Below are 115,343 nucleotides of genomic sequence, written 5' to 3'. Positions count from 1 at the left end.
GTAACAATTGCGTTAATACGCAACGTCACTTTATCAGCCGTCATGATGTCCTGACCGCTGACGTCAACCATCGTCTCCCGCAGGTCAATCTCGACCACTTTGGATTCCGACTGACCTTTCCAGAAGGCATACAGACCAGGAGCGAGTGTGTCGACATAACGACCGTCTATAAACAGTACACCCACACGATCACGTTCAACCTTGCAGACATCGAGCACACTCTGCACCATAGGTGAGCGAGCGATGACTTTGAGGTCTGCGTGTTCGAACCATACCGTATGAGCATCAACGACTTCGACACGGACCTCTTTCTGACCCGTCCAGTAGGCGTACAAGCCCGCTGGCAGGATGTGGCTGAATCGGTTCTCAATCCACACCAGAGCCCGCTCGTTGTCCTTCAGGTCCAGTACGACGGCGCGTTCCTTCAGCGTTCCTGATTTGACGATCAGGTCCAGCTTCTCATGCACCAACCAGGGATCACGCTCTGAGATCACATCGACGTGAACTTTGAACAACAGGTCGATAAACCAGTGCGTACCACTTTCGAGCAACCCCTTGAACTCACCATTCTGGAATAGTAGTCCCATTTCATAGCTGCGAATTTTGTAACGTTTGATTCCGAACACCACACACCTCCCCGGGGATCATCCCCGGACTTTTAACTTCCACTCTGTTTCAAGGAGGGAAGACGATGAAAAAACACGGCTTCAATACCGTGACAATTTTGATGAAGACACCTTTCGAAGGCAGAATGTTCGCCGATCGCATAGATGAATCGCGGAGTGCATTTCAGCAAACGTCTTCAGCAGCGTCCGAATCGTTTCACGCCGAAGTTTCCTTCACGGCTCCCCGTAGGATTCCGTTCTGGTGAACTTCATTGTTTCCTGATTCTTCAACGACTCAAGCACGAATGCGGTATCCACGCACTACAAAGCGTCATCCTGTGCTGCCTCAGGCAACGTTACCCACGCAGATCGCAGGCGATCTACTTGAATTCCATTACCTAAGGCCGACCCAACGGACTTCTGCCTCCGTCCGGTTTCATGGGTGTTGGTTCTTCACCAACGGCCTTGGGAGTCGGTACGGGACTCGAACCCGCTACATCCAGAGTGAAATCTGGTGCTCTAACCTGTTGAGCTAACCTGCATTGCTATCGACCCGTCAGATTCCATAAACAGAACATGCAGTGTCAAACCCTACCGGGTAACCTGAAAGCTGCTGGATGGACGATATGCAACGGACGATACATTGACATGAGTTGTTGAAGCAGGGTTCGTTAGAGATTATGATTTTTACTTACTGTTCGCTACCTGTTTTTTCTGCTTGAGAGTGGCTCGGAGTGCCAGTGGGTAATCTGTTAGAATGGCATCGATACCTACATTAGAAGCATGCTGCCAGTTCTTTGGTACCTTACCGCTGACCGTGGCTCCTGCGATAAACGCTCGTTTGTTTGCACGATGCACGCGTTCGATTTCTTCTTTTGATGGTAGGTATCTCACGTAAATCCAATCCGCATCGGGTACAGCCAGTGCAGAGGAAAATTCAGAGGCATTATTGGCGACGGCCGCGGTTTGTGCTTTGTTGGAGATGACTTTAATATTGGCACGAACTTTTGGTTCCTGGATCGTTCTGCCAATGAATAGCAGTCGGTTCAACACGTTCAATCTCTCAGCCATGCGTACGACATCCTGTTCTACATCTGTTTCTTTAAAATCGACGGCAATCAAAATTTTATGCTGCCGATACGCGGCAACCAGTTGCAAAACTTCCTCCACAGTCGGCACTGGCTCCCCGGCAAATCGAGGATCGAACCAACTTCCTGCATCGAGCTGTTTCACTTCTGCTAAAGTCAGCTCCGAAACTTTGCCTGTCTGATTGGTAGTGCGATCGACCGTGCTATCGTGAATACAAATCAGATGTCCGTCTTTGGTCCGCTGTACATCAAACTCAAAACCGAGTCGTAGTTCGAGGCATGCTCGAAAATTAGCGAGGGTGTTTTCGGGCGCCACTTGTAATAATCCTCTATGGGCGACGATCAAAGGTTGTTCGGCTTCCGTAAAATAGGGGTTCAATGTAATCAAGAGGATTCCTGGCAGGAGAGTCAAAAATCGGGAATCGGATATCATGGATTGTTCACTTTCATAGTGCGGAAAACGGAGTTGAATTGATCCTGGCTTGTCTTCTCTGCGTTGATGATTCAAACACATTGGTTAAGCGTACAATGCGAATCTTGGTTGTTCAATCTTCAGATATAGCCTGTATTTATCACGAATAGTGGTTCGTTGCTTGTCTCCCCGTTAAACTCGCCTAGAATGTAAGTGCATTTGAATTCGAGAGGGCTAGTCTCAACAAGTTTTGTAGGGGGGAGTGTGCAAATTTGTCGATAGACGAAAAGGGTTTCGCATGTTTAGGCTTCATGATGTGTTCGTATGTTCCACTAACGCGAGACGCTTCGTGTATGAAGGAATTTAGATTTTCGTCCTTGCACATTTAGAAACCAATTGAGCTTGTTGTAATTACTTCGGCAGACCAAAGCTGTCAAATTTTTCCTCAGATAGTCTTCTCCATACGAATTTCTCATGTCAACTACTCCTCCCAATAATGTGGATCCCACTACCGAATCTGATTCGAAGTCGGTGCAGGGTGATATTAAAGCTGCCGCCTGGCTGTTTGAACAACTGGCAGTGGATACCGGTCATTCGGCAGACCGGTCACGGATTCGTCGTGCACTAATTGAAGCGAGTTCTGCGCGGACAGCAGAAACAGGCGATGACTGGTGGAATTGGCTAGTAGAAGCGAGCCGCAGTTTAGGTCTCAAAGACAAGGTGATGGATTGCACGTTCCGTGAGCTGATGGACATCACCAAAGAGGGGGGGAAGATTATTACTCGTGTGGGGGAGCCTCACCGTTGGACCGCGATTCTTTCCTCGAAACGACGCCGGTTTCAAGTTTTACAACCTCACCGAGAAAAAAACCAGATTTGGCTTAGTGCCCGCAGGATGCGAAGGGCATTGCAAATTACTAATCGTGATGAGGTGATCCGTTGTCTTGTCATCAAGCCTGACTTAACGGCTTCTGATTTTTCGACAATGGACAAGCATGAGCGAGAACCATTGAACCGGGTAATGGCTCTGTTTAAGCCAGAGTCGTCTGATATTTGGATCGTCGTGATCTATGCGCTGGTGACTGGTTTACTGGCATTGGCTACACCTTTGGCAGTGGAGACCCTGGTCAATACTGTTGCCTTTGGTCGATTATTACAGCCCGTTATTATCCTGGCGATCATGTTGCTGGCATTTCTTTCCTTTTCGGCCGTCTTGCTGGGTCTGCAGACTTATGTTGTGGAAATCATACAACGCAGACTCTTTGCGCGCGTCTCAGCAGACCTTGCCTACCGGTTGCCGCGAGTGGTTCCTGCTGCGATTGAAGGTCAGTCGGGACGAGAATTAGTGAACCGGTTTTTTGACGTCGTCACTGCGCAAAAAGCATCATCAGCACTCATGTTGGATGGAATTTCTCTCGTGCTGACAACGTTAATTGGTATGACCGTGCTGGCATTTTATCATCCCTGGTTGCTCGGTTTCGACATGGTGTTGTTAGCATTAATTGCCTTCGTGATTTTCGTGTTAGGGCGTGGTGCCGTCAAATCCAGTATTAAAGAATCTAAAGCCAAGTACAACGTTGCGGCCTGGTTGGAAGATGTCGTTGGTTGTCCAACCGCCTTTCGTTATCGGGGGGCTGGTGAGTTTGCCCTCGATCAGGCTGACCATTTAACTTATGAATATCTGAGTGCCCGTAAGAAACACTTCCGCATCGTCATGCGACAAATTATCTTTGCTTTGGGGATGCAGGCAGTTGCAAGTACTGCTTTACTGGGATTAGGTGGATGGCTCGTCATCACCAATCAGTTGACACTGGGGCAGTTAGTCGCAGCCGAATTGATTGTTACGGTGATTGTGGGTTCTTTTGCCAAGTCGGGTAAGCATTTACAGAGCTACTATGATTTATTGGCTTCAGTCGACAAACTGGGAATTTTGTTTGATCTGCCTATGGAACGCCAGGATGGGTTGCTCACGTTATCACACGATAAACCGATTGAAGTGATTGTCAGCAATGTCAGCTATGAACTCCCACATCATCTTTCGCATGACGAGAGTATTAATCTTACCGTTGCGCGTGGCGCGCGAATGATGCTGATGGGACCTTGTGGAAGTGGCAAGAGTCAGCTACTTGATTTGTTATTTGGCTTACGGGTTCCAGCGGAAGGGCATGTTGCCATTAATGGAGTCGATCCTCGGGACCTTCGACCGGATGTGCTCAGAAAGCACGTCGCATTGGTTCGAGATATTGAACTCTTTTCCGGTTCGTTAGAGGAGAATGTTCATCTGGAACGTCCCGATGTTTCGACGAGTGATGTTCGGGAAGCACTGGAACGTGTAGGTCTGATTGACGATGTTCTGAGACTACCCGATGGCATAAATACTCATATTGTGGAAACCGGATTTCCGCTGACGACAAACCAGTTACGTAAGTTAATGATTGCACGAGCGATTGTAGGGCGTCCCCGACTGTTGCTCATTGACGGAATGATTGATGCCTTTTCCGATGAGGAAGCCGAACAATTAACAAACATGCTCGTTGATCCCAAACGTCTTTGGACACTCATTATGGTGACGGGGCGACAAAGTCTGGCCAATTCTGGTACAGTAATACAGACGTTCGGCGAAGATGGAATCATTTCTACTAGGGAGGAGACTGATGACAACGAAACCACAGCTTGATATACCCGTATCTGAAAATGAACAACAGCGTTGGTCGATGTTAGCACCAGTCGCCTACAGTGAGTCAAGTATGCCATCATTGCGACTTGCCAGATCATCGCGGGTGGCTCGCAAGATCGCCAAATATCTGTTCATTGTACTCGTGTTTACAATTTTACTGATGGCGTTCGCTCCCTGGCAGCAATCTGTCACAGGTACCGGTAACGTGTTGGCTTATTCCCCTGATCAACGTCAGCAAGTGATTCAGGCACCTATAAAGGGGCGAATTGCGCGTTGGGGGGACAACATCTTCGAGAACGCGCGGGTCAAAAAAGGGCAATTCATTGCAGAGATTCGAGACCTGGACGATCAGTACACCTCAAATTTGAATATACAATTGCTGAATAGCCAGCAGGCTGTCGCTTCTGCAAAACAACAGCTCAAGGCTGATCAAGCGGCGCTAGAAAAATCACTGTTAGTTGTTAACACAATTGACGATCAGGTTACGACTTATGGTAACGTGAAAGACGATGTCACAAGAGCACAAGATGCGTATGTTGAAATGGCGAGAAAGAAAGTGGATGCAAAGCTACAGGAACTGAATGTGTATCGAGCCGCGTTACCACAACTGCAGGCCGAATATGATCGAATACGGAAATTGGAAGCTGCTGATAATATCTCGCTGCAGAAGTTGCAAGAGGTCTTCCGGAAGCTTAACGAAGCGAAAGGGAAAGCGAAGGCTGGCGAGTCTTACTATGCCTCTGCAATGGAGGAGCTGAATGGTAAAATCAGTGATCGTAGTGCTTACATCCAGAAGGCACAGGTCGAGATTGAGAAAGCACAATCATCTCTGGAAAAAGCAAAAGTCGATGTTTCGAAGGACAAAAGTAAGATCGAAGAAACGAAGCAGAAGTTAAACAAAGCAAATAAAGAACTGGTTGATATGCAAGTTAAAGTCTCTCGTCAGTCAAATCAGGTCCTTGATGCTCCCTTTGATGGTTACATCGTTCAGATTACACCAAATCTGAAAACTGCCATTTTAAAACAGGGAGATCCGATTTGCACGATTGTACCTTATACAAAAGACCGCTCGGTGCAAATCTGGCTCGATGGAAACGATGCCCCATTGGTCGAACCGGGACGGCATGTGCGGCTGCAGTTCGAGGGTTGGCCTGCGGTTCAATTCGCGGGATGGCCTTCTGTTGCCGTGGGGACGTTTGGGGGAGACGTGGTTTCGGTAGATGCGATTGACGACGGGAAAGGCATGTTTCGAATTCTGATCAAGCCGGATCCGACTGAACCTGCATGGCCTACAGATCGCTTTCTACGGCAGGGAGTTCGCGCCAACGCCTGGGTGTTGTTGAATCGTGTCCCTCTCTGGTATGAAGTCTGGCGAAACCTCAACGGCTTCCCACCAGTCGTCTCAATGGATGAACCGGGACAGAAAAGTGACAAAAGCAAGCCACCTAAGCTTCCGAAGTAACTTTAGGTAGTATAGAAAGAGTTTTTCGCCTTTACTGCTTTTCGGGATAATAGAAGGACTTTGTGTTAATACGATGAGTGTGCCCCCACTCAAAGTTAAATACCTGGTGCACTTCTGCCGAATTCTACAATAGACCGGTTTGTGCAGATTATACTAATTGTAATAACAATTTAAGCTGCCAGTGCGCTGTCGAGTAGAGTGATTGAGCAATGATCAGAGTTTGGATACCGTTGATAGCAGCCATCGCAGTGGGATGTTCTGGGGCACGTCAGAAAGTGACCCAGTCGAAGCCTGTCTCTGATGATCACATTGCCTATGCTGCCATTGAATCAAAACCAGCAAAAACAACGGTAGATAAACCACAAGTTGAGTTAGCATCACAGCCGAATCAGTTGGACAAAGAACTTCAGAATCAGATCGACAAAGAGTTTGATACTGAGTTGGAACTTCAAGAGGGGGAGTCTTCGCCTCAAGACATTGAACTTGTCTCGGCCAACAGTCAGGCACAAGAAAGACAAGAGCCTGTCGATGAGATGACGATTCCTCAACTCCCTCCCGCGGTTGACAGTTACGATTCTGTTAATGATGGACTCTATCTGAGTGAAGTCATTGACTCTGTCTATCAAAGTTACCCTCTTCTCGAAGCGGCCTTCTATTCACGTGAAGTTGCTTCAGGTGAGAGATTAGCAACCTTAGGAGCCTTCGATCGTAAAATCAAAGCGGGCAGTGAAAATGGCCCGATGGGGTTTTATAAGACTTATCGCCAGAACATCGGCTTCATTAAACCACTCTATCAGGGGGGAGAAGCATTTGCTGGATATCGTATCGGCCGTGGTAGTTTTCAGCCCTGGTATCTCGAACGAGAGACGAATGCGGGTGGTGAGTTCAAAGCCGGTTTCTCAGTACCGCTGTCTCGCAATCGAGATATCGACGCGCGGCGTGCTGACTTGTGGCGTGCGACGTTTGGGCGTGAAGCGGTTGAGCCAGATATTCAAGCGCAACTCATCGGTTTTGTGCAAGAGTCAAGCTACGCCTATTGGGATTGGGTTGCTGCCGGCGCTAAGTTGAGAATTGCAGAACGCGTGCTGAGTCTCGCGCAAAATCGAACCGAGCGCATTCGGAGTCAGGTTGAAAATGGGTTCCTCGACCCACCTGAATTAACCGACAACTTACGACTTGTGGCGGAACGATTGGGGAAACGGGCGGATGCGGAGCGTAAACTTCAGCAGACAGCTGTCAAGTTGTCATTGTACTATCGCGATGCAAATGGCCGGCCCTTGATTCCAAGCGCAGAGAGTCTTCCCAAATTTCCCGAACTGGAACCCATTGATCGAGAAATGGTATCGCTGGACGCGAAGATCGCTGTGGAACAACGTCCGGAAATTTATACGCTTGATCTCATACAACGTCAATTAGATGTGGATTACTCTCAAGCACGCAACGATTATCTTCCCAATGTTGATTTGGTGATGCAGGCCTCCCAGGACGTAGGCTTTCCGACAAGTCCCAAGAACGACAAAGGTCCGTTTGAATTAGATGCTTTACTGCTGGTAGAAGTTCCCGTTGAACGTCGTAAGGCCCGCGGTAAGTTGATGGCCATTGAAGGCAAGCTTTCGCAACTCAATGCCAAACGACAACTGACGGAAGAAAAAATAATCGCTGATGTCGAGTCAGCTTATGCCGGTTTAAGCGGAGCATTTGAGCAGGCGAGGCAGGCAGAGCAGGCAGTTGAGTATGCCGAAGACCTGGCGCGACGAGAGCGACTCAACTTCGAGGAAGGATTATCCGACTTGTTGAAAGTAACGCTACGCGAAGAATATGCAGTGGAATCCGCTGAAAAAGCCGTCGATGCAAAACTACTTTATTTCCTGGAACAGGCTGATTATCGGGCGGCACTCGCTGAGGATCAGGTTCCCTTCATGGAAGAGCAATAAAAGTAAATCACCACCTCAATCATGTATTCCAAGAAATCATTGGTTTTCGCTTTTCATCTTAAGCGAAAGTAAAGAGTAGGTATGATGAATACAAATGGTATTCGAATCTGGAATTGCCTGCTTGTCGTTGTTCTTGCCAGCTGGACGAGTCAAGCCTCTGCCGAAGAGGAAGCAGTTCAATGTGTCCAGAGTGAATTTGGGACATCATTGGCAGAGTACCAGAATAGAGCATACCAGTGTAAGACAATAAAAGGGCTCTTTTTTTCTCCTGGTTGTGGCACCCTGTTTCAGTGGAGTGCAGGTAGTGGCTGCTCCGGTGGACCCCAGTTAGATCAACCATTGCGAACAGATCGCCCTAATTTTACTTCGACCTCTGTGACGGTGGGAAAAGGCGTCACTCAGATCGAATCCGGATATTCTTACTTGGATGATAAAAGTGGAGGTCGACAGGTCAGTACTCAGTCACTTGGAGAGTTTCTTTTTCGTAGGGGCATTCTGGCAGACTGGCTCGAATTTCGTCTCGGTTTTTCTCCTCTACAGCAAAGCACTGCCATTGGCACATTTCAGAATACCACGGTCGGTAGCGATGACCTTTATACAGCGCTTCAAGTTGCTTTAACTCCACAGAGAGGTTTTTTGCCAGAAATGGCAGTGATTGTACAGATGAGTCTTCCGACAGGCAGCCCTACTTTTACGGCGAATCAAGTCGAACCGGGGCTCGATTGGGTCTATGCCTGGGAACTGAATGACTGTATTTCGATTGCGGCTTCGACTCAGGGAAATCGAAGTGTCGATGACAACGGCCGATCCTTTCTGGAAATCGCTCAGTCATTTAACGTCAGTTATACACTGACAGAACAGTGGGGAGCCTTCACCGAGTGGTTTGCACTCATACCCAGTGGTGCGAATACGGCTGAGACAGAACACTATTTTGACGCCGGCTTCACATATCTGATCAACAATAATCTGCAATTGGACATCAATGCTGGTGTCGGCCTGAACGAGGCCGCCATTAACTACTTTGTAGGGGCAGGGGTATCCATCCGGTTTCTGTAATCAACAATTCAGAGACAAGTTTAACGTTTCACACCTTCGATGATACTGAGTTCCGTTTTGGTGGGAACGATTCTCGTCAGTTCGAACCCTGCCTGATTGTAAAGTGTTTGATACTCTGATTCCGTTCGTTCTTTGCCTCCGGGAATGAGCATCATCACCAGATCGAGGAATTTGCCTGCAAACGGTTCGTTACCCGGGGGAATGACGCTTTCGATGATGAGCAATTTACTGTTTTCTGACATTACCGCATGGCAGTTACGAAGAATGGTCAGCGACTTTTCATCGTCCCAGTCATGAATGATGTGTCGCATCAGATAGGCATCTGCCGTCAGTGGGATAGAATCAAAGAAACTGCCACCGATCGACTCACAGCGATTGCCCAGACCCGCATTTTCTAGATTTGTTTGCGATCGCTCGATCACATGCGGCAAATCAAAGAGGATCCCCTTCATCTCAGGGTAATGTTGCAATAGACCGATGAGGTTCGATCCGTTTCCACCTCCGATGTCAGCCAGCACTTTAAATTCAGAAAAATCATAGGCTTCGAGTATCGTGCTGGTTTCCCTGCCATGAATTCCAGTCATCGCCTGGTCGAAAATATGTCCCTTATCGGGATGTTCGGACAGGTATTCAAAAATCGGTTTGCCCCAGACCTTGTCAAACGAGGTTTTACCGGTCTCGAGTGTATAAAGAATTTCAGTCCAGGCATGAAACTGTTCATCGCCGGTCATCATGGCCAAGGCGCGTTTAGAATCGGGAATATCACTACGTAAGAACTCAGCCAGAGGCGTTAATGAGAACAGCCTCTGTCCCTCTTCAGCAAAAATACCGATACTCGCCAAGGCCCGCAGTAATCGATAGAGGGCATCACAATTGGTGTGTGAGGCTTCTGCCAGTTGTTCAATCTTTTGTGGACCGTCTTTCAGAAGATCGGCAATTCCCAATTTAGCAGCTGCAAAAATCGATTGTGACGTCCAGTAACCGGTAATCATTCGGTCCAGTTGCTGTGGAAGAGATGCTTCTGACATGAGATTCCTTTACAAACAAGCAGCTTGTGATACAGGTTATTGAGACGCAAACCAAGCTCCGATATTTGATCTTATGCTAGCAGAATTCACATTGAACGCAAAGGATTCAGAAGGCTGAGAGGGCAGTACCCCGTCAAAGTAGATTGAGTGAGACAGGATTTATTCCGATGTCACAAAACTCATATGCAGTTCAGCATGTCGGAGATGGAAGGCGTTCCACTCGTCAACGGTGAGGCGACCTAATCCCGGGTTGAGAGCCTGCGGAGTTTCCTGCTTTAACCGTTCGATTGCTTCGTGTAACTCAGAGAGTGTTTTCACAGCATCATGTTCTTTAGGGCGCACCGCTTCCATTTTAGAGGAAATCTGAAAACCCGCTGGCATTGGCTGCGTGAGAAATTTCTGTTTCATGGTTAATTTGATCATGACCCGCAGAGGCCACGGAGCCAGAGCGGGAAAGTCATCAATCGATTTATGCATGGTGATTGCCAGATGTTCCAGAATTTGCCCCAGCGACCAGTTGCCCAACGTACGGGAAGGCCCCACCACCATCAGTTCTGCATCTTTAAGCAGTTGATCCATGGAATTGTAATGGACGTCCCGACGATCTTGAACGGTTTTGGTGTTGATGGGCATGAGAATGTCTCCTGGTGCTGGTACAAAATTAATATGAAGAATCTGAGAATACAGCGAATGATCAACCCAGAGGCTGCCACAAGCCGAGAGTGGCACCGGTGGGATCAGAAATCACGCTTAATGAACCAAAATTAGGAACTTCAGTCGGCTCTTGAATAATGGTTGCACCCAGTGATTTTGCTTTTTCGGTCGAGGCGGCCAGATTCTCCACTTGCACATAAGAGAGCCAGTGTGAGGGGGCATCAGGAATGGGATTCGTCAGCATCCCTCCGCCGGTCCCCTCACCGACATCGATGATAGTGTAGGTATGATCGTCGCAGATTTGCATGTCATTCAGCTTCCAGTTAAAAAGTGAAGAGTAGAAAGATTTCGCCGTTTCTACGTTGTTGGCGTGCAGCTCGATGTGGCAAAATGGGTTCGACATTGTCGTTTCTCCTGTTGGCTATAAAGTGAAATCTGCCTGTCCTGACTATTTGCAGGCAGTTGTTTTCGATGACGGATGAAACCGTCTGCTGGGGACACGATTGTCAGAGTTTTTTGAAAAATTTGATTTTTGCCGAAATGAACGGCCTCATTCTGTCCCCGAATCGGTGCTTGATACGTCACCAGGGAAGTTGTAAGTCCCAACCATCATTCACTTTTGAGAAGGAAACAAAACGATGCCTCAATTTATGTTTATTTATCGTGGTGGAGCTCCTCAGACACCAGGAATATCTCCAGAAGAGATGCAGGCTCACCTCGATCGCTGGTGGGGCTGGATGAATGAATTTATTGATAAGGGCGTATTAGAGCCAGGGAATGCTCTGGAATTGAGAGGGAGCGTTGTTTCCGGGGATAAAGTGATCGCCGATGGTCCCTTTGTGGAATCGAAAGAAATGATCGGCGGATTTTCGATCCTGACCGCAGCAAGTCTGGAAGAGGCGACAGAAGTTGCGAAAGGGTGCCCCATTTACGAATATAAGGGGAAAGTCGAAGTCCGCCCCGTTGTTGATAATTGTGGAGAAGCAGCACCAGAAGATACGTAATACCCGTGAAATCCGATACCATTCACAGCCTCGACGATCACTTTTATCGGCATGAATCGGGGCGCCTGACTTCACTTTTGACAAGCCGCTTTGGTTTACAAAATATTGAACTTATTGAAGATGCGGTTCAAGAGGCCCTGTTGCGCTCGTTGGATAGTTGGAAGCTGGGAGGTCTACCCGACAACCCTCCAGCCTGGCTCTACCGTGTGGCAACGAACTGTGTTCTGGATGCGCTGAGACGACAACAAACGGTAAAAAAATCATCAGCTGAATTACAACAGCATCAGGCACGCTTACATGCAGAATCTCAAAGCGAACCTGGAGCGTGTTCAGACAGTAACGAGGAAGAAAGCATCTTAAGGATGATGTGTGTCTGCTGTCATGAAAAATTATCGGCTGAAGCACGCATTTCATTATCGTTAAAAACACTCTGTGGTTTCAGTATCGCAGAAATTTCCCAAGGGTTATTAACCAATACCGAAACTACAAAAAAACGTATTACGCGCGCGAAAAAGTTTTTTATTGACGAACGCATCCCGTTCGAAATTCCTGTGGACGACGCGTTTCACAAGCGAATCGAATCGATGCACCTTGTCCTCTATTTACTTTTTACTGAAGGCTATAACTCTTCACGGCCCGATACACTCATTCGCCGTGAAATTTGTGCTGAAGCGATTCGGCTTTGTCAGCGACTGATTGACCGGGAAGAATTTTCGACACCTGCGACGCATGCCTTATTAGCACTGATGTTGTTTCACGCGGCCCGATTCGAAGCAAGGCTTGATAACGAGGGTTGTATTTTATTAATGGACCAACAAGACCGCGGTCTTTGGGATAAAAGTTTAATTGCTGCAGCTGCCGAGCAGTTGCAATTTGCCGCAACTGGCCGCGAACTGACACGCTATCATCTCGAAGCAGGCATAGCCGCCACCCATTGTCTCGCGCCCAGTTTTAAAGAGACCAATTGGAATGCGATCTTGAAGTCGTATGATTTGCTGATGAAGTTTTATCCATCACCAGTGGTGGCTTTAAATCGCGCCGTTGTCATTGCGCAACTGGAGGGGCCTCAAAAAGGAATCAAAGCGATCCAGGATATTCGAGGAATGGAACTGCTCAAAAATTATCATCTGCTCGAAGCAACACTCGGAGAAATGTATCTGCGGTGTAATGAACTTTCCAAAGCACGCAGTTATTTTTTACAGGCCCGAGATAAAACGACTTCGCATACCGAGCAATTACTATTGGATCAAAAACTGAAAAAGTGCGAATAAGTCTGGGAAAGCTCGATTCATTTTCCGACCGGCGGCGGTTGAGGACGCGCAAAGACCAGTTTGTCAGCAGTCGATTCTTTGGCGACGTATTTATATTTGTCGACATTAAACCCTGTGAGTTCCTCTGGCTTGTCTATCCGATTCAGAATCATCCAGCCCGCCATTTTCCCGCGCGCCTGTTTGGCGAACAGGGCAATCGTGCGTGATTTTCCATCTTTGATTTCCTTAAAGACAGGGGTAATCACGCGCCCCTTCAACAAACCGGGTTTGACTGCTTTGAAGTATTCATTCGAAGCCAGATTCACCAACACCTTCTGTTTGTGTGTTGAGAGAACTTCATTGAGCCTGTCCGTGATCTTTTCTCCCCAGAAATCATACAGTGTTTTACCGCTCTTGGTCGACAGACCTGTCCCCATTTCAAGCCGATAAGCCTGCATTAGATCCAGCGGACGCAGCAGACCGTACAAGCCAGAGAGAATTCGTAAATGATCTTGTGCGAAAGCAAGGTCGCGTGCTTTGAAACGACTTGCTTTGAGTCCCTGATAGACGTCGCCATTAAACGTGAGAACCGCCTGTTTTGAATTTTTGGTAGAGAAAGGGAGTGACCATTCTGCAAAACGACTGTGGTTCAACTCCGCCAAATCCGCACTAATGCCCATGAGTTCGCTCAGTGATTTTCGAGACATGCGTCGTAGTTTCTTGACGAGTTTTTCTGATTCGTCGAGAAATTCAGGCGTCGAGAATTTCGAAGTCTGTTTTTGCGGTTCCAGATTCAAAGATTTTGCGGGAGAGATGACAGTTAACATAGTCGCGATTAGTCCTTAAGCGGGGTGGTTATTATCCGTATTGTTTATAGATCGCGCATCTCAGAATGTCAACGAAAAGAAAAAACTGACGTTTATGGTTTCAGGGATTGATAAGACTTAATCATGGCATCTACTTTTTCGGTTTGGGGATGCAATGAACCCCAGCGAAAGACCATGACTCCCGTGGCCGGTAAGCGTGTTCCGTGATCCAATACAGAATTGACCTGTTCGACAGGCACCGACTCTCCCCAGTCCGAGAGTTGCACGATTGGCCAGATTTTGTGCTGTTCTCCTGGATTGCCTTTAATGCCGAGATGCTTTCCCAGCCAGGACGTCTGGCGCGAAATCCAGGCCGGATCATGCGGATGATTGAAGCGGGCGTGGTAGGGCATGATACTGAAAATATACACATATTTTGCCTGTGCTTTGAGGTCGATAGCCAGTTTATTTTTGAGCGCGCCGTTGAAATCGGTGTCTGTCCAGGGACAGTGAAATGTGCCTAAGAGAGCTTGAGGTCGCATCTCATCAATAATCGAACGAAACTCGCGGACCCAGTCTGTAAAGACATCACACCGCCACTGGACCCAGGTCTCTTTCTGTTTTCCCAAAAGTTGTTTTGAGAGTTCCGATGCGGGTGCATCGGGTAAATTTGTTTTCGTCTCGCGCTGGAACTGTTTCAGGCAACGTTCGCAGAAACAGGTGTCGGGCATGTCCGGGACCGCTCGTTCCCAACTGGCGTGGCTGTGATGGTAGTCGAGCCAGATGCCGTCAATCTCGAATTCCTTGAGCACTCTACGAAATTCATCCATACGATAATTGCGATAGCCAGGATGGGTGGGGCAGATCCCTTGCCAACCCTGGGGAGCGGGACAAACCTTTCCATCGACGCCAATGGGGGCGGCGTCGGGATGTTCTTTAAGATAGTTGGCGACATGAAGTGTATTGAACTCAGCGAAGACTTTCGCCCCTTGTTTTTTGAGAAGCGCAACGCGTTCCTGTGTCAGGCCACCCGATCCCATAAAGATCGCATTGATTCCCAACTCCGGCAATGTCTTATTCTGTTCCAGTAATTGTGTGGGAACGCCACCATAAACACCACGGATTTTAATATGGGGGCGCTTTTCAATCTGAGCGTTCACAGATTGTAAGGATAGCTGAGCCGTTGTTGTTATGACTATCAGTGATAAAATAATTCGCATTGTTTGTTTTGCCATTGAATTCTCTCCTTATCAGTGAAGTACACACTTCAATCTATCGTACAGGGGAGTATAGATCAACGATGGTTACTGCTTCAGGACGTCGGAGAGCCATTGGCGGGCCTCGGTTCGTTCGGGCAGATTTTTCAATACCCATTCGTCGGAATGATTGGGGTAGGGGATCGCGAGGAAGGTGAATTCGCCTTTTGAGTTCGACTTTTTGAGATACTCTTCTGTTGCGCGAGTACTCTTTTCGTGAGTAATGAGCTGACGTCGCTTCCCAAGCCGGGCCAGCCGTTTGTGCGCAGAAGCGATGTCGCTATCAGGATAGCTCCACTTTCGCACACCATCGTAATGACTGTGCGGCAGCATTGCTTTCCAAAGCGACGCGATTTCATCATCCCGAAGGCCGATATAGTTGCAGGCAATCGCACCGCGTGAAAAGCCGGTGAGAATCACGTTTTGGGGATCACCACCAAATTCTTTACAAATCCGGGCGACCGTTTGTTTGCAGTAATCCGCGGTGGCGGCGGGATCGCCCCACCATTTGATCGCATGTTTGCCGGTTTTGGGATCCACAAAAGGCAGACTGACCCAGATCATACCCGTTCCACCTGACAAGCCATAGCCCAGCTTGCAATCCTGTACGCGTCCATCACTACGGTCTTGAAGTGCATTCGTATAACTTCCGTTTCCCGGATACTCCACGATCACGGGGTATTTTCGGCCGGGCATCCAATTCGTGGGGAGATAAAGGGCGTGTGCGATTTCTGTTGTCTCGTATCCGGGATTTTGCTGCCAGACCCGCTTTCCCGCCTGTGGTTTGCCTTTGATCATAGCAGGAACCTGTAAGTCATTCGGCAGGCTATTCAGATTCACAGGCTCTGCTGCAGGTAATATGGTTGTGCTATAAACGAAAAACAAGGAGAGACTGAAACGATTCACAAACCCGATTCCTGTCGTTCATTAGAAAAAGATACTAAATTATTTGATTTCATCTTCCTTAAGGTTAAACGACAGCGAATAAGAATCAAGGATGGGTGTGTAAGATTGATCTGTTGTTAAGAAAATGAATTCCAGTTGCACAGGCTCATCAATTTTCAACTGGGAACCACTTGAAACATGGGAACGGATTGTTTTCCCGGTTTGATCCAAGATATTCACCTCGATTGATGTCTGGTTTGGTGTGCGTACAGCATAATTCAGTTTGTTAAACCGACCATTGGGAGGGAGCGTGAGCAGTTCTGTTGTAAACATACCAGTCGAACGATATTTGCCAACTTGTTTGTTTAGCACCAGATTATCTGTCAGATTGACAACTCCCTTTTTGGCGCCTCGATAGATGAAATAGGAATCTTCATACGCCCAGGGAACTACATTCAGTCGCTGATAGTTGCGACGGCGTTGAAAATGTTCGGTATTGGCACCAAAACCGCGTGTTTCGATCACATCTAATCCGCCGCTCCCTGTGATCACCAACTCCAAAAAAGGATCCTCGTCAAGATTACAAACATAGGCGTCCCCCCAATAGCGTGGTCCACCAACGTCGAAGCGATCAAGGATCTCTCCTTCCGCCGAGAGGGCATAGACGATTCCATTCGCTCGTGTCTTCTTATTGGAAAATTTTTGTGTGTTATCAAAATACTTCCCATTGGTCAGTGCCAGAATCTCCATTTTTTGATCACCGTTAATATCACAGAGAATTGGTGTCAAATAAGCATGCGAGTTCTGATGCTTGAGTTCGGGACGCAGATTCCTGCGCCACTTGATATGCCCTTTTGCGTCCAGACAATAGACCTCGTTTTGAAATGTCATACCGACGATTTCCATTTCTCCATCGCCATCCAGATCTGCTACGTTCGGTGAATCTTCACCACTCAAGTCTGGTACTTTCCAAAGCAGTGTGCCATTCGTTTCAAAAGCGTAAATGGCATCGTGTGCATCATCTCTTGCATAATTGTCAACCGACTTGATGATTTCGACTTGTCCATCATTGTCGATATCAACCAATACCGGATCCGCACTTGAAGCGTTATCGTTTGTCTTGTACGACCAGAGGCTCTTTAGCGTGATCGGGTCAATACGATGTAACACTCCCTTCTTGCCGCGCGAATCGTCGCCGGAACCTGCGAAGAAGTCCCATCGACCATCTCGATCCACATCCATTGCTGTCGTGTGACAGCCACATTGAGCCCAACCTGCACGCCGCTCACTGAGTTTCAAATCCGCCATGTTGAGACGCAGAAGATACTTTGACCGAGAACCAAATAACCCGTCAAGCTGTCCATCTCCGTCGGCGTCAACAATCACTGCCGAATTTCCGAGTTTGAAGTCACTGGAATCCCATTGTCGGAGCATGTTCCCGGTATGGTCGAGCACGTACAGACGCCCGGGACTGGAAACGGTATAAAGAATTTCGATTTTGCCATCACCGTTCAAATCGTAGGCCGAAATACTCTGCTGACTTCCCGCCAATTTCTTGCTCCAGATCACAGTGCCATCGCTGGCCCGCAGCATCTGTAATTTTTTGGTTTTTCGTGAGGCAAACAGTAACTCTCGTTGACCATCATTGTCAGAGTCGACACAAATCTGTGCATTACAAAAACTAAGATCAGGCTTGGTGTATTCGAGTTGGAAGAATTTACTGGCGGTTGATTGCAACCTCGTATTATTTCCAGATTTAATGTCAGACTCTGAATCCGCGAGACTGATGGATGTTTCGATGACTGACAGTAGAGCCACAACAGTCATTAGTACCAAACGCGAACACATTATGGTTTCCTTTTGATTCAACAGAAGATAATAGTTGTGATCATTTTTTTGCTAACTTCAATTACAATTTCATGAAAATAATTCAATCGAAAAAGATCATTTGTTAAGATTGAAATCCTGTTTGTTTATTCCAGATAAAATAGTTACCTCTAGCGTAGTTTTGATATTATATTGAGCAGGAATATATTGCTCCGTTTCTTCTACCTTAGCACCTCCGGTTTGCGGTCCTGCGTCTACCATCTTGCCGGTATTGCGAGTTGCTCGAATCTGCACTTTATGAGGGCCGAGCGTCGGGCCTTTTTCAGCAATGTCGTACTTGCCATTTTCGATAGCACCTCCGGAGGTAGGGCCTTTGGTGTTGCCAGTGGGAATGAACTCAATCATTCCATTCTCAATGGGCTTTCCGTTAAAGGTGACAGTTCCATTGATCGTGGCGCGCTCCGGCCCAGTTTCTTTCTCTCCACAACCGACAGTCATCGCTACAATCAGAGCAATGGCTAGCGCGCCAGATGTCTTTCTCCCTGATTTTCTTAGCATGACATTACCTCGTTAAAATATACTGAAGAATGGTATTATGTATGCGTAGGGAACAATACCGCCTTTGCACATCGTTGAGTGTCTTCTTAAAATTCACCCAGTGGTATACCATCCTGTGGTCTTCCCAGGTTCTGCCAAGTATTGATGTCGATATTTTCACTCACAAAACGGACAGCTCCGTCGCCTAACAGCACATGAACTCCACCTTCATGCATGCTGCGTGCAGCTAAGTGCCAGGCATGAAAATCATTACTACTCGAAGAATGCCGACAAGGTGCTGGTCCTGTCGTGGTCTCATCACAGTATTTAAAAGTTCCTCCCCGCACTTCGTCCTGGATTCTGGTGTTGGGCGTTCGATCGTGACGGTAATAACAGACATCGGTTGTCTGCCACGAACCACGGGCGTCGTTGGTTAAGCCTCCGAGTACTTCTGCGAGTAGGACAACATTACTGGTACCATCGGTAAAGTCTCGAAAACGGGTTCTGCTGACAGGTGAAAAAACCGCGTTTGGTTTGGGAGTTCTCGTATCTCGTGGAGTCCAACCTCCGACACCAATGTTGAGGCAATAGTTACCTCGAGTCGAAATTAACGGAATGACCGGATAATCGAAGTTGTTGACTGATCCTGGATCAGAAGGGCAACGAAATAGTCCAATGACGGCAAGTTGCAGGAATTCGCTTTCAGGGTGTCTCCACGGTTCAATGTTAAAATCGACTCTGTTATAGAGATTTGCCTGATCAATGAATGGCAGGAGCATTGTGAAACCTGTGTGTCCGGTTCCCCCTGTAGATCTTAAATACCACAGTGCTGGGAGTGCGCGATGTACGTCGTGATAATTATGAAGCCCCAACCCAAGCTGCTTGAGATTATTTCGGCATTGAGAGCGGCGTGCGGCTTCGCGCGCCTGTTGAACAGCCGGTAGTAACAACGCAATCAGTATTGCGATGATCGCGATTACGACTAACAACTCGATCAGAGTAAATCCGCGGCATTTGCCAGATTGCTTTTGCATGACGAATCCCCTTTTTGATGAAAAGAATGAAATGATGATTTAATCTATACTTTGCTCTGCAGGAGCAGGAGCAAATGAGCTATTGATTGCAGTAAGTCAATTGTGTGAAGCCGTGAGATTTTTCATAAACATTTCTCATTGTTAACGGATTTCTGTTGTGCTCTCTTTTGATTTTGTTTTTCATACTGCTGCCTGGCACGTCGGGCGAAGGTGCCCAGATCAACGATCGCGGCGCGGTCACCTGCCGTTTTGACAAGGTTGCAGATCAGTTTGATGGTTTTAAACTCCGGGTCCTCGACATACATGACCGAGGGGTGAACTCCGAAGTCATAAGTTGCCCGGTTTTCAATGGCCCAGAGAACACTCTTCTCAATGAGTTGCAGGAAATCATCAAGTTTCCAACTCCTGGCACGAAAAGCGCCAACGTCCATTGGGGGTGAGAAAGGAACTTCAATCAGACCCGTCGGATAAACATAGGGCTGGTGTTGTTTGTGAGTGGCGATAAACGCATCGAAATCCGCTTTGGTCGGATTCTTATGATTTACATTGCTCGGTCCTCTGTATTGGGAACTGATCCACGTGTATCCCAGCGAGAGTAACATTTCCTGCAGGTCGACTCGGTCCGCAATCCCATTGGCAAAAGCGTAAGGTGTTCGGAAACCGGCCGGTTTGATACCCAATCGCTGTTGCATTGCCAACTCACATAGTCTGATGTTTTCTGAGATGACTTCTGCGGGTGTTTTTCCTTTAATCAACCAGGGAGCGCGTTGGAATCGATATTGAATATCGTTTGGATTTTTGGCCGTAATTCTGACATGATCGTAAGTATGATTGCCAATCGGATGTCCTGCTTGAATGATTTGTTTGAGCCAGTCAACGTTTTTATGTTCCAAGACCTGACCCACAAGAAACGAATGCAGCACACCGCCCGCCTCTTTGACTATGCGGCATGATTCCACTGTGTATTGCTTTGTTTCGTCGTTGAGGTTCCCTTTTTGATGATCCCAGGGATAGGCGTTTCGTGGTTTGCCTTTGATTGGATAACCGGCAGACATCTCCAGATCATAGGAAATGGCAATCAACGCTTTACTCGCATTTGTTGCGAGATCGGTTTTTTCTTCATCGGCAACAAGTCGAGAGACCATCGAAAGTCCAGCCACTGTTGCTACACTACTACTCAAAAATTGACGACGTGAAATCGTAGTTTGAGATTGTTTTGATTTCGAAGATTGGCCCAGGTACTGGTTCATTTTATTTCTCTACTTCAGTGTTTGTTGGTACCTTCACTCTGTAAATAGCTAAACAGATCGCGCAGTTCCTGATCTTTTAATGGCTTCAAGACATCCTCCGGCATCAGTGAAACGGATGCGTTGTGGATTTCTTCAATGTCTTCACGTCGGACAGTGGATTCTTTGTTTTTGTTATCCGCCAGTACGATCTGAGTAGGAGTTTCTTTGACGATAATTCCGGTCAGGACTCGTCCATCCTGTGTGAGCACGACGGAAGATACAAACTCTTTTCGAATAAATGCATTGGGATTGATAATGCTTTCGAGCAAATAGTTCAGGTCCTTGCGGTTTGCGGTTGTCAGATCAGGACCCAATTTTTTGCCTTCTCCGAACAGTTGATGGCAGGTGGCACAGTGCTTTGTGAAAAGTCCGTGACCACGTTTTGGGTCGCCGGTCGTTTTAAGATTAAATCGGACACGGCGAATTTCCGTGATTTTCTGTTCTGCAGTACTGCTATTGATCTGCCCCCAATGTTTGGTAATGAGTGCTTTGATCGATTCATCTTTAGAGTTAGAAAGTGAGGTCAGTTCGCCGAGAGAAACTTCTCGAGGATCATACATTCCGCCATCGATTCCTGTGAGAAAGCGTTTGGTCCACTCTGGGCGGGCAAACAGTACACGGCGGGCATATGCACGTGAGTTACTATCGTAGTCAGTGTATGCTTTTAAAAGAGTTTCCCCCACACGCTCATCGTCATACCGTGCGAGAACATCCATGGTTGCTTGTTTTAGCCAGGCTGGTTGATGAGGTGCCAGCAGAGGTAACAATGGTGCAATACTTGAGGCATCACCAAACTGACGCAACACATTGAACATGGTCCTTCGTTGTTGCTGTTCTGTTTGATCGTTGGTGACTACCTTCAGTGCATAGTCCGCGACAGCCCGGTTGCCAAGCCGACCATTTAGTTTGATGAGTGTGAAATCTGACGGTTGTCTGTTCCATTTCTCTGCCAACCACTGTTTGAGGTCTGCAGGAACACGATCTTCAAGACGCTTTTTTCTGATGCGTCTTCTGCTTACCATTGCCAGGCCCGCATCAAGCGATGTCAACAGGTTCTGTTCATCGATTGAAGAAGGTGCACTCTCAATTAACTTCTTACAGACAGCCAAAGTACGTGGTGTTGCTTCTACCGCTAAGCGTTGCATGAGTCGGTTCAGGATCTCTTCACGAATCAATGAGTTCTGCCACGCAGATTGATTAACAAACCGTTGTTCAATGTCGTCAATGGCAGACATTGCGTGTTGCTCAACGGCCCACCAGAGCAACAACGGAATGTAGGGATCTTTCCCGTCTGCATTACGCAGTAAGATTGTATGCGCAATTGACAAACCTTGTTTGGCTGGAATCCGTGCTGCCGTGCTGGCCAGTTGGCTGCGGACAATGGCACTGGGATCACTCTTTGCCAAACGATTGAATTGTTCTGCAACCGGTGGCGAGATGTTCTGCTCATCACCCAGCAATCGAACGGTCCAGGCACGAATATGTTCGTTTTGATGTGTGAGTGCTTTCAGAGCCGTTTGCTGGTCCAGACCTCCCATTGATGCCAGAGTCCAAAGTATATTGAGGGTGAGTCGGTCGTTTTTACTTTCGGAGAGTACGTTGCGAAGTTGTGGCCAGATACCTTTGTCTCCTCGAGTAACTAGTTCTCGTCTTGCCGCGCGCACATACCATTCGTTAGATTGATCCAGTATTCTGATCAATTGATCGCTTGGAATTTGCAGGAGATTTTTGTGTTTTTCTGAGCGAGCACCTTTTGCCTGGAGCAGGAAAATGCGGCCATTTGAGCGGTCCCAGTCAGCATCAGGATTCGGATGGGCGGTTCGCTTATCGTGCCAGTCAGAAAAATAAACTGCTCCATCTGGTCCGACTGTCAAATCATTTGGAGCAAACCAGGTGTCATTGGCTTTGACCAGTTCTCCTCCATGCTCGCTACGGAATGATGTTCCATCTGGCTGTATCTCATGAAAATGAATTTCGTGTGATAACAAGTTCGTGCTGATATATTTGTTGCGCATTTCTTCAGGAAATGTATCTCCTTGATAAAGGGTGCCGCCCACAGTCACATGTCCGCCACGAAAGTTTTTGTGTGGCATATGTTCTAAATAGCCAAATGTGTAAGGGTTTCGCAGTGGGCCATGTTTACTGAATTGCTTCCAGTAGTAGCCCCCCTGTACCATGTGCAGCATGGTAAATCCGCCGACATTCGTGCTGGCCAACAGGTTTCCATGGCGATCAAAGTCCAGACCCCACATGTTGCCGCCACCTTCAGCGAATAGTTCAAATTTCTTCGAAACAGGATGATATCGCCAGATCGCCTGCACAAACTTGATGCCACGAATCACAGCAGTCACGGTGCTACCCTGGCACCCATACAGCCAACCATCCGGACCAAAAGTAAGAGAATTGGCGACAGAACTCGCATCATCCATGCCAAACCCAGTCAGCAATACTTCCGGGTCGCTATCGGGAAGATCATCACGGTTCCGATCGGGATAAAAGAGTAGATACGGTGCCTGTAAGACAAAGACTCCACCATGTCCAAACGCAAAACCAGAGGCAAGATTCAGGCCATTCACGAAATCCTTTGCGCGATCCATGCGACCATCGCCGTCTGTGTCTTCGAGAATCGTCAATCGATCTGCCCCTTTTGGCCCATGTGGGGGTGGTTTTGGGACACGGTCGTATTTTGAGCGCGTGTGCTGGTCGACTTTGACGCGTTTCAGCCCTGCCGGGTTAGGATATTGTAAGTATTGCATGACCCATATCCTGCCGCGATCATCAAAGTCAATGGCCACCGGTTGACGCACTAGAGGCTCTGAGGCCACAAGTTTCACCTCAAATCCCTCGGCGACGGTCATGCGCTGAGCGGCTTCTCCCGGCGGAATGCCTTGAGCAAAGATGGTCGCTTCTGCCATGCACAAGACCAGAGCCATCACAACAATCCAGCGTCCTACAAGGGAATCCATTTCTTTCATCCTCTGATAATTTAATGTTCAAATAAATGATATTCTGTTTCTGAAGATTGAAGGCATTCACTAACACAACCACTCGGGGACAAAATTTCCTTCCGCAATCTGCTGTTCAACCAGATTGCGTGCTGATCGAATATGGTCGCGCATCAGTTGTTCTGCTTCGTCAGGGGCGTTTTTCTCAATGGCCTCAATAATGGATCGATGGGCTTTATAAACAATCTCGACATCGAAACTCATTTTCAACACCAATTGCAATGTCCAATGGCTTGTGGTGACTGCTTGAAGTGTCCCACTATTCGCCGTTTCAACGATACGATGGTGGAATTCCCGATCCAGCAGCGCTGCTTCGTCGTTCTTTCCTTCCTGACCCAGTAGATAAATGCGCGTGACTAATTGATCCAGCTTTTTAATATCTTCTCGGCTGGCGTGTTGGCAACACAAACGCGCAGCAAGACCTTCGAGGACTTCGCGAACTTCGAGTGCCTCAACTACTTTGGCACCGTCTAATTCACTGACAAAGACTCCCAGGTTGTCGACGGCATCTACCAGACCACAGCAACTCAGTTCCAGTAACGATTCCCGCACGACTCCTTGTGCAACGGAAAACTCCTTGGCGAGTCTTTCTTGAACGAGTCGCTGTCCCGGCTTCAGTTTTCGGCTCAGAATCATCTCTGTGATTTGATTTCTTACACGATGTCGAGATGACTTTCCATCAGAACTTGTCGTTTGGGTGATTACCACTTCTGGGCCTTTCCTTGTTTGGGAACGCGAAATCATCGATGATTATCGATTGTAATCAATAAAAGTTGATGGTCAATATATTGATGGTGATTTTTAAAATTTGTTTAGAATATATGAGAGATCATCAAAGTAAACATTTAAGAGACGTCAATTACGACATAAGTGTATGATATGAAATGAGATATATTTTTATATATAGGGCGATTCAATTAAGTTGATGAGGTGCCAGGCCAGTAATATACGTTTTTTTGTGATACATAAATTTTTTTGATATGATTGTATTTTCATTTTTGAAATCTATGTTGTTGGTTCTCTAATTGTGTTCTGTTGCTGTAAAATTTGACCATATTTGGGATGACGAGTGTGTCCTGTTTCTTAACAAGAGGTTTTCTTAGACGCTTTAAATGTGTAAAAGTTTGGGACTACCAGTTAGCGAATTATGATCCTCAATACGAATTGGTGACCATCAGTACTTAAAGTTCGAGATCTGGTGATTCAATTTTGTTTGGGTTTTACCAGGCAAATAATTATGTGCTTTCCAGATATGTGTTCGAGAACTTTATTTATTCATTTCCGAAGTTTTATTTTCCTGGTCTTAACTATAATTAGTAGTAGTTCATTGGCATTCATCGAAAAAATCTCAAACCCAAATAGTGTGATCACTCATTATGAATATCAGTAATTCCGAAATTGTAGATACGATCAAAGCAATCGAATCTATTGCCCCCGATGGTTATGGCAGAATGTCCATTCCCTGCGAGACAGACGAAGAACTCTATCAAAAAATTGAATTTGCATTGCAAAGTGAGTCGAGAGCTGACTTCCTGCTCAATCAGAATGGCGTTGATAGTCTTCTTAAATTTACCGAGCGGATGGCATCACAGTGTTTGCGTGAGCCTGATTTTGAAGATTGTAGTCACGCGGCAGAAGCGGTTGAGTTAATATTGTCACAGCCTTGCTATGATGAGAAAATGATGTCCGTCGCGTTGGCATTGATCCATGATGCGTACAATCGATTATCAAAACCACGTCCTGCGTTTGATTGGAAACACTTGCCCAAATTCCATGAAGCCTGGAATGATTTTTGTACCCGTTTTGAACTTGACCAATCTATCGCTGAAAGCCATTTCCGTATTGGAACGGAACACGATGGCCTGCGTTATATTTGTTATTGGTAGAATCTGGTTTTCTTACCTTGAACTATTTTTTGAGTGGTATCTCCAGTTGTGACGGAACCGGTTTGATGCTTTGCTGATGTTTTTCAGCGGCTGCTTTGATCGATTTGATCACTTCCGGGTTTGCTTTGGCAACATCATATTTTTCAGACGGATCATGTTCGAGATGATATAAAACGGGGGGATGATGTTCTTTGAATGGCTCTCTACCATAGGCTGGTTTTGTAATGAAATGTGCTTTCCAGGGACCTTTCCGAAAAGCCATCAATTTCGTCCCACGGTAAAAGGCCATTTCCTTTCTTGGACTCTCGCCGGTTCCCAATAAGACCGATGATAGATCCACACCATCAACAACCCGGTCGGAAGGGACCTTACCACCGGCTAGCTGGATCGAAGTCGTAAAGATATCCATCGTACTACCTAATTCGTGCGTTACGGAACCAGAGGAGATATGCCCGGGCCACCAGGCGAGTGTTGGCTCTCGCATGCCACCTTCCCACGTACTTCCTTTCCCTTCCCGCAATAATCCGGCAGAGCCTCCCTGTTCATTGAAGATCAGCCAGGGGCCATTATCACTGGAAAACCAGACGATTGTATTCTGGTCAAGTCCCTGATCTTTAAGGGTTTGTAGAATCTGACCGACGCTCCAGTCAATTTCTTCAATCACATCACCATACAATCCACGTCGACTTGTATCTTCGAGTGCTTTCGAGCGGAATAACGGGACATGTGGCATGCTATGAGCCAGATAGAGATAGAAAGGTTGTTTTTGATTTCCTTTAATAAATTTGATCGCTTCTTTGGTATAGCGTTTGGTAATCGTGGTCTGGTCTGCCGGTCGCTCAATGACTTCCTGATTACGCATTAAGGGTACGTTCCAGTATTCCACTTTTGGTTTGAGAAAAATTTTACGTCTCAGTTTTCGCTCTGCCACTCGGTCCATATCGTTGGAATAAGGAATACCGAAATAAGAATCGAAACCATGACTGGTTGGTAAAAACTGTGGTAGATGACCCAGGTGCCATTTTCCAACACAGGCAGTCTTGTACCCCGTTTCTTTCAAAGCTTCTGCTAAGGTCACTTCGCTCGCTTGAAGTCCGCCGCCGGAATCGGGAAACAGAACCCGTCGTTTATCGCTGCACATTCCAGAGCGAATCGGATAGCGGCCCGTCAATAAAGCGGCTCGGCTGGGGGTACATACCGGGGCTGCCGAATAGAACTGAGTAAATTTCATACCTTCGGCGGCCATCTGATCCAAGTGAGGAGTTTTAATCGTAGGATGTCCAAAACAGGCCAAGTCACCATATCCCAAATCGTCAGCATAGATCACGATGACGTTGGGTTTTGCGGCGGCACGAGCTTCAGTCGATAATGTGCAGATAACAAATAGGGGGAATAGTAAGAATGGGTGAAATTTTGTTTTGTACAAAATGAGCGCGAACTGCTTCATGGAATGTTCTCTCACGACTGGGTTTAGGGAGCAGTGAATCAATCTAACTTCATGTGATTGTTCACTCTTTGTAGCTTGATTGCAACCTAAAATAAAAATTTACTTATGTAAAACTTTGCGGGTTATGCCGATAAGTCCTTCAGATACTAATACTTCATGTCCGAAATATTAATAGAGACAATCATCGGGCCGGAGATTACGCGAAGTCAAGATCAGAACGAAATTTTTCTTATCAAGTCAGTTTGAGGTTGGTGTATATGGAACAGGATCACAATTCCGATTTAGAAACGGCCCAGGATCCCATTGATTGGCGATCGTTACAAAATCATGAATGTGTCGAACAGATTGATCTTCTGATTCGAACAGTTCATTTGGTTAGAGCGGCTTTAAACAATAGCTTTGCTCAATTGGAGATTAATGAAGTTCGCTACGCGTCACTCAAGGTGATTGATGCGGTGCGTGAAGTAGGATGCTCTCAGTCAGAACTGGCACGAAAACTGGGGCAGTCAGAGTCGAATATCTGTACATTGATCGAACGTATGGAAAGCGACAAATTGGTGATACGGCAGCAATCTAAGAAGGATCGCCGTAAACGCGTGTTGCATTTAACTGAGGAAGGTGAAAGTATCCTGGCACAAGTGAAGGCATATCATGGTACCGTTTCACAGCGTTTGTTGTCAGCATTGAATTCAGATCAAAGACGTCAACTCACCGGCATTTTGCAGGCCTTGCTCAAGTCGGCTCATATCCAACGGTCTCATCGTGAGACTGCGAAAACGATTCTGGATGTCTCCGGTCCTTATCCATTTCAGGGGGCTCCTGCAGCCTAGTTCTTTTGTTTTGATATTGGTTTCGTCATTCCTGAATTCATTTCTATTTTATGCAACGGATGCTCTTCCATGAGGCGCATAAAACGTTTTCTGTTTTATAACAATCGCAAACCACTGTTAACGACCGCTTTGATCCTAGCAATGGCCGTGATTCATTCTGGCTGCTCTCCTACATTCTGGTTCGACCAAGCCAATCAGGATACATATGAAATCTTAGCTGAGAATGCAAATGATCCTGCCTGGCAGGTTCCCCGCTATGATATTGAACCCGATCCACGCAGTCGCTTTTATGATCCTTATGATCCTAATCACGAACCACTGCCTCCCGACGACCCTGCGGCAAATGTCTATATGCATTGGTTGCAATGCAAGAAAGGGTACAAAAGCTGGCATAAGTTTGGCCGCGCGCTTAGTATTGAGAATCCGGACTGGCTTGTGCAGTATGGCATTAGTCCCGAGTTAAGTGCGGAAATTGCCGCTTCTGGCGATGCATTGGAAGGCGTAGAATTACCTGCGCTTAATGATCTTACACTTGCGGAAACCATTGACATTGCCAACATCAATAGCCGCGAATATCAATTTCAAATTGAAAATTTGTTTCTGGCCGCTTTGGATTTGACGTTTGGCCGATTCCAGTTTGATGTCCGGTATCTCGGTGTGGGGGGGCAGAATCCCCAGGCAGAACTCAATCGACGTCGATTGGCAAATGGAACTCAGGAACTCGATCTGGCTAGCCGGATCGGAGTGAATCAGGTTCTCCCCAGTGGAGCCCAATGGGCCGTTGAACTGGCAAACAATACACTCTGGATATTCTCTGGATCGAATCGAACCAACTCTGTCAGTCTCCTTTCCTACTCTCTGGTACAGCCTCTCTTGTTAGGGGCAGGTCGAAAAGTGGTGTTGAATAATCTGACACAGGATGAACGAAACGTATTGTATCAGACACGGACACTCGCTCGATTCCGAAAAGAGTTTTTTACAGCCAATGTTGCTGGAGGGACTGGCTTTCTCCAGTTGCTGCAACAAATCCAGGTCATCGAAAATGAACGCAACAATATTAAGTTGTTGGAACGTCAGGTAGAAATCCTACGGGCACTCTCTTCACAAAAGCCAAAAGTCCAGTCCGAAAAGTTAGAAAAACTTCCTGAGAACTGGATCCTTCCTCCAGAACTGGTTGATAAGCTGCTCTTTGATGAAGAAGCACAACTTCTGTCATGGAGTGGAGAAATGACGGAAGCACATGAGAAACAATTGTTGGCGTTAAGTGAAGACAATGCTTATCAGGCGGCTGTGAATGAATTGATCCAGCGAATTCAAACAGAAGTTGTGACTTTGGATGTTGCTCAGTTGGAAACCAGGTTAGCGCAATCCATCAATCGCCTGAGAACATTCGAACGTCAGTATCAGGATTCACTTGGCAATTTCAAAATCTTTTTGGGACTCCCTCCTAACATGCCTATGAGTATTGACCAGTCGTTACTGAAACCATTCGAACTCATTGACCCACTGTTACCAGCCATCGAACAGGAAATTTATGACTATGTGGAAGTGTGGGCGAAGGTTTACGTGGAGGACTGGGAAGATCCTGACTTAGTTCCTCCCACAACGGCAGAATTGAAAGAAGTTCTCATTGGTCTCAAACAGCTTCTGGCCAAACTTCGTGCTGATGGATTGGAAACACTGGAACAGGACATAAAAAATATAGAAGACCTGCTGGGTGATAATGATGAAAATGTTTCAGAAGAACTGTTGGCCTTACGACAACGGCGTTTCCTTTCAGAGGAAGATCGTGAACGAGTCCGTCAAAGCTCTACAAATGATATACGTTTGTATTCAGGGGTTCGAAAGACAATGGAGGGCATGGAACGCCGTCTGGATGGCCTACAGAGTTTTCTGAGTGAAGATAAACTGACAAATGAGCAAAAAAAGCGAATTATTTTTGAGATGGCAGATCTTCGTGAAGACATGCTCAGAATCTCTCAGGGAATGCAGGTCATTGAAATCGGTCTGCGAGTGGAACTGATTACCCTGGAACCATTTACGATGGATATCGGTGAAGTGGTTCGCATCGGACTTGCAAACAGACTCGATTTGATGAATCAGCGTGGTTTGGTGATGGATGCTCGCAGGTTGATGGAAGTCCGGTCTAATTCTCTCGAAGCGGTGTTAAATGTCGTAGTAGAAGGAGACGTTAGTACGCCTCTCGGGAGAAACAAGCCGTTAGATTTCCGAGGAAGTCAGGCAGGTTTTCGAGCAGGAGTCGAGTTTACAGCTCCATTATCTTTGGTTCAGGAAAGAAACGCCTATCGCGAGTCACAAATCGATTATCAACGAGAACGCCGTGCTTTTATGGCTGCGGAAGACGATACGAAGTTCGAAATTCGCCAAAGTTGGCGTCAATTAGCAGTGTTACGTCAGAATTTCGAGACTTCGCGGGTTCAAATCCGTTTAGCCGCTTTACAGTATGACAGTGCAGTAGAGGCAACATCAGATCCTGCCCAAGCAGGGCGTAATCAAGGCCTAAATCTGTTAAACGCGTTAAATGCGGTATTAGACGCACAAAACAGTTTAATCAGCAACTGGATAAATTATGAGCAAAACCGACTTAACATCTATCTGGATATGGGTATTATGGAGATAGATGAAAATGGAATTTGGAAAGACGATTTCTACCAACACCGCGCGGGAAGAATCAGGCCCACCAATGAGCACCGCCAACCCCCCCCAGGGACAACTGAAACCGGAGTTACAGCAGCAGAAGACATCAGACAAGTTGTCTTCCGACCTGCCGGAGAGCTTAACGCCCTCTCCACTGAAAGCGAAGAAACGTCGCAAGCTCCCTAAAACCAGAACGTTACTCTTGTTTGCGATCGTAGGATCTGGTGTCGCGATATTGACGGTTCCTGCCATTCGACAATCGTTGTTTTCTTCATTCTCTTCGGGGAGCAAGAAAAATACGATTTATATTACCGATACGGTCACACGCGGACCGTTCCGCGTGACGGTAACCGAAAAAGGCCAGTTGGACAGTCTGAATAATGTCACGCTGACCAGTAAGGTCAAAGGCTATACGACGATCATCAGTATCGTTCCCGAAGGAACCATGGTCAAAGCAGGCGATCTTCTCTGTGAACTTGATTCTGCCTTACTGGTTGATAAAGAAAAGCAACAGCAAATTCAGGTCACACAGGCAGAGGCCGAATTGAAACAGGCCGAAGAAAATGTGGCCATTCAGAAAACGCAAAATGACAGCGACAACTCAGCAGCTCTTCTTGCATATGAATTAGCAAATCTTGACTTGGAAAAGTTTCTAAAAGGCGAATCGCAACGTGACATTAATGTCAAACAAGGGGCGATTACCAAAGCCCGCGAAGATTTACAGCGTGCGGAAGAAACGTTTGAGTTCTCCAAGAGAATTGCAAAAAAGGGTTATAAAAACCAGAACGATGTGGAAGCAGACCGTATCAATGTTGTAAAAGCACAGATTGATCTGGAGATTGCCAAAGAAGATTTAGCGGTTGAAAAAGACTATGTACAAAAACGGAAAGAACGAGAGTTAAAAGCCGCCGTTGAGGAGAAAGAACGAGATCAGGAACGCGTTCGACGTAAAGGGATTGCCACCTTAGCTCAGTATGAAGCCAAACTGAAGGCAGGCCAGTTGACCTATGAAGTTGAGAGCAGTGAACTGGAACGGTTTCGAGAGCAAATCAAGGCCTGTAAATTAATCGCGCCTCAAAATGGCCAGGTTGTTTATGCCAATCAGGACAATGGGCGTCGCGGTAATGGTGAAGATGTGATTGAAGAAGGGACAGAAGTCCGCGAACGTCAGGCAATCATACAATTACCAGACTTCAGTCTGATGAAAGTGGATGCTCGAATTCACGAATCGAAGATTAGCCTGATTCGAGAAGGATTGCCTGTTGATATTCGTGTTGATGCTTTTCCCGAGCAAACCTATCTGGGTGAGGTGGATCAAGTCTCTTCTGTGCCAATTTCCTCCAACTGGATGCGGCCCGACCTCAAAGAATACAAGGCCTCCATCAAGATTGTACCTAATGGAGCAGATATCACGAAATTGAAACCGGGTTTAACTGCTGAAATTGAAATCCGTATCGAAGAGCGAGATGGTGTGTTGCAGGTTCCCGTGCAATCAGTGATCACAATCGGAACTCAACATTATATTTTCGTGCTTGGCTCGGATGGAGAAGCTGTTAGAAGATTAATTAAAATTGGTCAGACCAGTGATACAACGATTGAAATTTTGGATGGTGTCCAGGAAGACGAAGAAGTCATCTTGAATCCTCGTACACACTTTGCAGATCAACTCATTGATCTGGAAGAACAGATGGCGCTTGAGCGGAAAGAGCAGGCTGAAAATCAGGCATCGGGTCAAGCTAAAAGGAAATCCACCAAAGCACAATCTTCAGGAAAATCGGGAGGCAAGGCCGGGGGGCAGAACTCCAAGAAATCTTCTGCCGGTGGTGCGAGCGGCTTTATGAAGCGTCTTGACAAAAACTCAGATGGCAAAATTTCCAAAGAGGAACTGCCCGAGCCGATGCGCGAACGGTTCTCCAGTATGGATACCAACAAGGATGGTTTTATTACTGCGGAAGAGCTGAGCAAACTTCGAGGGAAGAGGCCACCTTCAGGAGGGCAAAGACCCTCTGGAGGAAAACGACCATGAGGCTGGCTGCCCAAGTTGTCGACCTCAGCAAATTCTATGATTTAGGTTCTGTTGTGGTAAAAGCGCTGCGGGGCGTTTCGACAGACTTTCCCGAAGGTGATTTTGTCGCCATTATGGGTTCATCGGGAAGTGGTAAAAGTACGCTTCTCAACCTTTTGGGAGCTTTGGACCGTCCTACCAGTGGTCAGTATTTTCTGGGTGGTCACGATGTTTCGACTCTGGATGATGATGAACTTTCATTGATGCGCAATGACATGATTGGTTTCATCTTTCAGTCCTTCAACCTGATTGCACAATATACCGTACTGGAAAATATCGAAGTTCCACTTTTGTACCGTGCCGGCTATCCCGCCATCGGACGGGTTGAAAGAGAACGGTGTATCGAACTAGCCAATATGGTTGGTTTGGGAGACCGCCTAGACCATCGCCCCTTCCAGCTTTCTGGTGGACAACAACAACGTGTCTCCATCGCCAGAGCATTAGTGAATGATCCGGAAATTATTCTGGCGGATGAACCGACGGGGAATCTGGACTCAGCGACTGAAGCGGAGATTATGACTATCCTGCATAATTTAAACGCGGAAGGGCGCACGATTATTATGGTGACACACGAGCCTGGTATCGCCCAACAAACCAAACGGCAGATCACGATGAAAGATGGAATCATCGAGAGTGAAACCATTTTGCAAACTCCCTCGTTCAATCATTAAATCCATAAACGATACTTCTTTGTTACGACTTTTTTTCAGATTATTCTCAGGTCACCAGCATGACTCGAATCATTCGCATTATTCGGCTCGCACTGAAAAGCTTATTGCTGCATAAGCTAAGGTCCGGCTTGACGATGCTCGGGATTGTGTTTGGAGTCTTTTCTGTGATTGCCATGTTGGCCATCGGTGAAGGTGCCAGCGCGCAGGCTCAAAAACAGGTGTTGGAGCTAGGTGCCACAAACGTGATTGTGCGTAGCGTGAAGCCTCCACTTGATGTGGCTCAGTCTTCGACACGTACTCGAGTGCTGCAATATGGGTTGTTGAGGTCAGACTACAAAGTTTTAACCAATACACTACCCACGATTACCAAAGCGGTTCCGATTCGAGAGATCAGCAGAGAAATTCGCTACCTGAAAGATGCCATGAATGCCCGCGTCGTCGGTTGTACCGGTGATTATCTGGAAATGAACCATTTGGAACTCTCTCAAGGTCGCTTCCTGACTCACAGTGATCAGACAAAGCTGCTGAATGTGGCTGTAATCGCCAATGATGTGGCAAACACCTTATTCAAGCATGAAGATCCGGTAGGGAAATCAATCCGGATTGGTCCCATGTTTTACACAGTTATTGGTGTGACTAAAGATCGTACCGCCTCTGCAGCCATTGGTGGTAGCCTCTCGGGGCAGGATTATAACAAAGATGTTTATGTCCCCATTAAGACGCTTCAGGTCCGCGAAGGAGATCTTGATATCAAAAATCAGGCCGGTAGCATGACGGCTGAGCAGATCGAACTGCATCAGATTACGCTACGGGTTAATGATAAAGATGCTGTCTTACCAACGGCTCAGGCGATTAGAGAAACCCTAGAGCAATCGCATGCACGCGCCAAAGATTATGCTGTTGTTGTCCCTTTGGAGTTATTAAAACAGGCCGAGCAGATTCGACTCATCTTCAATGTTGTGTTGGGGTCGATCGCCGCCATCAGTTTAGTGGTGGGGGGGATTGGAATCATGAATATCATGCTGGCCACCGTTACCGAAAGAACGAGAGAAATTGGCGTTCGGCGTGCTCTGGGCGCACGACAGCGGGACATTGTCGAACAGTTTCTGACAGAAACTATCGTGTTAGCAGGCTCGGGAGGATTAATCGGCGTTGTGCTTGGGCTCCTCACTCCTGTTTCCTTTCTGGGAATTCAATGGTTTGTGCAGAATTTCATAATGGAAGGTACCACCGTAGGTTCAGAAGTCGGGCGTATGTTTTTTGACCTGCAGCCACAGATTGCGTTCTGGAGCCTGCCCGTAGCGTTTGGTATCTCAGTGACGATTGGGGTGATCTCCGGAATTTATCCTGCTGTCGCTGCAGCAAAACTCGATCCCATTGAAGCATTACGACACGAATAATGCTTCAAACGTTGATTCACTACGAATTTTCAACACAATTTTAATTCATCAATGAATCTTGATTGGTTTACGGAATTTCCGTCTCGAAACGGTTCCTCAAAATGGTGAAGTGCCTACAATAGAAGCGTGTGTTTCCACAAATAAAAAATTTAGTTTGATCCCGCCTTTACTCACCAGGCCCTCAGTACATGGAGAAGTTGGTATGCCAGGAAAGCAAGCTTTTCTGAATCGAATCTATCTCATTCCGTTCGTCATCGCTTCATTTTTCTTGAGCCTTAATCTTTCTATATCGCCTGTGTTGGCAGATGAGAAGTCTCCAGCAAAAGACACAAAGCAATCTAAGAAAAACGCTAAGCAGGATAATGTTCTGACTGTAAAAAATCCATTTCCGAATCGTCCCAAAGCACCCAGTTTGGATGGTGGCAAGGAATGGCTTAATACTTCCGGTGAGATCACGCTTAAAGATCTGCGTGGTAAAGTGGTACTCATCGACTTCTGGACCTATTGCTGTATCAATTGCATGCATGTACTGCCAGATCTGGCTTACCTGGAAAAAAAGTATCCGAATGAACTGGTCGTCATCGGCTGTCACTCCGCGAAATTTGACAATGAAAAAGAAACAGATAATATCCGCCGTGCGATTCAACGCTATGAAATCAAACACCCGGTCATCAATGATGCCAACATGACCGTCTGGCGAAAGTATGGAGTGCGGGCCTGGCCTTCAATGGTACTTATTGATCCAGAAGGCAATTACTGCGGACATTTGTCTGGTGAAGGAAATCGCGAACTGTTGGACAAAGTTCTGGAACGGGTGATTGCCTACCATCGCGCGAAAGGTACTCTGGATGAGACTCCTGTGCACTTTGAATTAGAGTCAAACAAGTTAAAAAAGACACCGTTAAAGTTTCCTGGCAAACTCCTCGCCGATGCACCGAACCAGCGTCTGTTCATCTCCGACAGCAATCATAATCGGATTGTCATTGCCTCGCTGGATGGAAAATTAATCGATGTGATTGGTTCAGGGCAAATTGGTAAAAAAGATGGTGACTATAAGACCGCTTCGTTTGATCATCCTCAAGGTATGGCACTTGTAGGTAACACCCTGTATGTTGCTGATACTGAAAATCATCTGATTCGTGCGATCGACCTCAACAAAAAACAGGTCACAACTCTGGCAGGTACTGGTGAGCAAGCCCGCTATCGTTCGGCAGGAGGCAAGCTGAAAGAATCCGCTCTCAACAGTCCTTGGGCTTTGGCCGAGATCAACGGTGTGCTCTATATCTGTATGGCGGGACCTCATCAGATCTGGTCACATAAACTGGGAACAGATGAAATTGGCGTTTATGCTGGTTCGGGACGTGAAGACATTACCAATGGTCCTTTGGAGACATCTGCATTTGCACAGACATCAGACATTACCGTTGATGGTGATGTATTCTATGTTGTCGACAGTGAAGGTTCGGCTGTGCGTAAAGTTGATACGAAAAATAAGAAAGTAACGACAATCGCAGGGGCTTCCGATCTCGAGCGAGGTCGTGCCCTGTTTGAATTTGGGGATTTAGACGGTATCGGTGAGAAATCACGGTTACAGCATCCGCTTGGAGTCCTGTTTGATAAAGGACGCCTGTTTGTTGCCGATACCTATAATCATAAGCTCAAAACGATCGATCTGAAAACCAACGAAGTCAAAACATTACTTGGCACAGGCAAAGATGGCGATGCGCTCAACCCGGCTCAGTTCTCCGAACCATCGGGGCTGGCACTCGTCGGAAACCGATTATTTGTGGCAGATACGAACAATCATCGTATCTGTGAGGTCAATCTGAATGATAACAAAGTGACTGAGTTCAAAGTACAGGGTTTAACGACCCCCAGCCTGCCGAAAAAGTCAGATGACAGTTTTAGCCCCGCTAAAAACACAATAGCAGTTTCCGCACAAACGGTTGATGCTAAGAGCCCATTCAAAATCAGCGTGACTCCGAAACTTCCTGCCGAATTTAAGTTATCCCCACTGGCACCTGTGAAGTTTTCTTTCACATCTGATGCAGATCCCAAGAAAACCATTGCCAAAGGGAAGGGAGTTGTAAAAGGAAATCAAGTTGTTTTAGAACTTCCTGCATTAACTGCCCAGTCAGACACTTATCTATTAAATCTACGTTTTGGATACTGTCGTGATGGTGTGGGCGGACTATGTAAACAGCATTCAGCCCATTGGAAAATTCCGATTGAGACTGCTGCTGGAAATAAAACATCTGAGATTTCGTTACCATTGGATCTCTTACAAGATTGAACTTGCTCTCTTTCTTTATGTTTATCAGAACGGTTGTTTGTCTTTTCAGATTGGAGACAGACAACCGTTTTTTCTTGATCCGGTTTCTGTGCAAGGCAAATATTTCTATGGCAAAAAATTATGGTTTCAGAAACTAACCTGTTCAATTCGTAATGACTTAGGTATAAGTTTTTGAGAGGAAAGGAGAGCTTGGATTATGATGGCAAAAAACGAAAATTATGAGCAGGCGAAAAGTCGTGTCGAAAAACGTATCGGTTTTATGATTCATGCTGGCGTTTATGTTCTCGTTAACGCTGGTCTGATTACTTTAAATCTGATGCGTTCCCCAGACAATCTCTGGTTTATCTGGCCATTAGGAGGCTGGGGGCTCGGAGTTTTATTCCACGCGATCAAAGTGTTTGGCCCCGGAAGTGGGGGGGCTTCGAGTTGGAAAGAAAAAATGATTGAGAAAGAGCAATCGAAACTCGATGAGTAATATTTGATATTCAATAGAAAACAGGGCCCTTAATGACTGCAATTGATCCGATTTGCCATATGGAAGTTGACGAGTCCTCTGCGTTACACGAAACCGTCGACAATCAAACCTGGTATTTTTGTAGTCAGGGTTGTCGTGACAAATTTCTGGCACAACAGGCTCCTAATAAAACAGACTCTGATCAAGAATCAGAGTCTTGTCATCACGGCGGAGGGCATGAAAGTCATGGCCATGGGAGTATGACGAAGGAGCAGGTCTCCTTACCGCCTGAGACCATTTATTCCTGTCCCATGCATCCCGAGATTCAGCAGCAAGGACCGGGGAGCTGCCCCATTTGTGGTATGGATCTTGAACCGATCATGCCCCAAAAAGAGGAATCGCCGGAAGAAGTGGCCGAGTACGAACTCATGGCACGACGCTTTTGGGGCGGGCTGGTATTGGGATTACCGGTCTTTCTCCTCGCGATGCTGCCGATGACAGGGCTCCCCATTCATCAATGGATTCCACTCCGGGTTTCGGACTGGATTCAATTCCTGCTCTGTACGCCAGTCGTATTATGGGCTGGTTGGCCTTTATACGAACGCGCCTACCGCTCCATTATTACAATGAACCTGAATATGTTTACTCTGATTGGCATCGGCACAGGAACCGCGTATGTCTACAGCATTTTCGCGCTGTTATTTCCCGGGATTTTCCCTGAGTCGTTTCGAAGTGATGGCAGCGTCGAACTTTACTTCGAAGCAGCTGTAGTCATTACGGTTCTGGTCTTATTAGGCCAGATGCTGGAGATGAGAGCGCGTAAACGAACCAATAGCGCTATTCAGGAATTATTAGCACTGGCACCACCTACCGCACATCTTGTTGTGAATGGTGAAGAACGCGAGATCGCTCTGGAAGAAGTACAGTCTGGAAATCTACTGCGCGTCCGTCCGGGAGAAAAGATTCCCGTCGATGGAACGGTACACGAAGGAAAGAGCCTGATTGATGAGTCAATGATTACGGGTGAACCTGTGGCGGTCTCAAAAACGCAAGGTGATGAAGTTATCGGTGGTACTGTCAATCAAACCGGTTCGTTTCTGATGGAGGCGCAAAAAGTCGGCAGTGATACACTGTTATCGCAGATTATTCAGATGGTTTCGAGCGCTCAACGCAGTCGCGCTCCCATTCAGCGTGTTGTAGATACCATCGCTGCGCGATTCGTACCCGCTGTTCTGGCAATCGCAGTCATTACGTTTCTCCTCTGGAGTTGGCTGGGGCCGGAACCACGGTTTGCTTACGCGTTGATTAATGCTGTTGCGGTCTTGATTATCGCGTGCCCTTGTGCACTGGGTTTGGCAACTCCTATGTCAATCATGGTGGGAGTGGGACGAGGAGCAAAACAGGGCATCCTGATTAAAAATGCCGAAGTCTTAGAGACATTGGAAAAAGTAGATACACTCGTCGTAGACAAAACAGGCACCCTGACGGAAGGGAAACCACGATTGACAGAATGTATTCCTGCAGGAAATTTTGCTGAAAATGAATTACTGCAGCTGGCAGCTTCTGTAGAAAAACATAGCGAGCATCCACTCTCAGAGGCGGTTGTCCTCGCCGCGAAAGAGAGAGAGTCGACGCTGTCTGATGTAGTTGACTTTGACTCGGTGACAGGTTCTGGAGTGAAGGGAGTGGTTAATGGAAAAACCACTTTCATTGGCAGCGCCGCCTTTCTAAAAGAACAATCCATCCAAATCGGCGATGAATTGATGACGAAAGCAAACACGCTTCGCGAACAAGGTCAAGGCGTGATTTTTGTTGCCGTGGGAGGAGACTTAGCGGGGATCTTGTCTGTAGCAGACCCCATAAAGGATACGACGTCTCAAGCAATCAAGAAACTGCATGACTTGGGTCTTAAGATCGTGATGTTGACAGGTGACAATGAAAAAACAGCCAGAGCGGTGGCACAATCATTAAACATTGATGAAGTGGAAGCTGGTGTGAAACCCCAGGATAAATATGAAAAAATTAAGTCACTGCGAAGTGCCGGCCATAAGGTTGTGATGGCGGGGGATGGAATCAATGATGCCCCTGCACTGGCAGAAGCCGATGTTGGTATCGCTATGGGAACGGGTACCGATGTTGCCATAGAAAGTGCCGAGGTCACACTGGTCAAAGGCGATTTGAGAGGAGTAACAGATTCCATTCACTTGAGCCGTCTGGTTATGCGCAACATCCATCAGAATCTATTATTTGCCTTTGGCTATAACGCAATGGGAATTCCGATTGCAGCCGGGGTACTCGTACCATTCTTCGGCATGCATGCACTCCTGAGCCCGATGATCGCTGCCGCGGCAATGAGTTTCAGTTCCATCTCCGTGATCGGAAATGCGCTACGACTCAGAACTCAATCATAGACTGAATTTGTGATTTAGAAAGAACCGAACCGCATTTGATTGTTGGTGTCGTTTGTAAGGTAACAAACGAATTGAGATTGAGTTTATGAGGGGTGCAAATGGACCAGGAAATTGTCTGGCAATATGACGAGTTCAAACAGATCGGAAAAGATTACAGCAGCCAATCGGAGGTTGAGGTTTACGATTCGAGTCATGCAACTTTCCGGGATCTCGAAGCGGAAAGTTTACGCGTTCTTGATTTACTGGAACTAAAAGAAAGTGATGCGCTGATCGAATTTGGTTCAGGATCAGGCACATTTGCTTTAATGGCATCTCAACGTTGTCGTCACGTTCATGCAGTCGATGTCTCTCTTGCGATGTTAGACTTATCAAGAGAAAAAACGTCCCACGCCGGAGTATCTAATATTGAGTATCACCACGCAGGTTTCCTTACCTACGAGCACCGCGAGTTACCTGTGCAAGCGGTTGCGACGACTCTTGCACTACATCATTTACCAGATTTCTGGAAAGGGGTCGCGTTGAAACGCGTACACAATATGCTGTCACCCAACGGCAAACTTTATATCAATGACGTCATCCTGGAAGAAACGAATGCAACGGAGAATATTAAAGCACTTATCGAACATCAGGCAGCTGTAGGGGGAGATTTTATGCGTGAAGATGCAGAAGCACATTTCAGAGAGGAGTTCTCGACCTATGACTGGGTGATGGAGGGGCTCTTAAAGCGTTCCGGCTTTACGATTGTCTCTAAATCAATTGAGGGCGGTGTTCTGGGAACGTATCTTTGCAGGCGCTCCGCATAAATGTTTGTAACTAAAAAATTCGAGAAATGACTTTCATTCCTCGTTCGAACCAAGTGGAACAAAGTCATACTCACCAATGCCTTGAAGCACAAGAAAGGTTGCAGAAGTTTTTCCAGCATTGGTAACCAGGTGTGGGCGGTGTGGCCGAACCGAGTAAGTATTACCGGGAGCGAGGATCACTTCCTCTTTGGGATCCTGCAAAAATATTTTGAGGGTCCCTTCAATGACATAAAACGCATCCTGGATATGATTATGAAAATGCCAGGGCACGCTTTGTGTGGGTGAAATTTGCAGTTCAATGATTCGAAACCCAGGTCGCTCAGCATGATATTGAGTGCATTCGACTTCATAAAGATGGCTCGCATCTTTCAGTGATTCAGATTCTTCAGCCATCAGTAAAGACTTTCGTTTAAAGCTGTTTTTTTAATCACAAAATATGAAAAACAGATGATGCTTCTGATTGAGGGAGAGAGCCAGTGATGCGCAAAGAGACTGAGCATACGTGTAGAAATAAAGAAAAGAATGGGCGATGAGGGACTCGAACCCCCGACATCCACGGTGTAAACGTGGCGCTCTAGCCAACTGAGCTAATCGCCCGAGAATTAGATTGAATTCGGCAATTTTCAAGAATTGCTCGCGTCATTCTAGGTGACACTCTGGTATTATTGCAGGTTCGTAGCGAAATGCAACTCTAGCGTGTAAACTGTTTTAAGCCTTCATCGACATTCGAGCAATTTTGGGGTTTTTGCGGTTTTTTCGTTATTTTTCCTTTCTGTGAGAGAGATTTGATTTATGTCTCATTGCCTGGTCACCGGTGGTGCAGGATTTATTGGTAGTCACCTTTGTGAACAATTAATTCAGCAAGGTCAACAGGTTACTGCTGTGGATGACCTTTCAACCGGATTTTTACAAAATCTGGACGGGATCATTGATCATCCCCATTTTACCTTTCGGACTGGTTCGATTACCGATCCGGTTTTGATGGCCGAGATGGTGCAGGGGATCGATACGATCTATCACATGGCGGCCGCGGTGGGTGTGAAACTGGTAGCGGATAATCCTGTACGTACCATTGAAACCAATATCTATCCGACCGAAGTTTTATTACGACACGCGGTTCAGGGGGGGCAAAAATTTTTCCTGGCATCCACAAGTGAAGTGTATGGGAAAAACCCTAAAGAACGCTGGACTGAAGAAGACGATCTCCATTTTGGGCCGACCACAAGGCCAAGGTGGGCTTACGGCGCGTCGAAAGCCATCGATGAATTCCTCGCACTTGCGTATCATCAGAAATATGGTCTGGATGTAAGAATCGGTCGCTTCTTTAATGTCGTCGGACCACGTCAGGTAGGACAGTATGGGATGGTTATTCCCCGTTTTATTGATCAGGCTCTGGATGGTGGACCGGTGGTGGTCTTTGATGATGGAAGCCAGGTCCGCTGTTTCGGTCACGTTGATGAAATCGTTGGTTGTGTGATCGATCTGACCAATCTGGATGCCGCGCAAGGACATGTTTATAACATTGGCAGTGATGAGCCGGTGTCGATTCGTGGGTTGGCGGAAGCGATTATCGCAAAAGTCAATCCTGAAGTGAAAATCGATTATCTGCCTTATAATCAAGCGTATAATGAAGATTTCGAGGATGTTCAGCGTCGGGTTCCAGATTTAGGTCGCCTGACTTCCACTCTGGGGCGTAAGCCACATGTCAAGCTGGATGCCATTCTGGATGATATTATTGCGTACAAGAAAAAAGTGCGTGGGTTTGCCTGAGAGACAGATATAACTGGCAGGGGTGGAATAATCCTTACAACCCGACTTGGAATTCTAAATGGATTCAATTCAGGAGAAGTCGACTCTCATTTCTGAGGTTCTTTTGAGCCGATGATGGTGGGTAAGTGTGGTTCTCTCACACCATCAGACAAAAACAGGAATGGAGAGTTCGATGAAGGGATTCCAGCTAAGAACAATTGCGTTTGCCCTCTTACTGGGCATCTTTAGCCCCAATTTTGTAGGTCAATCTGCTCAAGCCGGCGGTGGTCGCCTATTCCTTTCTTTTTGTGAATTGTGTGAAGAAGAGAGTCGCGGACGCCAATATCTAGGCAGCACGTATCCTTGGCCCCGTTATTCTTATCACCAGTATCGCGGCAAACACTGTGATGCTCGGTTATCAACGGGGCGTTATCGACGCTATGAGTATGATCGCTATCAGGTTAAAAGCTATCAGCCGATTCATGGTGAGATGCTACCGTTACCTGAATAGTGAATATCAGACGGCACGCTTAATTTGTGCCGTTTGACTATGGAAATAGTTCTTCTACGTGTAGGCTAAAGGGTGAGATTTATGACAGCCCTTCCTACTATTGCAGGAGAATGTTTTCATGTTTCGTTTTGCGCTCCTTCTTTCTCTCTCTTTCATTTCCACTGCGTCTCTGAACGCAGCAACGTTGAAAGGGAAAATTGTTGATTCCAGAACAGGGAAGATCATTCCCGCGCGGCTTTCGATTCAGTCCTCCGCAGGTACATTCCATTTTGCGGAAAGTGCAGTAAAAGCGGGATCTGCGATCAAGTACGAGAAACAGCGCGGGTCCACTAGTATTGAACGGCATGTCACTTTGTCGGCTCACCCATTTCAAGTGGAACTATCACCGGGTGAATATCAAATTTCTGCCTATCGTGGTAAAGAATATATTCCCGCCGAGCAAACAATTCAGATCAAAGATCAGCCTCAGCAGATCACACTGTCATTAAAACGCTGGATTGATATGGCTAACCAGGGTTGGTATTCAGGCGACACTCATGTGCATCGGTTGGTGAAAGAACTACCCAATGTTATGTTGGCGGAAGACTTAAATGTGGCCTTACCGTTGACCAACTGGGTCTCGATTGCGGATCAACCTCCTTCCCGCGGCAACTTGAATACGGATCAGGATGCTGTGAGCGCTGTACCAGTCCAGGTAGACCCGACTCACGTTTATTATCCGCTGAACACGGAGTATGAAATCACGTTAGTCGGAAAGAAACGCCATGTTTTGGGAGCTGTTTTTGTTTTGAATCAAAAAGCGGTTCTCCCTATGGGGGCGCCTCCTGTGGAACCGATTGCAAAAGCCGCTCACAAGCAGGGCGCATTGCTCGATTTGGATAAACATTCGTGGCCATGGTCATTGATGTTAGTTCCAGTGATGGATGTGGATCTATTTGAGTTGAGTAACAACCATATCTGGAAAACAGACTTTTATTTCAAAAACTTCATAGTCAAGACCCGACCTACGCATTTAGACATTGAAATGGATGGCAAGGGTTTCACGGAAAACGGTTGGATGCACTATGGTTTTCAAATGTATTATACCATGTTGAATTGTGGGTTTCGTATGCGACCGACGGCGGGGACTGCTTCAGGTGTGCATCCTGTCCCTTTGGGATTTGGGCGTGTTTACGTTCATTTGCCAGGTGGTTTCAGTTACGAAGAATGGATGTCCGGTCTCGATGCGGGACATAGTTTTGTTTCGACAGGTCCCATGTTGACCGTTCAGGCCAATCAAGCTGACTTAGGTAAAACGTATCAAAAGCCTGTGGAAACGAATTATGAGTGCCATCTACAGGGAGCGGCTCGGTATTGGAAGCCGATTTCTAAAATCGAAGTGATTGTCAACGGCGAAGTCTCAGAAACGATCAAACCACAAAATCAAAAAACAGAAACAGGCGGACTGAATTCTCCCATTGATCTCAAGTTGAATTTGGAAAGTTCTGCGTGGGTGGCACTACGTTGTTTTTCAGAGTACGAAAAAGGACGAGTTCGCTTTGCCCATACTGCTCCTGTTTATTTTGATGTTCCAGGCCAGCCCGTTCGTCCGAAGCGTCCCGCGGTGCAATATTTGATTCGCCGTATGGAAGAAGAAATCGCACGGAATCAAGGTGTCACAAATGAGACCTGCGTTAATGAATATCGTAAAGCACTGGAAGCATATCGAAGTCTGTTACCAACCGCACGCTGAACCTTGAAGGCTGAATTAATTCGATGTTGGCAGATAAAGATGACATTCTCTCTTTTTACTTTTATTCTCACTTAAACTATCACTGGACTGGATATGTTTGCTCAAATCAGAAAGTTTGATTGTTCTGCTGGTATCGTTTTATTTTTTTGTGGGATCGTCAGTGAACTCCCTGCGGAAACGGCTTCGGTGATTCTTAAAAACGGTAAAGTGATTACGCTTGATGATCAATCCCGGGTCGCTCAGGCGATTGCCATTCGTGGGGGAAAAATTCTAACAGTTGGAAGTGATGCAGATGTGATGCAATTGAAAGGAGAGCAAACCAACGTGATTTCCCTGGATGGGAAAACCGTCATACCGGGCTTAATTGAGTCTCATGTGCATGCCTACCGTGCTGCCCGTGGCGAATTGTTACAACCACACCAGGAACTGAATTCCATCGCAGAAATCCAGAACTGGATTCGAGCGAAAGCGAAAGAAGTTCCGCAAGGACGTTGGATTGTTGTACCGCGCACGGATATTACACGTTTAAAGGAACGACGCCACCCCACTCCCGAAGAATTAGATGAAGCTTGCAAGACACATCCCATTCGGCTGACAGTGGCGCGCAAAGATGTTCTGAATACATTGGGTTTTCAAACATTGGGGATTCACAACGATCAAGACAGACTGGTGAACGTTCGAATTCTTTTTGATCAGGCCGGCAAGCCTCTGATGCTCGAAGGGGCAGGAGCCGCGTTACGAAAATTGATACCTCAGCAAGCAGTCCCCACAGAAAATGTCCGTGAGGTGTTGAAGCGACTGCACGCGATTTATAATTCGGTGGGCATTACCAGTATTTTGGAAAGAGGATCCGGAGTCGCCGAATATCGTGAATACGAATTGATGAATCAGCAGAAAGAATTGACAGTGCGGATGACAATGACGATTCGCCAGCAACTCCGAAGTGCGGCAGCTGTTAAAGAGTTTACTGAAAAACTGGGGCTGGTAACCGGTGATGGAGATGACTGGGTTCGTGTCGGACCATTAAAAATATCCGTTGATGGTGGGATTCATTGGGGAAATACACGTCTTTCAGAGCCCTATGGTGAAAAGCGAAGGCAGTTTTACAAGCTTCAGGATGCCAACTACCGGGGAGATTTGTTTTACTCGCGTGAATTGATGGAAACAGTATTTGAGGCGGCACAAAAGCTTGGCTGGCAGATGTGCTGTCATGCGACTGGGGATGGGAGTGTCAATGAAATTCTGTCAGCACTGGAGAATGTGAAACAAAGATTGCCGATGAAGGGACGACGGTTTTGTATCACACATGCTTATTTTCCCACTACGGAATCAGTGAAGCGCTCCAAGCAACTCGGTGTATGTTATGATACTCAAACTTATTTGTTCTATCGTGATGCCGATGCGATCAATCAGATCTATGGTCCTGATTGGGTCGATCGGTTTATGGGACTAAAAACGTTTGTCGATGGAGGCGTTCCCATTGCCATCAACAGCGATCATATGAATGGGTTTGATCCTGATCATTCGATGAACGCCTTCAATCCGTTTTTGGCACTCTACATTGCCGTTACTCGAAAAGACATTCAGGGGAATGTCTATGGACCATATCAGAAATTGACTCGTGAGCAGGCGCTACGTTGTATGACCAGTGACGCTGCCTACATCAGTTTTGAAGAAAAGGTGAAAGGCACACTTGAACCCGGCAAGTTTGCAGATTTAGTGGTACTAGATCGCGATTATCTGAAGTGCCCAGAAAACGAAATCAAGCACATCAAACCGCTTTTGACGCTGGTAGATGGAAAAATCGTCTATGATGCATCTAAGAAAAGCGAGCCCTGACTGAAACGAAAGGCATATTTACATGAAATCAGATGGAATCTCCATTTTTTAGACTGAAAAACCGTTACCCTTGGACATTAAATTTGTCTTTGGATATGATGCGTGCTCAAATATCTCGGACTGAAGCCGAAACATCGTAATTTACTAATCACATCACGGAGCAATTGATTACTTATGTTGGATTTGCAGTTTATTTGCGAGAATCAGGAAGCAATTCTTGAGAATTGTCGCAATCGTGGAATTGAGGTCGATCTGCAACAACTCACAAAGCTGGATCAGCGACGACGTGAACTGATTGTCCAAGGAGATCAGGTTCGCCAGGAGCAGAAGTCGATTTCGTCTCAAATTCCTAAAGCTGCCGATAACGAAGCGAAACAGTCCTTGATTGCCCAGGGCAAAGAATTGCGCGAGCAGGTGTCTGCGATTGACATCGAACTGCGTGAAGTAGAATCGATGTTGAAGGTGGAACAGGCACGGGTACCCAACCTGGCTCATCCGGATGTGCCTGTTGGCAAGGAAGATAAAGCAAACACAGTCGTTCGCATATGGGGTGAGAAGCCTGTATTCGATTTTGAGCCATTGGATCACGTACAACTGGCAGAAAAGCATGACCTGATTGATTTCGAAGCGGGTACGCGCGTCGCCGGACACGGATTTTATTACCTGAAGAATGAAGCGGTTTTACTGGAGATGGCGCTTTGTCAATACGCCATGCAGAAACTCGTACAAGAAGGATTTATACTCCATAGTACTCCTGATCTGGCACGCAAAGAGATTCTGGAAGGGATTGGCTTTAATCCCCGAGGAGACGAGACACAAATCTATTCGGTAGAGAACACTGATCTCAGTCTTGTGGCAACAGCGGAAATTACTCTGGGGGGATCTCTCAAAGATCAGATTCTGGATCGCGAGAGTCTGCCACGCAAAATTGCGGGTCTCTCTCACTGCTTCCGAACCGAGGCGGGGGCACACGGTAAAGCCACACGCGGTATCTATCGCGTCCATCAATTTTCTAAAGTCGAAATGTTTGCGTTCACAGAACCCACGAATGCCGCTTCAGATGCGATGCATGAAGAGATTGTGCGAATTGAAGAAGAAATCTTTCAGGGATTGGGATTGCACTATCGTGTGGTAGATACTTGCACGGGAGATCTCGGAGCACCTGCTTACCGAAAATACGATTTGGAAGCCTGGATGCCTGGTCGAGGCGAACAAGGTGCATACGGCGAGGTTACTTCGGCTTCTAACTGCACGGATTACCAGTCTCGGCGATTGGCGACTCGTTGTAAATCCAGTGCTAAGAAAGGGACCGAGTTTGTGTATACTCTGAACGGTACTGCGGTTTCGATTGCGCGGGCGATTATTGCCGTTCTGGAGAATAATCAGCAGGCAGATGGTACGATTCTGGTGCCAGAAGTCCTTCAACCCTGGGTTGGAAAAGAAAAGATTGGGTAATTTTTCCTATTTGGAACAAACAGTGTCTCGATGGATCTCGTAAAAGAGACGGGGAGAGTTTGTTTAAATCGATCATTCCCAGAGTATTAGATTGATCTTAAGTAGATCCTGATTATTACTGGTTTTGGCTGGACAACTTGTAGTGAGACCGGCCAAAATTAGACTCCATGTGTTGTTCTCTCATCTTCCATTCCTGTTTCAGATCCAGAGTATATCCGTGAACGATAATCCAGACAAAGATTTGCCTGAAGACAACACTCCCGATCCCTCTGAGTCAACCTCTGAAGAAAATTCCATTCCTGAAGAAGCAAATGAAAAACAGGAAACCGTTACGGGCCAGTCAGATTCTGGAACAGAGCAAACATCTGAGAGCGACGAAGGGCTTCCGGAGTGGGAGCCATTAACGCCTGAATTAGTTGAAGATGAAGCAATCCGTGGCGATTTTATGTTGCGCTGGGCTGCCATTTTATTGGCTTGTTTATTTGCCGCCACGATTATCTCAGAGACACAGACTCTGGTGCACGTCAAAACGGGACAATATTTAGCCAGCCATGGATTCTGGCCTCCTGCAACCGACGTATTTTCATATACCGCTATGGATCGCCCCTGGAATAACAACTCCTGGTTATTCGATTTAACGCTTTCCGGTGTGTATGGCGTTTTAGGCGATACTGGTTTGAGTTTGTTTAAGATTCTTTTACTGGGTATCACTTTTTATGTCATTGTGCATCTTTGTCAGCGGGAGATTTCCACCTGGTGGGGTTCCATTCTCGCCGTGCTGGCATTGATTGCCTGTTTTCCACAGCTCACGGTCACTCCGGAAATCATTACAATTCTAGGTGTGGTGCTCACATTACGTTGCCTGCAGTCTTGGCAGGAACAAAATTCCTCTCGTGCTCTCTGGACTTTGGTCCCACTTTTTTTAGTGTGGGCCAATTTTGATCCTCGCGTCTTTCTCGGGGTGTTGTTACTGCTGCTTTACGTCTTGGGAGAGACCGTCGCGACGATGATGAATCGGTCTGTCTTGAATGATGACACCGATTATCAAGCTTTGTGGATGGTTTTCGGGGGCAGTCTGGTTGCCACATTGCTGAATCCAACAGGCTGGCATTCTCTGACAGCAGGAATATCGTATTACACTGTTGATTATCCCATTCTGCGCTCCATGTTTGCGGGCACCCTACGGCCGGAAGAACTTGGTTATTTCTCAATGACATCTCCGATGTTCTGGCAGTCTCTAAATCACTATACCGTAGCGGCCTTTATTTTGATTTTACTTACCTTTGTCAGTTTTATACTCAATCAGGCGAAGATGAGCTGGGGGCAATTGTTTGTATTTGTCGGGTTTTGTGGAATGTCAATTCTGGCCAGCCATGAGCTCGTGGTGACAAGTGTTCTCTGTGCCATCTTTGCGAATATGAATTTTCAAGTCTGGTATCGAGATAATTTTCGCCAGACTTATAGCGTGGAAACATCCGAGCTTTTGTTTTCGCGAGGCGGACGTGCCTTAACAGTACTGACGTTTTTTGCACTGGCCTATTTTGTGGTCAGCGGTCGATTTCAAGGGCAGGCTTCAGTTCGGCATGCGGTCGGTATGGGATTCAGCCCTGCACTCAACCGATCCATCGAAGGTTACCGCAGTGCTCTCGCTGACTCTTTAGATGATCGACCGTTTCATTTTGTGTTGGGGCAAGGTGATATTTTGATCTGGCTGGGTCAGAAGTCATTTATCGATAATCGTATCTCTTTATTTGCAGGAACGGGCGAAAATGATCTGATCGATTTGCATGATAAAACACGACGGGCATTGCGAGTTCAACGTGAAGGACAACCGGGAAGTGGAAATTCGGAAGTCTGGAAAAAGACCTTCGATCAATTTGAGGTCACTCATGTTATTCCGCGTTTATCAGGTATGAATCCTGATTACCGTACGTTTTATGACTTACTCGCCAATCGAGACGACTGGCAGTTGATTGATTTGAATGCGGTTACAGCCGTCTTTTATCGCACAGATACGGATGACAAAAATGTGGAAGCCTTCCTGGCTGACCATCCATTTGACTTCAAACAACGAGCGTTTCGCGATCAAAAAGACTTCCCGGACTTACGGCCTGACTGGGCGCGGCCAAAGTCGTTCTACAGCCGTTATTTTTTGCCACAAATACATACTGTGGAGAATGATGTTCAAACGGCCCGTCATTACCTGGGACTCATGTCACTGACAGGCAATAACCATGAAATGGCATCAAGCTTTGCCATTCTTGCGATTCAATTGGCGAACCAGGGTTTGATTGAAAACCCCAATAGTGCCGAAGCTTATCGAATACTCGGTAGCGCTTATGGATATCTGGCAAGTCTCGAATCACAGTTAATGGCACCTCCAGTAGCTCGAAATCAGCAGAGACAAGCGGTGAGAATTGACCGCATGCGTTATTTTCAAATCTTGCATGCCTATCATCAGTCATTGATTATTGATCCTGATTTTGCTCCGACGCATCTCTTCCTATTTGACCTCTATTCAAACATGGGGAAAATCGATCTGGCACATCATGAATTAAAAACGTACCTCGATATGATTGATGGACAGGAACAATTCACAGACGATGATTTCGCGCGGCTCCGGGCTTATACCGATCATCTGGAAAAACTCAAAACTCAGATCGACCTGATTACACAGGAACAAGAGAAGCTGCTTGCGGAAGGTACAGACCGTCTGCAATTGGCCAGTCAGGCTTACCAGAATGGATTTGTATTATTGGCGGAGCGTCATCTGGATGATCCCGTTTATGTTGCACAAAACCCACTTGCACAAAACTTGAAAGCAAGCATTCTGATGGAAGTGGGACAACCTGAAGAAGCACATTCTCAAATGGCGCGACTGGAAAGTCTTGCACAAAAAGATCCTCGAATTCCCTGGCGTGCACAGGCCGCATTTACCAATTTGGGAAATGGAAACTATCGGACCTGCTTCGATTTGTGGCTACAGGAAATTAGAACGCAAGAAGAAGCACGGGTCGCTGGTTTACTACAAACTCTGCCTTTGATTCAGCCTGCTTCCAATAGCTTTTGGCCGACTCAGCATGCTGTTTCGATTATGAACTACCTGTATGGGCTTTCTCAGCAGCAAGCACCTCTTAAGCTGAACCTTGCCAAGTGTAAGATCGAAACAGGGCAACCTGAAGATGCTGTTACAATTTTACGCGAAATCATCGAAGAACAGTCAGACAGTCCTTATCGACCAATCGTTCGCTTCTATCTCTATCAAATCACTGGTGAGTTGATCCCGCTTCAGCCAGACGTCGCCGCCGGACAGTCTGAACCTGAGCAAAACGAACAGCCCTTAGTGGCTCCCAAACCTTAACGGCCATTCAAGCTGGCTTCAGGATTTTGATCGTAGTTCCTTTCACCAGATCAGCAACCTGCTCCCGATAAGCCTGCATATGCGGTGCGGCGAGATGCGCTTTGAGTGTTTCCACACTTTCCCACTTTTCCATGACCGTAACAATCTGATCGCCATTCTTGACTTGGATGGGGATATCTGTATCTTCGTCGACGGCTGGTCCATATTCAATACAGCCTTCTTCAGCCAGGACTTGTGGGACTAATTGACGAAAGGCTTCCAAAAAGGCAGCCTGTTTTCCTTCTGCTAATTCAATATTCGCAATGACAAAAATCATTTCATTACCCTCTCAGTAGAAGTCTAGTTGTTTTTTTAAGCGTTTGACTAACTGGTTGGCTTTGATGATGCGTCGTGAATGAACTCCCTTCGCGATCTTTTCCTGACCTGCATACGCTTCAACACTGAAGCGATACACGGGGGCATCTTGATAGATGAGTCTGGCCGTGCAACTTACAGTGGCGCCAATGGGAGTCGGAGCCAAGTGCTCCACATCCACATGAGTTCCAACACTCAGAGACTGATCATCAAGCCATGGTTCCAGAAATTGTAACGCGGCTTGCTCCAGAAACCAAATCAGAGACGGCGTTGATAAGACCGAAATCTCCGATTTGTGAGTGAAAGTAATCGTGTGACTTTGTTGCACTTCAAAGGTAATTGTTTTCAATGAGCCAGTCCGTGGAGGTTGATCTAACATCAAAGATTTCACTTCTACATCAAGGCCTATTGTGAAATTTCAATTGGGATCGAATCGGAAATTCTGGAGTCACTAGTGGAAATACTGATGCTCGATCGAATGAGTTGTTTTGCCAGGGTTGATTTCACATCTGGAGTCACTGTCACAGGAAGCGTGACTTTGATTTTCGACACACCACCAATTTTTGTGGGAATTTCCAGAGTCGCCTGTGAGGGACTGCTGTGAGATGTTTTAGCAGCCGAGGCATCAATCAACTTTTTGGGAGCTTTAATCTTCAGGATGTAAACATCCGGTCTACCAACGGATAGAATGCTGAGTTGAAACGCGCCTTCCATCTTTACAGGAATTCCTGGGAAGTAAGCATCGAGTGTAATCGTCCCTTGGCTCTGCTTCAAACCTTCGTCAAAGGGGACTGTAAAGAAAGTATCGACGGCCGCATACAGTGTTTCATATGGTTTACCAGGTTCTGGCCGAGGAATGTTATTAAACGATTTTCCGCGACCTGCGAACGATCCCTTATAAGCTTGAACCATTTTGCCATCGGGACTTTTTTTATACAGGCGATGATCAATACGCCCGCTAAAACCTTTGTATTTTTTATCATCGGGTGGAAATGTCAGCCGCACACTGGTTGTTTTAGATTCTCCACTTTCTGGTCGCCAGTAAGGTATATCAAGTTTGCGGAAGGTGCGATAATTGGCCAGAATCGGGAATTTCTCCTGCGGTACCACTCGCGTCAGTCCCCCCAGACTGGCACTCATACTTCGCACTTGCCCTGAGGAGTTTAAGAACGTAACCAGCTTCTCAGATTCTCTCCCGGAATCAACAGTCGAAATCGCGAGTTTATCGTTTGATGCACGGAAGCGTTGGGCTTCAATCAGAAGGTCATACTTGGACTCATTGAGCCAGTTACCACTGTAGGTACTGACAACAACTTCATGGATCCCCTCTTCTTTTGTTTTCACAGTCAGACTGGCATTTGACCTGTCACCTCCCAGCTGTGCCGTTTGCTGAATCACGCGATAGCCAATTTCTTTGCCATCCGGATTAAATACACTTACCAACAAACGTCCTGAACTTTGCGCTTCAAATCCGAGCATGACAGACAGACTACTATCACGTCGTGTGATGGCAATCGGATAACGGTGATAAGCACCGGCTGAGATCGTTTGCTGTGGTACCACAAACGCGGCAACGCGGTCAGAATCTCGCAGAGCGATACCGGGAAGATTCACTTCTGTTTGAAGATCAGATAATTCAATAGGCTTATGAACGACGTCCAGGAAACTGAATTCCCGTTCGCCATGCTGTGAAACCGTATAATAAGCCAGATAAGTTTTTCCGGTTTCCATTAACTCACGTTTACGAGTACTGTAAAAATAGGATTTACTGCTGTTTGAGAGCACAAGAGAGATCTGATTTCCCTGTGCTTCTTCTTTACCTGGCAAAGCAATAGAAAAAGGAATTTTTTCTTTATTCCCGTTTACATCTAGAGTTGTCACAGTGCCATCACTGTTTTGAATTTCCACTTTTTCCAGTTTCACGATGGCAGGCGTATTCTTTAGTAACAGGCTTCCACGATCAGAAACTTCACCATCGATATTCAAATCCAGGTCGACTTTTTTGTGAGCGGCAATGTTATTGGATCGGTCATAAAGTCGATTAAATTTCGAATAGCGATTGATACTGAATTCTGCAGTTTGTGTTTTGGGATTCACCGTTAAATTGGCCAATCTCAGGAACTCTGGATAGGCTTTGTCGATGTCTATGAGACCCGCTCCCTGTTGGGCATAGGTAAATCCTTTCATACGCATCGCTGAATTTTCTAAAGCGAGTCGCATGCTCAAGGCCAATGATGTGAGTGAGTATTTACTGTCTGACGATTTCTTTCGAATGGCCTGGATTTTTTGTTTTTGTCGCTCCAGCACTTTTTCATATGCTTTGTCTGCTTTAACCAATGACAACATGGCTGCAGCTGCACCGGCGGCAATGGGGGAGGACATACTGGTTCCATTAAACATGCTCGATCCATCTGAGTTCAAAGGAGTCGATGAAAGCGCAGAACCAGGGGCAACCACATTCGGACGCATTTCTCCTGTGTAGGACGGTCCTAATGAGGAAAAGTAAAGTAAGCCGTGTTCGGGAGCATTGACTCCCTCCGCAAGACGGTAGTGTTCTCTTAATGTGTTGGCAGAAACATGAGCACCCACAAACACGGCGGGGCTGGAACCTGCCAGACCATTGATTGTTCGATATCCAGGACCATCATTCGATGCGGAGACGAAAAATGTTGTTCCGAATTTTGCTGATAAATCCTGGATGAGGATACTCAACGGACGTTTAAGATAACCTTCGTGACTTCCCAGTGAGATATTCACAACATCGGGCACATAACCTTCGGGATTAAAGAAGGCAGCGATGATACCGCGAATAATTGCCTGGTCTGTGCAGTTACGTCCTGAACAGACTTTAATAGACATCAATTCGGCTTTGGGGGCAGCGCCTTCAATTTGTACTCCACTACCGGCAACGATTCCAGCGACATGTGTGCCATGCGACTGTTGATCGAAGGCAATCGTGATTTCTGTGACTTGTTTTTTTGCATCAGGGCGGAATAACAAAGGATAAGCGATGCGTTTGGTGCGAGAAGGAAATTCCAACATCGTTTGGTAAGGAACCTTCAGACCGTCTCTCTGCATTTTTCGTGCGGTATTGAAATCGATGATTGGTGTCTTGGCTTCCTCTTTGCTGAATTTGCCATCCATGTCGACATCAACGAAAGCCAGTGTGTATTCTTTGGGCAGATCTCGTTTTTCCAGATCCGGTTTTTTAGCAACCAACGGCGCGTCTTTGTCGGTCTCTTTTTTCTCTGTACTTGCCTTTTTCTTTTCTTCTTCCTTCTTCTCTGCTTCTTTCTTGAAGACCGGATTGGGGATTGAGCCAACGACGACCATTAATTTATCGTCTTTGGTTCCATTTCGATTGATATCGACACCCTCTTTACCAAGTGTGGTCCAAATATCTCCTTGCTGAAATCCCAGTTTTTTCTCATCAATATAACCAAAGAAAACATAGTCGTTCTCTTTAATTGTCTCCGGAAGGGCGATGAATTTACGGGGCTCAATTTCAATTTTTCCATCTAGTTGACGTAGGCGGGTTAATTTCATACGGCCCTCACGTGTGGCATCGTTCCAGAAAATGACACGATCCTGAAATACAGGATGAGTGGTATCAATGCCTGTATCGATAATCGCGACAATGGTACCTTCACCCAGACCTTTGCCGGCGACACGTTTTCTCAGCGCTGGAATTTTGATGTCATCCAGTGGAACATAGAGTGAGTCAAAATCTGCTTCCGGAGCAGCTTTTAGTTCAGGGACATTTGTGTCTGTTACTTCCGGTTCCGCCTGAGGAACAATTTTTTCTGGAATAATTTCTTCCATCACACCTGAAGGAAGTTTGAGTGAATCGATGAATTTTTTATCGTTCAGTTTACTTGGCGGAAGGTTCACAACCAGAAAGGGAATGTCGTTTCCGATACCCAGATTGGGATCATAGACAACTTTACCACCTGCTTTTGTAACCAGTGTTGCGGTTCGTCTGACATCGTTAACACGTAACAACAAGGTGAGTTCTGGAGAGCAATCACATAATTCCTGTTTCATTGATTGCGCAGAAGCATCTTGATGACTCAAATGGATGCAACAGGTCACGATTGCGATGATCAGAGAGAAACGTATCAAACTACGACCATTTAAAATATTCATCAGATCCTCAAGCTTTCGAGATCCAGGACCCGTGGCCCTGTATGATATCTAAATATGAGTGATTTCAAGAAGTTAGGTAGGCAAACATGCTTTAAATAATTTTAAACATGTTAGATTGCTCTAAACGGTAAGATCTTCCTATCAGTCCATCTTTTAATATATGACATATTCTGTTGATGCTACTCATATTCTCACATGACAGCAAACCAATGTGAATGCTGGTGAGCAAGGAAAATATGATTTAGTGATGACTTAGAAAGAACTTAGAAGATCTGACATCCAAATGAACGAATCAGACCTCACACTTTTAAGTTAGGTCATAAACCCATCATTGACAAAGCAATAAACGGAAAATAGTATCCAAACATGTTTCAATATGCCCGCCAATCTTTGTTACTTGCTTTTTGTACAGTATTTGTGCTGGACATGGCTTTTATGCTGGGTGGGCCGATTCTTGTTGAGTTTCCAGAGTCGAATCCAGATTGGCTCTACTCTGAATTAGAGCTGGAAGAAAGTGAAGACTCTGGTGAAGAAGAGACTCTGATCCAGGATCTCAAATTCTCGACAGAGATTTCGCTAACGAATCCCCGTATTCAAAATGCAGTTTTCAGTTGCAAAGAATCGGATCGTTATGAAAGGCGTGATTCCCGGGGACCTCCTGTTGCCTGCTAAGGAATGCTAGTTTTTCCAGCATTTAACTGCTTTTAGTGCTCACTCATTTTCTGCTGCGCTTTTTTAGACACGGTTTTCGATCATTGCAGATCTGGCTTTGATTACTAATCGTAGTCTTACTCAATCATTGCGCTGACTTCTCGTGAGCATTGTCTTCTTCTTTTCTTATCTGAGATCTATTTACAGACTCATTAATATATGGATGACTTTCATGTCACAAAATAATTCAAGCCAAACAAAGTTTAATCTAAAACGTTATCTCGATGAGTTTAATCCCTGGCATAATATCAAAATCATGCATACAAATGTGCCGAACGATATTCTGTCTGGCATCACGATTGCGGTGATCGCAATGCCGCTAGCATTAGCATTTGGCGTTGCCTCTGGTTTAGGTGCTGAAGCCGGCATGTGGGCTGCGATTTGTGGAGGGATTCTCGTTGGGTTATTTGGAGGCTCTCATACGGGAGTCAGCGGTCCTACCGGACCCAAAGTGGTTCAGCTGGCAGCCATTATCGCAGCCACCAAACTAGTATCTGGAGAACCTGACATCGGATTTGCGATGTCAATGGTGTTTTTGAGCGGTCTGGTATGTATCGTGTTGGCATTAATGAAAATAGGCCGCTTCATCTATTACACACCTTACTCAGTCGTTTCTGGATTTATGTGTGGAATCGGTGTCATCATTATCCTGCTTGAAATTCCGCCTATGCTGGGTTTTGCTACGCCGAACTCGGTGATAGGAGCCATAAAGCAGATTCCCTATGATATCATGCATGAAAAACCACATGCATTGATTGTTTCGTTAGCCACATTTTTTACGATTTTGCTCTGGCCTCGTATTACTAAGAAACAATGGTTGCCGGCACCCCTATTAGGCTTAATTGTAGGCACGAGTATCGCACATCTCTTTCACTTCAATGACATTGAGTATATTGCCTCGATGCCCGTTGGTATGCCGCATTTATACTGGCCTGACTTTACTCGGTTTGGCGATATGATTGGCGGTGCATTTGCTTTGGCCGGACTTTGTATTTTTGATTCCCTGTTGACTTGTCTGGTTGCAGATAACATGACCAATGAGCGGCATAACAGTGACCGTGAAATCTTTGGGCAGGGGATTGCGAATATGGCCTGTGGAGTTGTGGGGGGCGTGACCACTGCGACTGCTACAATGCGAACGGTTGCCAATATCAAGTGTGGCGGAAAAACGGGCTTAGCTTCGATTGTTCATGGTCTTGTGCTCTTGGCGTTGATGCTTGGTTTAGCACCTTATGCCAGCTTTATTCCGATGGCCTGTCTGGCGGGGATCTTGCTCAAAGTGGGCATGGACATCATCGATTACCGTGTGTTGCCAGTGTTGCACCGCATGCCTTTTATGGACTCTATCTGTTTCTGGGCCGTCTTGATTCTTACGATTTCGGTTGATTTACTGGTAGCCATGGGGGTAGGGATCACAATTGCCTTCGTGCGTATCGTGCAGGAATTGGGACAGGCTTATGAGCAGAATGTGGTGAACCTCAATGAAGTCAATCGTCCCTTGCCCGGTGATGTGCCTATGCCGGAAGAACTCAAGAAAAAAGTTCTCAAGTTACGCCTGGAAGGTCCTCTTTTCTTTGGTGTCTCAGATACGATCTACCGCGCCTCTTCTGCATTAGTTGATTACAAATATCTGATAATCCGGATGGCCCGTGTCCCGATGGTGGATATGTCGGGGGCTTATTTACTCGATGATATTGTTGAAAAGGCCCATCAGCAGGGAGCGATCGTGTTCTTCACAGGCTTGAAACCACAGGTGGAACGTACGTTGGAACGATTGCGCATTTTTGAAAATGTGGCTGATGGAAATTGCCTCGAAACGTTTAATGACGCAATTCTCCGAATTCAGGAAATCGAGGGGACATTATCAGCTCAACAGACGGAATGTGAAACAAGGCTGAGCCAGGTTTAAGACGTATGTAGAGCATCTCGTAGGAAAAAATGCTCTTCTCAACGAGCAATTTTTCTGAATTCCCCAAAAAATTTCGATCTTAAATCGACCTGATCTTTGATGTCAAATCACAAGCTGCATTCACAATCGATACAATCAGACTCTTGTTCTCATTGCTGAGGCAAGAGTCTGAAATGACTGATCTCTCAATACTATTGATTTCAAGCTGTTACGAAGTGGGATGAGGTGGTCAATGCCTGTTATAGCAATTTGTATTTTGGGTACAATTTGAGATCTGCGTTGCGTTTCTGACTTAATAACACTTCTGAATTGCTGTTTGATGCAGATTCAAAATTGCGCCAATGCATAAAATTGGCGCCAGTGATGTTGAGCTGTAACGGTTATAACAATCAGTGACAGATTGCTAATTAAGTGATTTGCGCTAACTATGTTTTTGTGAGTAAATTAGGCCTTGTTTTACAGTGTTAAGCAAGACTCATGCACTTTAATCGATCCCTGAAGTTTCAGGGTTTTTTCAAAACTTTTTTATTGTGTTTGGGATACCTCTCTGGCAAAGTGATATCTATCACAAACAATATGTAACTGACTTCATGACAGTGTTTGACGTATTTTCATTTTCCCTGCATGAACTTTTTAAGATTCACAACTTTTGCCATAGCGACTAAAAACATGCTTTCTATTTCAAAAGACATCTTGCCGCAGACGTTTCTGAGCTACATTGCTTTCCGAATTGCATTCATGGATACGCTGGAGCGAATTGCTCTGGCAAAGCAAGTGGGAGATGATCCGTTTGAATCCTTTGGTTATCTTACGGAAGTACCCTTTCTGCGAAGCGTTCCTCCGCATGTTCAATTGGATTTGTTATCCGTAACCTGGGCCAAGCATCTTTCCAATGAACGCGTTGAAGGTGATCTCGTTGATGAGAGTGTGGTCTACGCTGTATGTGAATCAGCAGCTCGGATTATAGATGAGCAACCAGAGGAAGCACGCCGTTACCTTGAAGGCGGACCGTTGGATGTGCATATTGCCATTGATCATTTTCTGTCTTCAGAAGTTCGTAATTTACATTTGAATTTATCGAATGAAGGTGACTTTTTACTAATTAGTCAATTTCAGGATATGCCTCCCGAAGAAGCGACACCCATGAAAGAAGAATTCGGGATTGAGGAAGAGGCAATTGAGCCGATGTTTGACGTACTCATGCAATGGTATATGTCGGTTGATTTCATGCCGAACCTGGAAGGATTATTACAAGAGCGGGAAGTTGCCAAAGCGATCACGATTGTAGGTTTGAAACAGCAACCGTTGTGCTGAGCGGTTGATGTGAGTCAGAGGGGGATCAGGAACGGTTGTTTTCATCCGTTCCTGTTTTTTTTCGTCTTTGCTTGAAAACTTCAAGCCGTTTACGAATTGTGGCTTCAAACCCTCTTTCGACCGGGCGGTAGTACTCTTTTTCGACCCCCAGATAATCCTGATCGACCCAGCCTTGTTCGGAATCATGCGCATACTGATATCCTTCGCCATGCCCTAATTGCTTGGCGCCTGAGTAGTGGCTGTCTTTCAAATAGATGGGAACAGGGATTAATGCTTTGTTTTTTACATCATGAATGGCTTCATCAATGGCAACATATGAGGCATTTGATTTCGGTGCAGTTGCGATGTAAGTAACTGCCTGTGAGAGTAAAATGCGACCTTCGGGCATTCCGATCTTTTCGATTGCTTCAAAGGCAGATGTAGCCAGAATCAGTGCGGTTGGGTCGGCATTACCGACATCCTCGGCTGCCGCAATAACGATACGGCGCGCAAGAAACCGCGGGTCTTCTCCCGCTTCAATCATACGCGCTAACCAGTATAAGGCGGCATCCGGGTCACTGCCTCTCATGCTTTTGATCAACGCACTGGCAGAATCATAGTGTGCATCTCCGTCCTGATCATATTGAACGGCCTTTTTTTGAATCGATTCCTGAGCGACCTCCAAATCGAACACTCTTTCGCTTCCAGTGATCGAAAGCACTCCAATTTCCAGTGCATTCAGAGACCGTCGCGCATCACCATCGCAGACTTCAATTAGAAAATCCAACGCTTCGGGATCAACTGTCACCTTGTATCGGGCCAGTCCCCGTTTTTCATCGTTTAGAGCGCGTTTCATTAACTGTCGCACATCATCAGAAGTCAAAGGTTGAAACTCAAAGATCTGACTGCGGCTGATTAAAGCAGAAACGAGCGAAAAAAATGGATTCGATGTCGTCGCACCGATTAAAGAAACGATACCCGTTTCCACATCAGGCAACAGGACATCCTGTTGGACTTTACTAAAGTGATGCAACTCATCGATGAACAAAATAGTTTGCTTTCCACCTGTTGCCAGTTCGTCGCGTGCGCGATCCAGCGCGGCACGAACTTCCTTAATTCCAGCAGAGGCGGCGTTCAACGCTTCAAAACGGCGGTGAGATTGCTGAGCGATTAACTCGGCCAGAGAGGTTTTGCCAGTTCCCGGAGCACCATAAAAGATAAGCGAACCGATGCGGTCTGCGGCCAGAATTCTTCGCAGGAGCTTGCCTTCACCGAGGAAATGCTGTTGGCCGGCGAATTCTTCCAGCGATTGGGGACGCATGCGGGCAGCCAACGGTTTCGCTTTTTCCAGATTGCCGGCTTCCTGTTGGTCGAACAAGCCCATAAAAAAACCTCCGCCAAGTGATTCAGACGCGGGTATATTAGAACCCGTGATTGCAAAGTGGGAACCTGATAATCCGGGTTGTGTTTCCCGGGTATACCGGGTTTACACGCAGCCGAATTTCGGGGGTTCCCAGTTTAGTGTTTGTAGGGTCAACTCACGATTTTGAATCAACATGACAGAGGTGTATTCCTCTTATTTGTTGTTTTCTTATTTTATCCAGCATCGATATTCAAAACAAGGAGGCGATTCTATAATTATTTTTTCAATTATACAATCGATCCCTTATCCCTCATGTTTCTTAGCGGTTCCTTTCTTTTTTTGTTTTTGCTGAAAAAGAAATTCGACCAGATCCCGTAAGTCGTCCTTACTGAGTTGTTTGACAATCTCATCCGGCATTGCCGATTTCCCTGCGACCCGCTCATCGATGTCATCTTTGTTCACGCGACTGATTGTGCCTTTCGCGTCCATGAGTACAATTTCTTTGTCCGTCTCCTTACGAATAATACCAACGATTACTTTGCCATCTAACATCGCGAGGACCGCAGTTTCAAATCCTTTTGCAATTGCTTTATTCGGGGCTACAATTGCCTCCAGCAGATATCTTCGGTCTTTATCGATTCCAATCGAAGATAAATCAGGGCCGACTTCTCCTCCATTGTCATTAATCTTATGACAGCGTCGGCATGAAGTATCACTGCGGCCATAAAAAATCTCATGTCCGCGTGCTGCGTTTCCACCTGACAGTGTCTCAACATATCCGGAAATCGCATCACCCTTCGGCCGATTTGCTTCGAATTCGGCTCGCAATTGCTTTAGCTCAGTCGACTGCTTCTCCTCAGCCGCTTTCAAGAGATCTAATTGAATTTCAGAGGGAACTTCCTGTTTGACGAGTCGTTGCATCCAACCCACCAAAATCTCAGTGGCAGCAGGTGAATCCATTGTCGCCAGCGTCTGTATCGCTCCTTGCTTTTCCCTGGTTTGTCCTTTCTTGATCGCTTGTTCCAGCACGGTAAGGGCTTCTTCAGGACGATGTTGAGCCAAAACGTTTCTGCCGCTCACGCGCAACTGAGGTTTGGCAGCTTTGATTGCCGTTTTCGCGACGTCGGTAATTTTCGAATAGTCGAGTTTATTAAGTGCGACTAAAGAGGCTACACGCACTTCAACGGGACGCTTCTTATCAAGAACCATCTCTGCTAACAGGGGGGCTGCTGCTTTGATGCCATAGTTTGCTGCCAGTCCGGTACTTGCTGTTTTAATTTTTTCTGAGCTTTGAAATAGATCGGGAACAATCATACCGATAATCCCAGCCAGTTCGATCTGCTTTCGTTGCTCAAGTGGTTGCCAGCGTCCCAGCACACGATCTAAGGGTGAAGGTTCATTCCATTGATTCAATTCTTCAATTGCCTCCAGTCGCAATGGTTCGGTCATATTATTATCAGCAGCAATTTTCGCCACTTGAAGTGCGCTGTCCTTAGTACCCAACCGGAAGTTTGCATTCATCACTCGTCGCAGCAAGGCGTCGGACATATCAGAACGAATTGAAACAGCCGCCAGATCAGAGAGGGCTGAGGGGATCGGTTCATCATTAATCGCGCGGGCTGCTTCGAGTACGACCAGCGGATCAGTGTCTTGTAAAAACAGACTCACTTCTTTCCGTTGCAGACGTCTGAGTGCTACAACGGCTGCCAGCCGGACTGCTGCCGACTCATTTTTTGTAGCGGCAATTAATGAATCTGCATCGTCAATGCGTGATAATGCTAGAATCGCTGTGTGCCTAAGCATCGGGTCGGAGTTGTTATTTGTCTTGAGCATTTCGAACAGGGCTGGAATTGCCGCTTCTGTTTGAAGATTTCCCAATGCAACGGCCGCAAAATATTGGACTCGGGCATTCGAGTCTGATAACGACGTCATGAGCGCAGGAGCAGCAGCCCCCCAGTCTGCTTCACCTGTTACTTTGGCTGTTTGCGCGCGTACTTCACTATCGGAATCATGAAGTAGACTTTGGATGCCTGAGACAGCAGATCCCGTTTTGCGACCGAGTTGTCCGATGCCCCAGATGGCATGGAGCCGCGCTAACTGGTGCGATGAGTTCAATGCGACATTTTGCAAGGCATCAAGTGCACTTCGATCGACGAGAGCAAATTGAGCTTCGGTGCGGATCCTCTGATCTGGGTGTTCCAATAGTTTGACCAGGTCTGTTACAGACCGCTCCGAGAAACCGACTTTCATGATCTCTGCGGTATGTGCTGTCGCAGCATCTTGAGCGTGTTTGGTATCCGTAAAGCGATAGATACGGCCTTTACCCAATCCATTCCAGCCGTTGACCCAGTCGCTGATATACAGACTGCCGTCATAGCCGAAATCGACGTCAGTGGCCAGAATCGACCAGATGAATTCATGCGAATCAGTCAATTCAAATGAAGCCCCCTTGGGCTTAACGCCAAAGGAATGAATACCACTACGGGATGGAGTGCCTCGGAAGTCTGCCAGAAAGAAATGATTTTTATAACGATCGGAAAGTCCCACACCCGGATAATGAACCAGTCCAGAAGGACCATCAGACAGATTAATAATGGGCGGCACCATATAAGCAGGTTGCCCCTCATGCGCGGGATGCCAGATCTTCTCTCGGTTAAACGGTCCACGATCGCTAAGGTACTGATAATACATCCGCCAGCCTGTATCGCCCCCTTCGACAACATAGACCCAGCGTGCTTGATCTCCACTGTCTGAATTATTATCACCTGTGAAGAGATTACCGTAATCGTCAAATGCAAGTTCCTGTGGATTTCGCAAGCCGTAGGCGAATTCTTCCAGTTCGCTGCCATCCAGATTACAACGGAAGACGGCTCCCGTATCTGGTCGAAACAGATGTTTCCCTTCTTTGGTTTTGATGTTATATCCGCGATCACCAATACTGAAATAGAGTCGGCCATCGGGGCCCATCTTCAACCCATGCGAATCGTGACCGCGAAAGGCAACTCGTACGCCATAACCACTACTCAGCTTTTCCCGTAAGCTCGCTTTGCCTTCGTTGGCTGTGTCACTCAGTTTCCAGAGATGGGGGATACAGGTGTAATATACGTTTCCACCTCGAGCGAGTACACCGGCTCCTGTGCCGTCCAAAATTCCGTTGAAACCATCAGCAAAAACACTGGCATAGTCCGCTTTTCCGTCGTGGTTTCGATCTTCCAGCAAGCGGATACGGTCATGTTCCAGGCCATATTGATTGACTTCTTCTTTGAGATGTTTCTGAAACATTTTCAGTCGTTGTTCGACTGTCTCAAGAGCCAGGTCATCGTGCAGCCAGGTCATATGGCCGCGATTGTCCTCGACTCCTTTTCCTTGACGAAATGTCTCGGCAACGTAAAAACGTCCTTGTTCATCAATACAGAACGCTACTGGATTCGCCAATAATGGTTCTGCTGCAAACAGGCTGACGCTCATTCCTTCCGGAACTCGGAAACCTTGAATGGCCTGTTCACCTTCCTGAGATGCTTCAGCGATTGCAGGAGTGTACGGTGTTTCGCTATGAACCGTTCGAGGAGCAATTAACAATAACAAACTAGTACAAACTGAACACAAATAGTGTGAATTTGAGAGAAACAATTTCAGACAACGGGCAGGAAACAAAGTGATACTCCTCGGTGAGAATTTGATGGGACAAAAACCGTTTTTTGAATGGGAATTTATCATATCTTAACGCTCTCATTAAGCAGTTCCCACCCTGGAATTCTCCTAAATTGCCTGATCAATACAGATTTGAATTTAATCGATATTTTTTCCAAGCACTCGGAGTACAAGTCATTATAAACTAGTTTGTGAGTTAGAATCTGAGTAACATGAAGGCAATAAGTAAGACATCAATTAAAGAGCAAACTGTTCATTAAGTTTGCTAAGAAAGCTGCGTGAACTTATAGTATCAGCGGCGCATTAGAATCGAGTCGTTCAATGAAAAATGTAGTCAGCCTCATTCTCGGGGGCGGCAAGGGCACACGTTTGTTTCCACTTACGCAACTTCGCTCAAAACCAGCCGTGCCACTGGCTGGAAAATATCGTTTAATTGATATCCCGATCTCGAATTGTATCAATAGTGAATTAAGCCGCATTTATCTGATAACCCAATTTAATTCTGTCAGCCTGCATCGTCATATTCGGCAAACTTATAAGTTTGATTCGTTTGGTGGCGGATTTGTGGAAATCCTGGCAGCACAGCAGACGATGTCAGGGACTGACTGGTATCAGGGAACCGCCGATGCCGTTCGCAAAAATATCCGCGTCATTGAACAATCGGGTATCGACTACGTTTTGATTCTCTCCGGTGACCAGCTTTATCGGATGGATTATCAGAAAATGCTGCAAACACATATCGATTCAAAAGCCGATGTCACGATTGCAACGGTACCGCTTTCCAGCGAACAGGCTTCCGCTTTCGGGATCATGCGCGTCAATGATGAGGGACGCGTGGAAGGTTTCCTGGAAAAACCACAAACGGAAGAGGAACTTGAACTGGTACGTACCTCTCCGGCCTGGATTGATCAGCAGGGCATCGAAAGTAAAGGCCGCGATTGTCTGGCCAGTATGGGCATCTATCTATTCAATCGCGATTTACTGGTCGATCTATTGAAGAAGTCGACTTATGAAGACTTCGGTAAAGAAATCTTTCCGATGTCGATTCGTACGCATCAGGTCCATGCGCATTTGTTCGATGGCTATTGGGAAGATATTGGGACGATCCGTTCTTTTTACGAAGCAAATCTGGCGTTGGCGAACCCCAATCCACCTTTTGATTTTGTGGTAGAGAAAGCCCCCATCTATTCCCGACCGCGTTTTCTGCCACCGACGCGCTGTGAAGGGGTCACAATTAATCGCAGCCTGATAGCGGATGGATGTGAGATCGATGAAGGAACCGTAATCGAAAATAGTGTCATTGGTCTCCGCTGTCGCATTGGCAAGAATGTGACGATCCGCAATTCAGTAGTGATGGGAGCGGATTTCTATCAGGATCAATTAAAAGACAATATAGAAAACGAAAACTTACCCCCCTTTGGTATTGATGAGGGCGCGTTCATCGACGGTGCTATCGTCGATAAAAACTGTCGTGTCGGCAAAAACGTCCGCATTGAACTCAACGGCCACACCGAACAGGATTTCGACCACACTGATGTCCTGATCCGAGATGGGATCATCGTAGTTCCTAAGGGGACTGTCCTTCCTGATAATTGGGAACTCTGATATTCAAAGTTTCTCAGCTATTTATTTCAAGTATTGCCAATCCAGAGCGCAAGTGCCTCTGCAAATCAATTTACCAGATTCTATACGTATGTTGCGGATTGTTTATAGAGAAGTCATGCCTAGACTGCATCTGAATATATAAATACGCACAATGTCGAATATGTTTGTAAAGTAAAATAGAATCAGCTAAATTGATGATGCGCTCAATCGTCTAAGATGTTTACTAAATACAAGTTTGTTTAAGGCGTCGCCGAAGGGTGGTTGTCAGCTTTCATGTATTGCAGTGAACCGTCAAACGTTGAGTAGCCTGGAGTATGAATGAAATCGTATTCAGAATTCATGTGGCAAGCAGCAGGATTTGTGACCAGTGCATCACTGCTTTTTGTAGTTGGCTGCACACAAGAAGTGTCGTCCAAGCCTTCCGCTCCTGCTACTGTTAAAGTGACCGTAGCGAAACCGCTTGTGATGCCTATTGTTGAATGGGACGAATACACGGGGCGGCTGGATGCCATTGATTCCGTTGAAGTGCGTGCCAGAGTCAGTGGGTATCTTGAGTCAACACATTTTGATGAAGGGCAAATGGTACAGAGTGGTGACCTGCTGGCAATAATTGACCAGCGCCCATTCAAAGCGGAACATAACGCAGCCAAAGCGCGACTGGAAGAAGCGACCGCTAGACTCGCGGAGGCGAACTCGCTTTACAAGCAGGCGATTGCCGAAAAGTCTGACGTGAATGCACAATTGACCCTGGCTGATCGTCGGCTGGATCGTGTAAAGCGCTTATTTGCGAGAAAGGCCGTCACAAAAGAAGAAATCGATGTGACGGAAAGTGAACAGTTACAGGCGACCGCAGCCATCGAAGCAGCTAACGCAAAAATTGAATCTGCCAAAGCTGGGATCGCAACAGCTCAGGCTGCAATTGAGACCGCGAAAGCCAATATCGAGTCGGCTGTGCTCAATCTGAAATACACACAAATCCGCGCTCCAATTACGGGCCGCATCAGTCGACGTTATGTGACTGAAGGAAATCTGATCAGTGGAGGGACAAGCCTTTCAACATTGATCACCACGATCGTTTCACTCAAACCCATTCATTGTTACTTTGATGCGAATGAGCATGATTTTTTGAAATATGTGCGATTAGCGCGTGAAGGGAAACGTGCCAGTTCCCGCGATGTCAAAAACCCGGTTTATGTTGCCCTCATCGACGAGCAGGGTTATCCGCACAATGGGCATATGGATTTTGTTGACAACCGGATTGATGTCAATACGGGAACGATGCGAGGCCGCGCGATCCTCGCCAATGAAGATGAATTGTTAACACCGGGGCTCTTTGTAAAACTCCGGTTACCGGGCAGTGGTCGTTACGACGCAGTCTTGATTCCCGACAGCGCCATCGGCAGCGACCAATCTGAAAAGTTTGTGTATGTGATTGATAAGCAAGGGGTGGTTAATAGACGGGTCATTACCACCGGTCCCATCTCACACGGCTTGCGAATCATTCGTTCTGGTCTCGATGGTTCAGAAGAAATTGTGACACGTGGCTTGCAACGGGTTTACCCTGGAATCACCGTTGAGACCTCGAATGAAACCATCGAACCAGTTGCCAGTGACTTACCAGATAATTATGTGCCAGTACCAAAAGAAAAGTGGCTTTCACGCACGATGGCAAAAATACCAAAAGGAATTGAAGCCAACGCAGAGCGGTATCGCCTGCCTCAATCCAGAACGAACACCAAAGCAGAGAAGGAGTGAGATCCATGAAGTTCTCTCACTTCTTTATTAACCGTCCCATCTTTGCGTCTGTACTATCAATTATTATTGTACTGGTTGGCTTTCTGGCTTACTTTCAGTTACCCGTTGGTCAGTATCCGGAAGTGGCACTGCCGACGGTTGTCGTGCGTGCGAGTTATCCGGGAGCGACACCAGAAGTGATTTCCAAAACGGTGGCAACGCCGTTAGAGCAGGAGATCAATGGTGTTGAGGGAATGCTCTACATGGAGTCCGAAGCGACTTCAGACGGTGCGCTGCAGATCACAATCACCTTTGGGATTGATATGGACGTCGATCAGGCACAGGTCTTGGTGCAAAACCGCGTCGCGATTGCAGAGCCCAGGCTCCCGCCAGAAGTCAGGCAGATTGGCGTGACAACACGCAAAGATTCACCAGATCTGTTACTGGTGATTCATTTATATTCGCCAGATGATTCGCGCGATCAGCTTTATATTGGTAACTATGCTTATTTGCAGTTGCGTGATGTGATCTCGCGTATTGGTGGTGTTGGAAACGTGCAGCTGTTTGGCGCCAGCGAATACTCCATGCGTATCTGGTTGGATATTGAACGGTTGGCAGCATTAGAGCTCACTCCGGGTGAAGTCGTGAATGCACTTCGCGAACAAAATATTCAGGTGGCGGCGGGAGTCATTGGCCAGCAACCGCTGGATACGCTGAAGGGCGCTTTCCAGGTGAACGTCAATACGCAAGGTCGTCTTCGTGAAGCAGAAGAGTTTGGCGAGATCATCGTCAAGACGGGTGACAATGGTCGACTGGTGAGGTTGAGCGATGTTGCGCAGATTGAGTTGGGAGCAACTGATTATTCTGTCCGTAGCTACATGGGTGAGAAAAAAGCCGTAGCGATGGTCATTTCACAACGTCCTGGTTCTAATGCGATTGAGACGACACGCAGTGTACTCGATACCGTAGAAGGTTTATCAGAACGCTTTCCTCCCGGCCTGGAATATCAGGCGATTTATAATCCAACCGCGTTTGTTGAAGAATCAATTGCCGAAGTATTCAATACCCTCTGGATAGCAGGTTTACTGGTGATTCTGACCGTGTTTCTCTTCCTGCAAAACTGGCGTTCGACGATCGTTCCCGTTGTTGCGATACCGATTTCATTGATTGGAACCTTTGCGGTGATGCAGGGGATCGGTTTCAGTCTCAATAATTTATCTCTCTTTGGGTTGGTCCTGGCGATTGGAATTGTGGTCGATGATGCAATTGTCGTTGTCGAGAATGTAGAACGACTGATCAAAGAAGGACTCTCTCCAAAAGAAGCCACTACCAAAGCAATGGATGAAGTCGGCTCCGCGCTGATTGCAACAACCCTGGTGCTCATCGCCGTGTTCGTGCCGACTGCATTTATTCCTGGAATCAGCGGGCAATTCTATCGCCAATTCGCAATCACGATTGCCGTCTCAACTGCCATTTCGACTTTTGTCTCGCTCACACTGAGCCCAGCTTTATGTGCTTTATTACTCAGGCCGCAGGATGCAAAGAAAAACTGGTTTGGTCGGCTCCTTGAACGGCTCCTGGGTTGGTTCTTCCATCTGTTCAACAAGTCGTTTGACAAGACAAGCGAAATCTACTCGCGTGTGATCTCGCGTGTTTTGCATATGAGCTTTGTTGTGTTACTCATGTATGCAGGTTTATTGGGGCTGACCTACTTCGGGTTTACTCAGGTACCCACCGGGTTTATTCCGCAGCAAGATCAAGGCTATGTGATCATTGCAATTGATTTGCCTGACGGCGCCTCGCTAGATCGAACCGATCAAGTGACACGCGATGTCGTTGCGGCCGCGCTTGATACTCCCGGCATTGAAAACGCGGTCTCCTTTGCAGGATTTTCAGGAGCAACGCGTACGAATAGTTCCAACTCGGCGGCAATTTTTCCGGTTCTGAGCGACGCCCGCGAGCGTGCAGAACAAGGGTTGAGCCTGGATGTTGTTCTATCTGAACTCCGGAAGCGTATGGCGGGGATTGAAGATGCGATGGTCTTCGTAATCCCACCTCCTCCGGTTCAGGGAATTGGAACGGGCGGCGGTTTTAAAATGCAGATTCAAGATCGGTCTGGGGCTGGGCTGCTTGCACTCAATGAAGTGACGGGGCAGATCGCCGCTAAGGCGAACCAAGAGCCGGGTCTGGTTCAGGTGTTTTCCAATTTCAGGGTAGCAACGCCTCAAGTTTATGCGGATGTTGATCGTACGAAAGTACGAATGCTGGATGTCCCCATTAATAATGTCTTTGATGCTTTGCAAATTTATCTTGGTTCGTCTTACGTCAATGACTTCAACTATCTGGGACGAACCTATCGGGTGACCGCACAAGCAGAATCAGAGTTTCGTGATGAGCGACATGATATTGAGCGTCTCAGTACGCGCAGCAATAATGGTGCAATCGTTCCTTTGGGGTCGCTGGTTACGATCCGTGAGACGACAGCGCCGTCGCGGGTTGTGCGTTACAATCTCTATCCAGCTGCGGATATCAATGGTTCTACACTCCCGGGCTATAGCTCCGGGCAGGCACTCGCAGCGATGGAACGCATCGCCGATGAAACTCTCCCGCCCGGTTTTGGATTTGAGTGGACTGATCTTGCTTATCAACAAAAAGCAGCAGGCAACACGGCACTTTTTATTTTTCCACTTTGTGTACTATTTGTCTTTTTAGCGCTTTCTGCGCAATATGAAAGCTGGTTATTACCCCTTGCAGTCATTCTGATTGTGCCAATGTGCCTGCTATTCGCGATTTTTGGCGTCTGGCTGCGAGGGATGGACAACAACATCCTCACCCAGATCGGATTTGTCGTACTGGTGGGGCTTGCCTGTAAAAATGCCATTTTGATCGTCGAGTTTGCCAAAGCGGAAGAAGACAAAGGGAAAGACCGCTTCGCAGCCGCGGTGGAGGCCTGTCGTTTGCGTCTGCGACCGATCATGATGACCGCCTTCTCTTTCATTTTAGGAGTCATTCCACTATTGATTGCAACTGGAGCGGGAGCCGAAATGCGCCAAGCGCTCGGCACCGCTGTCTTTAGTGGGATGCTTGGCGTCACGGTCTTCGGGTTGTTTCTCACGCCCGTGTTCTACGTCGTACTACGCAAACTGGCAAAGCAGCGTGTTCCCGCTGGTGAAGCTGGTAGTGCCATACTGGAATCACAGTTAGTAGAAGAGCTGGCATCCGCGACACAGGCAGTCGAACCGGAAGCGAAAACGACACCTCCCGATTCTGATGCTGGCTCTGATTCCAAATAAGATCTTTCAGTGATGATCTTATAAATCGATTTTGAGTCAATACGACTAATAGAATTTGTCGAAAAACAAGCTCAAGAGTGTCTGCATAGTTCACTCTTGAGCACAATGTTTTACGAGATATTTGTTTGAGATCTACTTGTTAGAAGGCCATCCGTTTGCCTATTTGCTCTCGACTTCTATCACAGTGATGTCGTCGAGAATCGCTGTGCCACCCGCATTACCCTGGGCGGGAATACCTGCACGCAATCGGAATTTTGCTGTTCCTGCAGGAACGGTTACCATCGTCTCAACTGACTGCCATTCTTTTATGTCCTGCTGAAGTTTTCGTTCGGGTGTTCGTGCAAAACCAAGATATTTTTTCCCTGTTTGATCAATACACTGCACAGCCACCATGGGCATCGTTTCTAAACCACGCGTTTGTACGCGAGCAGATACTTTGTATGTTTTACCACTTTCAATACCCGGGACGTCTTGAAATGCATTATACGCAACTCGTTGATCGGGGTGGTCACTGGAAACTGTGATCGCAAGCGCCTTGGAATTCTCATCACCTGGTACGGTGGTGACCTTATATTCAACTAGATCAGACTGACCGGGAAGCGAAGTATATCCCCAGCCAACGGGTAGTCTGGTGCGCTCACTAATGTCTTCAAATCCCGAATTGTTGACATTGGTTGTGGAAGCCGCAGCAACCGTGCTGCATAACAAAGCAAGTAACAGTTTCATCTATTGATCCTCCATGACTAGAATTGAAAAATGAGCAAATTCTCTCTGCTCAACGGATCAGCAGAATAGCAAAGTGTATGCCAAAGAGACGATAAGTGAATTTAGGGGAGAAATGCAAACTGGCAAGCTGATTTGCAACGAACCTATGATTAGAATTACATCTACTCTGGCAGAATTTACAAGCACCAGATCTTTGTAAAAGGATCAAGATCGCAATGAAGCCTTGAATCCAAATTCAGCCTGAATCCCTTCGTATATAAGCATTAAGTTCTCGATTCGAGGTTGAGGATTGATTACGATAAAAGTTCACAAACACTTTTATGAGAGGTGAGCAATGTCTGAACTAAGTTGTGGTTTTATTATGAGTTGGGGGCGATTTCTCTGCGTTGGTTTTGTGCTCAGCTCGATTACGGCGTGTGATAACACTCAGTCGACTCAGACTGAGACATCACAAGCTGAGCCAGCACAGACTGAGTACGAAATTCAAGAGATTGTTCCACAATCTTTCGTCTCATTCTCTGGGAAGTCGAACGTCAGCGATTCCAAATACTTTGATGAGACGAAAGCGATCACTTTGTTTGCTTTTGATGACGTCTCAATTCCTTTTATGCAAAACCTCAAGCTCGAAATGCGATCGCCGCAGCGGCACCCAGCGAACCCGGTACTGCGTCGTGGTCCGCCAGGAACTCCCGATTCGTGGGCCGTACAGTTTTACGGCTCAGTCATTCGAGAGATTGACAAGTACCGCATGTGGTATGTGGCAGCCGGCGATGATCGGCTTGATCGAAGTGTACCGCGTTCCTCACCATGGCGTGTGGCATATGCGGAAAGTCAGGACGGTGTGCATTGGACCAAGCCGAATTTGGGACTGGTGGAATATAATGGCAATCGCAATAACAATCTGGTGTTGATGGACCCCCGGCTGGGAACTGTGAATGTCAAAGTGCTGTTCGAGCCAGATGACCCCAATCCAGGTCGACGATACAAGCTGGGGGCACATGTCTGGTTTCCCAAGCACGATGTGCGGTTGGGGACGTTTGCCCCTTATGCAAGTGCAGATGGCCTGCGGTGGAAATTACTGATTGAAACAAAGCCTGTTGGTGCAGAGCTACCACAGAAAGACATGGTCTTACCGGCGTTACATTTCGAACCGGTGGGCGGGCTCTATAAGTGCGATGGCTTGTACTATCTCAACGGTCAGAACGCGATTGTGGCGTCGCGTCCCTATCATGGCCGAGTGGTCAGACAATTCATCTCACCCGACTTCGTGAACTGGTCCCATGCCAGCACGGTGGGCTTTGTGCGTACGGCGCAGCACAAACTGCTGGGGCCAGGAAAGAGTCGTGAGGGTGAGCAAAATCACGAAGGTGTGAGTGTGTGGAATCGTGGGAATGTACTCGTTGGTATCTCAGGCATCTGGCACGGTGCAAAAGAATGGGAAAATGTCACCGTCGACTTAGGATTTGTAGTCAGTAACGATGGTGTTCAATTCCGACAACCAGCCCACGAATGGGTGTTTCTGAAGAGAGGTCAAGATGGAGCGTGGGACCAAGGCGGTCTGCTTCAGGGACAGGGTTTCGAAAACATTGGCGACCAGACTTTCATTTATTACGGCGCCTGGGATCCACGAAACTGGCAAGGTTCACCACCACGAGGTGGAGTCGGCATCGCCACGCTCCCACGTGACCGCTTTGCGGATCTGAAAGTCGATGAAACCACTAAGGGCAACGGTAACTACCAGCTACCAAAGATCAAAAGCGAGTTCATCACCACCGCCGTGAATTTGAAAGGGGAAGGGGCACATCGCTTTTATGTCAACGCCGATGGATTGAGCGAGGCGGCCCAGCTCAAAATCGAACTCTTGAACGACAACACGATTCCCCTGGCAAAGTTCTCAGGTGAGAACGCAGCAACCATAAACAAGAGTGGCTTCCAGATCCCCATCACATGGAACGGTAAGCAGGAGATCAAAGATTTGCCAGATCGTATACGTATGAAAGTGACTTTTGAAGGAGAGAAGAAAACCGATATTTGTTTCAGTGCACTCTATGTGAAATGAGGTACGATTTGAAGAAGGTAGCTTTGAAGGGTTATCTGTTTGAATAATTCGTTGCGATTTCTGGATCTCTGTTCCATTCAGACGGGTTATCTGGATTGTGGTTTGATAACATTTTCAATTAGTTATTTCCAGAATCATTATTTTAGGATTCTGACAGAATGTGGAATCTGCTGATTTTTATTTGATTTACAGGTCATTTACCTGTCTACCTCACTCAGCTTGAAGTTTCAATTATTGAAGTATAGCGTAGGGAAATGGGTAAGCTAATTTGATTCTACATATTTGCTTCCTTGGGCCTTTGAAATCGTTTTTGCTTCTACTTTCTACAATATAACTAAGTCAACGATTTTGTGGTCCATTCCTTCAAAGTATCTTGTCAGTTCAACAAATTAAGAAAAAGAATCGTCATTATGAATGAGAGTTCTTCTACGCTGATTTCCTGGAATGAACCCTGGTTTTTTCTGGTTAGGAGCCGAGGAGGATGGGATTGGTGTAAGCGAATATTTATTGTGATAGTTTTTGCAATAGTGATGATTCTCTTGGCTTTTTTCAAAGGGTGGGTGGCTCAAGGGCTCATTGAAGTAATTACGCTAAGTATTGCTGTCGGTATTATTGCGGCACTCTCACTTGACGTTGATAATATTCAGCGAAATGTAAACATCAAAGAAGAACGCATTATCCTGAAAAGAGCTGTCGGGTGGGGATGGGCGGGACTTATTCCACTTAATATTGATCTGGATCTGATCGAGCAAATTCAACTGAAGAGACCAGACGAATGGGGCAAATCTTATGCTGGGATGGTCATCTTTATCGAGGGGCACATTTTATTATATGGAATTCCGAAAGCAGTGTCTCTCCAGAATTTAGCAGATATTCTACACCGTCTTGGGGTTTCTGTTGAACTAATAGACTAGATTCTAATCAATATCGAATTGTGATGCACTTTACATTAACAATTAAAATTACACACTGTTTTGTCATGGATGAAAATGGAAAATAACCAAAGGAGAAAAATTTCTATTCAGAGTCTTTTTGACTTCACCTGTTGCAATATCTGAGCCGTCTCTGGATACTGGATAGATCTGCCTCATTTTTAATAACCAAAATGGTCTTCGTTGATTTATCCCGATTGATTTTCAATAGACAGGAACCTGGATTATGAAGAAGTGTTCGATTTATATTGCCGCGACTGTTTTGATTTGTATGACGCTACCGGCGTTTGCGGCCGAGAAGGTGGCTCCGGTGCGGATGGGCAGTGGGATCATGACGTTTGACACCGTGCCTGGTTGGGGCTTTGATGAAGAAGGTCGCTCAGTTCTAGGGCCGACACACGGTGGTGTGGTTATCGATAAAGCAGGGAATATCTACACCAGTGCCAGGATTGGCGTGATTGTGTTCTCGCCGGATGGGAAAGTGGTTCGTCGTTTCCTGGGGGACGAATATTCCAATATCCACGACATGGAAATCCGTGATGAAGCGGACGGCGAATTTATCTATGGGGCACGAAATGCGAACGCCGAGGGGATCAAGTTCAATGCCGAGACTGGAGAGATTGTGTTGAAGCTCCCGTTTCCTAAAGAATCGGGACTGAATTTGAAGAAGTTCAATCCGACGGCGATTACGGTTGCTCCCAACGGGGATATCATCCTGGCGGACGGCTACGCTAGTAATCACATTTTCAAGTTCGACAAGAACGGGAAATACCTCAAGCACTTTGGCAAGAAAGGGAATGGCTTGAAGGAGTTCAACACCGCCCATGGCATGACACTGGATACGCGATATAATCCCCCGCGACTCTTGATTTGCGACCGAAACCACAAACCCAAGGGCCGTTTATTGCACTACGACCTCGATGGAAACTTCATGGATGTTGTGATCACCGGTCTGGGAATGCCAACTTCCGCATCTATCCAGGGAGAATTTGTTTCGGTGCCCGATTTGCATGGGCGACTTGTCATTCTCGATAAGAGCAATACGATTATGGCGGTTCTTGGACATAACTCAGATCCTAAAACCAGAGTGAACTTCAATGTGCCTCAAGACAAGTGGCGCGAAGGCATTTTCAGTGGCACACACGGTTCGTACTGGGACAAAGATGGGAACTTGTATGTCCAAGACTGGAACGTATCAGGGCGTTTGATGAAGTTAGTACGGGTGAAGTAAGTCAACTCTCATTCCATTTATAGAAATGATGCGCATTGGTCTTTATCGGCCAATGCGTTTTTTCTTTGAGGAATGAGCAATTGATCAGAAGCATTTTGATTTTAGATCCAGAGCACAATCGCGTGTGGTTATCAAGCTGGAAGTTCTGAAGGTAAGATCTCTACTACTATCACTCTTACAGGTTGCCAAATAGAAACCAGTTCCTACAATGATTGAACATTCAAAAACGACTCTTGCGCCAAACTGGCGCGAATTTACAGCCACGCAGAAACAAGGGAATTCGATATGAGCTATGATGTTCGTGATAAGACCGTTCTCGTGACAGGGGCGAACCGAGGTATTGGTAAGGTGATTGTAGAGACGCTTCTGAAACATGGAGCTGCGAAAGTCTACGCTGCTGTGAGGAATCCCTATTCGGCTGCTGCATTGAATGAGGTTCATGGGGATAAAGTCGTCCCGATTGAATTGGATTTGACAAAGCCTGACACCATTAAGGCGGCCGCCGACTTGGCCAGCGATGTTTCGCTGGTGATTAATAATGCTGGTGTTCTGCGAACTTCAACTGCTTTGTCTGAAGATGCGATTGAAGCATTGCAATTTGAAATGGAAGCGAATGTATATGGTCTCATTCACATTGCTCAGGCGTTCGCTCCGGTACTCAAAGCGAATGGCGGAGGGGCTTTTGTTCAACTCAATTCTGTCGTTTCGATGAAGTGCTTCCCACAGTTCACAACGTATTGCGCATCCAAAGCCGCTGCCTACTCAGTGACTCAGGCACTCAGTGCACTGTTGAAGGAACAGGGAACAGCAGTGTTGAGCGTTCACCCCGGACCCATTTTGACAGACATGGGCCACGATGCTGGACTAACCGAAATCGCAGAACCACCCGAAGTTGTAGGTGAAGAAATCGTCGCTGCACTCAAAGCGGGCGCCGCTCACGCTTTCCCTGACTCGATGGCAAAACAGATTGGTGAGGCATATCAGAGCTTTGCAGAGAATGTTGTTGAAGCGGATATGTCCGAAGGCTAACACTAAAGCTGCACACGGCAGCAAGTAACGGATTACGATAAATCAAGCTCGTTTTCAAATACGATTTGATCTTGCTGGTCGATTATGTTGTAATCATTGGAGACCCGACTAAATGACTCTGACTCATTTAGTCGGGTGCTTTCATATTTGTTACATCCATCAGGAATCGGATTATGATTGATCGAAACTGGGCTGGCAGGAATCTTCGCCACACATCACTGATCTTGATGCTGGCTATTGGCTGGTTCTTTGTAGTCGTTTTTCAAACATTGATCGTCTCAGATCTCGTTGCAGCAGAGCAAGTTCTTTTACTTGCAGACGATTTCGAATCCTATTCCAATGGGCAATCAATCATTGCTTCCGATCAGTGGAAAGGCTATGAAGGGTTTCCCGGCAAAGTCAAGCCGATCGCAGTCATAAAAGAGGGAGTGGGAATTGATGGCTCAAAAGCAATTGCCGTGTCACATGCCGAGCCGTTTCGGACCGACGGTTGGGGGATCCGCACCCAACTTGCCAAACCCGTTTCCGAAGGTGTCGTGTGGTTGCAGTGTCGCTTCAAGCCGCCACAACAATGGAAAAACGGTACATTCTTCGACATGCGTGGTCAGAAAGCGAATGAGGTGATTGCGCGAATCGCCGCCGCTCCTTTTCAGGAAAAAGGTTCGAAGGACACGCAAATGCGGTGGCATTCCGTGTTCAATCGACCCTATTGGCGCCTCTATACGAAAACACCATTCGAGCAACGCTGGCATACCATGACAGCGCGCATCAATTTCGATCTCAAAACCTACGCCTGCTGGGTTGATCATCAAACACTGGGTGAAGAAATGCCTTTGACTAGTAGCGCGGCTCTATCACATATCTATCTCGGTGTGGCCGGGACTCCAGACGATCCTGCTCTGATCGATAATCTCATAGTGTCACGTACGGCGCCTGAAGGATTTGATTTACCACGATTGTTGCCGAAACCAGACCGGGGGTTGATATTTCGTTTTGCTGCCGTGGGTGATCCACAACTTGGATTTGGTGGTTTTGAAACCGACAAGGCACGTTTCGCGCAAGCGATCGATCAGATTAATCGCTCTGGTGCGGAGCAGACGTTTATGCTGGGTGACATGGTTCATGAAAAGAGAGATCTGAAACTCTATGATGCGATGACCGAATTAGTGAAACGGTTTGATAAGCCATATCATTATGTCAGGGGCAATCATGAGATTCCGGAACTGTTTTTGCGATATTTCTTTCGAGATCTACATTACTCGGTGGTGCATAAAGGAGTTCGTTTTGTGGTGATCGACGCGGAAGGAAACCATGTCGGCCTGAACGACAAACAATTGGACTGGATCGAATCAGAATTTCAGAAGGCCGAACAAGCGGGAGAAGAAATTGTGATTGCGCTGCATGTTTCTCCCTGGCAAAATAACGAACGCGGTCGTGGAAAATACAACCAAATTGGGAAAGGTCGTGATCGCTTGCGGGCAATGATGAAACAGTACAAAGTGCTGCTCAGCCTGAGTGGTCACTATCATCGGGCCTTATGGCATGCTGAAGAAGAAGCAACACATTATCTGGTACTGGGGGGGGCGGCACTTGTGAGTCAAGGAGCCTTTGGTTGGTGCACGTTCGATGTCTACCCTGATCGGATTGTCGTACATCAGAAACCTTTGCACTTTGCTTATGAGAAAGCTGATGCCAAACAGATTCATACATCACGCGGTTGGCTCAGTTACAAAGAACTCAAAGCCAAACATCCCTACGCCCAACAGGGGCCGCTGACCATCAAGCGACATCGACCGGTATCTGAGTAATTGATTCAACCTGATAAATTGTTTGCTTTTTCAATCGTCAGCCCATTAGCAACTAAGAATATGAATTTTACTAGGGACCTTCTTTGGCATTAAAAATCTTGACGCCTGAATCACTAGCAGATAACTTGTGTGAGATGGCGTTCCCATGTTGATTTCAGAATGGTTTTATAGCAGGAGAATACCGATGTGGCGATCACTTTTAATTCTAGTGATGTTTGGCCCTACTTCATTCGCGTCGGAGCCTGTATTTGATTCAATTGACTACACAACACCCACAAAGTATCTTGCCATGCCTGCGACCCTCGGAGACCGAGAAGCGATTAAGACGCAGGCACTCGCGTTTAAGGCAGATCATGACCGCAAAACGGTTTTGAATGTGCTTAACTGGATGAATACAAATCTGAAATATCAGGCCGATCTGGCTTATCAATGGCGGAACTACGACACAGTGATTCAGGACGGTTGCTACGGAGGCTGTGCTGATTATGCCATTGTCTGCGGTGTGCTATTGAAACATGCAGGTATTCCGACAGTCTGGGTGAAGACAATGGATGTACCATGGATTTGGGATTTTAAGAAAGGCCGTCAGTTCAAGTCTTGGTCGGGGCATGTCTTTCTTGAAATTTATATCGACCAGAAGTGGGTGCTGTTGGATCCTGGTGCGAAAAGGGTCTACGTCGATTACTCTCCCAAGGCGCGCATTCTTCCCGGGAATCGGTTTGCTTATCACAAAGGCAATGATCCCAAAGCGATGATCATGTCTTTGCAGTGGGAAGCATGGAAGCAACAAACGAAGACCTACTTTTCTCAACTTGACGAAGGACTACTTCCTGTCAATATGGCGAACGCAGATACGCTTGATCCAAAGTGTTTTGTGATTGGAAATTCTCCCTACTACCAGATATTGACAAGAACGGCTCAACAAAAAGGTTTGATCGTTGTTAAGTCATTCAATACGCAGTACGACACTTACCTTCCGCAAGCAAAAGGTCACACTTTATATATTCAAACACAAAAGGGTATTCCCATTGTTCCAGTCACTACGCTCGAAAAATATTTCCCGAACGCATCTGATGGCCTCAAGGCCGGTAACATCACAATTAGCGATACGAAGATTGTCTATTCTGAATTTTCGAAGTGACAGCGCTGTAAGTGAAGAGGAAACAACTTTTCGAGAGCAGAACGAAACGAACAGTATAATAATGTAACAGAGTTAAGTTACGAGCGATCTTATTCAGCATTCGAAGCCCAGTAGACACCGGAGGCGACTAAGGACTTAGGGCCGTTCTTCATTTCGGCATGAGGGCTAAAGCAGATTACGCGGCCTGCTCCGAATTTAGAGCGGATGATGGCGTGAGTGTCGACCATGGCGTGTTGAGGAGCTCCGTTGCGGGCGACTTCAGTATCATATTTGGCTAGCACTTCGTAGCCGGGGAGATTCGGTTGATTGTCGGGAACCAGTAGCGGTCCGTTTGCATAATAGATGTCATATTTTTCTTTTGATTTACTGAGCACTTCACGCCCTGAGGGAGTTAAACTGATGGAAACCTGATTTTTTCCTCGTGCCCAGTGTGCTCGATCCCAGACTCGCGCATTGATGACTCCCAGTGACCACGTGTAATGAGTCGAAGCAAGATAGGCACCCGCGCAGATTCCCACATAGCCGCCCCCATTACGTACAAACTTACGGACGGCAGCGCGACCCTCTTCCTTAAGTTCTTTGGCTTGACGACTTCCACTACCGCCGGGGCAGATGAGGACATCATAATTCTGAAGCGCCCCATCGCGAATTTCGTCAGGACTAACGATCGTACTCTGAAAACCATAGGTAGGAGTCAGAAACTTCATCAGGTGCTCGGGACCAGTTGAGCCGGACTTCGGAAAGTCATATATCGCCACGCGCACTGGTTTTGTTGTCTGTGAGGAAGGAACATCGTCTGCCCAAGTACTGGCGCTGGTGAATCCTGTGATCAACACTAAGCAAATACGTAAAAGGCAGAGTGGGACACGACTCATGGTTAGAATCCTTATTATTTTAATATACTCTCAAAGTGTTATGATTTACGTCTCTTGTTTTTATTATGGAACCACAATAGTTTTTTTGACAGGAGCAAAACGCGGCGGTGCCGGAGCTGGTAGTGAGAGCGCCGCTTGTTTCATTTCGCGGAGTTCCTGCTGCATGGCCTTCATTGCCAGCATCGTCATTTTTTTATGGAAACAGGTTAAGGTGTGATCTGAAACACCTTGTTTTCTCCATTTCTCTTGTGACTGTGAAGTCAACTTGAGAATTTGATCTTCTTGAGGCCAGAGATCATTCCAGATTCCTGGCAGGTATTCCGTGTTGATCTTTTTGCCATCTGCCGTTTTGCTCCAGCTTCGAAGAGTAATCGCGATTTCACCAAGCGCGCCTCCTTTGTTGCCTGTGAGTGGGTCAGCAACTTCTTGAATATTAACCCAACAAGGAACAGCGAGAGAAAAACTGGGGTTACCGAGAATTGTCCACATGGTAGTCAGCCCTGGATTCTCTCCAGGTTTAACACCTTGAAATACCACCGCTGAGACCGTTGTCGCGCGGCTGATGGTGTTCTTTGTAGAAATCGTGGCCGGTAATGGTTTCGCAACCCCATTCACAGAACCGGGGTAAGGCTTGCCGTTCTTGGTCGAGAGGTCACGTGTCAGATTACGGATTACATAGTTGAGAGAGATTCCTGAATTTTTTTGAGATTCAAAACGCGAGCATGCCTGGATGTAGCGATCTGCAGAGTAAATGCTGGCCAGCTGCTTTTTAGTCGGATTGGTTGGCAGCTCCTGGGCTGTGGTAGAGAAGTTGGAACGTACAATATAGCCGTTCGGGGCATCAGCAGGATCATTTACGTCAAACATGGTGTAGGTTTTTGGCCCTGTCTCAAACAGCGCGGCGCTTCCCTCTGCATCGATGACACCAAAATTCGCTGCGGTGCGGCGGCCTGTTTGGTTCGTTTGTTCAAGTAACTTTTTGAAATCGGCGACTGTCTTACAGGTTTCCAGGGCACGTTTCATGAAACGGCCATTGGTGTCGCCTTTGGTCTTATCGGAATCGCGCAGATCTTTACTCAGTGAATTTTCGATACAGAACCCGGCTTCATTCACACCCATAAAAATCGATTTGCGGCTACCGGCATTGACCACTCCTATCGCGCGCAGAGTCCCTTCTTTAAACAGTACAACTTCGTTGTGAATATTCGAAGTATCACGGTTCTTCCAAAGCAGAGGACGCCCATCAACGGTGGCTTTGCCACTGATGACGGCCGTGGTACAAGCCTCAGTGGTTTTAGGGATCAATTGAAAGGCGAGCGTAGCGGCAAAGAGGATGTGGATAAAGTGAGAGCCGTTGGCGTGCATACTTTGAGTATCCTTGTGGCAGGGATTGCTGAAGGTTTTCAGATGTAATCAAATTAGAATGAATATTTTGTATTGTAAGTGTTTCTATCTCAAGCGAACTCAAGGGCTTAGAAGCAACATGCATGAAATCTACATATTAGCGTTGATTTTGTAATACCGCAAAAAATTTTATTAGCAATCAGGTGGCTGAAGAAAATGTTCTACAAAAAATGAGTGATTTACTTTATGCTTAAGTGAGGTGATTAACAGAATCCCGAGATTGAATAATTATAGAGGTAATTCGATGCAGGCGGTTAGATATACTGAGGATCAAATTCTCTATGGCTTACGTGAGTTTTGGAAATACAGATTTGGAAGTGGTAGGCAAATCGACTTGGACAAGCGGATTGATCTGCAGATAACCTATGATAATGGATGGGATGACGATGACCTTGATGAAGTCATTTCTGCACTCCCTGATTTATTTTCTGACTTGGCAAAGTATTTTGGCTTTGAGTGTTCAATTGAAGAATGGAAGAAAGAATTGGGAATCCAGGAACCAATTCGTTGTTTAGAAGAATGGGAAAGAGAGATCGCTCCCCATTTTACGTTCGCTGCATTAGTACGATTCATTGAAAAAAGAGCCACTGCTGTTTTGTTTCAGCCTGTGGTCATCAATAAAGAATGCCGACCTGCCGGGGTTTTCTATGGGTTACAGCAAATTACAAAAGACGTTATTGAAGAATCGAATTGCTTTGGGCCTAGCACAAAAATTATCGATGTTTTACGTGGGTATAAGCTAGAATATTTTTGGTCTCAGTTGAACTGGATGACTGAGTATCGTATTCTCAAACTATCTTCTTTCTGGAGTCGTGTTGATGAATACGGTTGTGGTTTGTTTTTTTTGGGCATGATGCTTGCAACTATTGCAACGGCCATGACTCAAGATTTTACTTACCAAATTGTGATGATCATAGTCGGATTTTGTGTCAGGCATGTTACATCGCTATACAAACACCGAGTGAATCCACTGCCGTCTGAACTTCAAACGTTTCGTGATCTTGCAATGTTGATTGCTGCACATGATTGTGATGCTGTGCGAAAATGTGAAGCGACTGAACATTGATGAGTTGCGAGGTACCTATGAGAAAAATGATCCCTCTTCTTCTGATTCCTATCTTTTGCTTCAGTCTTATTTCTGATGGTGCTGCAGAGAATACGAGAGTTCGTTTGACGATTCCTCCAGAGCAGCCTCCGGATCCTGCATGGCGCAGAGAATTTTTTCAGGGAACTCTGCCATTAAAGAATCGTCCACAAATAGTTTCGAGAAAACCTGTAAAGGACGAAGTCCACGTCATTGTGAAAAATACTGGAAAAACAACCTTGGAGTATTATGCGAGAGGATCAGATGATATCGCAGAGCCAGAGAGGATCCGATTGTATCAGGAAGTTTTCAGGAGGGGATTATGGCGAAAATCGCGCTATGACTGGTGTTGTTTTGGTAAGAAGAAATACTCGGTTCTGCCGAGTCAGTCGATTAAGTTGGTAATCGATTTTAGCGATGATGAAAGAGGGGAACGCATGCTGGGGAATTTTCGTGAAGTAGGGACAAATCGTTCGGAGTTGGTCGTCCTTGCTACGGAACCTTGAATTCCACTCCTCAGTTGATAGGGAAGAGCCTGTTTCTATACTGTTTTTTTAATCAACACGACCAGGTTGACGGTTGTTTTTCCCTTTGCGTTTGGTGCCGGAGTCGCCGAGGTCTTCGCGGGCTTTTTCTGCGAGAGCGCTCAGACGTTTGACGACTTCCGGATTCTGGTTGGCCACGTTTTTACTTTCGCTGATGTCATTGCTGAGATCGTACAAAGCCAGGCCGGTTTTCTTTTGAACATAACGACCGGGTGTTCCACCGCTGCCGGGTTTGTCTTTCAGGCTGCGGTAGGGGTGCGGGAAGTGTAGTTTCCATTTGCCGCTACGGACGGCGTTTAAGTGCCTGCCCCAGTAAAAGAGCAGGGCTTCATGTGGAGATTTTGCTCCCTTTTCTCCGCTCATTAAGGGCCAGATATTTTTACCATCGATAATGCGGTCGTTTGGTACTTTTCCACCTGTCAGGTAAGCAATCGTGGGCAGGAGGTCAATCGTCATCGCCATTTGATTACAGACCGAGCCAGCGGGGATCTGTCCAGGCCAGGCCATGATACAGGGTTCGCGCTGGCCGCCATCCCAAGCGGTGCCTTTGCCTTCTCGTAACGGTAAGGCAGAGCCGGCATGATCGCCGTAGGAAAGCCAGGGGCCATTGTCTGATGTGAAAATGATGAGGGTATTTTTCTCAAGACCGTTCTCTTTGAGTGCCTGACGAATTTGACCGACGGACCAGTCGATTTCCATGATCACATCACCATAGAGTCCTTGCTCCGATTTGCCTTTAAATTTCTCGCTGACAAACAACGGAACATGGGGCATGGAATGGGGGACGTAGAGGAAAAATGGTTTATCGTGATTTTGGTTGATGAAGGCGACCGCTCGTTCGGTGTACCAGGTTGTGAGTTGTGCCTGTTCTTTGCCGGTGACTTTCGGATTGATAATGGTTTCATTTTCCATTAATGGCAGATCGGGAAAGCGTTTTCCGGCAGTCGGATGGAAGGGCCACATATCGTTGGAGTAGGGGAGGCCGAAATAATCATCGAAGCCATGTCTGGTGGGCAGAAATTCCGGGAGGTGACCCAAGTGCCATTTCCCGTAGATAGCGGTTGCGTAGCCTTCCGGTTTGACGACTTCAGCAATGGTGGTTTCTTCGGCGTTGATCCCGATCTTGGACTGGGGGCCGAGTGCACCACCAATGCCCACGCGGTTCGGATAGCAGCCGGTGAGCAACGCGACACGAGAAGCAGAGCAGACCGCCTGGGCTGCATAAAAGTCGGTAAACCGAACCCCCTCTTTTGCCATTTGATCAAGGTTGGGAGTTTTGATATTGGGTGATCCGAACACGCCGACATCCTGATAGCCCTGGTCGTCGGTGAAGATAATCACGACATTAGGGTGATCTTTGGGGGGGCGTGCGATAGCGGTCGCCGATTGCATGCTCAGAATGGCAATCATAGTCAGCAGCAGACAGAAGCCGGGTAATCGTTTTGGATTCGACAGTCTGGAAGATCGTATTACAAAACTGAGCATGAGCCTGTCCTCTGGAAAAGGGTTCGAGATAAACTATCTCATCTACCTTAACTGAGTGTGGCTCTATTTTTCAATGGTCGATTCAGTTTACTCCCCGCGAAAGTGAGCATCCTGTACGGGAACCAGATGTTCCAGACAGGCATATAATACACCAGCAGGCGAGCCAATGGCGTCAAGATGTGCAATGATCTCATCGGGGTAGCAACTCAGGACTTGTGACGATTCTTCGCGATAGACTTCAAAACGGTGCCTGATCACTTTTTCATTCGCGTCATCAGCCCGGTTTTCACGAATCGCACGATGACGGATACGGTGGATCATTTCCTCTTCATCGCTACAGGTCAGGTGTAATACTTTTAGAACCTCAATGTGTTCTTCCAGTATTTTTGCCTGTTGAATATTTCTGGGAATTCCATCCAGAATGAGAATGTCTTTGCTTGGCTTATAAAGCGAGAGGGTAGCGCGGGCGTCGAGTCCCTGTTTCCAGATGCGGATACTGAGTTCATCAGGAACTAAATCTCCACGAGAGCTGTATTTATAAATTTCCTGACCTTCAGGAGATTCAATATCGATGGAGCGAAAGACATCTCCACTTGAGAGGTGAAAGAACCCGGGAATTTGTCCGAGAATTCTTCCCTGCGTTCCTTTACCAACTCCAGGAGCACCAAACAGTAGGACGGCTTTTCGACGTTCCGTCGCCATGGGTATGCCTCTTTGTTTCAAGGCCGAAATTATATGGTTCAGCAACCACAGCGGTTACTGCATAATCATTCAGAAAATAATAACCAGAAGATTTTGATTACAATAACGTCTTGTAAATGAATTCTCACCCCACTGAGGGGAAGTTATTAAAGAAGGTAAATAAAAACACTCCGAAAACCAAAACGCTTTTCGGAGTGTTAAATTGATTCGTTCGATTCCCTTAACGAGAAATCAGAGCCACGACCTGACCAACGTCAACGGGCAGGCTGACATCTTCAAAGCCAGGAGCTGTGACAACATTTGCTTCTAACGCTTTTTTATCCAGTGTGATCCAGGCACAGCCAGGACGGCCTGATTCCACTAGCTCACCATAGAGCTTTTTGAGGTTAGGACGGTTTCGGACAGAAATCACATCACCTGGTTTCACCCAGATGGAAGGTTTATTCACAGTTTGTCCATTTAACTGGAAGTGTGAGTGGACAATCCCCTGACGTGCTTGCGGACGCGTCATGGCAAAGCCAGCACGACAGACGACATTATCCAGGCGCCGTTCACAGAGAATCAAAAGCTCTTCACCGGTGTTGCCCTTGGTGCGGCGCGCTTTGTCGAAGTAGCGACGCAACTGACGCTCACGCAAACCATAGTAGAATTTAATCTTCTGCTTTTCGATTAAGGCCAGACCATAGTTGGAAGCCTTCCGGCGACGCTGTGACATTCCGGGGGGAAGATTTCGATTGTCTAATGCACGTGTTGCACCCGCATCTTCAAAAACCAACGCTCCTAAGCGGCGGTTTACTCGTCCCTTTGGTCCTGTATAACGACCCATTCAGTGTTTCTCCCACATTAATCAGTGTCGCCGTATAATCTACTTGTTGAACGGCAAAGACTTATTATTAAACTCTGGTCGATATAAACTATTTTCTAATAACAGTTTACACATGGTAGCCAAGAGGACCAGAATCGAGATAGCGATCAGGATTATGATATTCGTCACGATGTCGCGCGTACCACAACCTTTAAAGCGGTCCGCTGTTATCGCAAATTAGGCCAGAATCGTCAACCAACTGGACTGAAGGATCACAAATTCTCGGAAAATATCAGCAAAGAATGATGAGGGCGTGAATGCTTCACAGAGGGATCAGGCGATCTATGGGTCTGTTTGTATAGTTTGTGTTTAACAGAAGACTTGTGGAACCGAAACCGAGGCCCGAAACAGTTCGTCTGGTTCTTCGGACTCGACTGCAATGCGTGGAATATCAAGATTGTCATAAGAGTCGAGGCGAGAAAACCCGCCGTAATAGCTAAAGCCCCAACGGTAGCCAGCTTGTTCCAGGCAGACTCTGGTTTGCTCGTTAAAACAATCTTTGCCTCCGACTGGATAACTAAAGGCGGAAATCCTTTGGCCGATTTCCGTTTCGATTCTTTGTTTGCAGGTTTCAATTTCGTGCCGTTGTACTTCTTCGGGATGATTTGCCAGAATGGGATGATTTACCGTATGGCCGCCAAAGTCCATGCTAGCGTGATGCATTTCGCGAACCATGTCCCAGGTCATCCAGATTTGATCTGCGATATCTTGAGGACAGCGCCCCGATCCTGTCGCCTCTGCCAGAAAGTTCAGATAGTCTTCGGTTTTCTTTCCTGGCAGCTTTTTGAAAACGCTCAGTAATGTTTTTATAGACCGATCTACTTCGTTTGATTTTAGTGAGACAGATTCCTCTGTCCATGGATTCTCAGGAATTACTGTTTGAGAGGCGCAGCGCACCATCCAGGAAATTTCATCCCACCAGGCCAACTTTCGTTCGTCAAGAAATCCTGTTGTTAAAAAGAAGGTGGCGGAGGAATTGTGAGCTTTGAGAATGGGAAAAGCCCATTCGTAATTGTCTCGATAACCATCATCGAATGTGATCAAAACATAGCGGCCACGTTTCTGATTCCAGAGGTCGTCCAAATCCCGAAAACGAATCAGGTCATAGTTTAATCCTAGAAAACGAACCTGTTGTTCGAAACTTTCAGCAGAGGCGCTCCAGAGATCATGATCAAATAATGATCCATTACTCTCACCCACCCGATGGTAGTTCAGAACAATCAGCCCATTCCAGAGCGGAGTTGTGCGCGCGAGTCTGTTTAACCCGGTCCAGTCTAATGCCTTGGCTAGTAATTCTTTTTTACTCACAATCCGGCTTCCTTTTTCCAAAATCGTCACGCTAAACTGTTGTGTCTACTAAAACTGGTTCAATGATTTGAGGTGACATATGTAAATAGCGACTGGCTTTTCGCTTGGATTCGATATCGCCGTAAACAAGTTTCACCTGTTCTGTCGGCAAGCCGATTCCCTCTGCGACTGCTTCGGCAGAAAACCCATGATTTAAGCCATAAAGGCAGCAGTCCAGTTTGTCATAAGAGACAGCAAAGTAGAACTCTTCCTGCGATTGTTCCAGTGAATAAGTATCAGTTGTGGGAGGTCGCATGCAAATGAGCTCTGGTACATCGAGATAGGCAGCCAATTGATAGACCTGTGTTTTGTAGAGATGCGCAATCGGTTTCAAGTCAGCTGCACCATCACCATTTTTTACAAAAAATCCCTGATCGTATTCGAGTCGATTCGGAGTTCCAGGTACGGCGTAATTCAAACGATCCGCATGATAATATTCCATCATTTTGCGGCAACGTTGTTTGAAGTTTGTCGCAGCCACAATGGTTTGATAGGCGGATAAAGGCAGACGTTTCTTAATGAGTTCACCCGAGGGAGTTTGTACAACAACAGAAAAAACGCGGTAACCGCCTTCCTCCAGTAGATTGGGAAGTACAATTTTTGACTTCCAGTCTGGTTCATATTCAGGAATCACTTGTTTGATGGCAGCATCGCGGCGTTCATAACAACCTGCGCCTCGTAGCATAGGAGAAATATTCTCGACGATGGCTTCCACATCAAAATGATCTGCCAGTAATTGTCCGTAGGTCAGGCTTTCATCTTTGGTGTCGTGCTCAGGCATCATAATTCCCAAAACACGGTCTTTCCCAAAAGCACGCGCACAAAGAGCTGTTACCACACTACTGTCAATGCCTCCCGATAAGCCCAGTACGGCTCCTTTTTTTCGCATTGTTTTGCGAACGGTTTCTCGCATCCATTGAACGATGCGCTCTGTTTCAGCTGCACAATCAAGGTTGAGTAACTCTGGGCTGAATGTTTTCGTTTGGATGCTCATCTTTATGTTTCCTTATTTGATTGCCGACGATCTTAATTAGCAAATTGTCATTTATTTTTCGTTACATTATTGATTCTGTTTCAGGGAAGCACTAACTGTTTTTTGTCGACTTTGCCGTTGGGTGACTTAGGCAATTCGTCGCGGAATTCAATTTTTTGGGGAACCATAAAATCCTCGAGGTGTTTGCGACAGTAAGCTAGAGCTTCCTTTTCGGATAATTCCTGGTCAGGCATCAGCGTGATGATTGCCCGGATGGATTGCCCCAGAACTGGATCAGGATCACCCATGATGGCGGCTTCAGAAATACGCTCATGTGCAAAGAGCACATTTTCAACTTCTTTCGGACTGACTTTTTCGCCGCGACTTTTGATGATGTCATCTCGTCTGCCGACGAAATATAAATAGCCTTCTTTATCCATGCGGAATAAATCACCAGTGTAGAGATACATTTCATTGGGAAGCTCTGCTGGTCTTAAGCGTTCTGCCGTCTGTTCAGGAGCTTCCCAATAGCCTTTCATCACGTTGGCACCGCGTACAACTAGCTCGCCGACATGTTCCGGTGGCAGTCGATGTCCCGCATCGTCCACAATAAAGACTTCCGTATCGGGCATGGCGATGCCCACTGATCCGGTCCTGATATCGACCTGATCCAAAGGAAGGTAAGAGACCCTTTTGCATTCTGTGAGACCATACATAGAAAAAATCTGCACGTGTGGCAGACGTTTTCGGAAGGTCAGAATATGCTCGGTTGGCAAGGCAGCGCCGGTATTCGTGATATATCGTAGTTTGGAAAAATCGTACTTCGATAAATCCATTTTCAGTAGAATGGCAGACATGGTGGGGACCAGCGGAAAACCGGTCACTTTTTCGTCAATAATTCTCTGTAAAACAGCGTGTGGATAAGTAAACGATTTTTCCAGTACCAATGTGGCGCCCACACGAAACGCCATCAGTAACTGGTAAAGTCCGTAATCAAATGAGAGTGGAAGTACATTCAAAATTATGTCATTCGACTCATTCATTAAATAAGTCGTGATAGAACGTGCCGCAGATGTCATGTTGAGATGAGTCAGCATCACACCTTTAGGATTTCCCGTTGAACCCGATGTATAAACCAGGGCTGCTAAATCGATACTGATCGCAGTAATGGGTGGTGGCGTAATACAATCTGCAAATTCAGCCTGAAGCTGTACCCAGGAATCAAACTGCGGCATTTGCAGGTCGTTGTTTGCTTTACTCTCTGAGTTAGAGCCGACAGTAATCACTGTTTTCAAATGTGGTAACAGGTCGCTGTGTTCAAAAAGCGTGTTACGTTTTTTATCGGGAATGATCAGCGCGTGTGCCTGACAGTTATTCAGAACATAGGTCAACTTATCAATCTTTGTGGTGGGATTCACCATCACAAAGACACCTCCCGCTTTTAGAACAGCAAAGACAGCAACAGTGGCTTCGAGTGTATTATCCAGGTGGATGACAACTCGGTTGCCACGCTTTAGTCCTCGCTTCAAGAATGCATGTGCGAGTCGATTGCTTTGCTGTTCTATCTCCAAATAGGTGTATCGCCTCTGATCAACGATCAGCGCGATTTTATTGGGATCAAATTGGGCACTGTATTCTAGAAATGATTGCAGTAACAACGACCTGCTCCTTGAAAAATTAAGCTAATTCTTTCAGCTTGGATTCAATGAATGTGATTAACCGATCTATTGAGTCCAGGTTTTCAGGAACCAATTCGTCATCGTCGACTTCTACAGAATATTTATCCTCAATAAAGGCGACTAATTCCAGAACACCCGTTGAATCGATAATACCTGTTTCGAGAAATGAATCATTGTTGTTTAAAGATTCAGGGTTTTCGTCGAACAAAAAATTCTCTGCAACAAAATCCCGAACTTCAGACTGTATCGAACTCATTTTCTATCCTTTTCTCAGTTAATAAATATCAAAGTAACATGTGATTTGTTTATGCGAGTAACTTCATTATGGCAGGGTCATTATTTCCAGAGGCAATTGGCTGTTTGTCAATCATATGTTCGACCAGGAGTTGTGTAGAAAGAATTCCTACCAGTGCCATATTGTCGCGTGTGCCGATCGCACGACCCTGTTCGATTTTCTTTACCAGACGTTGTACGGAGGTTGGATTAAACAACCCGTTTTCTTGCAGTTTGTTTGTCGATAAGAGTTGATCGACGTATTCGAACCGGGCTGCCTGTTTTTTTGTGTCAATGAAGCTATGTGCTTCTGGCGCACGATAAGGTTGTTTGGGACGTTGCCGAATACTTTCAGGAATCACGTCACGCAACGCGTACTTCAGAAGGTACTTTTCATTTAGTCCATTCATCTTAAAACGAATGGGGATACGCGCGGCAAATTCGACCACACGGTAGTCCAGAAACGGGAATCGTCCTTCAACTGAATTTCCCATCGCCATGCGATCACCTTGTGAGGATAAAATGTAGCCCGGCATCAAGTTGACCGTTTCGAGGAACTGAGCCTGACAGAATGATGGCCATTTTGAAAACTGTTCTGGTAATTGGTCTGAGAAGTCTGATAACGGATCGTTGTCTATCATTTGTTGTTTCACATCGTTGCTGAAAAATGTTTTCAATTTGGAAGTTAATTCCCAGCGCGGCAAATGTGAGAAAAACGGGCTGTTAATATCTTCGGGACGAATATTGAAGAACGCTTTCAGATAAGCGGGGGACTGTGCCTGCAGATTTTTGATATAGGGATAAAGACGCTTTAACAGGAGGGGGCGAATTTTTGAATCGGGTTGACGACTCCAGAAACGTCGGATTTTGGTTTCTTTGAATAAATCGTAACCTCCCAGGATTTCATCAGCTCCTTCACCGGTCATCACAACTTTGAACTGATTATCATGTACCAGCTTTGACAGCAGGAACATGGGGGCAGGAGCCGTTCGCAGAACTGGCTTTTCGGTATGCTGTATCACTTGAGGAAAGACTCGTCCGATGTCTTCGTAGGAACAGCAGACGGTTTGGTGCTCGGTTCCCAATTCCTGAATCATTTCCTGTTGATAACGGCTTTCATCGTACTCTTTGTCATTAAATACAACGGAAAATGTATTTAAGGGAGCATTGGTGTAGTTTCGAATGATGGCTGAAGTGACGGATGAATCCAGTCCGCCACTTAAATAAGCACCCACATTAACATCGGCACGTAAGCGTAACTGCGTAGCATGAATCAGCAAAGCACGCAGTTCCTCAGCCCAATCATCGAGTGAGCGTGTTTCTTCGTTCGGACTATAATCCAATTTCCAGTATTGCCAGATTTTCAGTTGACCATTCTTGACGATCATGGAGTGTGCAGGGGGTAATTCGAAGACGTTCGCAAAAAATGTTCGTGGAGGAAGGGGTGACCAGAACGTAAACAACTGGTTCAACGCAGTCAGGTCTGTTTTCCGTTCCACATCAGGTAGTGTGAACAGTGCTTTGATTTCCGAAGCAAAAATGAATCGTGATGGTGTCTGTGTATAAACAAGTGGCCGAATTCCCATACGATCGCGCGACAGAAAAACCTGCTGTTGTCGTTCGTCATGGATTGCAAAGGCCCATTGTCCATTCAACTGTTGAACACAGTCAGGACCGTATTCAGCGTACATATACAGAATCACTTCCGTATCGGAATGGGTCTGGAATTGATAGCCTCGGCTTGCAAGTTGCGCTCGAAGTTCGATGTGATTATAGATTTCACCATTGAATGTAATGGAAAGCATTCCATCGGCAGACTGCATCGGTTGTGCGCCACCAGCCAGATCAACAATACTCAGACGACTATGCGCGAATCCAACAGTGCCGCATGTTTTGATTCCTGAAGCATCAGGACCTCTATGACTGAGCATGTCAATCATAGACTGCAATTCGGCCTGACTGACGGTATGTCGGTCAGACTGAATGATTCCCGCAATTCCACACATTAGATGATCCAATACGCTATTAAAAGATAGACCTTGCCTGCAGAGAGACCGATATCTCTTACGAAAGAAATTTAGGTCATGTCAAATTCAAGTCAAATCGTATGTCTTTGTTGCCACAGTTGTTCGTAAAAAGATACGGGCATGTCTTCCTTTTGATGATTAACCGGTATGAACGGCACAAACTGTCTGATCGTAACGGTGATCGAAATCCGGTTTTGGAATGTAGCATGAAAGAGACTTTGCATAGATGTATGTAGATGTTTTGAATTTTATCGATTATCCGAAACAATTTGACTCGTGAGTTATATGACCTAAGCTTTCTCGCACCCAACAAGATGTGCATGAGTTTTATATCTTGATCACATTTGACAAATTCCTTTTGTCAGCTTGATTGATCGGGGTTGCGGGATTACTTATTTCAGGGCAATCAACTGAGTGTGAACAGAAAATGTCAGCTAAAGCTCCCGATTCTGATGCATTAAAGTCCCTTCTCGATCAGAAGGACTCCAAAAAACTAGGCGATATTGCTTCTAATGCAGTCAATACCGAAGAGTTGCTTGCTTCGTTGAGCATGCTTAACCTGACTGCCACTGGTGATTCTGAAGAGAGCACCAACACAGAAGAATTAACAACAGATGATCAAATTTCTGAAGTCCCAAATAGTACGAGAGCAACAGCGCCTCCGTCGCAAACGGAACCTTCAGAGCCGATGCATGTCGTTGGTAAAAGTGAGCACCTCAGTCAACTGTTCAATCGAGTACAGTCTCTTTTAACGGGAGATTCTGATGAGCAGCATGGGAAGTTCATTCCTCAGTGTCCGGAAACACTGGAAGATACCGGGTTGACACTGGACGAAATTGAGCGTCTGATTCTCAAGTTTTTGCTCGCCAAGGGAACTCGCACGGGGCGGCAAATTTGTCAACAAATCAGACTTCCGTTTGGGATCGTCGATCCGATTCTGAAACGTGCCAAGCAAGACCAGTTGGTAGCCTTCGGTGGTACTGCTGAAATGGGTGATTACGAGTTTACCATTACAGAATTAGGACGCGAACGTGCACGACGATTTACACAAGAGTGCACTTATTTTGGTTCAGCTCCAGTGAGTTTTAAAGATTACCTGCGGGCAATGGAGGCACAGAGCATCGCTAAACAAGAGGCAACGGAAGAGGATTTAAAAGAAGCATTTTCCGACTTGATTATCAACCATAAAATGCTGGATCGCTTGGGGCCCGCTGTTAACTCTGGAAGAGGAATGTTTTTGTTCGGTGAAGCCGGTAATGGTAAAACCAGTATTGCAGAACGAATTACAAAAGCATTCGGATCAACGATCTGGATTCCCCGTTGTATGGGAGTCGATGGAGACATTATACGTATTTTTGATCCCGGTTTGCATGAAGAAGTAACGCAGGAAAGTGATTCTGAAAGCCTTTTTGATCTCTCAGGTATTGATCAACGTTGGGTGCAAATCATTCGTCCGACCGTGATCGCCGGTGGTGAATTAACCATGCGTGAACTGGAAATTACACAAAATCCACAAACAAAAATTTGTGAAGCACCGCTGCAACTGAAAAGTAACTGTGGTACTTTTGTGATTGACGACTTTGGACGTCAGAGAATGCCCGTCGATGAATTATTGAATCGTTGGATTGTTCCATTGGAAAAACGTTATGACTTTTTGAATCTTCCCAGTGGCAAAAAAATCCAAGTTCCCTTTGATCAGCTCATTATCTTTTCTACGAATCTGGAACCGAAAGATCTTGTGGATGCAGCGTTTTTACGCCGTATCCCCTATAAGATTGAAGCCCTCGATCCCTCAGAAGAGGAATTTCGAGCACTCTTTGAATTGATGGCACCCTTGATGGGATTTCAATTTGATGAAACCGCATATCAATATTTGGTTGATCAACATTATAAAGCCGTCAATCGACCGTTTCGTGCCTGTCAGCCACGAGACCTGTTACTCCAGGTGAAAAATTTCTGTGTCTACAAACAGAAGCACAAGAAATTAACTCCTGAAGCATTTGACTTCGCGGTCGAAAATTACTTCTCGGTGATGTGAGCGGGTTTGTTAGATTGGCGTTTAAGCTGGCCATTCCGTATCACAAGACTCACATCGAAAACCAACCACAGTTGAAGTACCAGGTATAAGACGGTTCTTGCGGTTGAGCAAACCATCGCGTAGTTCTAATGGTGCCACAGCAGAACTACTGCAATCAGGGCACTTTTGATTCTTGAAAATCGTTCGGGCACGATTCAAGACCCAATCCTGTTGTTGAAAACGAGGTTTTTTAAGGGAACCTCTTTTTTCAAACGGAAGAATCATTGAGGGGGGAGTATCCACAGAAGTGGAAGGCTGGGGGTGCGTATCTTCCGGGTAATAAATCTTTAAAATGCTCATCCGTGAGCTCCTTGTAATCAATCCCTTGATAAAATTTCCTGTAATCCAAACGGGAATCTTTAGGGGTAGTCTTCTCTCATTATGAATCGAACTCATTCAAATCTGATGAACCCGACGAAGAGGAGACGAAGGATAAAGTTCTCTTATTAAGTTGGCAATAGGTTTTAGCAGAAAGGTATGAACATTGTAAAAAATTCATGCTGAAAAATATAGACGTTGGTAAAATGGTAAGAATTCGTGATCTGGAGATCTTCGTTTGATAGTTGCAGAAGTCCGGTTAATGTATGATTATTTTCTGCAATCAGATAAAACCATTCTGTCTTACAAATAATTATTAATACGTTAAGTGGTCTCGGGAGTTGTCACATTAATAAATCGAAGTTGATCAAGCTGACTGTAGGAGTCATCATTACGGTAGCCTGTCTGGCAGCTGCCGTCTGGGGCATTGATGTTGAGCAAATCAAAGCAAGCTTTCGAGATGCTAACTTCTGGACATTGCCTATCTTACTACTGATACTGTTTGTCTTCTACTGGTTGAAGGCACTACGCTGGGGAATGTTATTGGAACCGATCAAGCCGCTTTCTGCAAAACAAGTCACCCCCGCAATGATGATCGGCTTCATGGGTAACAACATTCTGCCTGCACATCTTGGTGAGTTCTTACGTGTATATGTGCTTAGCAAGCAGTTTCAGATTCCAAAGACAACGGTCTTGTCAACGGTGGTTCTGGAACGACTATTTGATATTATTGCGATTTTGTGTTTCCTGGGAGTCGGGGTTTATTTTGCTCCGAATCTACCGGATGACTATCGAACTGGCAGCATCGTATTAGCAATGATGACTTTATTGGCGGTCATTTTCCTTTCCGCCTATCTAATCTGGACAGATACCGTAATAGGACTATTTAGAAAAATCTTCAGCTATCTACGCTTTCTGCCAGAGAAACTAACACATCTCGTTTTGGAAATGATGAGATCGGGTGCACACGGAATGGCGTCAATGAAAAGTAAACGGTTGACATTCGGGATTATCTGGACTTCGTTTGCACAGTGGACGTTGAACGGGCTGAGTATTCTAGTCGCACTTTGGAGTTTTGATGTCCAAGTGACTCCCCTGGCGGCGTTTGTTGTTCTGGGAGTAACAGCATTTGGTGTGACGGTTCCTTCCACTCCGGGCTTCTTTGGAGTGATTCAACTCTGTTTCTGGATCAGTTTGCAGGCATTTGGGGTTTCCAAGGCCGACGCGTTTGCCGCATCAGTCTATTATCAGCTTTCGCAATATATTCCCGTCACGCTCATCGGATTGTATTTTTCAAATCGTGAAGGTCTGAAATTGAGCGAAGCAGAAAAGGAAGCAGAAAAAGAACTAGATGAGCTTGAAGGTATTTAACACACAAAAGCATCTGGATTGAGCTAGTATTGAGTGTGATCCAAGGTTAATTGATACAAACATCAGAGACGATCAAAATCTTGAATGTGATTAAATTGTGAAATCGCTACTCGGAGACCGAAGCTTTTTTACTGAGTTCTGTTTTCCTGAGGTCAGCGACTGCCTGCTCAGTAATTAATAGATCATCGATGCGATTGTTGATTAACATTGAGTCGATTACTTTCACCTGCGATGTCCCATTGACCGAAAGTCCACAGCGTCCGTTTTCTATGCAGGTTACATTTTCCAAAACGATATTCTTACAGCGATCATGAATGTTGATCCCATCCATCCTGAACTTTTCAAATGTCAAATCAGAGATCTGTAAGCCATCAATGTCAATCAAAGTCAGTCCGACCGATTTCCCCGCGAGAGTAAATGATTCCGTGGGAGGTATTTGATTTTTTAAGGCACGATAATAGATGGCACCTCGATGAACGGCCCAGTTTCCAGGAAGAATTTTATCCAGTTCCGCATCTTGATTCTCGGCGGGCCGATATTCAGGCAGTCTTTTTCCGTTGTGATAAAGATTAAAAAAGCCTTTTCGAAAGGGAGTGACTTTCCATAGTCCGTTTTCTGATTGTCTCCAACCTTTGGGGGGGATTTGGATCGCGCCACTAATAATCGCGCCGTTTCCTAAGATCGTAAATTTCTCTTTTCCGAGTCCACTGAATCGTTTACCAGAGAGGCTTAACGACTCAAAGTAAGGAGTTTCATTGTTTGCCAGAATGATTTTATCTCCTTGTTTGGCATATTGAATCGCACGTGTGATGGTTTTCACAGGGCCATTCTGTCCATCCACAATCTTTGGAGCAATTCCGTTTAGGGTATTATTGCCAAGACGATTATCGACATAAATCACACCACAAACTGCTTGCTGTAACTCAAAAAAGAGAAAGAGGAGACATAGCAATCCTGAACTCAACCTGGCGAAGCGAGCAGCATTTCGCATCTTTTGACTCCCTGACATGAATAAAAGAAGTAAGATTTAAATGACTGAATATTTTGTTAAATGATTTCAGAAAGCATAAAACCCCGGTTTGATACCGGGGTTCATAAGAGTTCAACTGAAGATCCACAAACTATCGTTGACCAACGGAAACATAAGGACGTTCTTCATAGCCAATATAATTGGCATTGGGTCTGATAATTTTGTTTCCATCAAGTTGCTCAAGAATATGGGCACACCAACCAGCAATGCGGCTGGCTGCGAAAATGCAGGTAAACAAATCGCCGGGAATTCCCATATAGTGTTGGAGACTGGCAGAATAGAAATCGACATTACAATTTCGGGAAATTTCTGCGTAGACGAGTTTTTCCATTTCGATGGACATCTCATACCACTTCGGCTCTCCGGTCTCTTTGCCTAAGCGCCGCGAAAGCTCTTTTAGGTGCTTGGCACGTGGGTCTTCTACCTGATAGACCGCATGGCCAAATCCCATAAACTTTCCTTTCTCTGCGCGAACTTTTTTCACGTAAGGGGCGATGTTTTCCATCGATCCAATTTCGAAGAGTGTTTTTAGCACTTCTGTATTGGCACCCCCATGCAGCTTCCCCTTCAGAGCGCCGATGGCACCTGTGATGGCAGAATAGATATCGGGAAGCGTCGCAATAATCACGCGACTGGTAAACGTGCTCGCGTTTAATCCATGCTCAGCGTGCAACGTTAAAATAAGATCCATTGCGCGAGTGGCGTCTTGGCTCGGCTTTTCTCCATTGAGCATATACATAAAGTTTCCCGCATGGCACAAGCTAGGATCAGGAGCCACAGGCTCCAGCCCCTTACGCACTCGATGGATGGCTGCCACAATCGTCGGAATTTGTGAAATCAATTTGATGGAAATCTCTAGCCGCTTTTCGACATCTTCCGATTCAGCATCCTCATCGTAAACGCCTGCTAAAGAAGTCATAGACCTGAGAAGTGCCATAGGGGGAGCCGTTGGAGGCAGCTTTTTGAGAGCTTCAATCAATTCGGTTGGAATAGTTCGATGCTGCTTCAAGCTCTCCTGATATTTTGTCAGTTCATCAGCCGTGGGAAGTTCGCCTTTTAACAACAGGAAGGAGATTTCTTCAAATGTCGCATTCTCAGCCAAATCATCGATGTTGTATCCGCGATATAGTAATTTCCCTTCGGTTCCGTTGACTAAACAGATTGAACTGTCGGCTGCATTAATCCCTTTAAGCCCTTTGACAGTTTCGCTTGATGTTTTCTCTATGTCGTCTGCGCTCATTTGAACTGATTTCACTTTCTCAACTAACAGTCAATAAATTTACAGTGCCGTCTGCTATGACAAGCCAGAATGCTAATTTGGGAGCACTCTCTGCCGACTTTTATTAAACAAACTATTGAAAATTCGTATTCTCCCAGTATATCAAGCCCCCCCATAAGTTCAATGTAGCGAATTTGTTTCTATCGTACAGTATCTTGACTGAGGGGGGCTCAACATCATTCTCTGAGAATAGAGTGTGTTTAATAAATGTTCATCTATGGATTCAAATCAGGGGATTGACTATTTCCAGGAGGGTGAAAGAATAATAGGAACAAGATTAGGAAGAGGGTTTCTCCTCAACATTTTGCGTGAAGTGGTTCTACTTCTTAATATTCCTGCAATTTTATGATTTGGCCAGATTCCGAGGATTCTGTTTTGGTATAACTCTTATAATGGAAAGGAATACGATCACTTTTCGGTACGTTGTTGACCAGTAATGTGAGTGAGGTTTTTTAGAAAATATTAAAACACCCTGTTATATTTCCGTAGACGTTACAGAAAGTTGTGATAGGATAGAGCGATATGAGCGGGAGGCTTATGAGCTTTTTTCAGGTTCTCGGGAGGAGTAAGGATGCTGTGGGAGAGAACCCTCTTGAATAATTTTATTGGCGAGCCGGATGCTCCAATTAAGAGCGCGGAAGCGTATTTGAGCGTTTTAATTTTTCAGATGCTCTACGCAATGGTCAGCCTACCTCTAATGATCAGGATGTGTTTTAGATCGATCATTTTCCATACAGAGATAAGGGGCACGTGTTCTGAAATTGTTTCAAAACCTCCAGGAGAATTTGGTGTTTTTTGCAATGATTTCTTTGCTCTATCGCTATAGGAATTGAGTAGTGATGAGTAGAGTGATTGTAACAAAAATGAGTATCACAATTTGAAAGACAGCTGAATAGAAATAACGTTTGGAAATGAAAATGAGTGAAGTAATCTTGATGTTTGCTGGTAATCATTTTCTTTTATTCTCATAAACTAAAACGCCGTGGTTACACACGGACGTGTGGCCATTCAATTTTTGACAATTTACATATTTAAGGGAGTGACCCGTGCACCGTTTCGATGCCAATCTGAATTCACTATTTCAGGAAGCGGAAAAACAAGGTTTTTTAACATTTCAACAGGTACATACTTTTCTCCCTGATGAAGGGGGCGATCCTGCCCTGATCGAGTATATTGTACTGGGGCTGGAAGAACGTGAACTTGATCTGATCGATGATCCGAACGCGGACATCGATGAGGAAATGCCAGCTGTCGAGGAAACAGTAAATACCGACACCGAAGAGTCTGATGCTTCGCCAGAAGCAAGCGAAGACTCTGATGAAGCTGCCGCAATTGTCGAGCCCGAAACATCCCTTTCTTCACGCGATCCAATTCGCATGTATCTCAGCCAGATGGGGAACATCCCGTTGTTGAGCCGGTCACGTGAAATCTTCCTTGCTAAGAAGATCGAGATTACTCGCAAGCGGTTCCGGCGTACCGTGCTCGAATCCGATTTTGCCCTCAAAATTGCGATCGATACGCTAGAAAAAGTCTATGCAGGCGAACTTCCTTTTGAGAGAACTTTAAGAACCTCTGATACGGAAGATGCCACGAAAGACCAGATCATGGGGAGGATGCCTTTTAATATTGCCACCCTGAAAGCACTACTCGAGAAAAGTTTTGATGACTTTCAGCTTTTAAACTCAGGTGAACTAACGAAGCCTCAGCAGCGCGAAGTACAGAAACGCATGATGATTCGTCGTCAAAAAATGGCAACGCTTTGTGAAGAGCTCTGTCTGCGTACCCAACGTCTACAACCAGTGCTGAAGCGAATTCATCAAATTGCCGGACGATTACGAGAGGTTCAAGAACAGCTCAATGACTATAAACAATTACGGCATAAATCTACTGATACTCGCCTGCTGGAGCGTGAAATTTCAGAACTGACCAACATGGTTGTTGAGTCATCTGAAGACTTTCAAACTCGTTCACGCGAAATCAAACGCCGATTCGATGATTGGACAGAGGCCAAACAGCAGCTTTCAGGTGGAAACCTGCGGCTGGTTGTTTCGATTGCCAAAAAATATCGAAATCGTGGTCTGAGCTTCCTGGATTTGATCCAGGAAGGAAACGCGGGCTTGATGCGTGGTGTAGAAAAATATGAGTATCGTCGAGGCTATAAGTTTTCGACTTATGCCACATGGTGGATTCGTCAGGCGATTACGCGTGCTGTTGCTGACCATGCCCGAACGATTCGAATTCCCGTCCATATGTTCCAGAGTATTTCCACTCTGAAAGCACGAAGCGAACAGATTCGTCAGGAAACGGGACGCGAACCAACGATGGAAGAACTCGCAGATTCCGTCGGTTTGGGAGTTGAAGAGACGGAACGAATCATGAAGACCTGGAAGCATCCCATTAGTCTTGATACTCCTGTGGGAGAAAGCGAAGACAGTAGCTTTGGCGATTTTCTGGAAGATGGTCACGAGTCCTCTCCAGCTGATGCCGCTATGCGTGAGATGTTGAAAGACAAAATCGAACATGTTCTCAAGAGTCTCACTTACCGCGAACGCGAAATCATTCGCCTGCGTTATGGTCTGGGTGATGGTTATAGCTACACTCTGGAAGAAACGGGGCGAATTTTCAAAGTGACTCGTGAGCGTATTCGTCAGATCGAGTCAAAAGCGCTGCGAAAACTCCAGCATCAAACCCGAAGTGCCCATCTCAGAGGATTTGTGGATGCGATCTTCCCCAATAAGGAAGATGAGGAGAACGAAGTAGAAGAGGGCGCTGAGTCCGAACAGGAATCACCAACGATGGCTGGTGTTGCTGAATAAACTAGACTCCATCTAACTCATCATTAATACCCAAGGCGGTTTGTTGTTTTCACCAACAACAGGCCGCCTTTGGCTTTTCTATTTTGTATAATTCGAATATTTTATAAGCTATAGCGCGTCCAATTGAACCATAGCGGCTTCAAAGCGATGATACGAGGTACAAACAGTCCTGGAAACGCTACAATAAACCTGGATACAGGCTAATAAACGCTACCCCGATTCACTGAAGCAGATTGAATTTTTGAATGATTCAATCTTTTAAGAATTTATTATCTTTACGGAGTAAGAGAAAATGGGTCTTTTTGAAGGCAAAAAAGGTTTGGTTTTTGGAATTGCCAATGACCACTCAATTGCATGGGCCATTACAGAGAAGCTTTATGACGAAGGGGCAGAGATGGCTTTCACTCACCTTCCTGATAAAGATCCCGAGCGTCCGCGCATGGAACGGCGTTTGAGAAAACTCGTTGAACCCAGGGGGGCCAGGATCATGGTCCCCTGTGATGTCACCAAGGATGAAGACATTGATAAAGTATTCGAAATCGTAAAAGAAGAATACGGGGAGATCGATTTCTTACTGCATTCGATCGCGTATGCTCCGATGGACGATCTCAAAGGACCTGTTGCCAACGTGAGTCGAGATGGTTTCAAGCTCTCCATGGAAATCAGTGTCTATAGTCTCATTGCGATCGCGAATCGTGCGCAACACATTCTTAAGCCTGGTGGGAGTTTACTGACACTGAGCTACCTGGGGGGAGAAAAAGTGATCCCCGGTTATAACATTATGGGTGTCTGTAAGTCCGCACTTGAAAATTCCATCAAATATCTGGCCAATGAGTTAGGTCCGCAGGGCATTCGCGTCAACAGCTTAAGTGCCGGCCCACTTAAGACACTTAGTTCATCAGCCGTTGGTGAATTCGATATGATGATGAAGCTTTATCAGACCATGTCGCCACTTCGCAAGAATATCATCCCTGAAGATGTTGGTAAATCAGGAATGTATTTGTTAAGTGACCTTTCGAGTGGTGTTACCGGGGAAAACCATCACGTCGATTCGGGGTACCATGTCATGGGGGCCCCTCCGATCGAATTACAACAACAGGGATAATCTATTCCAGTGATCAGTAAAATCATCTCATGCCATTTGTTGAGCATAACCGCTACAACAGGTGGCTTTTTTTCTGTTCAGAAAGGATGAAGCAATCGTTAAGGCGAAACAAAACCTTGAGTTGATTTGGTTTCATTCGGAAATTTTGTGTGTTTTATCTCCACGATTTCATTAAATTGTACGTTCCCCATACAATTCCCTTTTTGCTAACGATTACGATATCAAGAAAAAAACTGCTGGATTCCCAGGTTTTCGTGATCCAAACAGACTAAATTACGTTCTTAAAGCAATGAGGCATATTTTACGTCTCATACTTACATAACCGTACTCGTTGGAATCTATTCACATCGAGGTCGTAGAATTATTTCACATCTCCTTACTGTCCGAGGAATGTCGTGAGTGAATTGATACAAGCCTCAATGAATTGGCCCACTCTGCCGGCAACGGTTCTATTAGGGCTATGTCTTTTGTACTGGCTGAGTGTCATTCTAGGATTTATGGACTTTGATTTTCTGGACTTCGATCTGGATGCTGAAGTTGGTACGGAAGGGGCATCTGTTCTTGATTTCGGTTTTATCGGAATCCGATTTCTGAATATTGGCGAAGTACCAGTCATGTTATGGCTAAGTATTTTTTCACTTAGCATGTGGATGCTCTCAATCAACTTCGACTCCGATGTAAAGATCCAGAATTTTATGGATTATTTGCCACTGGCATTACGAAACATAGGGATCAGTCTTGTGGTGACAAAACTGATCACTCAACCTCTTAGAGGATATTTTAAATTCACACCTCCTAATGAAGTCGAGACTTTGTTAGGAAAGACGTGCCATGTCACCAGTAGCACGGTATCCGAACAGTTCGGGCAGGGTGAAATGGAAGCGGAAGGGGCTCCTTTAAAATTGCATATTCGTTCTGAAGATAAAACAATTCATAAAGGGGATCTGGTCCGTTTAACAGATTATAACTCGGAGAAACAGTTTTTTTACGTCGTAAAAATTAACCAGGAGTCATAATATTATGTCCATGCCGGCATTACATCTTTCTGCTAGCTACCTTCTAGCAGCTGAGATCTTTGGATACTCAGCCTCTGTTGTTGTAGGCGCTATTATCATTATCTGTATTGGGATGGCAGTTGCTGCTACCCGATTTTACCGAAAAGTCGGCCCCGAAGAAGCTCTGGTACGAACTGGTGTGGGAAAGCTGCAGGTTGCTACCGGATCAGGGATATTCGTGATTCCGGTATTGCATCGTGGAGATCAGATGGACTTGTCGGTCAAGCGAATTGAAATTGCCCGAAAAGGAGAAGCCGGTCTGATTTGTCGAGACAATATCCGGGCAGATATTGAAGTGGCCTTTTTCGTGCGTGTGAATAACACAGTTTCTGACATCTGTAATGTGGCTCAGTCACTGGGATGTCGTAGGGCCTCAAGTCGTGAAGCATTGGTTGAGCTATTTGATGCGAAATTTTCAGAAGCATTGAAGACCGTTGGTAAGCATTTCGATTTTGTTGAACTGTATAACGAACGTGATAAATTCAAGGAAGAGATTCTCAAAATTATCGGTACCGATTTGAATGGCTATGTTCTGGATGACTGTGCGATTGACTATTTGGAACAAACCCCTGTTGAAAAATTGAGCCCTACCAACATCCTTGATGCGGAAGGGATCAAAAAGATTACAGATCTAACAGCTCGCGAGCATGTATTATCCAATAATATTACACGCGAAAAAGAAAAAACGATTAAGAAACAGGACGTGGAAGCACAAGAAACGATTCTGGAATTGGAACGCCAGCGTGTAGAAGCTGTTGAGAAACAACAACGAGAAATTGCAGCATTAACTGCCCGTGAACAGGCAGAGGCAGAGCGAGTCCAACACGAAGAACGCCTCAAAGCGGAATCGGCGCGCATTCGCACCGACGAAGAGTTGGCGATTGCCGAAGAAAATAAACTGCGTCAGGTGATTGTTGCTGAAAAGAGCAAGGACAGAACACACGCTGTCGAAACAGAGCGGGTTGAAAAAGATCGGTTGCTGGAAGTCACCGAACGTGAACGCGTTGTTGGTTTAGCTGATATCGACAAAGAAAAGGCGATCGAAGTCGAAAAACGCAATATCCAGGAAGTGATTCGCGAGCGGGTGATCGTGGAACGTGCTGTAGTCGAAGAACAGGAACGGATTAAAGATACCGAAGAGTTCGCTGGTGCGGACCGTCTCAAGCAGGTCACCGTGACAAAAGCGGAAATGGAAGCCGAAGAAAATTTAGTCAAGGAAGTCAAAGCAGCCGAAGCACAGAAAACATCTTCAGAACTGTTGGCGGAAAAAGTTGTCATCGAAGCGGAAGCAGAGAAAACGGCGACAGAGAAGAAATCTGATGCCATCAAAGTTATGGCGGAAGCCAAAACGGCAGACGGTGCTGCCATTGGTCTGGCCGATGCTCAGGTGATGATTGCCAAGGCTTCTGCGACCGAGAAGACAGGACAGGCTGAAGCGAACGTCGAGATTGCCAAAGCAGAGGCGACTGAAAAGACTGGTGAAGCGGAAGCCAATGTCATGATTGCCAAAGCGGAAGGGACCGAGAAGTCCGGAACTGCGGAAGCGAACGTGATGAAATTGAAATTCAGCTCTGAGGCAAATGGAATCGTAGAAAAAGCTAAAGCAATGAAACTCTTTGATGGAGTGGGCCGCGAACACGAAGAGTTCAAGATCCAAATTAATAAAGATAAGGATATCGAATTGGCGGCCATTGATGCGCAAAAGGATATTGCGGAAGCACAAGCTGGTATCGTTGGCGAGGCATTGAAGTCGGCTCGCATTGATATCGTTGGCGGAGAAACGACCTTCTTCGACAAAATTGTGGATTCCATCAAGAGCGGAAAAGCCGTCGATCGCTTTGTGCATAATAGCGAAACAATGACCGACATCAAGAATACGTTCTTTAATGGCAATCCGGATTACTTTGAAGATCAACTTCAAACCTTCATTTCCCGTTTTGGAATGTCCTTTGAAGATGTGAAGAATCTTTCCGTAGCGGCTCTGATTTCTCAGTTAATCGTGCAAACAGACAGCGATGAGGATAAATCAGTCCTGAATCGACTTTTGGCGACTGTGAAAAACCTGGGGATTTCAGAACAAAAAGTGTCATCCTTTATAAAAGCAAAACCCAAAAAGTAGAAAGGTAAACCTCAACACTTTCGACTTTTGAAAGAGTTTGATACGGCTTTCCTCACTTGATAATCATGTCATGTGAGGAAAGCCAATCGATTTCGAATTCATTCACTCTTGCGAAAACAAACAGAAACAGGATGCCCCGGGAACTACGTCAATGGCCGATTTGGAAAATGATTCTCAAGATGTCGCAGCAGACAACGCAGATGCGATTGCACTGGAGAGCAGTACATACGAAATTATCCAAAATCGTTTGCAGAGTCACGGCAAAGAACTTCAGTCACGGCTGGGGAATCTCAATGAGCTGCGAAAAGATGTTTTCGGCTCGATTGAAACGCAACTGTTGGGCAGTGAGCGAATCACCACAGAGCATAACTGTGTCCCGCGCGATATGTTGGCCGTTGGTAACCGTTTTCTATTCGGTTACAATGTGCACTTTGGTTTGAAAGCGGAAACTCATCTGAGTGATGTCTTTTCCGTCTACGAATTTAAAGACGATACCTATCACCCTTTATCGCTGGATTTAATTCAGAATCCAGAGTTTGAAAAAGATTTCAAAGACATTTACCGCTATTACAAAAATGCCACCTTTGCAAAGTTTTTTGTAAAAAGTCCTTTTTTGTATATGCTGTTTCGTGTTGGTGAAGGGCCGAAAGATTTTAAATCGTTTAAATGGGCTATTCAAAAAGATCAACTGGTTTACGTTGACAACCGCAGTGACCATGAAGTTCAGTATCCACCGCAGCAGGAATTTCAATGGACGCGTACGCATCGTGACCTGCATTTTTCGGGAGTGCACCCACATATTTCCATCGATGATCGACTCTTTGTTGAAACGATCGGTGGCGATTTAACCATCAAGATAGAGAACAACACCGAAACCGGTGAAGGAATCTATTCGGAACCCGTGGATGATCCTGATCAGACACTCGATGATGCCGAGATTTTCTATGCACTTATTGGTTCACTGATCCTACTCAAGATTCGACCTTACCAGGAGTCAGAATATCGTTACTTTGTTTATAACGAAAAATTGCAGAATGCACGACGGCTGGATTCGATTAAAGACGCTTGCATCCTGCTACCCGATGATCATGGTCTGGTTTTCTCGAATGGTTACTATTTACAAAGTGGAGAATCAAAGACCTTTGAGACTGAGCTAAAAGATATGCTCTATCAGGGGCGAATTTCTTCCCCCAACGGAGAAGATTTTCTCTATATCTTTTACCAGCCTGATCAGGGGGCCTATGTTTTATTACAATACAATGTGATCGAACAGAAGCTGGATACACCGCTTCGATGTCACGGATTCACTCTGTTTGAAGGGGGGGAGTTAATCTGTTTTTCCGGGCAGGACGAGCCTCAGAAACATCATACGATTCAGCTCTGGAAAACCCCTTACATTAGCGATACATTTCAGGTTCCGCACAAAACAGACTCTTATCTCAACAAAATCGGTAACAAAGACATCGTACGCGGCATGGCAGAATGTCATGAAATTCTGGGGTTAATCAATCGCAAAGAGGCTTATGAAAATCTTTATGTAGATCTCGTTAAACATACAAGTGATGTCCTCGATTCCTATTTCTGGATCAATCACAAAGAGACATGCGAGCTTGGAGAGGTTGTTCTTGAAATCAAAAGAGCAGCTGAAGCGGCAGTCACTGAATTTGAGAAGGTATTACAACTACAACAGAGCACAAAAAAGAGAACGGCCGAAGTCGAGACACACACCGGAAAAACATTAACAGAAATCAATCATCGTCGTTTCGACAAAATTGATGACTTTGTGTTGAGCCTTGCCAACTTAAGAGGTTTGCGGGGAGATATCATTTCGCTGCGCGACCTACGTTATGTCGACCTCAAGCTCGTTGATCAACTGGAAAAAAAAGTCAGTGAACGATCTGAGAAACTGGCCACACGCTGTGTGTCGTTTCTTTTGCGAGACGATGCACTCAAGCCTTACACCGATCGAATTTCAGCAGCGACGGCTCAAATTGAAACGGTCGAGAAAGTAGCCGATGCGCGGAAAGTCGAAAAAGAAATTGAGACCAGTTCGAGCGAATTGGAGATGTTGATTGATATTGTCAGTAACCTGAAAGTCAAAGACACGACTCAACGTACTGCCATCATAGATAACATCTCGACGAATTTTTCCCGTATTAATCAATCGCGGGCTGCCCTGAAACGCCGTATCAAAGATTTGATGTCTGTCGAAGGGGTGGCAGAATTCAATGCACAGATCAAACTCCTGAATCAAGGAGTTGTGAACTATCTGGATGTTTGTGATTCACCTGAAAAATGTGATGACTTTCTTACAAAACTGATGATTCAAGTCGAGGAACTCGAAGGGCGATTTGCAGAATTTGATGAATTCGTCGAACAGCTGACAGAAAAGAGGGAAGAGATCTACTCTGCCTTTGAATCGCGCAAATTGGCGATTGTTGAGAGTCAGAACAAACGGGCCAATACCCTTGCGAAATCGGCAGATCGAATTTTAACTGGCATTCGCAGCCGTGCAGAACAGTTGGATTCGATTAATGAAATCAATGGTTACTTTGCTTCGGACCTGATGATCGACAAAGTGCGAGACATTGTTCGCCAGTTGGGTGAATTGAACGATACCGTCAAAGTAGATGACATACAGAGTCGTCTGAAAAGTATCCGTGAAGATACCGTAAGGCAGTTGAAAGACAAGCAGGAATTATTTGTTGATGGCGAGAACATCATCAAACTTGGCAACCGTAAATTTACCGTCAATCGTCAACCACTTGATTTAACCACTGTCTTTCGTGATGATGCGCTGCAATTGCATTTAACGGGAACCAATTTCTTTGAAGTCATCGAAGATGAGCGTTTACTGGCCACAAAAGAAGTTTGGAATCAGGAAGTCGTTTCCGAAAACAAAGACGTCTATCGTTCTGAATATCTGACTTACTGTCTTTTGAATTCATTGGAAACGGATCCAGAACATTCTGTAGAATCACTGGCTAAACTCACCGATGAAGAACTCTTGGCTTTCATTCAAAAGTTCATGGGACCCCGTTATAGCGAGGGGTATGTTAAAGGTGTTCACGATCAGGATGCACTGCTTCTGTTAAAGTCAATATTGCATATCAAGCCGGCACTGGGGCTGTTACATTATCAATCGAGCGCGCGGGCGCTGGCAGCCTTGTACTGGGAATATTTCTGTGATGAGGATACTAAAACGATCTTTACAAGCAAGCTTTCGGGGTTTGGAAAGATCATGCAGGTCTTCCCTCAAACAGGACAGCAGCAGTATTATATTAATGAATTGCAGCAGCAACTGACACAATGTGTCCGGCAAATTTCCGGTTTTGAGGATGCATTGATTCCGGAGGCCGCCGAATATCTGTTTCATGAGTTAGTCGGTGGTAATTCCTTTGTCATCAGTAAGCGCGCTGCAGACCTCTATCATGACTTCGAAAAGTATTTGAAACACAATAACGCGCTGGAACGATTCGAAGAAAGTCTGGCAGCCATCAGTGAGAATCCAGCGAATTGGTTTCTGTTGGCCAGGGACTGGGTTCAGGCATTCCTGGATCATCAGGACGATACCGAAGATCATGATTATCGTGATGAAATGGCACTTCTCTTGCTCGAAGGAAAGCTGGACCGTGGCCGTTTAATTGATGCCCAGGTCACTGATCAGATTGAAGGACTTTCGGGTTCGCATGCATGTATTCAAAGTGGTGAATATCATTTGCACTTCAATCGTTTTATGAAACGGTTGTCCGAATTTGAATCTGTGAATGTTCCCCGGTTTGAATCTTATGTCGCATTAAAGAAAGAACTGGTTGATACGACCCGAGAGATTATGCGACTAGATGAGTTTCAGCCTCGTGTGCTGACTTCATTCGTTAGAAACCGGTTATTAGACGAAGTCTATCTACCAATGATTGGTGACAACCTCGCCAAGCAGATGGGAGAGGCCGGCGAACAGAAGCGAACTGATCTGATGGGACTGTTGATGCTGGTTTCTCCACCCGGATACGGGAAAACCACGTTGATGGAATACATCGCCAATCGGTTGGGTATCATTTTTATGAAAATCAACGGGCCTGCTCTGGGGCATGAAGTCACTTCGCTCGACCCCGCTTCTGCACCGAATGCAGGAGCCCGTGAAGAAGTTAAAAAGTTAAACCTCGCGCTGGAAATGGGCGACAATGTGATGATTTATCTGGATGACATTCAGCACTGTCATCCGGAATTTCTTCAGAAGTTCATTTCACTCTGTGATGCTCAGCGGAAGATCGAAGGGGTCTACAAAGGCGAAACCAGAACCTATGACTTACGCGGTCGAAAAGTCGCTGTTGTGATGGCGGGCAATCCCTATACAGAAAGTGGCGAGAAATTCCAGATTCCTGACATGCTTTCTAACCGGGCCGACATTTATAATCTGGGTGAAGTGATTGGCGAGCACGCCGATGCGTTTGAGATGAGCTATCTGGAAAACAGTATTACATCCAACCCCGTATTGAATCCACTTTCATCGCGCAGTCAGAAAGATATCTACACGATCATTCAGATGGCACAGAATGGCACAGGAGAACGTGGCGACTTGGAAGGAAACTATTCAGTTGAGGAACTCAACGAGATGGTTTCCACCATGAGAAAACTGATTCGAGTTCGCGATGTGATCTTGAAGGTGAACCGTCAATATATCCAGTCGGCGGCTCAATCCGATGACTATCGCATCGAACCTGCTTTCAAATTGCAGGGATCGTATCGCAATATGAACCGTATCGCCGAAAAAGTCTATGCGGTGATGAACGATCAGGAACTTGAGACACTCATTGTTTCCAACTATGAGAACGACGTTCAGACTTTGACTTCAGATACAGAAGCCAACTTGTTGAAGTTTAAAGAACTGATGGAGATTCTCACTGAAGAGGAGCAAAAACGCTGGAGAGAGATTAAAAAATCATTCCGCAAAAATCAGCAACTCAAAAGTGTCGGCGGGGAAGAAGATCGGCTGTCGCAGGCGATTTTACAACTCAGCAATGTCAGTGAAGGCTTAAACGAGATCCGCGAAACGATGGACACCGGAATCAATCAACTGACACAAGAGAAAGAGACCAACCTCGATCAATACGCGAGTGCTTTTATTGAACGGTTTCAACATCTTGCTGAAGGACTGGAAGCCATTCAGGTCGCACTCAGCTCAGGTACAAAAGATGTGGCAACGCTCTTTGAACAATCGGTTCAATCACAATTAGAACAAGCTAAAGTCTCTCCAATGGTTCCTGAGGCAGACCAGCCCGCGACTGACGAGCTCCCCGATAAAATCACCGTTGTCAATAAAATTCCCCGTTCATTGCTCAACGTGTTGGAAACACAGTTCGATTTGATGCAAGGCTGGATGCAGCCCCTGCTGGCAACCTCACATGCCCATCAGGCAGAGGTTCAGGAACTACGGGAATTAATCACCCGCTGTCTCAAAGATTACAACGCACTCATCAAACGCGTGGATGACAACTAGCCCGTTATTCTGATTCCATTGAGAGCATTACGCCAGTTCGTGCAATGGCTCTCCAAAGGGGAGCGTGATAATCGGACGTCCCGAATGGTCGAGGTAATGCTTTTGTGTATCGATCCCCAAGTGTTGATAAATCGTGGCAAGCACATCTTGTGGTGTCTTGGGATTATCTTTGGGAAATGCGCCTTTGGCATCCGACGAACCAACCACTTGGCCCCCTTTGACAGGTCCTCCTGCAATGGCAGCGCTGAAAACGTTGGGGTAATGATCGCGTCCCGCATTTTTATTCACACGCGGCGTCCGGCCAAACTCGCCCCAGGCAACGACGAGTGTGGTTTCCAAAAGGCCCCGCTGGTCCAGGTCTTCAAGCAAGGCGGAGTAACACTGGTCCCAGCGAGGTAGAAAACCGTTACGCATGGAGTCGAAGCCTTTCACATGTGTGTCCCACCAGCGACAGTCGACTGTGACCAGTCGCACTCCCGCTTCGACCAGACGACGACCAAGTAACATGCGCTGCGAAAACGCACTTGCGCTACAGCGAGTTGGATCCATAGGATTATAACGCGGAATAAATCCATAGCGTTCGCGCGTGCTGCTGCGTTCTGAATCGAGGTCAAACGCTTTACGGGCTTTGTCCGAACTGAGAATGCCAAACGCCTGTTTCTGGAATTTACTGATCGCGTCCAGTTGTCCGGAGTTATCGATATCAGTTCGCAGCTGATCGAAGCTTTTCAATAAATCTTTGCGTCGATTAAACCGATTGTCGTTAATCCCTTCCACAAGCGAAAAGTTTTGTAACGTAAAAGGGCCATCGTTGGCGGGGTCGGCCAATGTTTCGAAAGGCTTGTGAGCCACCCCGAGGTAAGTAGAATCGGTACCCGGTACCTGTCGCGGGATCATAACATATGGAGGCAGTTCGGGAGTCAGGTGACCCAACTGTTCTGAAACGATGGAGCCACAACTGGGGTGAACATTAACAGCCGGGTTCGTGCCAGGCGGGTGTCCGGTAAACAGAATCTGATCACCGGCAGAGTGTCCTGCGTTGGTATGATGCAGGCTGCGAATGATGGACCATTTCTCCATGATCTTCGCGCAGCGCGGCATCAGGTCTACAATTTCAATTCCAGGTACGGAGGTCTTGATCGCACCAAATTCGCCCCGGAATTCTGCAGGTGCGTTTGGTTTGGGATCCCAGGTTTCATGTTGAGAAGGGCCGCCTCGCATCCAGAGGATGATCACCGAGTTTTCTTTTTTCGCAGCAGGCCCTGCGTGGGCCTCATGTTTCAGAAGATCTGAAAGTGTGAGCCCGGATAGCCCCAGGCCGCCGGCTTTCAAAAAACCACGACGGTTCAGACGTAGTGTGTTTTGAAATTCAGCGCAGCCAGCTTGCGACGGGTGTTGAGCCATTCTTTTATCTTCCTCCGAAAAAACTCTCGAAGCAACACATCAATCAATGTTTATGTTATCAGAAAGCTCGCTGAGAACCAAGCAAAGAATGTGGCAAAATCAGAGATTCGATTACTGAATCTTCCCACGCCCTTGAATGGGCCAGACGACTTCAAGACGGTCATTGCGGAAGCCGTAGAAGTTTTCGTGCAGGATGGATGTGAAGTCGGTATAACCGGGAATGAGTTCGATTTTGTCGCCGATCTTGAGGTCCTGCGATTCAGGTCCCAGGTCGACAGCACAATGTTCCGCGCTGAGAGAGGTGACTTTGGCGTCAGGCCAGGCTTTGACCAGCGGAAGCTGAAAATCGGGATGCATGGTCTTTCGGCCGCAGTCGAGTACCATGCGCCCTTTTTCGGGGCGACTGACGACGGTTGCCAGTACACTCAATGAATAATCGTAGCCGGTCAGATTGCACTTGTTGACATACATCGGATCGGCAAAGATACCACCGCCCGCCTGAAGTTCGGTGATTCCTTCACAGTCGGATGTGATTTGAAACGAACCTGTACCACCGGCGCTCACGATTTCACATGGGATGCCTTTCGCTTCAATGGCGGCTTTACAACCGACGAGTGTTCGCATCGCTTCTTCGATCTTTTCTTTCTTTTCTTCCTGATCTTGAACTTGAAGCAGATGTCCTTCATAGCCCATGATTCCCGCCAGTTCGACTCCATCGAGTTTGTCGATGGCCATCGCGAGATCAACGGTATCCTGTCCCGGGCGTGAGCCGACTCGATTCAGACCGATATTCACTTCGGGCATCATGCGGCAAGTCACACCGGCCGCATCACACATCATGGCCAGAGGTTCAATCTGGGCATAATGATCACAGGCGATGATTGGGTTGGCGTGCCGGCATAGCGAAACCACGCGTTCCCATTTAGTTTTACCCACAATCATATTAGCGATCAGAATATCTTTGACTCCGGCAGCCGCCATGACTTCGGCTTCGGAGACCTTGGCACAGGTTACGCCAAGCGCACCCGCCTCTATCTGAGCCAGTGCAATGGCAGGCGTTTTATGGCACTTTTCGTGAGGTCGCCATGTCTTGCCGCGGCTGAGGATGTGTTCCGACATCTTTTGAATATTCGATTGCATCAGATCCAGGTCGATGCACAGAACCGGTGTGTCGAGATCAAACTTATTTGAGCCAATCAGGGACTGAGACATAAAATTTCCTAATATCCAAAATATCAATGAACGCGGCAAAGTTTATTAACGAGATAGTACAGAAAACTGTTGAGATTCACATTCCCAGCGGTGGTTTTCTTGAAATCAGACATTATTCAAAAAACTTTTCCCACTGCGTTGACAGTTCCCAAAAACCTCGATAAACTCCGCGTCCCCATTGAAGTTGCGTCTCAGATGTGTCGATGAAAAGTGGACAATGATGAACATCTTTGATGGTCGTTCTTTGACAAAATGGTTGGTGGCCCCAAATTTTAAGAGTGGAAGCCGGTACGTTCTGGACGTGATTTCTTCGGAGATTGTGGAAGGGATGTACTAAGGTATTTTTAAATTATTGAGTCAATCCGTAGCGCATCAGACAGGCGACCTGTTTTGATGTGGATTGGCGTCAAACTCTCGTGTTTTTATGACGGCTTGCCGTCATA

81 protein-coding genes, 1 tRNA gene and 1 other RNA gene (1 of these 83 only partly in view) are annotated in these 115,343 nt (G+C 46.2%); 44 read left to right on the top strand and 39 right to left on the bottom strand.

Translation table 11 applies throughout. The annotated features are described in order from the left end of the window. Positions 1 to 626: the 5' portion of a slipin family protein gene (locus tag V202x_RS04045; RefSeq protein ID WP_197993215.1), read on the bottom strand. The gene continues 481 nt to the left of window position 1, outside the view; the window shows 626 of its 1,107 coding nt (coding positions 1–626); it begins with the start codon at positions 624 to 626; its stop codon lies beyond the left edge, outside the window. 65 nt (positions 627 to 691) lie between these two features. Between V202x_RS04045 and V202x_RS04040 the strand changes: the two genes are divergently transcribed. Then, positions 692 to 871: a hypothetical protein gene (locus V202x_RS04040; protein ID WP_145171443.1), complete on the top strand. Its 180-nt coding sequence runs from the start codon at positions 692 to 694 to the stop codon at positions 869 to 871. Positions 872 to 1,292: 421 nt separating this feature from the next. On the opposite strand, the gene V202x_RS04030 is transcribed toward V202x_RS04040, so the two are convergent. Beyond that, entirely contained in the window at positions 1,293 to 2,126 is an 834-nt protein-coding gene (locus V202x_RS04030; protein WP_197993214.1) for a glycerophosphodiester phosphodiesterase, read from the bottom strand. A 453-nt stretch (positions 2,127 to 2,579) separates the two neighbouring features. Between V202x_RS04030 and V202x_RS04025 the strand changes: the two genes are divergently transcribed. From V202x_RS04025 to V202x_RS04010, 4 genes are all read left to right on the top strand, one after another. Further along, positions 2,580 to 4,781, top strand: coding sequence for a peptidase domain-containing ABC transporter (locus V202x_RS04025; protein WP_145171439.1), 2,202 nt, complete (start codon positions 2,580 to 2,582; stop codon positions 4,779 to 4,781). Then, complete coding sequence (locus V202x_RS04020; protein ID WP_232098828.1) at positions 4,759 to 6,243, top strand: HlyD family secretion protein; 1,485 nt, start codon at positions 4,759 to 4,761, stop codon at positions 6,241 to 6,243. Before V202x_RS04025 ends, V202x_RS04020 begins: the two co-directional genes overlap by 23 nt. 209 nt (positions 6,244 to 6,452) lie before the next feature. After that, complete coding sequence (locus V202x_RS04015) at positions 6,453 to 8,177, top strand: TolC family protein (protein WP_145171435.1); 1,725 nt, start codon at positions 6,453 to 6,455, stop codon at positions 8,175 to 8,177. Between the two features lie 81 nt (positions 8,178 to 8,258). Continuing rightward, positions 8,259 to 9,233 (top strand): transporter, encoded by a 975-nt coding sequence (locus V202x_RS04010; RefSeq protein WP_145171433.1) that lies wholly within the window; start codon positions 8,259 to 8,261, stop codon positions 9,231 to 9,233. Positions 9,234 to 9,253: 20 nt separating this feature from the next. Here V202x_RS04010 and V202x_RS04005 read toward each other — a convergent pair whose 3' ends face one another. The 3 genes from V202x_RS04005 to V202x_RS03995 form a co-directional block, all read right to left on the bottom strand. Then, the gene (locus V202x_RS04005) at positions 9,254 to 10,261 is read right to left on the bottom strand and encodes a methyltransferase (protein WP_145171431.1); all 1,008 of its coding nucleotides are present in this window, start codon (positions 10,259 to 10,261) and stop codon (positions 9,254 to 9,256) included. Positions 10,262 to 10,420: 159 nt separating this feature from the next. Next, on the bottom strand, positions 10,421 to 10,894 hold the full coding sequence (locus tag V202x_RS04000; RefSeq protein ID WP_145171429.1) for a DUF1569 domain-containing protein: 474 nt from the start codon (positions 10,892 to 10,894) through the stop codon (positions 10,421 to 10,423). A gap of 61 nt (positions 10,895 to 10,955) precedes the next feature. Next, positions 10,956 to 11,318, bottom strand: coding sequence for a VOC family protein (locus tag V202x_RS03995; RefSeq protein WP_145171427.1), 363 nt, complete (start codon positions 11,316 to 11,318; stop codon positions 10,956 to 10,958). 235 nt (positions 11,319 to 11,553) lie between these two features. Between V202x_RS03995 and V202x_RS03990 the strand changes: the two genes are divergently transcribed. After that, positions 11,554 to 11,919, top strand: a complete 366-nt coding sequence (locus tag V202x_RS03990; RefSeq protein WP_145171425.1) for a YciI family protein — start codon at positions 11,554 to 11,556, stop codon at positions 11,917 to 11,919. Between the two features lie 5 nt (positions 11,920 to 11,924). Then, complete coding sequence (locus V202x_RS03985; protein ID WP_197993213.1) at positions 11,925 to 13,190, top strand: RNA polymerase sigma factor; 1,266 nt, start codon at positions 11,925 to 11,927, stop codon at positions 13,188 to 13,190. 17 nt (positions 13,191 to 13,207) lie between these two features. Here the strand turns inward: V202x_RS03985 and yaaA are convergent, their stop codons facing one another. The 9 genes from yaaA to V202x_RS03940 all read right to left on the bottom strand — a co-directional run bounded on the left by yaaA (position 13,208) and on the right by V202x_RS03940 (position 24,516). After that, complete coding sequence (yaaA, locus tag V202x_RS03980; protein ID WP_145171421.1) at positions 13,208 to 13,996, bottom strand: peroxide stress protein YaaA; 789 nt, start codon at positions 13,994 to 13,996, stop codon at positions 13,208 to 13,210. A gap of 92 nt (positions 13,997 to 14,088) precedes the next feature. Beyond that, positions 14,089 to 15,210, bottom strand: coding sequence for a hypothetical protein (locus V202x_RS03975; RefSeq protein WP_232098827.1), 1,122 nt, complete (start codon positions 15,208 to 15,210; stop codon positions 14,089 to 14,091). A gap of 69 nt (positions 15,211 to 15,279) precedes the next feature. After that, the gene (locus tag V202x_RS03970) at positions 15,280 to 16,137 is read right to left on the bottom strand and encodes a hypothetical protein (RefSeq protein WP_145171419.1); all 858 of its coding nucleotides are present in this window, start codon (positions 16,135 to 16,137) and stop codon (positions 15,280 to 15,282) included. A 39-nt stretch (positions 16,138 to 16,176) separates the two neighbouring features. Next, positions 16,177 to 17,964: an FG-GAP repeat domain-containing protein gene (locus V202x_RS03965; protein ID WP_145171417.1), complete on the bottom strand. Its 1,788-nt coding sequence runs from the start codon at positions 17,962 to 17,964 to the stop codon at positions 16,177 to 16,179. A 96-nt stretch (positions 17,965 to 18,060) separates the two neighbouring features. Continuing rightward, a complete protein-coding gene (locus V202x_RS03960) occupies positions 18,061 to 18,501 on the bottom strand; it encodes a hypothetical protein (protein ID WP_145171415.1) in 441 nt (146 codons plus the stop codon). Between the two features lie 86 nt (positions 18,502 to 18,587). Continuing rightward, complete coding sequence (locus V202x_RS03955) at positions 18,588 to 19,514, bottom strand: DUF1559 domain-containing protein (protein ID WP_145171412.1); 927 nt, start codon at positions 19,512 to 19,514, stop codon at positions 18,588 to 18,590. Positions 19,515 to 19,636: 122 nt separating this feature from the next. Beyond that, on the bottom strand, positions 19,637 to 20,764 hold the full coding sequence (locus V202x_RS03950; RefSeq protein WP_145171410.1) for a polysaccharide deacetylase family protein: 1,128 nt from the start codon (positions 20,762 to 20,764) through the stop codon (positions 19,637 to 19,639). A 14-nt stretch (positions 20,765 to 20,778) separates the two neighbouring features. Then, positions 20,779 to 23,769 carry a PVC-type heme-binding CxxCH protein gene (locus V202x_RS03945; protein WP_232098825.1) on the bottom strand — a complete coding sequence of 997 codons (2,991 nt, stop codon included), beginning with the start codon at positions 23,767 to 23,769 and terminating at the stop codon, positions 20,779 to 20,781. Between the two features lie 69 nt (positions 23,770 to 23,838). Next, positions 23,839 to 24,516, bottom strand: coding sequence for a GntR family transcriptional regulator (locus V202x_RS03940; protein WP_197993212.1), 678 nt, complete (start codon positions 24,514 to 24,516; stop codon positions 23,839 to 23,841). 668 nt (positions 24,517 to 25,184) lie between these two features. Between V202x_RS03940 and V202x_RS03935 the strand changes: the two genes are divergently transcribed. Next, entirely contained in the window at positions 25,185 to 25,694 is a 510-nt protein-coding gene (locus V202x_RS03935) for a hypothetical protein (protein WP_145171404.1), read from the top strand. A gap of 22 nt (positions 25,695 to 25,716) precedes the next feature. On the opposite strand, the gene V202x_RS03930 is transcribed toward V202x_RS03935, so the two are convergent. Next, complete coding sequence (locus tag V202x_RS03930) at positions 25,717 to 27,141, bottom strand: sulfatase (RefSeq protein WP_145171402.1); 1,425 nt, start codon at positions 27,139 to 27,141, stop codon at positions 25,717 to 25,719. A 257-nt stretch (positions 27,142 to 27,398) separates the two neighbouring features. Between V202x_RS03930 and V202x_RS03925 the strand changes: the two genes are divergently transcribed. From V202x_RS03925 to V202x_RS03885, 9 genes are all read left to right on the top strand, one after another. Next, a complete protein-coding gene (locus V202x_RS03925) occupies positions 27,399 to 27,971 on the top strand; it encodes a MarR family winged helix-turn-helix transcriptional regulator (RefSeq protein WP_145171400.1) in 573 nt (190 codons plus the stop codon). 69 nt (positions 27,972 to 28,040) lie between these two features. Next, positions 28,041 to 30,815: a TolC family protein gene (locus tag V202x_RS27690; protein WP_145171399.1), complete on the top strand. Its 2,775-nt coding sequence runs from the start codon at positions 28,041 to 28,043 to the stop codon at positions 30,813 to 30,815. Between the two features lie 259 nt (positions 30,816 to 31,074). Then, positions 31,075 to 32,655, top strand: coding sequence for an efflux RND transporter periplasmic adaptor subunit (locus V202x_RS03915; RefSeq protein ID WP_232098986.1), 1,581 nt, complete (start codon positions 31,075 to 31,077; stop codon positions 32,653 to 32,655). Next, the gene (locus V202x_RS03910; RefSeq protein ID WP_144983281.1) at positions 32,652 to 33,365 is read left to right on the top strand and encodes an ABC transporter ATP-binding protein; all 714 of its coding nucleotides are present in this window, start codon (positions 32,652 to 32,654) and stop codon (positions 33,363 to 33,365) included. Before V202x_RS03915 ends, V202x_RS03910 begins: the two co-directional genes overlap by 4 nt. 59 nt (positions 33,366 to 33,424) lie before the next feature. Then, positions 33,425 to 34,765 (top strand): ABC transporter permease, encoded by a 1,341-nt coding sequence (locus V202x_RS03905; RefSeq protein ID WP_145171395.1) that lies wholly within the window; start codon positions 33,425 to 33,427, stop codon positions 34,763 to 34,765. Between the two features lie 202 nt (positions 34,766 to 34,967). Then, the gene (locus V202x_RS03900) at positions 34,968 to 37,058 is read left to right on the top strand and encodes a thioredoxin-like domain-containing protein (RefSeq protein WP_145171393.1); all 2,091 of its coding nucleotides are present in this window, start codon (positions 34,968 to 34,970) and stop codon (positions 37,056 to 37,058) included. A 196-nt stretch (positions 37,059 to 37,254) separates the two neighbouring features. Further along, entirely contained in the window at positions 37,255 to 37,533 is a 279-nt protein-coding gene (locus tag V202x_RS03895) for a 2TM domain-containing protein (RefSeq protein ID WP_232098823.1), read from the top strand. 32 nt (positions 37,534 to 37,565) lie between these two features. Beyond that, complete coding sequence (locus V202x_RS03890; protein ID WP_145171391.1) at positions 37,566 to 39,923, top strand: heavy metal translocating P-type ATPase; 2,358 nt, start codon at positions 37,566 to 37,568, stop codon at positions 39,921 to 39,923. Between the two features lie 98 nt (positions 39,924 to 40,021). Then, entirely contained in the window at positions 40,022 to 40,726 is a 705-nt protein-coding gene (locus V202x_RS03885) for a class I SAM-dependent methyltransferase (protein ID WP_145171389.1), read from the top strand. 33 nt (positions 40,727 to 40,759) lie between these two features. Here the strand turns inward: V202x_RS03885 and V202x_RS03880 are convergent, their stop codons facing one another. Further along, positions 40,760 to 41,119 (bottom strand): cupin domain-containing protein, encoded by a 360-nt coding sequence (locus V202x_RS03880; protein ID WP_145171387.1) that lies wholly within the window; start codon positions 41,117 to 41,119, stop codon positions 40,760 to 40,762. A 130-nt stretch (positions 41,120 to 41,249) separates the two neighbouring features. Then, a tRNA-Val gene (locus V202x_RS03875) sits at positions 41,250 to 41,323 on the bottom strand. A 195-nt stretch (positions 41,324 to 41,518) separates the two neighbouring features. Between V202x_RS03875 and V202x_RS03870 the strand changes: the two genes are divergently transcribed. The 6 genes from V202x_RS03870 to V202x_RS03845 all read left to right on the top strand — a co-directional run bounded on the left by V202x_RS03870 (position 41,519) and on the right by V202x_RS03845 (position 51,373). Further along, positions 41,519 to 42,496: an NAD-dependent epimerase/dehydratase family protein gene (locus V202x_RS03870; RefSeq protein ID WP_145171385.1), complete on the top strand. Its 978-nt coding sequence runs from the start codon at positions 41,519 to 41,521 to the stop codon at positions 42,494 to 42,496. 172 nt (positions 42,497 to 42,668) lie between these two features. Continuing rightward, on the top strand, positions 42,669 to 42,986 hold the full coding sequence (locus V202x_RS03865) for a hypothetical protein (protein WP_145171383.1): 318 nt from the start codon (positions 42,669 to 42,671) through the stop codon (positions 42,984 to 42,986). Positions 42,987 to 43,104: 118 nt separating this feature from the next. Then, entirely contained in the window at positions 43,105 to 44,718 is a 1,614-nt protein-coding gene (locus V202x_RS03860) for a CehA/McbA family metallohydrolase (RefSeq protein ID WP_145171381.1), read from the top strand. A gap of 93 nt (positions 44,719 to 44,811) precedes the next feature. Then, the gene (locus V202x_RS03855; RefSeq protein ID WP_145171379.1) at positions 44,812 to 46,557 is read left to right on the top strand and encodes an amidohydrolase; all 1,746 of its coding nucleotides are present in this window, start codon (positions 44,812 to 44,814) and stop codon (positions 46,555 to 46,557) included. A gap of 174 nt (positions 46,558 to 46,731) precedes the next feature. Then, positions 46,732 to 48,012, top strand: a complete 1,281-nt coding sequence (gene serS / locus V202x_RS03850) for a serine--tRNA ligase (protein ID WP_145171377.1) — start codon at positions 46,732 to 46,734, stop codon at positions 48,010 to 48,012. 217 nt (positions 48,013 to 48,229) lie between these two features. Then, positions 48,230 to 51,373: a tetratricopeptide repeat protein gene (locus V202x_RS03845; protein WP_145171375.1), complete on the top strand. Its 3,144-nt coding sequence runs from the start codon at positions 48,230 to 48,232 to the stop codon at positions 51,371 to 51,373. A 7-nt stretch (positions 51,374 to 51,380) separates the two neighbouring features. Here V202x_RS03845 and V202x_RS03840 read toward each other — a convergent pair whose 3' ends face one another. Genes V202x_RS03840 through V202x_RS03830 form a run of 3 tightly spaced genes read right to left on the bottom strand, consistent with a single transcriptional unit; the run spans position 51,381 to position 55,873 of the window. Further along, on the bottom strand, positions 51,381 to 51,689 hold the full coding sequence (locus V202x_RS03840; RefSeq protein WP_145171373.1) for a putative quinol monooxygenase: 309 nt from the start codon (positions 51,687 to 51,689) through the stop codon (positions 51,381 to 51,383). A 12-nt stretch (positions 51,690 to 51,701) separates the two neighbouring features. Continuing rightward, on the bottom strand, positions 51,702 to 52,106 hold the full coding sequence (locus V202x_RS03835; RefSeq protein WP_145171371.1) for a thioesterase family protein: 405 nt from the start codon (positions 52,104 to 52,106) through the stop codon (positions 51,702 to 51,704). A 26-nt stretch (positions 52,107 to 52,132) separates the two neighbouring features. Next, complete coding sequence (locus tag V202x_RS03830; RefSeq protein ID WP_145171369.1) at positions 52,133 to 55,873, bottom strand: S8/S53 family peptidase; 3,741 nt, start codon at positions 55,871 to 55,873, stop codon at positions 52,133 to 52,135. Between the two features lie 366 nt (positions 55,874 to 56,239). Between V202x_RS03830 and V202x_RS03825 the strand changes: the two genes are divergently transcribed. The 3 genes from V202x_RS03825 (at position 56,240) to V202x_RS03815 (ending at position 59,807) form a co-directional block, all read left to right on the top strand. Then, on the top strand, positions 56,240 to 56,545 hold the full coding sequence (locus tag V202x_RS03825) for a hypothetical protein (RefSeq protein WP_145171367.1): 306 nt from the start codon (positions 56,240 to 56,242) through the stop codon (positions 56,543 to 56,545). Positions 56,546 to 56,756: 211 nt separating this feature from the next. Next, entirely contained in the window at positions 56,757 to 58,493 is a 1,737-nt protein-coding gene (locus tag V202x_RS03820; RefSeq protein ID WP_197993210.1) for a SulP family inorganic anion transporter, read from the top strand. Positions 58,494 to 59,162: 669 nt separating this feature from the next. Then, positions 59,163 to 59,807 carry a hypothetical protein gene (locus tag V202x_RS03815; RefSeq protein WP_145171363.1) on the top strand — a complete coding sequence of 215 codons (645 nt, stop codon included), beginning with the start codon at positions 59,163 to 59,165 and terminating at the stop codon, positions 59,805 to 59,807. Between the two features lie 25 nt (positions 59,808 to 59,832). On the opposite strand, the gene V202x_RS03810 is transcribed toward V202x_RS03815, so the two are convergent. The 3 genes from V202x_RS03810 to V202x_RS03800 form a co-directional block, all read right to left on the bottom strand. Continuing rightward, entirely contained in the window at positions 59,833 to 61,170 is a 1,338-nt protein-coding gene (locus V202x_RS03810; RefSeq protein ID WP_145171361.1) for a replication-associated recombination protein A, read from the bottom strand. 3 nt (positions 61,171 to 61,173) lie between these two features. Next, a non-coding RNA gene (gene ssrS / locus V202x_RS03805) (6S RNA) lies at positions 61,174 to 61,355 on the bottom strand. A 97-nt stretch (positions 61,356 to 61,452) separates the two neighbouring features. Further along, entirely contained in the window at positions 61,453 to 64,803 is a 3,351-nt protein-coding gene (locus V202x_RS03800; protein WP_232098822.1) for a PVC-type heme-binding CxxCH protein, read from the bottom strand. Between the two features lie 318 nt (positions 64,804 to 65,121). Here V202x_RS03800 and V202x_RS03795 point away from each other — a divergent pair, with 318 nt between their 5' ends. The 3 genes from V202x_RS03795 (at position 65,122) to V202x_RS03785 (ending at position 71,432) form a co-directional block, all read left to right on the top strand. Then, on the top strand, positions 65,122 to 66,405 hold the full coding sequence (locus tag V202x_RS03795) for a glucose-1-phosphate adenylyltransferase (RefSeq protein WP_145171357.1): 1,284 nt from the start codon (positions 65,122 to 65,124) through the stop codon (positions 66,403 to 66,405). Between the two features lie 318 nt (positions 66,406 to 66,723). Further along, complete coding sequence (locus tag V202x_RS03790; RefSeq protein ID WP_232098820.1) at positions 66,724 to 68,160, top strand: efflux RND transporter periplasmic adaptor subunit; 1,437 nt, start codon at positions 66,724 to 66,726, stop codon at positions 68,158 to 68,160. A gap of 5 nt (positions 68,161 to 68,165) precedes the next feature. Beyond that, complete coding sequence (locus V202x_RS03785) at positions 68,166 to 71,432, top strand: efflux RND transporter permease subunit (protein ID WP_145171355.1); 3,267 nt, start codon at positions 68,166 to 68,168, stop codon at positions 71,430 to 71,432. 159 nt (positions 71,433 to 71,591) lie between these two features. On the opposite strand, the gene V202x_RS03780 is transcribed toward V202x_RS03785, so the two are convergent. After that, on the bottom strand, positions 71,592 to 72,158 hold the full coding sequence (locus V202x_RS03780; protein WP_145171353.1) for a hypothetical protein: 567 nt from the start codon (positions 72,156 to 72,158) through the stop codon (positions 71,592 to 71,594). 334 nt (positions 72,159 to 72,492) lie between these two features. Between V202x_RS03780 and V202x_RS03775 the strand changes: the two genes are divergently transcribed. From V202x_RS03775 to V202x_RS03750, 6 genes are all read left to right on the top strand, one after another. After that, on the top strand, positions 72,493 to 74,217 hold the full coding sequence (locus V202x_RS03775) for a hypothetical protein (protein WP_145171352.1): 1,725 nt from the start codon (positions 72,493 to 72,495) through the stop codon (positions 74,215 to 74,217). Positions 74,218 to 74,627: 410 nt separating this feature from the next. Continuing rightward, positions 74,628 to 75,131, top strand: coding sequence for a hypothetical protein (locus V202x_RS03770; protein ID WP_145171350.1), 504 nt, complete (start codon positions 74,628 to 74,630; stop codon positions 75,129 to 75,131). A 244-nt stretch (positions 75,132 to 75,375) separates the two neighbouring features. Beyond that, entirely contained in the window at positions 75,376 to 76,380 is a 1,005-nt protein-coding gene (locus tag V202x_RS03765) for a 6-bladed beta-propeller (protein WP_145171348.1), read from the top strand. A gap of 285 nt (positions 76,381 to 76,665) precedes the next feature. Then, on the top strand, positions 76,666 to 77,409 hold the full coding sequence (locus V202x_RS03760) for an SDR family oxidoreductase (RefSeq protein ID WP_145171346.1): 744 nt from the start codon (positions 76,666 to 76,668) through the stop codon (positions 77,407 to 77,409). A 173-nt stretch (positions 77,410 to 77,582) separates the two neighbouring features. Further along, the gene (locus V202x_RS03755; protein WP_145171344.1) at positions 77,583 to 79,217 is read left to right on the top strand and encodes a metallophosphoesterase family protein; all 1,635 of its coding nucleotides are present in this window, start codon (positions 77,583 to 77,585) and stop codon (positions 79,215 to 79,217) included. Between the two features lie 184 nt (positions 79,218 to 79,401). Next, positions 79,402 to 80,358: a transglutaminase domain-containing protein gene (locus tag V202x_RS03750; RefSeq protein WP_197993209.1), complete on the top strand. Its 957-nt coding sequence runs from the start codon at positions 79,402 to 79,404 to the stop codon at positions 80,356 to 80,358. Positions 80,359 to 80,447: 89 nt separating this feature from the next. On the opposite strand, the gene V202x_RS03745 is transcribed toward V202x_RS03750, so the two are convergent. Then, on the bottom strand, positions 80,448 to 81,233 hold the full coding sequence (locus tag V202x_RS03745; RefSeq protein WP_145171340.1) for a BPL-N domain-containing protein: 786 nt from the start codon (positions 81,231 to 81,233) through the stop codon (positions 80,448 to 80,450). Positions 81,234 to 81,296: 63 nt separating this feature from the next. Beyond that, positions 81,297 to 82,598 (bottom strand): carcinine hydrolase/isopenicillin-N N-acyltransferase family protein, encoded by a 1,302-nt coding sequence (locus V202x_RS03740; protein WP_145171338.1) that lies wholly within the window; start codon positions 82,596 to 82,598, stop codon positions 81,297 to 81,299. Positions 82,599 to 82,881: 283 nt separating this feature from the next. On the opposite strand from V202x_RS03740, the gene V202x_RS03735 reads away from it, so the two are divergent. Beyond that, positions 82,882 to 83,703 carry a hypothetical protein gene (locus tag V202x_RS03735; RefSeq protein ID WP_145171336.1) on the top strand — a complete coding sequence of 274 codons (822 nt, stop codon included), beginning with the start codon at positions 82,882 to 82,884 and terminating at the stop codon, positions 83,701 to 83,703. A gap of 26 nt (positions 83,704 to 83,729) precedes the next feature. Further along, entirely contained in the window at positions 83,730 to 84,227 is a 498-nt protein-coding gene (locus tag V202x_RS03730; RefSeq protein ID WP_145171334.1) for a hypothetical protein, read from the top strand. 48 nt (positions 84,228 to 84,275) lie between these two features. On the opposite strand, the gene V202x_RS03725 is transcribed toward V202x_RS03730, so the two are convergent. The 8 genes from V202x_RS03725 to asnB all read right to left on the bottom strand — a co-directional run bounded on the left by V202x_RS03725 (position 84,276) and on the right by asnB (position 93,596). Next, entirely contained in the window at positions 84,276 to 85,676 is a 1,401-nt protein-coding gene (locus tag V202x_RS03725; RefSeq protein ID WP_145180347.1) for a sulfatase, read from the bottom strand. Between the two features lie 162 nt (positions 85,677 to 85,838). Beyond that, positions 85,839 to 86,453: an adenylate kinase family protein gene (locus V202x_RS03720; protein WP_145171332.1), complete on the bottom strand. Its 615-nt coding sequence runs from the start codon at positions 86,451 to 86,453 to the stop codon at positions 85,839 to 85,841. Positions 86,454 to 86,673: 220 nt separating this feature from the next. Continuing rightward, on the bottom strand, positions 86,674 to 87,279 hold the full coding sequence (gene rpsD, locus V202x_RS03715) for a 30S ribosomal protein S4 (RefSeq protein WP_145171330.1): 606 nt from the start codon (positions 87,277 to 87,279) through the stop codon (positions 86,674 to 86,676). 348 nt (positions 87,280 to 87,627) lie between these two features. Continuing rightward, positions 87,628 to 88,626 (bottom strand): polysaccharide deacetylase family protein, encoded by a 999-nt coding sequence (locus tag V202x_RS03710; RefSeq protein WP_197993208.1) that lies wholly within the window; start codon positions 88,624 to 88,626, stop codon positions 87,628 to 87,630. A 31-nt stretch (positions 88,627 to 88,657) separates the two neighbouring features. After that, positions 88,658 to 89,659: an NAD(+) synthase gene (gene nadE, locus V202x_RS03705; RefSeq protein WP_145171326.1), complete on the bottom strand. Its 1,002-nt coding sequence runs from the start codon at positions 89,657 to 89,659 to the stop codon at positions 88,658 to 88,660. A gap of 80 nt (positions 89,660 to 89,739) precedes the next feature. Continuing rightward, a complete protein-coding gene (locus V202x_RS03700; protein WP_145171324.1) occupies positions 89,740 to 91,296 on the bottom strand; it encodes a class I adenylate-forming enzyme family protein in 1,557 nt (518 codons plus the stop codon). A gap of 19 nt (positions 91,297 to 91,315) precedes the next feature. Beyond that, on the bottom strand, positions 91,316 to 91,573 hold the full coding sequence (locus V202x_RS03695) for an acyl carrier protein (protein WP_145171322.1): 258 nt from the start codon (positions 91,571 to 91,573) through the stop codon (positions 91,316 to 91,318). A 49-nt stretch (positions 91,574 to 91,622) separates the two neighbouring features. Beyond that, positions 91,623 to 93,596, bottom strand: coding sequence for an asparagine synthase (glutamine-hydrolyzing) (gene asnB, locus V202x_RS03690; protein WP_145171320.1), 1,974 nt, complete (start codon positions 93,594 to 93,596; stop codon positions 91,623 to 91,625). A 448-nt stretch (positions 93,597 to 94,044) separates the two neighbouring features. On the opposite strand from asnB, the gene V202x_RS03685 reads away from it, so the two are divergent. Beyond that, a complete protein-coding gene (locus V202x_RS03685) occupies positions 94,045 to 95,655 on the top strand; it encodes an AAA family ATPase (protein WP_145171318.1) in 1,611 nt (536 codons plus the stop codon). A 21-nt stretch (positions 95,656 to 95,676) separates the two neighbouring features. Here V202x_RS03685 and V202x_RS03680 read toward each other — a convergent pair whose 3' ends face one another. Next, positions 95,677 to 95,994: a hypothetical protein gene (locus V202x_RS03680; protein ID WP_145171316.1), complete on the bottom strand. Its 318-nt coding sequence runs from the start codon at positions 95,992 to 95,994 to the stop codon at positions 95,677 to 95,679. A 381-nt stretch (positions 95,995 to 96,375) separates the two neighbouring features. On the opposite strand from V202x_RS03680, the gene V202x_RS03675 reads away from it, so the two are divergent. After that, positions 96,376 to 97,383, top strand: a complete 1,008-nt coding sequence (locus tag V202x_RS03675; RefSeq protein WP_197993207.1) for a lysylphosphatidylglycerol synthase transmembrane domain-containing protein — start codon at positions 96,376 to 96,378, stop codon at positions 97,381 to 97,383. Between the two features lie 106 nt (positions 97,384 to 97,489). On the opposite strand, the gene V202x_RS03670 is transcribed toward V202x_RS03675, so the two are convergent. Then, positions 97,490 to 98,374 (bottom strand): hypothetical protein, encoded by an 885-nt coding sequence (locus V202x_RS03670; protein ID WP_145171311.1) that lies wholly within the window; start codon positions 98,372 to 98,374, stop codon positions 97,490 to 97,492. A gap of 130 nt (positions 98,375 to 98,504) precedes the next feature. Further along, positions 98,505 to 99,653 carry a citrate synthase gene (locus V202x_RS03665; protein WP_145171309.1) on the bottom strand — a complete coding sequence of 383 codons (1,149 nt, stop codon included), beginning with the start codon at positions 99,651 to 99,653 and terminating at the stop codon, positions 98,505 to 98,507. A 1,085-nt stretch (positions 99,654 to 100,738) separates the two neighbouring features. Here V202x_RS03665 and V202x_RS03660 point away from each other — a divergent pair. From V202x_RS03660 to V202x_RS03640, 5 genes are all read left to right on the top strand, one after another. Further along, positions 100,739 to 102,508 carry a sigma-70 family RNA polymerase sigma factor gene (locus tag V202x_RS03660; RefSeq protein ID WP_145171307.1) on the top strand — a complete coding sequence of 590 codons (1,770 nt, stop codon included), beginning with the start codon at positions 100,739 to 100,741 and terminating at the stop codon, positions 102,506 to 102,508. 292 nt (positions 102,509 to 102,800) lie between these two features. Next, positions 102,801 to 103,613, top strand: coding sequence for an enoyl-ACP reductase (locus V202x_RS03655; RefSeq protein ID WP_145171306.1), 813 nt, complete (start codon positions 102,801 to 102,803; stop codon positions 103,611 to 103,613). Between the two features lie 395 nt (positions 103,614 to 104,008). Continuing rightward, positions 104,009 to 104,629, top strand: coding sequence for a hypothetical protein (locus tag V202x_RS03650; RefSeq protein WP_145171304.1), 621 nt, complete (start codon positions 104,009 to 104,011; stop codon positions 104,627 to 104,629). Positions 104,630 to 104,633: 4 nt separating this feature from the next. After that, a complete protein-coding gene (locus V202x_RS03645; RefSeq protein ID WP_145171302.1) occupies positions 104,634 to 106,787 on the top strand; it encodes a flotillin family protein in 2,154 nt (717 codons plus the stop codon). 151 nt (positions 106,788 to 106,938) lie between these two features. Next, positions 106,939 to 112,284 (top strand): DNA repair ATPase, encoded by a 5,346-nt coding sequence (locus V202x_RS03640; RefSeq protein WP_145171298.1) that lies wholly within the window; start codon positions 106,939 to 106,941, stop codon positions 112,282 to 112,284. Between the two features lie 27 nt (positions 112,285 to 112,311). Here V202x_RS03640 and V202x_RS03635 read toward each other — a convergent pair whose 3' ends face one another. Beyond that, positions 112,312 to 113,688 carry a DUF1501 domain-containing protein gene (locus tag V202x_RS03635; RefSeq protein WP_145171296.1) on the bottom strand — a complete coding sequence of 459 codons (1,377 nt, stop codon included), beginning with the start codon at positions 113,686 to 113,688 and terminating at the stop codon, positions 112,312 to 112,314. Positions 113,689 to 113,799: 111 nt separating this feature from the next. Continuing rightward, positions 113,800 to 114,900 carry a DSD1 family PLP-dependent enzyme gene (locus V202x_RS03630; protein WP_145171295.1) on the bottom strand — a complete coding sequence of 367 codons (1,101 nt, stop codon included), beginning with the start codon at positions 114,898 to 114,900 and terminating at the stop codon, positions 113,800 to 113,802. Positions 114,901 to 115,343 lie beyond the last annotated feature (443 nt).

The organism is Gimesia aquarii, from assembly GCF_007748175.1.
In the GTDB taxonomy this organism is placed as follows: domain Bacteria; phylum Planctomycetota; class Planctomycetia; order Planctomycetales; family Planctomycetaceae; genus Gimesia; species Gimesia aquarii_A.
The sequence above is the reverse complement of the archived record's forward strand: the minus strand, read 5'-3'. Positions and strand labels throughout refer to the sequence as shown.

Bases quoted from the DNA above. Each gene is read 5' to 3' on its own strand.
- V202x_RS03840 (WP_145171373.1), bottom strand. From the start codon at position 51,689: ATGATTTTTGTCATTGCGAATATTGAATTAGCAGAAGGAAAACAGGCT.
- V202x_RS03865 (WP_145171383.1), top strand. From the start codon at position 42,669: ATGAAGGGATTCCAGCTAAGAACAATTGCGTTTGCCCTCTTACTGGGC.
- yaaA (WP_145171421.1), bottom strand. From the start codon at position 13,996: ATGTTAACTGTCATCTCTCCCGCAAAATCTTTGAATCTGGAACCGCAA.
- V202x_RS04030 (WP_197993214.1), bottom strand. From the start codon at position 2,126: ATGATATCCGATTCCCGATTTTTGACTCTCCTGCCAGGAATCCTCTTG.
- V202x_RS03835 (WP_145171371.1), bottom strand. From the start codon at position 52,106: ATGTTAGATCAACCTCCACGGACTGGCTCATTGAAAACAATTACCTTT.
- V202x_RS03925 (WP_145171400.1), top strand. From the start codon at position 27,399: ATGGAACAGGATCACAATTCCGATTTAGAAACGGCCCAGGATCCCATT.
- V202x_RS03765 (WP_145171348.1), top strand. From the start codon at position 75,376: ATGAAGAAGTGTTCGATTTATATTGCCGCGACTGTTTTGATTTGTATG.
- V202x_RS03680 (WP_145171316.1), bottom strand. From the start codon at position 95,994: ATGAGCATTTTAAAGATTTATTACCCGGAAGATACGCACCCCCAGCCT.
- V202x_RS04005 (WP_145171431.1), bottom strand. From the start codon at position 10,261: ATGTCAGAAGCATCTCTTCCACAGCAACTGGACCGAATGATTACCGGT.
- V202x_RS04010 (WP_145171433.1), top strand. From the start codon at position 8,259: ATGATGAATACAAATGGTATTCGAATCTGGAATTGCCTGCTTGTCGTT.
- V202x_RS03725 (WP_145180347.1), bottom strand. From the start codon at position 85,676: ATGATTGCCATTCTGAGCATGCAATCGGCGACCGCTATCGCACGCCCC.
- V202x_RS03810 (WP_145171361.1), bottom strand. From the start codon at position 61,170: ATGGGCTTGTTCGACCAACAGGAAGCCGGCAATCTGGAAAAAGCGAAA.
- V202x_RS03890 (WP_145171391.1), top strand. From the start codon at position 37,566: ATGACTGCAATTGATCCGATTTGCCATATGGAAGTTGACGAGTCCTCT.
- V202x_RS03910 (WP_144983281.1), top strand. From the start codon at position 32,652: ATGAGGCTGGCTGCCCAAGTTGTCGACCTCAGCAAATTCTATGATTTA.
- V202x_RS03960 (WP_145171415.1), bottom strand. From the start codon at position 18,501: ATGCTAAGAAAATCAGGGAGAAAGACATCTGGCGCGCTAGCCATTGCT.
- V202x_RS03995 (WP_145171427.1), bottom strand. From the start codon at position 11,318: ATGTCGAACCCATTTTGCCACATCGAGCTGCACGCCAACAACGTAGAA.
- V202x_RS04025 (WP_145171439.1), top strand. From the start codon at position 2,580: ATGTCAACTACTCCTCCCAATAATGTGGATCCCACTACCGAATCTGAT.
- rpsD (WP_145171330.1), bottom strand. From the start codon at position 87,279: ATGGGTCGTTATACAGGACCAAAGGGACGAGTAAACCGCCGCTTAGGA.
- V202x_RS03785 (WP_145171355.1), top strand. From the start codon at position 68,166: ATGAAGTTCTCTCACTTCTTTATTAACCGTCCCATCTTTGCGTCTGTA.
- V202x_RS03895 (WP_232098823.1), top strand. From the start codon at position 37,255: ATGATGGCAAAAAACGAAAATTATGAGCAGGCGAAAAGTCGTGTCGAA.
- V202x_RS03735 (WP_145171336.1), top strand. From the start codon at position 82,882: ATGCAGGCGGTTAGATATACTGAGGATCAAATTCTCTATGGCTTACGT.
- V202x_RS03755 (WP_145171344.1), top strand. From the start codon at position 77,583: ATGATTGATCGAAACTGGGCTGGCAGGAATCTTCGCCACACATCACTG.
- V202x_RS03870 (WP_145171385.1), top strand. From the start codon at position 41,519: ATGTCTCATTGCCTGGTCACCGGTGGTGCAGGATTTATTGGTAGTCAC.
- V202x_RS03965 (WP_145171417.1), bottom strand. From the start codon at position 17,964: ATGTGTTCGCGTTTGGTACTAATGACTGTTGTGGCTCTACTGTCAGTC.
- V202x_RS03955 (WP_145171412.1), bottom strand. From the start codon at position 19,514: ATGCAAAAGCAATCTGGCAAATGCCGCGGATTTACTCTGATCGAGTTG.
- asnB (WP_145171320.1), bottom strand. From the start codon at position 93,596: ATGTGTGGAATTGCGGGAATCATTCAGTCTGACCGACATACCGTCAGT.
- V202x_RS03795 (WP_145171357.1), top strand. From the start codon at position 65,122: ATGAAAAATGTAGTCAGCCTCATTCTCGGGGGCGGCAAGGGCACACGT.
- V202x_RS03655 (WP_145171306.1), top strand. From the start codon at position 102,801: ATGGGTCTTTTTGAAGGCAAAAAAGGTTTGGTTTTTGGAATTGCCAAT.
- V202x_RS04040 (WP_145171443.1), top strand. From the start codon at position 692: ATGAAAAAACACGGCTTCAATACCGTGACAATTTTGATGAAGACACCT.
- V202x_RS04000 (WP_145171429.1), bottom strand. From the start codon at position 10,894: ATGCCCATCAACACCAAAACCGTTCAAGATCGTCGGGACGTCCATTAC.
- V202x_RS03630 (WP_145171295.1), bottom strand. From the start codon at position 114,900: ATGTCTCAGTCCCTGATTGGCTCAAATAAGTTTGATCTCGACACACCG.
- V202x_RS04020 (WP_232098828.1), top strand. From the start codon at position 4,759: ATGACAACGAAACCACAGCTTGATATACCCGTATCTGAAAATGAACAA.
- V202x_RS03770 (WP_145171350.1), top strand. From the start codon at position 74,628: ATGAATGAGAGTTCTTCTACGCTGATTTCCTGGAATGAACCCTGGTTT.
- V202x_RS03900 (WP_145171393.1), top strand. From the start codon at position 34,968: ATGCCAGGAAAGCAAGCTTTTCTGAATCGAATCTATCTCATTCCGTTC.
- V202x_RS27690 (WP_145171399.1), top strand. From the start codon at position 28,041: ATGAGGCGCATAAAACGTTTTCTGTTTTATAACAATCGCAAACCACTG.
- V202x_RS03665 (WP_145171309.1), bottom strand. From the start codon at position 99,653: ATGAGCGCAGACGACATAGAGAAAACATCAAGCGAAACTGTCAAAGGG.
- V202x_RS03640 (WP_145171298.1), top strand. From the start codon at position 106,939: ATGGCCGATTTGGAAAATGATTCTCAAGATGTCGCAGCAGACAACGCA.
- V202x_RS03730 (WP_145171334.1), top strand. From the start codon at position 83,730: ATGATCCCTCTTCTTCTGATTCCTATCTTTTGCTTCAGTCTTATTTCT.
- V202x_RS03990 (WP_145171425.1), top strand. From the start codon at position 11,554: ATGCCTCAATTTATGTTTATTTATCGTGGTGGAGCTCCTCAGACACCA.
- V202x_RS03750 (WP_197993209.1), top strand. From the start codon at position 79,402: ATGTGGCGATCACTTTTAATTCTAGTGATGTTTGGCCCTACTTCATTC.
- serS (WP_145171377.1), top strand. From the start codon at position 46,732: ATGTTGGATTTGCAGTTTATTTGCGAGAATCAGGAAGCAATTCTTGAG.
- V202x_RS03830 (WP_145171369.1), bottom strand. From the start codon at position 55,873: ATGAATATTTTAAATGGTCGTAGTTTGATACGTTTCTCTCTGATCATC.
- V202x_RS03740 (WP_145171338.1), bottom strand. From the start codon at position 82,598: ATGCACGCCAACGGCTCTCACTTTATCCACATCCTCTTTGCCGCTACG.
- V202x_RS03825 (WP_145171367.1), top strand. From the start codon at position 56,240: ATGTTTCAATATGCCCGCCAATCTTTGTTACTTGCTTTTTGTACAGTA.
- V202x_RS03760 (WP_145171346.1), top strand. From the start codon at position 76,666: ATGAGCTATGATGTTCGTGATAAGACCGTTCTCGTGACAGGGGCGAAC.
- V202x_RS03645 (WP_145171302.1), top strand. From the start codon at position 104,634: ATGTCCATGCCGGCATTACATCTTTCTGCTAGCTACCTTCTAGCAGCT.
- V202x_RS03685 (WP_145171318.1), top strand. From the start codon at position 94,045: ATGTCAGCTAAAGCTCCCGATTCTGATGCATTAAAGTCCCTTCTCGAT.
- V202x_RS03930 (WP_145171402.1), bottom strand. From the start codon at position 27,141: ATGAAGCAGTTCGCGCTCATTTTGTACAAAACAAAATTTCACCCATTC.
- nadE (WP_145171326.1), bottom strand. From the start codon at position 89,659: ATGAGCATCCAAACGAAAACATTCAGCCCAGAGTTACTCAACCTTGAT.
- V202x_RS03915 (WP_232098986.1), top strand. From the start codon at position 31,075: ATGGTCAAAGCAGGCGATCTTCTCTGTGAACTTGATTCTGCCTTACTG.
- V202x_RS03815 (WP_145171363.1), top strand. From the start codon at position 59,163: ATGCTTTCTATTTCAAAAGACATCTTGCCGCAGACGTTTCTGAGCTAC.
- V202x_RS03670 (WP_145171311.1), bottom strand. From the start codon at position 98,374: ATGCGAAATGCTGCTCGCTTCGCCAGGTTGAGTTCAGGATTGCTATGT.
- V202x_RS03745 (WP_145171340.1), bottom strand. From the start codon at position 81,233: ATGAGTCGTGTCCCACTCTGCCTTTTACGTATTTGCTTAGTGTTGATC.
- V202x_RS03720 (WP_145171332.1), bottom strand. From the start codon at position 86,453: ATGGCGACGGAACGTCGAAAAGCCGTCCTACTGTTTGGTGCTCCTGGA.
- V202x_RS03975 (WP_232098827.1), bottom strand. From the start codon at position 15,210: ATGGCAAAACAAACAATGCGAATTATTTTATCACTGATAGTCATAACA.
- V202x_RS03945 (WP_232098825.1), bottom strand. From the start codon at position 23,769: ATGGATTCCCTTGTAGGACGCTGGATTGTTGTGATGGCTCTGGTCTTG.
- V202x_RS03775 (WP_145171352.1), top strand. From the start codon at position 72,493: ATGTCTGAACTAAGTTGTGGTTTTATTATGAGTTGGGGGCGATTTCTC.
- V202x_RS03635 (WP_145171296.1), bottom strand. From the start codon at position 113,688: ATGGCTCAACACCCGTCGCAAGCTGGCTGCGCTGAATTTCAAAACACA.
- V202x_RS04015 (WP_145171435.1), top strand. From the start codon at position 6,453: ATGATCAGAGTTTGGATACCGTTGATAGCAGCCATCGCAGTGGGATGT.
- V202x_RS03860 (WP_145171381.1), top strand. From the start codon at position 43,105: ATGTTTCGTTTTGCGCTCCTTCTTTCTCTCTCTTTCATTTCCACTGCG.
- V202x_RS03695 (WP_145171322.1), bottom strand. From the start codon at position 91,573: ATGAGTTCGATACAGTCTGAAGTTCGGGATTTTGTTGCAGAGAATTTT.
- V202x_RS03950 (WP_145171410.1), bottom strand. From the start codon at position 20,764: ATGAACCAGTACCTGGGCCAATCTTCGAAATCAAAACAATCTCAAACT.
- V202x_RS03935 (WP_145171404.1), top strand. From the start codon at position 25,185: ATGAATATCAGTAATTCCGAAATTGTAGATACGATCAAAGCAATCGAA.
- V202x_RS03780 (WP_145171353.1), bottom strand. From the start codon at position 72,158: ATGAAACTGTTACTTGCTTTGTTATGCAGCACGGTTGCTGCGGCTTCC.
- V202x_RS03820 (WP_197993210.1), top strand. From the start codon at position 56,757: ATGTCACAAAATAATTCAAGCCAAACAAAGTTTAATCTAAAACGTTAT.
- V202x_RS03905 (WP_145171395.1), top strand. From the start codon at position 33,425: ATGACTCGAATCATTCGCATTATTCGGCTCGCACTGAAAAGCTTATTG.
- V202x_RS03790 (WP_232098820.1), top strand. From the start codon at position 66,724: ATGAAATCGTATTCAGAATTCATGTGGCAAGCAGCAGGATTTGTGACC.
- V202x_RS03880 (WP_145171387.1), bottom strand. From the start codon at position 41,119: ATGGCTGAAGAATCTGAATCACTGAAAGATGCGAGCCATCTTTATGAA.
- V202x_RS03885 (WP_145171389.1), top strand. From the start codon at position 40,022: ATGGACCAGGAAATTGTCTGGCAATATGACGAGTTCAAACAGATCGGA.
- V202x_RS03855 (WP_145171379.1), top strand. From the start codon at position 44,812: ATGTTTGCTCAAATCAGAAAGTTTGATTGTTCTGCTGGTATCGTTTTA.